120 protein-coding genes (2 of these 120 cut by a window edge) are annotated in these 109,430 nt (G+C 64.5%); 66 read left to right on the top strand and 54 right to left on the bottom strand.

What is annotated here, in order from left to right:
* Positions 1-688: the 5' portion of an NADP-dependent isocitrate dehydrogenase gene (locus IVA79_RS09685; protein ID WP_247552261.1), read on the bottom strand. 527 nt of this gene lie to the left of the window's left edge; only the first 688 of its 1,215 coding nucleotides appear in the window; it begins with the start codon at positions 686-688; the stop codon falls past the left edge of the window.
* A gap of 339 nt (positions 689-1,027) precedes the next feature.
* On the opposite strand from IVA79_RS09685, the gene IVA79_RS09680 reads away from it, so the two are divergent.
* Positions 1,028-2,224 carry a TrmJ/YjtD family RNA methyltransferase gene (locus IVA79_RS09680; RefSeq protein WP_247552258.1) on the top strand — a complete coding sequence of 399 codons (1,197 nt, stop codon included), beginning with the start codon at positions 1,028-1,030 and terminating at the stop codon, positions 2,222-2,224.
* A gap of 100 nt (positions 2,225-2,324) precedes the next feature.
* On the opposite strand, the gene IVA79_RS09675 is transcribed toward IVA79_RS09680, so the two are convergent.
* Positions 2,325-2,969, bottom strand: a complete 645-nt coding sequence (locus IVA79_RS09675; RefSeq protein ID WP_247552256.1) for a TetR/AcrR family transcriptional regulator — start codon at positions 2,967-2,969, stop codon at positions 2,325-2,327.
* A 246-nt stretch (positions 2,970-3,215) separates the two neighbouring features.
* On the opposite strand from IVA79_RS09675, the gene IVA79_RS09670 reads away from it, so the two are divergent.
* From IVA79_RS09670 to IVA79_RS09660, 3 genes are read left to right on the top strand one after another with little or no spacing between them, the layout of a single operon-like run.
* Positions 3,216-3,758 (top strand): OsmC family protein, encoded by a 543-nt coding sequence (locus tag IVA79_RS09670; protein WP_247552254.1) that lies wholly within the window; start codon positions 3,216-3,218, stop codon positions 3,756-3,758.
* Positions 3,759-3,791: 33 nt separating this feature from the next.
* Entirely contained in the window at positions 3,792-4,904 is a 1,113-nt protein-coding gene (locus tag IVA79_RS09665; protein ID WP_247552252.1) for an acyl-CoA dehydrogenase family protein, read from the top strand.
* Between the two features lie 52 nt (positions 4,905-4,956).
* Positions 4,957-5,835, top strand: a complete 879-nt coding sequence (locus IVA79_RS09660) for a sulfurtransferase (RefSeq protein ID WP_247552251.1) — start codon at positions 4,957-4,959, stop codon at positions 5,833-5,835.
* Positions 5,836-5,846: 11 nt separating this feature from the next.
* Here the strand turns inward: IVA79_RS09660 and IVA79_RS09655 are convergent, their stop codons facing one another.
* Positions 5,847-7,772, bottom strand: a complete 1,926-nt coding sequence (locus IVA79_RS09655) for a sigma 54-interacting transcriptional regulator (RefSeq protein ID WP_247552250.1) — start codon at positions 7,770-7,772, stop codon at positions 5,847-5,849.
* Between the two features lie 160 nt (positions 7,773-7,932).
* Between IVA79_RS09655 and IVA79_RS09650 the strand changes: the two genes are divergently transcribed.
* The 4 genes from IVA79_RS09650 to cynS are packed head-to-tail and all read left to right on the top strand — an operon-like array spanning position 7,933 to position 11,592.
* On the top strand, positions 7,933-9,315 hold the full coding sequence (locus tag IVA79_RS09650; protein ID WP_247552249.1) for a CmpA/NrtA family ABC transporter substrate-binding protein: 1,383 nt from the start codon (positions 7,933-7,935) through the stop codon (positions 9,313-9,315).
* A 9-nt stretch (positions 9,316-9,324) separates the two neighbouring features.
* The gene (gene ntrB / locus IVA79_RS09645) at positions 9,325-10,164 is read left to right on the top strand and encodes a nitrate ABC transporter permease (protein WP_247552248.1); all 840 of its coding nucleotides are present in this window, start codon (positions 9,325-9,327) and stop codon (positions 10,162-10,164) included.
* A 3-nt stretch (positions 10,165-10,167) separates the two neighbouring features.
* Positions 10,168-11,091 carry an ABC transporter ATP-binding protein gene (locus IVA79_RS09640; protein WP_247552247.1) on the top strand — a complete coding sequence of 308 codons (924 nt, stop codon included), beginning with the start codon at positions 10,168-10,170 and terminating at the stop codon, positions 11,089-11,091.
* A gap of 12 nt (positions 11,092-11,103) precedes the next feature.
* Positions 11,104-11,592: a cyanase gene (cynS, locus tag IVA79_RS09635; protein ID WP_247552246.1), complete on the top strand. Its 489-nt coding sequence runs from the start codon at positions 11,104-11,106 to the stop codon at positions 11,590-11,592.
* On the opposite strand, the gene IVA79_RS09630 is transcribed toward cynS, so the two are convergent.
* Positions 11,579-12,406 carry an isocitrate lyase/phosphoenolpyruvate mutase family protein gene (locus IVA79_RS09630; protein ID WP_247552245.1) on the bottom strand — a complete coding sequence of 276 codons (828 nt, stop codon included), beginning with the start codon at positions 12,404-12,406 and terminating at the stop codon, positions 11,579-11,581. The genes cynS and IVA79_RS09630 overlap by 14 nt on opposite strands.
* A 104-nt stretch (positions 12,407-12,510) precedes the next feature.
* Here IVA79_RS09630 and IVA79_RS09625 point away from each other — a divergent pair, with 104 nt between their 5' ends.
* Positions 12,511-13,485 (top strand): LysR family transcriptional regulator, encoded by a 975-nt coding sequence (locus IVA79_RS09625; RefSeq protein ID WP_247552244.1) that lies wholly within the window; start codon positions 12,511-12,513, stop codon positions 13,483-13,485.
* Positions 13,486-13,490: 5 nt separating this feature from the next.
* Here IVA79_RS09625 and IVA79_RS09620 read toward each other — a convergent pair whose 3' ends face one another.
* Positions 13,491-13,814, bottom strand: coding sequence for a DUF1476 domain-containing protein (locus tag IVA79_RS09620; RefSeq protein WP_247552243.1), 324 nt, complete (start codon positions 13,812-13,814; stop codon positions 13,491-13,493).
* Between the two features lie 319 nt (positions 13,815-14,133).
* Here IVA79_RS09620 and purC point away from each other — a divergent pair, with 319 nt between their 5' ends.
* Both purC and purS read left to right on the top strand, forming a co-directional pair.
* Positions 14,134-14,901 carry a phosphoribosylaminoimidazolesuccinocarboxamide synthase gene (gene purC, locus IVA79_RS09615; protein WP_173015815.1) on the top strand — a complete coding sequence of 256 codons (768 nt, stop codon included), beginning with the start codon at positions 14,134-14,136 and terminating at the stop codon, positions 14,899-14,901.
* 10 nt (positions 14,902-14,911) lie between these two features.
* Complete coding sequence (gene purS / locus IVA79_RS09610; protein WP_063195361.1) at positions 14,912-15,154, top strand: phosphoribosylformylglycinamidine synthase subunit PurS; 243 nt, start codon at positions 14,912-14,914, stop codon at positions 15,152-15,154.
* A 108-nt stretch (positions 15,155-15,262) separates the two neighbouring features.
* Here purS and IVA79_RS09605 read toward each other — a convergent pair whose 3' ends face one another.
* The gene (locus IVA79_RS09605) at positions 15,263-16,279 is read right to left on the bottom strand and encodes a magnesium and cobalt transport protein CorA (protein WP_247552242.1); all 1,017 of its coding nucleotides are present in this window, start codon (positions 16,277-16,279) and stop codon (positions 15,263-15,265) included.
* Positions 16,280-16,461: 182 nt separating this feature from the next.
* On the opposite strand from IVA79_RS09605, the gene purQ reads away from it, so the two are divergent.
* From purQ to IVA79_RS09590, 3 genes are all read left to right on the top strand, one after another.
* Positions 16,462-17,163, top strand: coding sequence for a phosphoribosylformylglycinamidine synthase subunit PurQ (gene purQ, locus IVA79_RS09600; RefSeq protein ID WP_247552241.1), 702 nt, complete (start codon positions 16,462-16,464; stop codon positions 17,161-17,163).
* A complete protein-coding gene (locus tag IVA79_RS09595) occupies positions 17,160-18,146 on the top strand; it encodes a tripartite tricarboxylate transporter substrate binding protein BugD (protein WP_247552240.1) in 987 nt (328 codons plus the stop codon). Before purQ ends, IVA79_RS09595 begins: the two co-directional genes overlap by 4 nt.
* Positions 18,147-18,329: 183 nt before the next feature.
* Positions 18,330-19,067, top strand: a complete 738-nt coding sequence (locus tag IVA79_RS09590) for a tetratricopeptide repeat protein (protein WP_247552239.1) — start codon at positions 18,330-18,332, stop codon at positions 19,065-19,067.
* Between the two features lie 63 nt (positions 19,068-19,130).
* Here the strand turns inward: IVA79_RS09590 and IVA79_RS09585 are convergent, their stop codons facing one another.
* Together IVA79_RS09585 and IVA79_RS09580 are read right to left on the bottom strand one after the other, a co-directional pair.
* Complete coding sequence (locus tag IVA79_RS09585; protein ID WP_247552238.1) at positions 19,131-19,610, bottom strand: PaaI family thioesterase; 480 nt, start codon at positions 19,608-19,610, stop codon at positions 19,131-19,133.
* Positions 19,603-19,812: a hypothetical protein gene (locus IVA79_RS09580; protein ID WP_247552237.1), complete on the bottom strand. Its 210-nt coding sequence runs from the start codon at positions 19,810-19,812 to the stop codon at positions 19,603-19,605. Before IVA79_RS09580 ends, IVA79_RS09585 begins: the two co-directional genes overlap by 8 nt.
* On the opposite strand from IVA79_RS09580, the gene purL reads away from it, so the two are divergent.
* A complete protein-coding gene (gene purL / locus IVA79_RS09575) occupies positions 19,796-22,006 on the top strand; it encodes a phosphoribosylformylglycinamidine synthase subunit PurL (RefSeq protein WP_247552236.1) in 2,211 nt (736 codons plus the stop codon). The two genes, IVA79_RS09580 and purL, sit on opposite strands and share 17 nt — an antisense overlap.
* An 86-nt stretch (positions 22,007-22,092) precedes the next feature.
* Here the strand turns inward: purL and IVA79_RS09570 are convergent, their stop codons facing one another.
* On the bottom strand, positions 22,093-23,283 hold the full coding sequence (locus IVA79_RS09570; protein WP_247552235.1) for an acyltransferase: 1,191 nt from the start codon (positions 23,281-23,283) through the stop codon (positions 22,093-22,095).
* Between the two features lie 179 nt (positions 23,284-23,462).
* Here IVA79_RS09570 and IVA79_RS09565 point away from each other — a divergent pair, with 179 nt between their 5' ends.
* Entirely contained in the window at positions 23,463-23,636 is a 174-nt protein-coding gene (locus IVA79_RS09565; protein WP_027548646.1) for a DUF1328 domain-containing protein, read from the top strand.
* A gap of 59 nt (positions 23,637-23,695) precedes the next feature.
* Here IVA79_RS09565 and IVA79_RS09560 read toward each other — a convergent pair whose 3' ends face one another.
* Positions 23,696-24,055 (bottom strand): DUF427 domain-containing protein, encoded by a 360-nt coding sequence (locus tag IVA79_RS09560; RefSeq protein ID WP_247552234.1) that lies wholly within the window; start codon positions 24,053-24,055, stop codon positions 23,696-23,698.
* Between the two features lie 177 nt (positions 24,056-24,232).
* On the opposite strand from IVA79_RS09560, the gene IVA79_RS09555 reads away from it, so the two are divergent.
* The gene (locus IVA79_RS09555) at positions 24,233-24,481 is read left to right on the top strand and encodes a BolA family transcriptional regulator (RefSeq protein WP_247552233.1); all 249 of its coding nucleotides are present in this window, start codon (positions 24,233-24,235) and stop codon (positions 24,479-24,481) included.
* A 26-nt stretch (positions 24,482-24,507) separates the two neighbouring features.
* Positions 24,508-25,689 carry a low temperature requirement protein A gene (locus IVA79_RS09550; RefSeq protein WP_247552453.1) on the top strand — a complete coding sequence of 394 codons (1,182 nt, stop codon included), beginning with the start codon at positions 24,508-24,510 and terminating at the stop codon, positions 25,687-25,689.
* Positions 25,690-25,699: 10 nt separating this feature from the next.
* Here IVA79_RS09550 and egtD read toward each other — a convergent pair whose 3' ends face one another.
* Together egtD and egtB are read right to left on the bottom strand one after the other, a co-directional pair.
* A complete protein-coding gene (gene egtD / locus IVA79_RS09545; protein ID WP_247552232.1) occupies positions 25,700-26,671 on the bottom strand; it encodes an L-histidine N(alpha)-methyltransferase in 972 nt (323 codons plus the stop codon).
* Positions 26,672-26,721: 50 nt separating this feature from the next.
* Entirely contained in the window at positions 26,722-28,017 is a 1,296-nt protein-coding gene (egtB, locus tag IVA79_RS09540) for an ergothioneine biosynthesis protein EgtB (RefSeq protein ID WP_247552231.1), read from the bottom strand.
* Positions 28,018-28,255: 238 nt separating this feature from the next.
* Between egtB and grxD the strand changes: the two genes are divergently transcribed.
* From grxD to IVA79_RS09520, 4 genes are read left to right on the top strand one after another with little or no spacing between them, the layout of a single operon-like run.
* Complete coding sequence (grxD, locus tag IVA79_RS09535) at positions 28,256-28,582, top strand: Grx4 family monothiol glutaredoxin (protein WP_181769420.1); 327 nt, start codon at positions 28,256-28,258, stop codon at positions 28,580-28,582.
* 3 nt (positions 28,583-28,585) lie between these two features.
* Positions 28,586-29,137, top strand: coding sequence for an O-acetyl-ADP-ribose deacetylase (locus IVA79_RS09530; RefSeq protein ID WP_247552230.1), 552 nt, complete (start codon positions 28,586-28,588; stop codon positions 29,135-29,137).
* Positions 29,138-29,183: 46 nt separating this feature from the next.
* Positions 29,184-30,470 (top strand): serine hydrolase domain-containing protein, encoded by a 1,287-nt coding sequence (locus IVA79_RS09525; protein ID WP_247552228.1) that lies wholly within the window; start codon positions 29,184-29,186, stop codon positions 30,468-30,470.
* 1 nt (position 30,471) lies between these two features.
* Entirely contained in the window at positions 30,472-31,734 is a 1,263-nt protein-coding gene (locus IVA79_RS09520; RefSeq protein WP_247552227.1) for a serine hydrolase domain-containing protein, read from the top strand.
* On the opposite strand, the gene IVA79_RS09515 is transcribed toward IVA79_RS09520, so the two are convergent.
* The 10 genes from IVA79_RS09515 to IVA79_RS09470 all read right to left on the bottom strand — a co-directional run bounded on the left by IVA79_RS09515 (position 31,735) and on the right by IVA79_RS09470 (position 39,582).
* Positions 31,735-32,802, bottom strand: coding sequence for a threonine aldolase family protein (locus IVA79_RS09515; protein WP_247552224.1), 1,068 nt, complete (start codon positions 32,800-32,802; stop codon positions 31,735-31,737).
* 36 nt (positions 32,803-32,838) lie between these two features.
* Positions 32,839-33,123, bottom strand: a complete 285-nt coding sequence (locus IVA79_RS09510; RefSeq protein WP_247552222.1) for a type II toxin-antitoxin system RelE/ParE family toxin — start codon at positions 33,121-33,123, stop codon at positions 32,839-32,841.
* A complete protein-coding gene (locus IVA79_RS09505) occupies positions 33,120-33,347 on the bottom strand; it encodes a hypothetical protein (protein ID WP_247552220.1) in 228 nt (75 codons plus the stop codon). The genes IVA79_RS09510 and IVA79_RS09505 overlap by 4 nt, the downstream gene beginning before the upstream one ends.
* A 113-nt stretch (positions 33,348-33,460) precedes the next feature.
* Positions 33,461-34,078 carry a 30S ribosomal protein S4 gene (gene rpsD, locus IVA79_RS09500; RefSeq protein ID WP_014494148.1) on the bottom strand — a complete coding sequence of 206 codons (618 nt, stop codon included), beginning with the start codon at positions 34,076-34,078 and terminating at the stop codon, positions 33,461-33,463.
* Between the two features lie 200 nt (positions 34,079-34,278).
* The gene (locus tag IVA79_RS09495; protein ID WP_247552218.1) at positions 34,279-35,046 is read right to left on the bottom strand and encodes an acyltransferase; all 768 of its coding nucleotides are present in this window, start codon (positions 35,044-35,046) and stop codon (positions 34,279-34,281) included.
* Positions 35,047-35,151: 105 nt separating this feature from the next.
* Entirely contained in the window at positions 35,152-35,535 is a 384-nt protein-coding gene (locus IVA79_RS09490; RefSeq protein ID WP_247552216.1) for a cupin domain-containing protein, read from the bottom strand.
* Between the two features lie 63 nt (positions 35,536-35,598).
* Entirely contained in the window at positions 35,599-36,372 is a 774-nt protein-coding gene (locus tag IVA79_RS09485; RefSeq protein ID WP_247552214.1) for an aldolase/citrate lyase family protein, read from the bottom strand.
* 62 nt (positions 36,373-36,434) lie between these two features.
* On the bottom strand, positions 36,435-37,232 hold the full coding sequence (gene murI, locus IVA79_RS09480) for a glutamate racemase (protein WP_247552212.1): 798 nt from the start codon (positions 37,230-37,232) through the stop codon (positions 36,435-36,437).
* Positions 37,233-37,460: 228 nt separating this feature from the next.
* Positions 37,461-38,267, bottom strand: a complete 807-nt coding sequence (locus IVA79_RS09475; RefSeq protein ID WP_247552210.1) for a cyclic nucleotide-binding domain-containing protein — start codon at positions 38,265-38,267, stop codon at positions 37,461-37,463.
* 250 nt (positions 38,268-38,517) lie between these two features.
* Positions 38,518-39,582 carry a preprotein translocase subunit SecD gene (locus tag IVA79_RS09470; RefSeq protein ID WP_247552208.1) on the bottom strand — a complete coding sequence of 355 codons (1,065 nt, stop codon included), beginning with the start codon at positions 39,580-39,582 and terminating at the stop codon, positions 38,518-38,520.
* A gap of 241 nt (positions 39,583-39,823) precedes the next feature.
* Here IVA79_RS09470 and IVA79_RS09465 point away from each other — a divergent pair, with 241 nt between their 5' ends.
* The 4 genes from IVA79_RS09465 (at position 39,824) to IVA79_RS09450 (ending at position 45,008) form a co-directional block, all read left to right on the top strand.
* Positions 39,824-40,108: a hypothetical protein gene (locus IVA79_RS09465; RefSeq protein ID WP_247552206.1), complete on the top strand. Its 285-nt coding sequence runs from the start codon at positions 39,824-39,826 to the stop codon at positions 40,106-40,108.
* An 85-nt stretch (positions 40,109-40,193) separates the two neighbouring features.
* Positions 40,194-40,931, top strand: a complete 738-nt coding sequence (locus IVA79_RS09460; protein WP_247552204.1) for a hypothetical protein — start codon at positions 40,194-40,196, stop codon at positions 40,929-40,931.
* Positions 40,932-41,103: 172 nt separating this feature from the next.
* Positions 41,104-43,011, top strand: coding sequence for an acyl-CoA synthetase (locus IVA79_RS09455; RefSeq protein WP_247552202.1), 1,908 nt, complete (start codon positions 41,104-41,106; stop codon positions 43,009-43,011).
* Positions 43,012-43,205: 194 nt separating this feature from the next.
* Positions 43,206-45,008 carry a caspase family protein gene (locus IVA79_RS09450; protein ID WP_247552200.1) on the top strand — a complete coding sequence of 601 codons (1,803 nt, stop codon included), beginning with the start codon at positions 43,206-43,208 and terminating at the stop codon, positions 45,006-45,008.
* 36 nt (positions 45,009-45,044) lie between these two features.
* On the opposite strand, the gene IVA79_RS09445 is transcribed toward IVA79_RS09450, so the two are convergent.
* Both IVA79_RS09445 and purB read right to left on the bottom strand, forming a co-directional pair.
* Positions 45,045-46,217, bottom strand: coding sequence for a M20 aminoacylase family protein (locus tag IVA79_RS09445; protein ID WP_247552197.1), 1,173 nt, complete (start codon positions 46,215-46,217; stop codon positions 45,045-45,047).
* A gap of 113 nt (positions 46,218-46,330) precedes the next feature.
* Positions 46,331-47,638, bottom strand: coding sequence for an adenylosuccinate lyase (gene purB, locus IVA79_RS09440; RefSeq protein WP_247552195.1), 1,308 nt, complete (start codon positions 47,636-47,638; stop codon positions 46,331-46,333).
* Between the two features lie 559 nt (positions 47,639-48,197).
* Between purB and IVA79_RS09435 the strand changes: the two genes are divergently transcribed.
* Positions 48,198-48,785, top strand: a complete 588-nt coding sequence (locus IVA79_RS09435; protein ID WP_247552193.1) for a TetR family transcriptional regulator — start codon at positions 48,198-48,200, stop codon at positions 48,783-48,785.
* Positions 48,786-48,813: 28 nt separating this feature from the next.
* Here IVA79_RS09435 and IVA79_RS09430 read toward each other — a convergent pair whose 3' ends face one another.
* From IVA79_RS09430 to IVA79_RS09420, 3 genes are all read right to left on the bottom strand, one after another.
* Positions 48,814-49,113, bottom strand: coding sequence for a hypothetical protein (locus IVA79_RS09430; RefSeq protein WP_247552191.1), 300 nt, complete (start codon positions 49,111-49,113; stop codon positions 48,814-48,816).
* A 110-nt stretch (positions 49,114-49,223) separates the two neighbouring features.
* A complete protein-coding gene (locus IVA79_RS09425; protein WP_247552189.1) occupies positions 49,224-49,874 on the bottom strand; it encodes a response regulator transcription factor in 651 nt (216 codons plus the stop codon).
* Positions 49,875-49,881: 7 nt separating this feature from the next.
* Positions 49,882-51,252, bottom strand: coding sequence for a histidine kinase (locus IVA79_RS09420; RefSeq protein ID WP_247552187.1), 1,371 nt, complete (start codon positions 51,250-51,252; stop codon positions 49,882-49,884).
* A 199-nt stretch (positions 51,253-51,451) separates the two neighbouring features.
* Here IVA79_RS09420 and IVA79_RS09415 point away from each other — a divergent pair, with 199 nt between their 5' ends.
* The 5 genes from IVA79_RS09415 (at position 51,452) to IVA79_RS09395 (ending at position 55,808) form a co-directional block, all read left to right on the top strand.
* Positions 51,452-52,222 (top strand): MotA/TolQ/ExbB proton channel family protein, encoded by a 771-nt coding sequence (locus IVA79_RS09415; RefSeq protein ID WP_247552185.1) that lies wholly within the window; start codon positions 51,452-51,454, stop codon positions 52,220-52,222.
* On the top strand, positions 52,219-52,905 hold the full coding sequence (locus IVA79_RS09410) for a hypothetical protein (RefSeq protein ID WP_247552183.1): 687 nt from the start codon (positions 52,219-52,221) through the stop codon (positions 52,903-52,905). The genes IVA79_RS09415 and IVA79_RS09410 overlap by 4 nt, the downstream gene beginning before the upstream one ends.
* Positions 52,898-53,503, top strand: a complete 606-nt coding sequence (locus IVA79_RS09405; RefSeq protein WP_247552181.1) for a hypothetical protein — start codon at positions 52,898-52,900, stop codon at positions 53,501-53,503. The genes IVA79_RS09410 and IVA79_RS09405 overlap by 8 nt, the downstream gene beginning before the upstream one ends.
* A gap of 118 nt (positions 53,504-53,621) precedes the next feature.
* Complete coding sequence (locus tag IVA79_RS09400) at positions 53,622-54,362, top strand: metallophosphoesterase family protein (protein ID WP_247552179.1); 741 nt, start codon at positions 53,622-53,624, stop codon at positions 54,360-54,362.
* 6 nt (positions 54,363-54,368) lie between these two features.
* On the top strand, positions 54,369-55,808 hold the full coding sequence (locus IVA79_RS09395; RefSeq protein WP_247552176.1) for a bifunctional serine/threonine-protein kinase/universal stress protein: 1,440 nt from the start codon (positions 54,369-54,371) through the stop codon (positions 55,806-55,808).
* 25 nt (positions 55,809-55,833) lie between these two features.
* Here IVA79_RS09395 and IVA79_RS09390 read toward each other — a convergent pair whose 3' ends face one another.
* From IVA79_RS09390 to rpe, 4 genes are all read right to left on the bottom strand, one after another.
* Entirely contained in the window at positions 55,834-56,025 is a 192-nt protein-coding gene (locus tag IVA79_RS09390) for a hypothetical protein (protein WP_247552174.1), read from the bottom strand.
* Between the two features lie 24 nt (positions 56,026-56,049).
* Positions 56,050-56,229: a hypothetical protein gene (locus tag IVA79_RS09385; RefSeq protein WP_247552172.1), complete on the bottom strand. Its 180-nt coding sequence runs from the start codon at positions 56,227-56,229 to the stop codon at positions 56,050-56,052.
* Between the two features lie 5 nt (positions 56,230-56,234).
* The gene (locus IVA79_RS09380; RefSeq protein ID WP_247552170.1) at positions 56,235-56,378 is read right to left on the bottom strand and encodes a hypothetical protein; all 144 of its coding nucleotides are present in this window, start codon (positions 56,376-56,378) and stop codon (positions 56,235-56,237) included.
* A gap of 165 nt (positions 56,379-56,543) precedes the next feature.
* Complete coding sequence (gene rpe, locus IVA79_RS09375; protein WP_247552167.1) at positions 56,544-57,245, bottom strand: ribulose-phosphate 3-epimerase; 702 nt, start codon at positions 57,243-57,245, stop codon at positions 56,544-56,546.
* Positions 57,246-57,499: 254 nt separating this feature from the next.
* Between rpe and IVA79_RS09370 the strand changes: the two genes are divergently transcribed.
* A complete protein-coding gene (locus tag IVA79_RS09370) occupies positions 57,500-58,276 on the top strand; it encodes an EF-hand domain-containing protein (protein ID WP_247552165.1) in 777 nt (258 codons plus the stop codon).
* Between the two features lie 12 nt (positions 58,277-58,288).
* Here the strand turns inward: IVA79_RS09370 and IVA79_RS09365 are convergent, their stop codons facing one another.
* From IVA79_RS09365 to IVA79_RS09355, 3 genes are read right to left on the bottom strand one after another with little or no spacing between them, the layout of a single operon-like run.
* Positions 58,289-58,501, bottom strand: a complete 213-nt coding sequence (locus IVA79_RS09365) for a KTSC domain-containing protein (RefSeq protein WP_247552163.1) — start codon at positions 58,499-58,501, stop codon at positions 58,289-58,291.
* Positions 58,502-58,552: 51 nt separating this feature from the next.
* A complete protein-coding gene (locus tag IVA79_RS09360) occupies positions 58,553-59,548 on the bottom strand; it encodes a P1 family peptidase (RefSeq protein WP_247552161.1) in 996 nt (331 codons plus the stop codon).
* 58 nt (positions 59,549-59,606) lie between these two features.
* Positions 59,607-62,390: a PAS domain S-box protein gene (locus IVA79_RS09355; protein ID WP_247552159.1), complete on the bottom strand. Its 2,784-nt coding sequence runs from the start codon at positions 62,388-62,390 to the stop codon at positions 59,607-59,609.
* A 266-nt stretch (positions 62,391-62,656) separates the two neighbouring features.
* Between IVA79_RS09355 and IVA79_RS09350 the strand changes: the two genes are divergently transcribed.
* Positions 62,657-63,043 carry a response regulator gene (locus IVA79_RS09350; RefSeq protein WP_247552157.1) on the top strand — a complete coding sequence of 129 codons (387 nt, stop codon included), beginning with the start codon at positions 62,657-62,659 and terminating at the stop codon, positions 63,041-63,043.
* A gap of 81 nt (positions 63,044-63,124) precedes the next feature.
* On the opposite strand, the gene IVA79_RS09345 is transcribed toward IVA79_RS09350, so the two are convergent.
* From IVA79_RS09345 to IVA79_RS09325, 5 genes are all read right to left on the bottom strand, one after another.
* Positions 63,125-64,243, bottom strand: coding sequence for a branched-chain amino acid ABC transporter substrate-binding protein (locus IVA79_RS09345; protein ID WP_247552155.1), 1,119 nt, complete (start codon positions 64,241-64,243; stop codon positions 63,125-63,127).
* A gap of 159 nt (positions 64,244-64,402) precedes the next feature.
* Positions 64,403-65,146: an ABC transporter ATP-binding protein gene (locus tag IVA79_RS09340; protein ID WP_247552153.1), complete on the bottom strand. Its 744-nt coding sequence runs from the start codon at positions 65,144-65,146 to the stop codon at positions 64,403-64,405.
* Positions 65,143-65,976: an ATP-binding cassette domain-containing protein gene (locus IVA79_RS09335; RefSeq protein ID WP_247552151.1), complete on the bottom strand. Its 834-nt coding sequence runs from the start codon at positions 65,974-65,976 to the stop codon at positions 65,143-65,145. Before IVA79_RS09335 ends, IVA79_RS09340 begins: the two co-directional genes overlap by 4 nt.
* Positions 65,973-67,268 carry a high-affinity branched-chain amino acid ABC transporter permease LivM gene (livM, locus tag IVA79_RS09330; protein ID WP_247552149.1) on the bottom strand — a complete coding sequence of 432 codons (1,296 nt, stop codon included), beginning with the start codon at positions 67,266-67,268 and terminating at the stop codon, positions 65,973-65,975. The genes IVA79_RS09335 and livM overlap by 4 nt, the downstream gene beginning before the upstream one ends.
* A 27-nt stretch (positions 67,269-67,295) precedes the next feature.
* Positions 67,296-68,213, bottom strand: coding sequence for a branched-chain amino acid ABC transporter permease LivH (locus tag IVA79_RS09325; RefSeq protein ID WP_247552146.1), 918 nt, complete (start codon positions 68,211-68,213; stop codon positions 67,296-67,298).
* A 276-nt stretch (positions 68,214-68,489) separates the two neighbouring features.
* Here IVA79_RS09325 and IVA79_RS09320 point away from each other — a divergent pair, with 276 nt between their 5' ends.
* Together IVA79_RS09320 and IVA79_RS09315 are read left to right on the top strand one after the other, a co-directional pair.
* Positions 68,490-68,672, top strand: a complete 183-nt coding sequence (locus IVA79_RS09320; protein WP_018316535.1) for a hypothetical protein — start codon at positions 68,490-68,492, stop codon at positions 68,670-68,672.
* Between the two features lie 185 nt (positions 68,673-68,857).
* Positions 68,858-69,397, top strand: coding sequence for a hypothetical protein (locus IVA79_RS09315; RefSeq protein ID WP_247552142.1), 540 nt, complete (start codon positions 68,858-68,860; stop codon positions 69,395-69,397).
* Here the strand turns inward: IVA79_RS09315 and IVA79_RS09310 are convergent.
* From IVA79_RS09310 to IVA79_RS09300, 3 genes are all read right to left on the bottom strand, one after another.
* Positions 69,359-69,751 carry a carboxymuconolactone decarboxylase family protein gene (locus tag IVA79_RS09310; RefSeq protein ID WP_028142897.1) on the bottom strand — a complete coding sequence of 131 codons (393 nt, stop codon included), beginning with the start codon at positions 69,749-69,751 and terminating at the stop codon, positions 69,359-69,361. The genes IVA79_RS09315 and IVA79_RS09310 overlap by 39 nt on opposite strands.
* A gap of 108 nt (positions 69,752-69,859) precedes the next feature.
* Complete coding sequence (pcaD, locus tag IVA79_RS09305; RefSeq protein WP_247552139.1) at positions 69,860-70,642, bottom strand: 3-oxoadipate enol-lactonase; 783 nt, start codon at positions 70,640-70,642, stop codon at positions 69,860-69,862.
* Between the two features lie 27 nt (positions 70,643-70,669).
* Entirely contained in the window at positions 70,670-72,025 is a 1,356-nt protein-coding gene (locus IVA79_RS09300) for a 3-carboxy-cis,cis-muconate cycloisomerase (protein WP_247552136.1), read from the bottom strand.
* A gap of 171 nt (positions 72,026-72,196) precedes the next feature.
* Here IVA79_RS09300 and IVA79_RS09295 point away from each other — a divergent pair, with 171 nt between their 5' ends.
* From IVA79_RS09295 to IVA79_RS09250, 10 genes are all read left to right on the top strand, one after another.
* On the top strand, positions 72,197-72,643 hold the full coding sequence (locus IVA79_RS09295) for a carbon monoxide dehydrogenase subunit G (protein WP_247552132.1): 447 nt from the start codon (positions 72,197-72,199) through the stop codon (positions 72,641-72,643).
* Between the two features lie 134 nt (positions 72,644-72,777).
* Positions 72,778-73,263 (top strand): (2Fe-2S)-binding protein, encoded by a 486-nt coding sequence (locus IVA79_RS09290; protein ID WP_247552129.1) that lies wholly within the window; start codon positions 72,778-72,780, stop codon positions 73,261-73,263.
* A 27-nt stretch (positions 73,264-73,290) separates the two neighbouring features.
* Positions 73,291-74,097, top strand: coding sequence for a xanthine dehydrogenase family protein subunit M (locus IVA79_RS09285; protein WP_247552127.1), 807 nt, complete (start codon positions 73,291-73,293; stop codon positions 74,095-74,097).
* Between the two features lie 61 nt (positions 74,098-74,158).
* Positions 74,159-75,082 (top strand): MoxR family ATPase, encoded by a 924-nt coding sequence (locus IVA79_RS09280; protein ID WP_247552125.1) that lies wholly within the window; start codon positions 74,159-74,161, stop codon positions 75,080-75,082.
* A gap of 63 nt (positions 75,083-75,145) precedes the next feature.
* Positions 75,146-76,348 carry a VWA domain-containing protein gene (locus IVA79_RS09275; RefSeq protein ID WP_247552123.1) on the top strand — a complete coding sequence of 401 codons (1,203 nt, stop codon included), beginning with the start codon at positions 75,146-75,148 and terminating at the stop codon, positions 76,346-76,348.
* A gap of 10 nt (positions 76,349-76,358) precedes the next feature.
* Complete coding sequence (locus IVA79_RS09270) at positions 76,359-76,682, top strand: XdhC family protein (RefSeq protein ID WP_148751517.1); 324 nt, start codon at positions 76,359-76,361, stop codon at positions 76,680-76,682.
* A 2-nt stretch (positions 76,683-76,684) separates the two neighbouring features.
* Complete coding sequence (locus tag IVA79_RS09265; protein ID WP_247552121.1) at positions 76,685-77,386, top strand: XdhC family protein; 702 nt, start codon at positions 76,685-76,687, stop codon at positions 77,384-77,386.
* A complete protein-coding gene (locus tag IVA79_RS09260) occupies positions 77,383-78,987 on the top strand; it encodes a molybdopterin-binding/glycosyltransferase family 2 protein (RefSeq protein ID WP_247552118.1) in 1,605 nt (534 codons plus the stop codon). Before IVA79_RS09265 ends, IVA79_RS09260 begins: the two co-directional genes overlap by 4 nt.
* Positions 78,988-79,191: 204 nt before the next feature.
* The gene (locus IVA79_RS09255) at positions 79,192-79,581 is read left to right on the top strand and encodes a DUF4189 domain-containing protein (protein WP_247552115.1); all 390 of its coding nucleotides are present in this window, start codon (positions 79,192-79,194) and stop codon (positions 79,579-79,581) included.
* Between the two features lie 66 nt (positions 79,582-79,647).
* The gene (locus tag IVA79_RS09250) at positions 79,648-80,058 is read left to right on the top strand and encodes a DUF2000 family protein (RefSeq protein WP_247552114.1); all 411 of its coding nucleotides are present in this window, start codon (positions 79,648-79,650) and stop codon (positions 80,056-80,058) included.
* 187 nt (positions 80,059-80,245) lie between these two features.
* Here IVA79_RS09250 and IVA79_RS09245 read toward each other — a convergent pair whose 3' ends face one another.
* The 3 genes from IVA79_RS09245 to IVA79_RS09235 are packed head-to-tail and all read right to left on the bottom strand — an operon-like array spanning position 80,246 to position 81,466.
* Complete coding sequence (locus IVA79_RS09245; RefSeq protein WP_247552111.1) at positions 80,246-80,659, bottom strand: GFA family protein; 414 nt, start codon at positions 80,657-80,659, stop codon at positions 80,246-80,248.
* 13 nt (positions 80,660-80,672) lie between these two features.
* Positions 80,673-81,134, bottom strand: coding sequence for an SRPBCC domain-containing protein (locus IVA79_RS09240; protein ID WP_247552109.1), 462 nt, complete (start codon positions 81,132-81,134; stop codon positions 80,673-80,675).
* Positions 81,131-81,466, bottom strand: a complete 336-nt coding sequence (locus tag IVA79_RS09235) for a metalloregulator ArsR/SmtB family transcription factor (RefSeq protein ID WP_247552106.1) — start codon at positions 81,464-81,466, stop codon at positions 81,131-81,133. The genes IVA79_RS09240 and IVA79_RS09235 overlap by 4 nt, the downstream gene beginning before the upstream one ends.
* Positions 81,467-81,575: 109 nt before the next feature.
* On the opposite strand from IVA79_RS09235, the gene IVA79_RS09230 reads away from it, so the two are divergent.
* The 6 genes from IVA79_RS09230 to IVA79_RS09205 all read left to right on the top strand — a co-directional run bounded on the left by IVA79_RS09230 (position 81,576) and on the right by IVA79_RS09205 (position 87,540).
* Positions 81,576-82,262, top strand: a complete 687-nt coding sequence (locus tag IVA79_RS09230) for a TetR/AcrR family transcriptional regulator (RefSeq protein ID WP_247552104.1) — start codon at positions 81,576-81,578, stop codon at positions 82,260-82,262.
* A complete protein-coding gene (locus IVA79_RS09225) occupies positions 82,259-83,047 on the top strand; it encodes an efflux RND transporter periplasmic adaptor subunit (RefSeq protein ID WP_247552102.1) in 789 nt (262 codons plus the stop codon). The genes IVA79_RS09230 and IVA79_RS09225 overlap by 4 nt, the downstream gene beginning before the upstream one ends.
* Positions 83,044-83,976, top strand: coding sequence for an ABC transporter ATP-binding protein (locus IVA79_RS09220; RefSeq protein ID WP_247552100.1), 933 nt, complete (start codon positions 83,044-83,046; stop codon positions 83,974-83,976). Before IVA79_RS09225 ends, IVA79_RS09220 begins: the two co-directional genes overlap by 4 nt.
* Positions 83,973-85,136, top strand: coding sequence for an ABC transporter permease (locus IVA79_RS09215; RefSeq protein WP_247552097.1), 1,164 nt, complete (start codon positions 83,973-83,975; stop codon positions 85,134-85,136). Before IVA79_RS09220 ends, IVA79_RS09215 begins: the two co-directional genes overlap by 4 nt.
* Positions 85,137-85,165: 29 nt before the next feature.
* Complete coding sequence (locus IVA79_RS09210; RefSeq protein ID WP_247552095.1) at positions 85,166-86,473, top strand: adenylate/guanylate cyclase domain-containing protein; 1,308 nt, start codon at positions 85,166-85,168, stop codon at positions 86,471-86,473.
* A gap of 152 nt (positions 86,474-86,625) precedes the next feature.
* On the top strand, positions 86,626-87,540 hold the full coding sequence (locus tag IVA79_RS09205) for a PhzF family phenazine biosynthesis protein (protein ID WP_247552093.1): 915 nt from the start codon (positions 86,626-86,628) through the stop codon (positions 87,538-87,540).
* 58 nt (positions 87,541-87,598) lie between these two features.
* Here the strand turns inward: IVA79_RS09205 and IVA79_RS09200 are convergent, their stop codons facing one another.
* Complete coding sequence (locus IVA79_RS09200) at positions 87,599-88,060, bottom strand: DUF488 domain-containing protein (protein WP_247552091.1); 462 nt, start codon at positions 88,058-88,060, stop codon at positions 87,599-87,601.
* Positions 88,061-88,068: 8 nt separating this feature from the next.
* Positions 88,069-88,905 (bottom strand): DUF72 domain-containing protein, encoded by an 837-nt coding sequence (locus IVA79_RS09195; protein ID WP_247552089.1) that lies wholly within the window; start codon positions 88,903-88,905, stop codon positions 88,069-88,071.
* Between the two features lie 103 nt (positions 88,906-89,008).
* Between IVA79_RS09195 and IVA79_RS09190 the strand changes: the two genes are divergently transcribed.
* The 4 genes from IVA79_RS09190 to IVA79_RS09175 all read left to right on the top strand — a co-directional run bounded on the left by IVA79_RS09190 (position 89,009) and on the right by IVA79_RS09175 (position 92,600).
* Positions 89,009-89,389 carry a hypothetical protein gene (locus IVA79_RS09190; RefSeq protein WP_247552086.1) on the top strand — a complete coding sequence of 127 codons (381 nt, stop codon included), beginning with the start codon at positions 89,009-89,011 and terminating at the stop codon, positions 89,387-89,389.
* A 122-nt stretch (positions 89,390-89,511) separates the two neighbouring features.
* A complete protein-coding gene (locus IVA79_RS09185) occupies positions 89,512-89,715 on the top strand; it encodes a hypothetical protein (protein WP_247552083.1) in 204 nt (67 codons plus the stop codon).
* Positions 89,716-89,957: 242 nt separating this feature from the next.
* On the top strand, positions 89,958-91,091 hold the full coding sequence (locus tag IVA79_RS09180; protein ID WP_247552081.1) for a glycosyltransferase family 2 protein: 1,134 nt from the start codon (positions 89,958-89,960) through the stop codon (positions 91,089-91,091).
* 6 nt (positions 91,092-91,097) lie between these two features.
* Positions 91,098-92,600, top strand: coding sequence for a glycosyltransferase family 39 protein (locus IVA79_RS09175; RefSeq protein ID WP_247552079.1), 1,503 nt, complete (start codon positions 91,098-91,100; stop codon positions 92,598-92,600).
* A 4-nt stretch (positions 92,601-92,604) separates the two neighbouring features.
* Here the strand turns inward: IVA79_RS09175 and IVA79_RS09170 are convergent, their stop codons facing one another.
* Positions 92,605-94,491 carry an adenylate/guanylate cyclase domain-containing protein gene (locus tag IVA79_RS09170; RefSeq protein WP_247552078.1) on the bottom strand — a complete coding sequence of 629 codons (1,887 nt, stop codon included), beginning with the start codon at positions 94,489-94,491 and terminating at the stop codon, positions 92,605-92,607.
* A gap of 58 nt (positions 94,492-94,549) precedes the next feature.
* Complete coding sequence (locus IVA79_RS09165) at positions 94,550-95,071, bottom strand: FecR domain-containing protein (protein ID WP_247552075.1); 522 nt, start codon at positions 95,069-95,071, stop codon at positions 94,550-94,552.
* Positions 95,072-95,735: 664 nt separating this feature from the next.
* Between IVA79_RS09165 and IVA79_RS09160 the strand changes: the two genes are divergently transcribed.
* Positions 95,736-96,818, top strand: coding sequence for a DUF2778 domain-containing protein (locus IVA79_RS09160; RefSeq protein ID WP_247552073.1), 1,083 nt, complete (start codon positions 95,736-95,738; stop codon positions 96,816-96,818).
* A 74-nt stretch (positions 96,819-96,892) separates the two neighbouring features.
* On the opposite strand, the gene IVA79_RS09155 is transcribed toward IVA79_RS09160, so the two are convergent.
* A complete protein-coding gene (locus tag IVA79_RS09155) occupies positions 96,893-97,714 on the bottom strand; it encodes an SDR family NAD(P)-dependent oxidoreductase (RefSeq protein WP_247552070.1) in 822 nt (273 codons plus the stop codon).
* 22 nt (positions 97,715-97,736) lie between these two features.
* Positions 97,737-98,570 carry a MurR/RpiR family transcriptional regulator gene (locus IVA79_RS09150; protein ID WP_247552068.1) on the bottom strand — a complete coding sequence of 278 codons (834 nt, stop codon included), beginning with the start codon at positions 98,568-98,570 and terminating at the stop codon, positions 97,737-97,739.
* Between the two features lie 184 nt (positions 98,571-98,754).
* Between IVA79_RS09150 and IVA79_RS09145 the strand changes: the two genes are divergently transcribed.
* The 7 genes from IVA79_RS09145 (at position 98,755) to IVA79_RS09115 (ending at position 105,605) form a co-directional block, all read left to right on the top strand.
* The gene (locus IVA79_RS09145; RefSeq protein ID WP_247552066.1) at positions 98,755-99,999 is read left to right on the top strand and encodes an ABC transporter substrate-binding protein; all 1,245 of its coding nucleotides are present in this window, start codon (positions 98,755-98,757) and stop codon (positions 99,997-99,999) included.
* Positions 100,000-100,102: 103 nt separating this feature from the next.
* Positions 100,103-101,023 carry a branched-chain amino acid ABC transporter permease gene (locus IVA79_RS09140; protein ID WP_247552064.1) on the top strand — a complete coding sequence of 307 codons (921 nt, stop codon included), beginning with the start codon at positions 100,103-100,105 and terminating at the stop codon, positions 101,021-101,023.
* Positions 101,024-101,026: 3 nt separating this feature from the next.
* Positions 101,027-102,070 (top strand): branched-chain amino acid ABC transporter permease, encoded by a 1,044-nt coding sequence (locus IVA79_RS09135; protein ID WP_247552062.1) that lies wholly within the window; start codon positions 101,027-101,029, stop codon positions 102,068-102,070.
* Entirely contained in the window at positions 102,067-102,810 is a 744-nt protein-coding gene (locus IVA79_RS09130) for an ABC transporter ATP-binding protein (RefSeq protein ID WP_247552060.1), read from the top strand. Before IVA79_RS09135 ends, IVA79_RS09130 begins: the two co-directional genes overlap by 4 nt.
* Positions 102,807-103,508, top strand: a complete 702-nt coding sequence (locus IVA79_RS09125; RefSeq protein ID WP_247552058.1) for an ABC transporter ATP-binding protein — start codon at positions 102,807-102,809, stop codon at positions 103,506-103,508. The genes IVA79_RS09130 and IVA79_RS09125 overlap by 4 nt, the downstream gene beginning before the upstream one ends.
* Positions 103,509-104,156, top strand: coding sequence for an ATP-binding cassette domain-containing protein (locus IVA79_RS09120; RefSeq protein WP_247552056.1), 648 nt, complete (start codon positions 103,509-103,511; stop codon positions 104,154-104,156).
* Positions 104,157-104,168: 12 nt separating this feature from the next.
* Positions 104,169-105,605: an NAD-dependent succinate-semialdehyde dehydrogenase gene (locus tag IVA79_RS09115; RefSeq protein ID WP_247552054.1), complete on the top strand. Its 1,437-nt coding sequence runs from the start codon at positions 104,169-104,171 to the stop codon at positions 105,603-105,605.
* 6 nt (positions 105,606-105,611) lie between these two features.
* Here the strand turns inward: IVA79_RS09115 and IVA79_RS09110 are convergent, their stop codons facing one another.
* The 3 genes from IVA79_RS09110 to IVA79_RS09100 form a co-directional block, all read right to left on the bottom strand.
* The gene (locus tag IVA79_RS09110) at positions 105,612-106,949 is read right to left on the bottom strand and encodes a caspase family protein (RefSeq protein ID WP_247552052.1); all 1,338 of its coding nucleotides are present in this window, start codon (positions 106,947-106,949) and stop codon (positions 105,612-105,614) included.
* 107 nt (positions 106,950-107,056) lie between these two features.
* The gene (locus IVA79_RS09105; protein WP_247552050.1) at positions 107,057-107,686 is read right to left on the bottom strand and encodes a glutathione binding-like protein; all 630 of its coding nucleotides are present in this window, start codon (positions 107,684-107,686) and stop codon (positions 107,057-107,059) included.
* 11 nt (positions 107,687-107,697) lie between these two features.
* A complete protein-coding gene (locus tag IVA79_RS09100) occupies positions 107,698-108,291 on the bottom strand; it encodes a cysteine hydrolase family protein (protein ID WP_247552048.1) in 594 nt (197 codons plus the stop codon).
* 124 nt (positions 108,292-108,415) lie between these two features.
* Here IVA79_RS09100 and IVA79_RS09095 point away from each other — a divergent pair, with 124 nt between their 5' ends.
* Together IVA79_RS09095 and lepB are read left to right on the top strand one after the other, a co-directional pair.
* Positions 108,416-109,255 carry a LysR family transcriptional regulator gene (locus IVA79_RS09095; RefSeq protein ID WP_247552046.1) on the top strand — a complete coding sequence of 280 codons (840 nt, stop codon included), beginning with the start codon at positions 108,416-108,418 and terminating at the stop codon, positions 109,253-109,255.
* Positions 109,256-109,384: 129 nt separating this feature from the next.
* Positions 109,385-109,430, top strand: the beginning of a protein-coding gene (gene lepB, locus IVA79_RS09090; protein ID WP_247552044.1) for a signal peptidase I. The gene runs 701 nt beyond the window's last position; the window shows 46 of its 747 coding nt (coding positions 1-46); its start codon is at positions 109,385-109,387; the stop codon falls past the right edge of the window.

Raw genomic sequence — 109,430 nt, 5'->3', positions numbered from 1 at the left:
CGTAGATGTCCTGGAAGATGTCCTTGAAGCGGCCGTCATAGACCTTCAGAATCGTGTTCTTGGTCGAGAGATAGACCGGGTAGTTGCGCAGCAGGCCGTAATTCAGCGAGGCGCGGGCGAAGTCGATGATGGAGTCGTCGAGATTGTACATCTCCATGGCGACGCCGGCGCCGGGGGCCTTGAACACTTCCTTCTCGATCACGGTGCCGTCCTCGCCGACGAACTTCATCGTGAGGGTGCCCTTGCCGGGGAACTTGAAATCGGTGGCGCGGTACTGGTCACCATAGGCGTGGCGGCCGATGATGATCGGCTTGGTCCAGCCGGGAACCAGACGCGGCACGTTCTTGCAGATGATCGGCTCGCGGAAGATCACGCCGCCGAGGATGTTGCGGATGGTGCCGTTCGGCGACTTCCACATCTGCTTGAGATTGAATTCCTTCACCCGGGCTTCGTCAGGGGTGATGGTGGCGCACTTGACGCCGACGCCGACCTTCTTGATGGCTTCGGCGGCGTCGATGGTGACCTGATCGTTGGTGTGGTCGCGGTATTCCATTCCCAGGTCGAAATAGAGCAGCTCGACATCAAGGTACGGGTTGATCAGCTTGTCCTTGATGTACTGCCAGATGATCCGGGTCATCTCGTCGCCATCGAGCTCGACGACGGGATTGGATACCTTGATTTTTGCCATGATCGGGGAAGCCTCTTGCGAACGGCGCTTTTGGCGCGCCACGGGAATATCCGCCGCCTCTTAGCACCCGGACGCGGCGGGCGAAAGCCAAGGGATTATGCACTTTTAGCTCATCCAGCTTGCCCGGATGGGGGGCGGGCGGCGGCCCTCGCCCGGCCGCGGGGGCGCGTTCCCGGTGAGATTCAAAAGTCGAATCCAACCCGTTATTTCCCTTGAGAATTCTGTCAGGACAGGCAAACGACAGGCGAGCGGGACGAGGCCGTCGGCAAGTGGCGGCTTGAATCAATTCCTTAGGCGGCCTTGCCAAGGCCTTGAGACGAAGAGTGAAAGCGAAATCAGATGTCGGGGACTGACAAGAGCAAGACGGGCCTGTCCCTCGACGGTCCCATCGTCATCCTGGTCGAGCCGCAGCTGGGCGAAAACATCGGCATGGCCGCGCGCGCCATGGGAAATTTTGCGCTTTCAGCCTTGCGCATCGTCAACCCCCGGGACGGCTGGCCCAACATCGCCGCCCAGCGCGCCGCGGCCGGCGCCGACCACATTCTGGAAAAGGTCGAACTGTTCGATACCGTCGAGCAGGCGGTCGCCGACCTCGACCTGCTGTTCGCCACCACGGCGCGCCCCCACGACCAGGCCAAGCCCGTGGTCGGGCCGGAGGCCGCGGCGAGCGAGATCGCCGGGCACGTCGCGACCGGCGGCAAGGCTGGCATCCTGTTCGGCCGCGAGCGCTGGGGGCTGACCAACGAGGAGGTCGGGCTCTCCAACCGCATCATCACCTTCCCGGTCAATCCGGGCTTCGCCTCCCTCAACCTCGCCCAGGCGGTGCTGCTGGTCGGCTATGAATGGTTCAAGCGGGCGACATCCGGCGAGTTGCCGCACGCCATGCCTGAGCGATCCGAGCGCGCCTCGCAGCACCAGATGCAGGCCTTCTTCGACAATCTCATCCGCGAGCTCGACAAGGTGGAATTCCTGCGTCCGGCCGAGAAGCGCGACACCATGCTGGTGAACCTGCGCAACATCTTCAGCCGGATGGAGCCGACCAAGCAGGACATGCATACCCTGCATGGAGTCGTCATGGCGATCGCCGAGGGGCGCAAGGGTCCGGCCAAGGGCGGCGTGCTCGACGGCGAGCAGGCCACGCGCCTGCGCGCCCTGCTGGCCGAGCACGGGCAGGGCGGCGTGCCCGACAGCGGCTCGACGGTGCGCGGCCTCGCCCGCCTGCTCCGTCGCAACCCGACCGATGCCGAGCGCCTGCTCTGGCAGGCCCTGACCCGCGACCGCCGCTTTGCAGGTCAGTTCAAACGCCAGACCCCGGTGGGGCGCCATATTCCCGATTTCGTCTCTTTCCCGCACCGGATCGCGATCGAGCTGGTCAACCCGGGCGAGGGCGAGGCGATCGCGGCAGACCGGGCGTCAAGGCGGGCATGGCTGGAGGCGCGGGACTATCGCGTGCTGGAGATCCGCGCGGCGGATGTGGAGCGGGACCTGGAGGCGGAGCTGGTGCGGCTTGCCGGGATGGTGGAGCAGGGCGCGTAGGCTTCGTAGGGTGGATTAGCCGAAGGCGTAATCCACCAATTCTCGCGCGGCGACCGAAGCGGTGGATTACGCTTCGCTAAATCCACCCTAGGAAAGAAGCTCACACCGCTTCGAGCTCACGCCTCTTTTTCGCCTTGACCTGACCGAGCAGCGGGCCGGCGGTGAGCGCTGCGGTATCCGCGACACCCGGATCACGCGAGATCATGGCCGCGACGATGGCACCGTCGATGATGAGGCCGAGTTGATGTGCGAGCACCGCGGGTTCGCTCGAGCCGAGCTCGCCGGCGAGCTTCTCGATGTGGCCGAGCACGATCTTCTTGTGCTTCAGCGCGATGTTGCGGAATTGCTTGGCGTCCTTGTCGTGCTCGCCCACGGCGTTGATGAAGGGGCAGCCGTAGAAGCGCTCTTCGGCGAACCAGCTCTTCAGCGCCGGGAAGATGCGCGTCAGCTTCGCCTGCGCATCGCCGCCGCCTGCTTCCATGGCGCCGATGAACCATTCGCGCCACTGCTTGCCTTCGCTTTCCAGCACCGCGTTGACGAGATTGGTCTTGGAGCCGAACAGCTTGTAGAGCGTCGTCTTCGCGGTGCCGGCTTCCTCGATGATCGCATCGATGCCGGTGGCGTTGATGCCGTTCTTGCAGAACAGATGCGTCGCGGCGCTGAGCAGGCGCCCGCGCGCGGATTCGTCGTCGCCAGCGCCTGAGTGGGGCGAGTTCGAATTCTTCTTCGATGACGTCTTTGCCATAGGCTGCAACTTAATCGCAGCTGCGTCACATCAGCAAGCCGCATCTGTTTCGCGCCGAAAAGATTCGCATCGGCGAACTCATCTGCATCGCCTTTGAGCAGAGCGCGACTGATCAATCTGCAGGCAGGCATTGCTAACCGGCTCCAATGCCTCGGATTTCGTTTTCCGCCCTCTCTGGCACGCTCCATGCAAGGAAACAGACCGTTCGGTATCCTGCCGATTTCCGCTTCTGCCAGGGAGAAGAAGATGACTGCCGTCATTCAAAAGACAGTGCTGACGGGGTGCCTTGCGCCCATCGACAAGAATGGCCTCGAGCAACTGATCGCGAGCGGCAAGGCCAATCCGAAGGTCGTCAAGACCTTGAAATGCAAGACGGTCGCGGAAGGAAAATTCCGCCACGCCAACTACATCCGCAATCTGCCGCCCTACATCGTCGACGAACCGCCGGGGCTGCTCGGCGACGACACCGCCCCCAATCCATCGGAAGCCTCGCTCGCCGCGCTCGGCTCCTGCCTTGCCGTCGGCCTGCACGCAAACGCCGTGCACCGCGGCTGGATCGTCAACAAGCTCGAGCTCGAGCTCGAAGGCGACCTCAACATCACCGCAGTCTGGGGCACCGGCGACACCTCGGACAAGCCGGTCGGCTTCACCGACGTGCGCGTCAAGGTCGACATGGAGTGCGAGGGCATCGCGCAGGACGAGATCAACGCGCTGGTCGCCCATGTGAAGAAATGGTCGCCGGTCGCCAACACCTTCACCCGCCCCGTCAATCTCGAGGTCGGCATCTAGGCTGAGCAACAGGACAAGGTGCGGGAGACGATCATGGGTTCACTGGCTTTATCGCGGGTCGAAGTTCTGGATCAGCCCGCACCGTCCATTGCAGGCGAAGTCGCACGGATCGCGCGCGAGCAACTCGCGCCGCTCGCCGCCGGCGTCGACGACGGTTCGGTCTACCCGGCCGAGGTGCTGCGCAAGTTCGGCGAGGTAGGCGCCTGGGGCAGTCACGTGCCGCACGAAGGTCCCGCCGATCTGCGCTGCGCGATCCAGGCGATGGCTGCCATCGGCGAAGTCTGCGGTGCGACGGCCTTCATGGCCTGGTGCCAGAACACGCTGGTCTGGTACGCCGCCAATTCGACCAACCTGAAGCTGGCAAAACGCTTCGGCGATGCCTTCTCGACCGGCCGCGTGCTCGGCGGCACCGGGCTCTCCAATCCGATGAAGAGCTTCTTCGGCATCGAGAAGCTGAAGCTGAAGGGGCGCAAGGTCGAGGGTGGCTATATCGTACGTGGCGCGCTGCCCTGGGTCTCCAATCTCGGTCCCGATCATTATTTCGGCACCATTTTCGAGCGTGAGGACGAGCCGGGTACCGTGATGTTCCTCGCCGACTGCTCGGACCCTGCGATCACGCTGACGCCGTGCAAGCCGTTCCTCGCCATGGACGGCACCGGCACCTATGGCGTGCAGTTCCGCGACGTCTTCGTGCCGGACGAGCTGATCCTTGCAGATCCCGCCGGGCCCTTCGTGAAGAAGATCCGCGCCGGCTTCATCCTGCTGCAGGCCGGCATGGCGCTTGGCGTCATCCGCGACTGCATCAACATCATGGACGAGGTCGATGCTCCCCTCGGCCACATCAACCGCTACTTGCCGCAGCAGCCGGTGCATTTCCGCGATCTCGCCGCCGAGCTCGAGGCCGAGACCATGGCGCTGGCGCGCGATCCCTATAACGAGGAGGAGACCTACTGGCGCAAGGTGATCGCGCTGCGCTTGCGCGCCGGCGAAGCCAGCGTCGCGGCGGCGCATGCGGCGATGCTGCATTGTGGCGCGCGCGGCTACCTGAAGAGCCACCGCGCGCAGCGGCGCCTGCGCGAGGCCTATTTCGTCGCGATCGTCACGCCTGCCACCAAGCAGCTGCGCAAGATGCTCGCTGATTTCTGAGCTTTACGAGTCGACCCCAGAAGACCACTTAACCTCAACGGAGAGGCTGCCAATGACGGACGTTCTGATTTCTGCCAGCGAACTTGCCGATCTCTTGAAGCTAGAGCCGTGTGTCGTGATCGACACCCGCAATCCCGATGCCTACGCCGCCGGGCACTTGCCCAATGCCGTGAACGTGCATGAAATTTTCACGTTCCTGGCGACCTCGACGCCCGAGGGCATGAGCGAGCTGAAGACCAAATTCGCCGACGCCTTCGGTGCCGCCGGCCTCTCCGGCAAGGAGACGGCCGTGATCTACGAGCAGTCGATGAATTCCGGCTTCGGCCAGTCCTGCCGCGGCTACTATCTGCTCACCATGCTCGGCTATCCCAAGGTGAAGGTGCTGCATGGCGGCTTCGACGCGTGGGCCGCCGCGGGTCTTCCAGTGACGAAGGATGTGCCGGCACCGGCCAAGGCCTCATTCGCGATCGTGCCCGAAGCCGGCGAGATCCTGATCGACGCGAAGACCATGCTCGCCGCGGTCGGCAAGCCCGGCATCGCCATTCTCGACGTGCGCGATGTCGACGAATGGATCGGCGACAGCTCTTCGCCTTATGGGAAAGATTTCTGCCCGCGCAAGGGCCGCATTCCCGGTGCAGTGTGGCTGGAATGGTACCGCATGATGAAGCCGACCGCTGAAGGCCCGCGCTTCAAGTCCAAGGACGAGATCTTGGCCGAATGCGCCACCGTCGGCATCTCGCAGGCGACGCCGGTCTATCTCTATTGCTTCAAGGGCGCTCGGGCCTCGAACACGTTCCTCGCGTTGAAGAATGCCGGCGTGACGGACGTGCGGATGTATTTCGGCTCCTGGAACGAATGGTCGCGTGATCCCTCGCTGCCGATCGAGCAGGGCTTGCCGATTGCATCTGATGTGACGACCAAGGCGGCCTGAGCGCGCCGCGATCACATAGCCCGCGGACGAGGCGCGATCCCAAGCGCCTTGATCCGCGAGGCCAGCGTGGTCGGCTTGATATCCAGCATCTCCGCCGCGCCGCCGGCGCCGAACACTTTGCCGGCGCAGGCCTCTAACGCGGCGAGGATGTTGGCGCGCTCGTGATCGCGCATTTCCGATGATGTCATGACGATCGGGCGCGCGTCGGCCTTCTGGCGCGCCGTGCCAGGCGCGGCTTGCGCGCCGGTCGTGTCGGGCAAGTCGATGCGCAGGCGGCCGTTCTGCGACAGGATCGCGGCGCGCTCGATCACGTTCTGCAATTCGCGGACGTTGCCTGGCCAGTCGTAGCGGGTGAGCCGCCGCGCATCGCCTTCCGACAGGCGCAAATTCGACTTCAGCGCCTTGCTCTCCCGCGTCAGGAAATGCTGGGCGAGCAGGGCAATGTCCTCGCGCCGTTCGCGCAACGGGACGGTCTCGATCGGAAACACGTTGAGGCGGAAATAGAGGTCCTCGCGAAAACGGCCGCGCTGCACCTCCTGCTTGAGGTCGCGATTGGTCGCGGCGATGACGCGGACATCGACGGCGCGGGTGCGCTCCTGGCCGACGCGCTCGAAATTGCCCTCCTGCAACACGCGCAGCAGCTTGCCCTGCAGCTCGAGCGGGATCTCTCCGACCTCGTCGAGGAACAGCGTGCCGCCGTCGGCAAGCTCGAAGCGGCCGATGCGATCGCGCGTCGCGCCGGTGAAGGCGCCGCGGACATGGCCGAAGAACTCGCTCTCGAACAGTTCACGCGGGATCGCGGCGCAGTTGACGCGGATCAGCGGCCGGTCGCTGCGGGTGGAATCCTCGTGGATGGCGCGCGCGATCAGCTCCTTGCCGGTGCCGGATTCACCGGTGATCATCACCGCGGCGGTGGTCGGCGCCACCAGCTTGACCTGGCGCAGCGTCTTCTGGATCGCCTCGCTTCCACCGATGATGCCGCGGGGATTGGTCTCGATGCGGATTTCCTCCTGGAGGTAGGCGTTTTCGAGCTCGAGCCGCTCGCGCAGGCGGTCGACCTCGGCAAGCGCCGCATGCAGCTTCTCGTCCGCCTCGCGCCGCTGGCTGACGTCGCGAAACACGACGACGGCGCCGACCACGACGCCGCGATCGCGGATCGGGGTGGAGGTGTACTCGACCCAGGCCGGCGAGCCGTCCTTGCGCCAAAACACCTCGCCGTCGACCTGATGCACGGCGCCGTCACGGAACGCCGCGTAGATCGGGCAATCATGGTTGTGATAGTGCCGGCCGTCGTGATGGGTGTGGTGCACGATCGGGTGGATTTCCTTGCCGACCAGCTCCTCGGCGGTCCAGCCCAGCATCCGCTCGGCCGCGGGGTTCACGAAGGTGGTCTTGCCTTCGGCGTTGACGCCATAAATGCCTTCGCCGGCGGCGCGCAGGATCAACTGGTTCTCGCGTTCGATGTCCTGGAACACCCGCTCGACCCGCTGCCAGGTCGCAATCCCGCCGCGCATGTGGTCCTCGGCTGCGGCATCGACATTGCGCCTTCGGCGCGCCTCGATATCGGTGAGGGTGAGCAGCACCAGCGTGCGGTCGCCATGGTCGAGGAGGCACCCTGAATATTCGAGGCGAAGCTCCTGGCCCGTGGCGTGACGCGGGTTCAGCGTCGTGGTCCAGTAGGCACCCTTGTGCAGCACGGCCTGGGTGAACACGGTGAGTGCGGGAAGCTGGCCGTTGTGAAGGGCGCTGGCCTTGGTCTGCCGCAACAGGGCGCGGTCGTAGCCGAGCAGGGAGCAAGCAGCTGGATTGGCATCGATGATCTCGTCGCCGTAGGGATCGACCAGAAGCGTGGCCTCGACGGATGCTTCGAACGCTGCCGCACGCAGGTCGTGGTTTTGAGCCGCCTCGTCGGGGCCAGGCACTGGCGTCGTTGCCATTACGAAATCTCGTTATTCGACTACGAATTTTCGTTTATCACGAGTTTTCGTAATGGCCAAGTTCGATCGAAATCGCTGCGACATCAAGGTGGTGGCTCAAGCGAAGGCGGTGGCATGCTCCTTGCGTAATTGCTCCTCGCAATGACGCGCAGGAGGTCCGATGTCCACGTTCGACAATCCGTTTGATCCCGATCGCAACCTCCGAGCCGGCTGTGCCTGTGGCCAGCACCGGTCCGCTGCCGAGCATGATCAGGCCGCGCTGTCGCTCCACTGCGAACCGGTCGAGAGCGAGGAAAAACGTTACGAGGGCGTCGTCGCTTCTGCGGTGATGCGCGCGATGTTTCCGCAGGACGCAGCGCGACGCGCATTCCTGAAGTCGGTTGGGGCTTCCACCGCGCTGGCCGCGCTGTCGCAGTTCTTCCCACTGAAGACGGCGACCGAAGTCTTTGGCCAAGCCGGCGCGCCCGAGAAAAAGGACCTCAAGGTCGGCTTCATCCCGATTACCTGCGCCACACCGATCATCATGGCGGCTCCCCTCGGCTTCTATGCCAAGCACGGTCTCAACGTCGAGGTGGTCAAGACCGCCGGCTGGGCGGTGATCCGCGACAAGACCATCAACAAGGAATACGACGCCGCGCACATGCTGGCGCCGATGCCGATCGCGATCTCGCTCGGGCTCGGCGCCAACGCCATTCCGTTTGCGGTGCCTGCGATCGAGAACATCAACGGGCAGGGCATCGTGCTGGCGGCCAAGCACAAGGACAAGCGCGATCCCAAGGACTGGAAGGGAATGAAGTTCGCCATCCCCTTCGACTATTCCATGCACAATTACCTGCTGCGCTATTATCTCGCCGAACACGGGCTGGACCCCGATACCGACGTGCAGCTGCGCTCGGTGCCGCCGCCGGAGATGGTCGCGAATCTGCGCGCCGACAACATCGACGGCTTCCTCGCACCCGACAACATCTGCCAGCGCGCGATCTATGACGGCGTCGGCTTCATGCACCTATTGTCGAAAGAGATCTGGGACGGCCATCCCTGCTGCAGCTTCGCCGCCAGCCGCGAGTTCATCACGAATGCGCCGAACAGCTTTGCGGCGCTGACGCGGGCCATCGTCGATGCCACCGCGTACGCGTCGAAGGCGGAGAACCGCAAGCAGATCGCGGAAGCGATCGCGCCGGCCAATTACATCAACGCGCCGGTCACGGTGCTGGAGCAGGTCCTGACAGGCACTTATGCCGATGGCCTCGGCGGGGTGAAGACGGATGCCAAGCGCGTCGATTTCGATCCGTTCCCGTGGCAGTCCTTCGCGGTGTGGATGCTGACGCAGATGAAGCGCTGGGGCCAGATCAAGGGCGACGTCGACTACAAGACGGTCGCCGAGCAGGTGTATCTGGCCACCGATACCAAGAAGCTGATGACCGAAATGGGCCTGTCGCCGCCGGCGAGCGCCTACAAATCGTTTGCGGTGATGGGCAAGACGTTCGATCCTGCGAAGCCGGAGGACTACGTCGCGAGCTTCAAGATCCGGAAGGCGTCGTGAGGTGAGGCGATGACATCCTCCCTCCGTCTCCGCGCCGGCCTCGTCTCCATCGCGCTGCTCGCCGCGTTCCTCGGCGTCTGGCATCTTGCGACGCGCTCGACCGGCGCCACCACGACGATGAGCCCGGAATACGCCAAGCTGATGGGCCTGACCGCGACGCAAGGCAAATCCGCCATGCCCGGCCCGCTCGATGTCGGCGCCAAGCTCTGGGAGCATCTGAAGCGGCCGTTCTACGACAACGGGCCGAACGACAAGGGGCTCGGCATCCAGCTCGCTTACTCCATCGCGCGCGTCGGCACCGGCTATCTGCTCGCCGTGCTGGTCGCGATCCCACTCGGCTTCCTGATCGGCATGTCGCCGCTGCTCAGCAAGGCGCTGGATCCCTTCATCCAGGTGCTGAAGCCGATCTCGCCGCTCGCCTGGATGCCGCTCGCGCTCTACACCATCAAGGATTCCTCGATCTCGGCGATCTTCGTCATCTTCATCTGCTCGATCTGGCCGATGCTGCTCAACACCGTGTTCGGCGTTGCCAGCGTACGCAAGGAATGGATCAACGTCGCACGCACGCTCGAGGTCAGCACCGTCAGGCGCGCTTTCACCGTGATCCTCCCCGCCGCGGCACCGACGATCCTGACCGGCATGCGCATTTCGATCGGCATCGCCTGGCTCGTCATCGTCGCCGCCGAGATGCTCGTCGGCGGCACCGGCATCGGCTATTTCGTCTGGAACGAGTGGAATAATTTGTCGATCACCAACGTCATCATCGCGATCCTCTTGATCGGGATCGTCGGCATGCTGCTCGACCAGATCCTGGCGCGCTTCACGCGCATGGTCACGTTTCCGGAGTAGGGCATGACCGACAAGTTCATCTCCATCGAAGGCATCGCCAAGCGCTATCCCGGCGCGAGCGGCGCCACGACCAACATCTTCGAGAACCTCTGGCTGTCGATGGCGCGCGGCGAATTCGCTTGCGTGATCGGGCATTCCGGCTGCGGCAAGACCACGGTGCTCAACATCCTCGCCGGTCTCGATGCGCCGAGCGAGGGCGCCGTCATCGTCGATGGGCGGGCCATATCCGGCACCAGCCTCGACCGTGCCGTGATCTTCCAGAGCCATGCGCTGTTGCCCTGGCGCACCGTGCTCGGCAACGTCGCCTATGCCGTCAGCTCGAAATGGCGGAGCTGGGATCGCGCCAAGGTGCGGGCGCATGCGCAGACTTTCATTGACCTTGTGGGCCTCACCGGCTCCGAGCACAAACGGCCCTCGGAACTGTCGGGCGGCATGAAGCAGCGCGTCGGCATCGCACGTGCGCTGTCGATCACGCCGAAGATGATGCTGATGGACGAGCCGTTCTCGGCGCTGGATGCATTGACGCGCGGCACGCTGCAGGACGAGGTCCGGCGCATTTGCCTGGAGACCGGGCAGACCGCGTTCATGATCACGCACGACGTCGACGAGGCGATCTATCTCGCCGACAAGATTTTTCTGATGACCAACGGTCCCGGCGCGGTGCTGGCGGAGGTCGTGGAGAACCCGCTGCCGCGGGATCGCGGCCGCACCGATCTGCATCGCCATCCGCTCTACTACGCGCTGCGCAACCACATCATCGATTTCCTGGTGACGCGCAGCAAGACTTTTGCCGCCGAGACACAAGGTCACGATCCGCGCAATGTGCCGCTGGTGCAGATCGGCAAGCCCGGGCTGACGATCGCAGCGAGTGGCGAAGAGCAAAGACAGACATGGATATCCGGGACCAGTCCCGGACTGACGGCCTGAAGGGAGCCTAAGATGAAACGCGAAGACCTCACCGAAAAGCTGCTCGACATCAAGCGCGAGAAGGGATGGAGCTGGAAGCACATCTGCGACAAGATCGGTGGCTATTCCGAGGTGCTGATCGTCGGTGCGATCATGGGCCAGATGAAGCTGACGAAGCCGCAGGCTGCCAATGCCGGCGAGCTGTTCGGCCTGTCGAAGGCCGAAGTTGCGATGCTCAACGAGGTGCCCATGCGCGGCACCGGCGCGCCGATGCCGCCGACCGATCCCCTGATCTACCGCTTCTACGAGATGGTGATGGTGAACGGTCCGGCCTGGAAGGCGCTGATCGAGGAGGAATTCGGCGACGGCATCATGTCCGCGATCGACTTCGACATGGGAATCGAGCGCGTCGCCAACCCGAAGGGCGACCGCGTCAAGATCACCATGAGCGGCAAATTCCTGCCGTACAAATATTACGGCGCCAGCGGCAACGTGCCGGAATACGGCTTTAGGGAGGGCTGACCGCCGCGAAGGCCTCACGCAGCTCGCCGACCGGAGCCATGTCGCGAACATAGGTGAAGGATTCCTTGTCCTTCATCTCGCGCGCGCAGTTCAGGAATGCGGCGAGCGCGTAGCGTGACATGGCGCCGCCGACGCTGATGCGCTTGACGCCGGCGGTAGACAATCGCCCGACTGTCAGCGTCGGGTCGGCAAAGCCCATCACGTGGTTGAACGGCTTGCTGAGCGAGGAGACGACCGTCCGGATCGTGGCGAGATCGTACAGGCCGGGCGCATACAGGACATCGGCGCCCGCGGCCTCGAAGGCCTGCAGGCGGCGAATTGTGTCGTCGATGTCCTTGCGGCCGTGCAGGAAGTTCTCGGCCCGCGCCGTCAGCGTGAATGGAATTGGCAGCGCGCGCGTCACTTCCACGGCGGCCTGGACGCGCTCGACGGCATGTGAAAAATCGTAGATGGGGCGATCGCGGTCGCCGCTGAAATCCTCGATCGAGCCGCCGACGGCGCCAGCCTCGGCGGCACGCAGTATAGCTTCGGCGGCACGTTTCGGCTCATCTGCGCCGCAATTTTCGAGATCGACGCTGACCGGAAGGTCGGTGGCCTCGACGATCGCGCGCGCGTTGGCGAGGATCACATCGAGACTGACGCCGCTGCTGCCGAGCATGTTGGCGACCCCGAGGCTCGTGGTTGCCAAGGCCTCGAAGCCCATCGCCGCGAGCAGCTTGGCCGTACCGGCATCCCATGGATTGGGAATGATGAAGGCGCCAGGCCGCTCGTGCAGCGCGCGAAACGCCGTCGCCTTGTCCAGTTGGTTCGTCATGGCTCGTCTCCGTGTTGTCCGTCGATGCAGCCCTAGGAGCATTTTCGCCATCCGCCAAATTTGTTATTCTTGCAGATAACATCAGTTTTTTGCATGAGGACGCGATGGACAGTGACGCCCTCGATACCTTCCTGGCAGTTCATCGCAGGGGCGGGATCTCGAATGCCGCGAAATTCCTGCACCGTTCGCAGCCGGCGATTTCGCGCCGTATCGCGCTCTTGGAGCAGGAGCTCGGCGTGCGCCTGTTCGAGCGGATTGCAGGCCGCACCCGACTCAGCGATGCCGGGCGCGTGCTGATCCCCTATGCCGAGCGCGCGGTGGCCGCGGCGCAGGACGCCGAACAGGCGATACGCGCGTTGACCAAGCAGAATGCGGGGCCGATTTCGCTGGCCGTGACCGGAACGCTCGCCGATGGCCGCCTGTCGACCGTCATGAAGCAGTTTGCCAGGGAGAATCCGGCCGTTGCGCTGACCTTGCGGACGGCGACCAGCGCGGAGGTCAGCGATCTCATCCGGCGCGGCGAGGCCACGATCGGCCTGCGCTACAACGCTGACCGCGCCGGCGATCTCGCCTGCGAGCTGGTGCTGACCGAAGCGTTGCAGGTCGTTTGTGCGCCCGAGCATCCGCTGGCCGGCAAGCGCGTGAAGCGGCTTGCCGAGCTTCGCGGTGAACGCTGGATCGCATTTCCGGAAACGCGCGGCCGCCGCGAGATTGCCGCGGCCTACGTGTTCGCGCTGTTTCTTACGCAAGGGCTGGGCGAAATTGAATGGACGGCAGTCGACAGCCTCACTGCGCAGAAGCGCCTCGTGGAGGCCGGCTTCGGTCTCGCGCTGCTGGCGAGAAGCCATGTGGCTGAGGAGTTGCGCGCGGCCTCGATCGCGACGATCGCCGTCGGCGATCTTGCCGCGGATCAGGACACCGTCCTCGTGACGCGTCGCGGCGGCTTTCTGAGCGCTGCCGCCGGGCGCCTGCTCGACGCCATCCGCCGCAATTATGCCGGGCGGGAGGTCTCGGCCCCACGGGACGTCAGAAAAAGATCGCCGGCGCGCAAGGTTGTTACGCGTCGGCGGCTCGTTTGAATGGATTATTTCCCCGCCTTCACCTCGGCGGCTGCCACCGCGAGCAGCTCGCTCATCTTGGCGCGGATCGCCTGTTCGGTGACGGCGACGTTCTTGGCGGCAAAATCGGCCGTGAGCTTACGCAGGACGTCGGCATCGCCGGCCTCCTCGAAATCGGCCGCGACCACCTCCTTGGCATAGGCGGTGGCGGCATCGCCCGAGATGCCGAGCTTTTCGGCCGCCCACAGCCCGAGCAGCCGGTTGCGGCGGGCCTCCGCCTTGAATTTCTGCTCCTCGTCGAGGGCGTACTTCTTCTCGAAACCTTCCTGGCGCTTGTCGAACTCGCTCATACCTTGTTCCAAATCCCTCTGAATGGAGCGGGGGCCTTCCGTTGCGACCGCCCGGCCGCATGCCTACATAGATAGCACATATCGGCAAAACAACGGGCCGTTAAGCCGCAGGCGAGACGGTATAAGTTGGTGCTGGAGAGCCGGATCGATTGTGCTCGGTCAGCCAATCGGATAGGTTGCCTGAAGGTTTGGTTCCCGTTCTGTTTCCAAGGGTTCGAGACGGGTTCCCAGCCGTTCACGGCAGCTCCGCTGTGGGTCGTAATCCTCGTAACCGGAGCACACCAAATTCATGGATTTCAACAAAACACGGTACATCCCAATGAGCCGTCGGCGTCGCATTTATGAAGGCAAGGCAAAGGTTCTCTATGAAGGCCCGGAGCCCGGTACCCTGATCCAGCACTTCAAGGATGACGCCACCGCGTTCAATGCGAAGAAGCATCAGGTGATCGAGGGCAAGGGTGTCCTCAACAACCGGATCTCGGAGTACCTGTTTCAGCACCTCAACGACATCGGGGTGCCGACCCACTTCATTCGCCGCCTCAACATGCGCGAGCAGTTGATTCGCGAGGTCGAGATCGTGCCGCTCGAAGTGGTGGTGCGGAACGTCGCCGCCGGCTCGCTGTCGCAGCGCCTCGGTATCGAGGAGGGCACCCAGCTGCCCCGTTCGATCATCGAGTTCTACTACAAGAACGACCAGCTCAACGACCCCATGGTGTCGGAAGAGCACATCACCGCCTTCGGCTGGGCGACGCCGCAGGAGATCGACGACATCATGGCCCTCGCCATCCGTGTCAACGACTTCCTCACCGGCCTCTTCCTCGGCATCGGCATCCGCCTCGTCGACTTCAAGATGGAGTGCGGACGCCTGTTCGAGAACGAGATGATGCGCATCATCGTCGCCGACGAGATCTCGCCGGATAGCTGCCGTCTGTGGGACATCAAGTCGAACGAGAAGCTCGACAAGGACCGCTTCCGCAGGGATCTGGGCGGCCTGCTCGAGGCCTATACTGAAGTTGCAAAGCGCCTCGGCATCCTCATGGAGAACGAGCGTCCGCAGGGCTCCGGTCCGGTGCTGGTGAAGAGCTGAGGGATTTGACGTGAAGGCACGTGTTACCGTTACCTTGAAGACGGGCATCCTCGATCCGCAAGGCAAGGCCATCGAAGGCGCGCTGAAGTCGCTCGGCGTCGACGGCGTCGCCAGCGTTCGCCAGGGCAAGGTGTTCGACATCGAGCTCGCCGGCGCCGACAAGGCCAAGGCGGAGGCCGCGCTGAAGGATGCCGCAGACAAGCTGCTGGCGAACACCGTGATCGAGAACTATCGGGTCGAGCTGCTGAGCTAGGCTGCCTGCCTTGGTAGCCCGGATCGAGTGAAGCGAAATTCCGGGGCTATCCGCGGTAGCGCTGTCCCAGATTGTTCTTTGCTCCATCTGGGGTACGAGGCAATTCCTTTACAGCCACCCGACGCTGCGAAAACGCCAGTACAGCGCGGTGCAGGCCGTCAGCATTACGCCGAGCAGCATGAAATAGCCGTACTCCCATTCCAGCTCCGGCATGTGCTTGAAGTTCATGCCGTAGATGCCGGCGAGCGCGGTCGGAATCGCGATGATCGCAAGCCAGGAAGCGAGCTTCTTGGACACCGCCGTCTCCTGCGCCTGGCCGACCAGCAGGCTCGCCTCGAAGGCGAAGGCCAGCACCTCGCGCATGGAATCGATGCGCTCCTGGATGTTGCGGACGTGGTCGGTGACGTCGCGGAACAGCGGCTGCATGGCCTGTCGCACCATCGACAGCTCGTCATGCTCCAGCCGGCGGCAGACCTCCACCAGCGGCCCGATCGCATTGCGTAGCCGCAACAGGTCTCGGCGCAGCATGTAGAGCCGCTCGATCTGGGCCTTGCTGATCGGCTTGGACAGCACGTCGTCCTCGATGCCCTCGACCTCGTCGTGGATGCTCTCGAGCACGGGCGAGTAATTGTCGACGATGAAATCGAGGATCGCATAGAGGATGTAGTCTTCGCCGCGGGCGAGTGCCCGCGGGCAGCTCTCGCAGCGTTCGCGCACCGCGGTGTAGGAGGTCGAGGCGCCGTGGCGGACGGTGACGAGATAGCCGTCGCCGACGAAGATGTGGGTCTCGCCGAAAACGATGCGGCCCTCGACCAGCTGCGCGGTGCGCGCGACGATGAACAGGGCCTCGCCATATTGCTCGATCTTGGGCCGCTGATGGGCGTGGTTGGCGTCCTCGATCGCGAGCTCGTGCAGGTCGAACTGCTTCTGCACCGCGCCGAGCAGCGCCATGTCGGGCTCGTGCAGGCCGATCCAGACCACGTGGCCGGGCTTGGCCCGCCAGCTCGAGGCCTCGCTGATGGCGATATTGGCGATGCGCCGGCCGTCGACATAGGCGCCGGCCGCGACGACGCCTTCGGTGGACACCGGCTCAGAGGGAGATGTGGGCATCGACGGGACGTTCATGGCTTCAATCCCGGGCAAATCGAGCGGCCAAACGGCATGCGGCCACAGCTTGTGTGCATGGGCCTGTGTACAAGGTCCTCTGCCGAGGCTAGCACTGGTAAAATCCCCGTCAAATGGTTATGTCTCTTCACGAAATGGCCTGTTGGCCAGCCCCGATTCCCGTCACTGTCGGAACCTCTGCCATGAAAGCCGCCATCCTCGTCTTTCCCGGAATCAACCGCGAGCGCGACATGGCGCGTGCGCTGAGGCTGATCTCCGGCAGCGAGCCGGCGATGGTGTGGCACGCCGAGACGTCGCTGCCTGCGGGCACGGATCTCGTGGTGGTGCCCGGCGGTTTCTCTTACGGCGATTATCTCCGCTGCGGTGCCATCGCGGCCCGCGCGCCGGTGATGGACGCGGTGCGCGACTATGCGGCCAAGGGCGGCCTCGTGCTCGGCGTCTGCAACGGTTTTCAGATCCTCTGCGAGTCCGGCCTCCTGCCGGGCGTCCTGATGCGCAACGCGCGGCTGAAATTCATCTGCCACGACGTGCATCTGCGCGTCGAGCGTTCCGACACGCCGTTCACCCGCGGCTACAATGCCGGGCAGGTGATCCGCGTGCCGGTCGCGCATGGTGAGGGCAATTACGAGGCGGATGAAGAGACCATCAAGCGGCTCGAAGGCGAGGGGCGGGTGCTCTATCGCTACTGCACCGCCGACGGCGTGGTGGATGATAACAGCAACATCAACGGCGCGGCACAGTCGATCGCCGGCATCGTCAACGACAAGGGCAACGTGCTCGGCATGATGCCGCATCCGGAAAACCACGTCGAAGACATCATGGGCTGCACCGACGGCCGCGGCCTGTTCGCCGGTCTTGTCCAGCATCTGGAAAAGGCCGCGTGATCCCGTTCGTGGTGAAGCGGGCGCTCGCCGCGATCGCGGCGCTGACGCTTGCGTCATTTTCGCTCGCGACTAGCGCCTTCGCGCAGGATTACCCCAAGCGTCCGATCACCATGATCGTGCCGTTCGCGGCAGGAGGCACCTCGGACGTGATCGCGCGCGCAGTCGCCGAGCAGATGGGCATTGCGCTCGGCCAGACCATCGTGATCGAGAACGTTGCGGGTGCCGGCGGTTCGACCGCGCTGGCGCGCGCCTCCCGCGCCGAGCCCGACGGCTACACCATCGCGATCGGCAATGCCGGCACCAATGCCGCGACCTACACGATCTATCCAAAACTGCCGTTCACGCCGGAGTCCTTCGTGCCGATCGCCATGGTGGCGAAGACATTCGGTATCATCGCGCTGCGCAAGGATTTTCCGGCAAAGGACCTGAAGGAGTTCATCGCCTACGCCAAGGCCAATCCCGGCAAGATCAATCTCGGCCATGCCGGCGTCGGCTCCTCGAACTATCTGATCTGCAAGAGCTTCGTCACGTCAGCGGGGATCGACGCGACGCTGGTCGGCTATCGCGGCGCGGCGCCCGCGCTGACGGATGCCGTCGGCAGCCAGATCGACGGCGTCTGCGATTCGGCAGCTTCGGTCTCGCAGCCGATCAACGAGAAACTGGTCAAGGGGCTCGTGGTCGGCTCGACCGTGCGCCTCGCCACGCTGCCCGACCTGCCGACGTCGGCGGAAGCCGGCCTGCCTGAATTCGAGGCGCAGGGCTGGAACGGCCTGTTCGCGCCCAAGGGCACGCCGCCGGCCGTCATCGCCAGGCTCAACGCCGCCGCGCGCACCGCCGTCGAGACCGATGCGGTGAAGAAGCGCTTTGCCGACCTTTCGACCGTCGCGCCCGATGCAGGCGAGCATGCGCCGGAACTGCTGCAGCAGCTCGTGACGCGCGATGTCGAAAAATATCGGAAAATGCTGGCGGACGACGCCAAGTAATCGCAGCTTTTGGCTGCGGCCTCATGAACCTCGATCGAATTTAAGACGACTGAATCATCGTCGCCATCAAAGGCGCACGTCCTGGGTCGTCGATTCCTCCGGAGGCGGGCAACTCAAAGTTGTTTCATCGTTTCAGTTGCGATATCAGGAAGCGTGCGCTGTCGTTGTGCTCCTGGATGTCACATGCCCGTCGCTTTGGTCGTTCTGTTGCTCGATATCACGCTGATCTATCACGCCTCGCGAACCGGGCGGTTGCAGCCCTGGGCCTTCATCATCCTGATGGTGCCGTTGATCGGTGGGCTCGCCTACATCGCGGTGGAGCTCGTTCCGGAATGGTTCTCCAGCCCCGGCGCGCGACAGGCGCGCCAGCGCGTTGCCAACCGGCTCGATCCGGAGAAGCGCTATCGCGAACTATCCGACCAGCTGGCTGGCACTGACACCATCGCCAATCGCGCGGCGCTGGCGGAAGAGTGCGCGAATATCGGCCGGTTCGCCGAAGCGGAAGCGCACTATGATCACATTCTGAAACTGCCGATGGGCCACGATCCCGCCTATGCGCTTCGCAAGGCGCAAGCCGAGTTTGCCGCCAGACGCCCCACTGACGCGCTCGCGACGCTGGACGATCTTCAGAAGCAATGGCCGGATTTCGATTCCGCCGACGCGCATCTGCTCTATGCCCGCGCGCTCGCGGAGGTCGGGCGTCTCGACGAGGCGCTGGAGGAGTATCACGCGCTTGCCGGCTACTTCCCCGGCGCCGAAGCGCGGGTGCGCTACGGCCTGCTGCTGCAAACGGCCGGCCGCGGCGCCGAAGCACGCATGGTGTTCAACGAGCTCCTGATCCAGATGCGGCGCGCGCCGAAATATTTGCGCAAGGCGCAGGCCGAGTGGCTGTCGATCGCGGAGAAGCAGATTTCGGCGTGAGCGGCGATAGCGAAGCCCTCACCCGTATCGCATCTTCGATGCGCGAACAGGGAAGGCGTCGAGCTATGCGTTTGACTGGGGCTGCGGCTTCCGCTTCATCCGCTTGATCGTGCCGGAAAAGGTGAGCAGCAGCCGCTCGCCGGACATCATCTGGCCGCGCAGGAAGATCAGCGAACCGCCGGCCCGGCTCACCTCTCCGGTGCATTCGACGAGCTCGCCCTCCCGTGCCGCGTCGAGGAATTCGCAGGAAAAATTGGTCGTCACGGCCCGGCTGTCCAGGACATGGGTGGCGATTGCAAACAGGGAATAGTCGGCAAAGGCCATGTAGCAGCCGCCATGGACGTTGCCGGAGCCGTTGAGGTGCTTCTTCTCGACCCGGAAGGCGCTGCGGACGCTGCCATCCGCCTCGATCCGGTGCCAGAAGGGGCCGACATGGGACTCAAAACTGTCGCGAATCCAGGTCCGCCAGCCCTCGAATTCGCCCTCGGTGGCGACGTGGAGGTTGGGGCGGCGGGGCGGGGGTGCTTTGGTCAATTCATGCAAGGAAATGGGCCTTCAATTGCGGGTCTTCAGCCCTTAAATCCGATCCGTCCGCGCCGTGCAATTCCTGTTCCTGCAGGCGGCTTGCCGCAAAATGTGGGACAGCGGGAAAATGCGCCATAAAGGGCTTTTCGCGAGCCCCGGATGTTCCTAAGAACGGCGAAACCGCCGCCGAAAGCCTGGAATCCATGAAGAACGAACCCAAGATCACCCCCGAACTGGTTGCCGCCCACGGGCTCAAGCCCGACGAGTACGAGCGCATCCTGAAGCTGATCGGGCGCGAGCCGAGCTTCACCGAGCTCGGCATCTTCTCGGCGATGTGGAACGAGCACTGCTCGTACAAATCCTCGCGCATCCATCTGCGCGGCCTGCCGACCAAGGCGCCCTGGGTGATCCAGGGCCCCGGCGAGAATGCCGGCGTGATCGACATCGGCGACGGCCAGGCCGTGGTCTTCAAGATGGAGAGCCACAACCACCCGAGCTACATCGAGCCCTACCAGGGCGCGACCACCGGCGTCGGCGGCATTTTGCGCGACGTCTTCACCATGGGCGCGCGGCCGATCGCGTGTCTCAATGCGCTGAGCTTCGGTGCGCCCGAGCATGCCAAGACGCGGCACCTCGTCTCCGGCGTCGTCGCCGGCGTCGGCGGCTACGGCAATTCCTTCGGCGTGCCGACGGTCGGCGGCCAGGTGCGCTTCCACACCCGCTACGACGGCAATATCCTCGTCAACGCGATGGCGGTGGGCCTCGCCGATGCCGACAAGATATTCTATGCAGCGGCCTCCGGCGTGAACATGCCGATCGTCTATCTGGGCTCCAAGACCGGCCGCGACGGCATCCATGGCGCGTCGATGGCGTCGGCCGAGTTCGACGACAAGTCCGAGGAGAAGCGCCCGACCGTGCAGGTCGGCGATCCCTTCGCCGAAAAACTGCTGCTGGAAGCCTGCCTCGAGATCATGGAGAAGGGCTGCGTCATCGCGATTCAGGACATGGGCGCGGCGGGCCTGACCTGCTCGGCGGTCGAGATGGGCGCCAAGGGCGACCTCGGTGTCGATCTCGATCTCGACGCGGTGCCGACCCGCGAGACCGGCATGAGCGCCTACGAGATGATGCTCTCGGAAAGCCAGGAGCGCATGCTCATGGTGCTCAAGCCCGAGAAGGAAAAGGAAGCCGAGGCCATCTTCAAGAAGTGGGGTCTCGATTTCGCCGTTGTCGGCTACACCACGCCGAGCAAGCGCTTCGTGGTCAAGCATGGCGGCGACGTCATGGCCGATCTGCCGATCAAGGAGCTCGGCGACGAGGCGCCGGTCTATGACCGTCCGCATGTGCCGTCCGCCGCGTTGCCGGTCGTGCATGCCCGCGACGTGCCGGCGCCGATGGGCCTCGGACCTGCGCTGGAGAAGCTGATCGGCACGCCCGACATGTGCAGCAAGCGCTGGGTCTGGGAGCAGTACGATCACGTCATCCTCGGCAACACCATGCAGCGCCCCGGCGGCGATGCCGCCGTCGTGCGCGTTGACGACGGGCCGAAGGGACTGGCGCTCACCGTCGACGTCACCCCGCGTTATTGCGAGGCCGATCCGTTCGAGGGCGGCAAGCAGGCGGTGGCGGAAGCCTGGCGCAACATCACCGCGGTCGGCGGCAAGCCACTCGCGATCACCGACAACCTCAATTTCGGCAATCCTGAGCGGCCGGAGATCATGGGGCAGTTCGTCGGCTGCCTGAAGGGCATCTCGGAAGCCTGCCGCACGCTGGACTTCCCGGTCGTCTCCGGCAACGTCTCGCTTTACAACGAGACCAATGGCCGCGCGATCCTGCCGACGCCCTCGATCGGTGGCGTCGGCCTGCTCGACGATTTCACCAAATCCGCCTCGCTGGCCTTCAAGGCCGAGGGCGAAGCGATCCTCCTGATCGGCGAGACCCATGGCTGGCTCGGCCAGTCGGTGTACCTGCGCGACATCTGCGGTCGTGAGGAGGGCGCGCCGCCGCCGGTCGATCTCGCCGCGGAGAAGCGCAACGGCGATTGCGTGCGCGGCATGATCCATGGCGGCACCGCGACCGCCGTGCACGATCTCTCCGATGGCGGCCTCCTGATCGCACTCGCCGAGATGGCGATGGCGAGCGGCATCGGTGCAAAACTACTGGCGGCGCCGACTGCGCTCGTGCCGCAGGCCTATTGGTTCGGCGAGGATCAGGCGCGCTATCTCGTCACCGTGCCGGAGACGGAAGCCGGCCGCGTGCTCGCCAAGATGCGCGGCTGCGAGGTGCCCTGCGTGCGCATCGGTACCACCGGTGGCGATGCCATCGCGATCGCCGGCGATGCGCCGGTTACGATCGACAGTTTGCGCAAATCGTTCGAGCGCTGGCTGCCGGAATATATGAGCGGGAAGGCGGCTTGATGGTCATTCCGGGGCGCGCGAACTATGGTGCGCAATTGCGCACCGGAGTTCGATGCTACGCATCGCCCCGAAATGACTCGGCTCAATTACAACACCTTCGACGCGCCCGGGATCTGCCGTAACGCTCGCGTCAGCGCCCAGCTCGCTGCGACAGTCAGTACAAACCCGATCGTGGCCTTGACGATCGCCGGCAGGTCATAGTCGAACAGCCAGTATTGCAGCCACAGTGCGATCGGATAGTGCACCAGGAACATGCCGAACGCGTCGCCCTGCATTGGATCGAGCAGCCTGGCTGAGCCTGATTGCTTGAATCTCTGGAAAATGGCCAGGATCAGAAACATGATGGCCACGCTGAAGACAGTGAAGCAGATGGCATAGAGTGCTTCATACCAGTCCGGTAACGGGGACGGGTTGCCCAGTATTTCGCGCTTGATGAAGATCAGCGCCCACAAGAGGCAATACGGAACGATCGCCAGTACCATCCAGTCCCAGCTGACCTTTGCCATGCGGCCGTCGACAGCGAGCAGCCCGCGATCCATTTGCGCAACGCCGATGCCGGCACCGAAAAAGAAGTAGGTTGCGTAGAGCATCACGCGCCCGTGCTGGACCGAGAACGGCCCGAACTCGAACCAATTGCTCGCTCCGAAGTGAACCCGCCCGGGAATGTAGAACGCGGCGGTGACCGCCAGCATGACCGCGAAGAATGCGGCGGGCCGACGGCGACCATGTAGCGAGAGGCGATTGATCGGATCGAGCAGATTGGGTGACAGCCTGTGCAGCAGGCAGGCAACCAGGTCGAAGGCGAACAAGACCCAGAGGAACCAAATCGGCCCGCTCGGCCAGGGGCCCTTCGTGACCATATTCCACCAGAATTCCGCAAAACCGATCTCGGGATGCTCTCGCAGGGAGATCGCGTAGTAGGCGAGAGGAATGACCGTAAGGGCACAGATTGCGAAGGGTAAGCCAAGCCGCAGCAGGCGATCTGCCAAATAGCTCCGCGCTCCCTTCCGGGCGATGCCAGACCAGGCGAACAGGCCCGACAGGAAGAAGAACATCGCCATGAAGAAGCTGTCGGTGGCAAGCACGATCATGTCGAAACCGGCAAAGGACGCCGGATCGGTGTGACCGAAATGCGTGTAGGGAATCACCGCATGATGCAGCAGCACCACCAGCGTCAGGAAGGTGCGGGCGCGATCGAGCGACAAATTGCGCGCCTTGCTCTGCGGCGCGGCGTGCGCTTCCGCGCCGATCGTCGCTGAATGTGACATCGTGATCATGGCCGCCCCGCGCTCCCGTCCCCGATTGGGACTGTGCCGCCGGGGACCGGATTCAGCAAGCCTCGTTGAGTAGGTCTCAGGCCAGACAGCATTAGGAACCAGTTCCGCTCAGCGAAGTTAGCGTCTGCGAAAAAAAGCGTGGAGGGCCGCGGGCAAGCGGCACCAATTCGGAGTTGGCGATGACGATCCTGAAATGGGCGCTGATCTTCCTGCTGATCTCGATCGTGGCCGGCGTGCTCGGCTTCACCGGCATTTCGGCCGCCTCCGCCGACATCGCCCGCTTCCTGTTCTACGTCTTCGTCGTCATCTTCCTGGTGCTGCTGATATTGGGGCTCACGATCTTCAGGGCGTGATCGAAGCTGTCATTCCTGGCCTGGTCCTCTGGACCATCCCGGAATGACAGCTTTTCCCACTATCCCACTTCCTCGATCTTCACCTTGTCCGGGTAGAAGGCGAGATGGCCGGAAATCTCCGTCATCGCGGGGAAGGGTGTCTCATAGGTCCAGATCGCGTTGTCCAGCGTCTTGCCGTCGGCCTTGACGCTGTAATAGCTCGCGTCGCCCTTGTACGGGCAATGGGTGACGCGGTCGCTGCGCTCGAGCAGGGCCATGTTGGTGTCCTCCCGCGGCACATATTGCACCGCCGGATATCTGGCCTCCTTCAAGGTCAGCGCTTTGCCGGTCTCGGCGATCACGATGTCGCCCGCCGTGACGCGGACGCGCCTCGGGTTCTGGGTGATGGTGATGGGGTGGTCGGGCCCTGGAAGCTTCATGATTTCACGCCTTTTCGATCAATCTGCCGCGCGCGGCACTTTGTCGTGCCTTTATCCTGATGGGATCAGGGATATAGTGCCGGAAGGCGTGACGTAGAAGGCCGTTCACGCTAAGTTTGAGCCTGCCGGCGAGGGGACCTCCGGCAGCGATTCGAGACCACAAGGAGCCAGACCCGAATGCCCATGGACGCCCACGATATCGAGGCGATGATCAAGGCAGCGATCCCCGATGCCGAGGTGACCATCCGTGACCTCGCCGGCGACGGCGATCACTATGCCGCGACCGTGATCTCGGAATCTTTCCGCGGCAAGTCCCGCGTCCAGCAGCACCAGATTGTCTATCAGTCCCTGCGCGGCCAGATGGGCGGCGTGCTGCATGCGCTGGCGCTGCAAACCGGGGTGCCGGGCGGACCCGGGGCGACCTGATCTAATCGCGCCACGGGGGAAGGATGATGGCTGCGGACAATCCTCGCGGCGCGATGTTTCGTGTCATCGTGCCGAACCAGCACAGCCGCGTCACCAATGTCGAGCTGTTCTTCGACCTCGTCTTCGTCTTTGCCGTCACGCAGGTGTCGCACACGCTGCTGCACCATTTCACGCCGCTGGGCGCGGTGCACGTCACCGTGCTGTTCCTCGCAGTGTGGTGGGTGTGGGTCTACACCGCCTGGGTCACCAACTGGCTCAATCCCGAGCTGACGCCAGTCCGCGTCATGCTCTTCCTGATGATGCTGGGCGGCCTCGTGCTGTCGACGACGATCCCGACCGCGTTCGAGGGGCGGGGCCTGTGGTTTGCGATCGCCTACGCGGCGATGCAACTCGGGCGAACCGCCTTCTGGCTGTTCGCAACGCCACCGCACCGGACGGCGGTGCGGCACAATGCGATTCGGATCCTGACCTGGCTCGCGATCTCCGCGGTGCTGTGGATCGCCGGCGGCCTGTCCGAGGGCGAGACGCGGCTATGGCTGTGGATTGCCGCCGTCACCTGGGAATACATCTCGCCAGCGGCGCGCTTCTGGGTTCCCAAGCTTGGCTTCTCGTCGGTCGAGGCATGGGCCGTCGAGGGCGGCCACATGGCCGAACGCTGCTCTCTCTTCGTTATCATCGCGCTCGGCGAAGCCGTCGTCGTTAACGGCGCGACCTTTGCCGAGCTGGAATGGACCTCGGCCAACATCCTGGCCTTCGTCTCCGCGCTGGTCGGCAGCATCGCGATGTGGTGGATCTATTTCCACAAGGGGGCGGAGGCCGGTGCGGAGCTGATCTCGAAGTCCGCCGAATCCGGCCGCCTGGCGCGGCTCGCCTATACTTATCTGCACATGCCGATCATCGCCGGCATCATCCTGACCGCGGTGTCGGACGAACTGGTGCTGAAGCACCCGAGCGGCCATTCCGATCTCCGGACAATCGTGAGCACGATCGGCGGACCGCTGGTGTTCCTGATCGGCACCATCCTGTTCAAGCACGCGATCCGCGGCTTCCTCCAGCTCTCGCACGGCGTGGGCATCATCCTGCTTGCGGTGCTGTGGTGGTTTGCCGCCGATCTCTCGCCGCTCTGGCTGTCGGTCGCGACGACCGCGATCATGATCGTGGTGGCGGTGTGGGAGTCGGTGTCCCTGGGGGCGGACACCGAGGAGTAGGCGCGGAGGCCTACTCCGCCACCTCCAGCGCGTGCACCGAGAACATCTTCGCCGCATCCGTCCAGCTCTCCCGCACCCGCCAGCCCGCGCCCTGCGCCAGCGTGGCGAAGCGTTCGAGGCTGTACTTGTAGCTGTTCTCGGTGTGGATGCTCTCGCCTGGACGGAACGAGAAGCTGGTGCCGAGCAGACGCACGGTCTGGCTCTTCCTGCTGATCAGGTGCATCTCGATGCGGTGCCGCTCGCGGTTGTAGATCGCGCGATGGGTGAAGGCCGACAGGTCGAAATTGCCGCCGAGCTCGCGGTTGATGCGCACGAGAACATTGAGGTTGAAGCGCGCGGTGACGCCGGCGGCATCGTTGTAGGCGTCATGCAGCACGCGCTCTTCCTTTTCGAGGTCGGCGCCGATGATCATCTGCGCGCCCCGGCCCAGGATGGCGCGCGCACTCTTCAGGAAGGCCTGCGCTTCATGCGGCTCGAAATTGCCGATGGTCGAGCCCGGGAAGAAGCCGACCTTGGGCATGGATGCGACCTGCCGTGGCAGCTCGAACGGCGTCGTGAAGTCGGCCGCGACCGGATAGATGCCGAGCGTCGGGAAGTCACGCTTCAGACCGCTTGCTTGCGCCTTCAGGAAGTCGCCGGAGATGTCCACGGGCACATAGGCCGCGAACTTGCACTGGCCCAGCAGCAGGCGGACCTTCGTGGTTGCGCCCGCGCCGAACTCGACCAGAGCTGCGTGCTCCGGAATGATCGTCGCGATCTCGCTGCCGCGCTCCTTCAGGATCGATAGTTCGGTGCGCGTCGGATAATATTCCGGCAGGCGCGTGATCGCCTCGAACAGCTCCGATCCGGTCGCATCGTAGAAATATTTCGGCGACAGCTTTTTCGGCTGCTGCGAGAGGTCCTCGATGGCCTCGCGGGCGAAGGCGGTGGTCTGCTCGTCGGGAAGATGGGCTTCGGCCAAAGCGCTGGCGTGCACATTCATGATACTCTCCTGAACGCGCTGTCCGGCGCGCATTTATCGTCGGATGAGAACTAGTCGTAATCGGCCAGCCGCAGCCCCGTGAATTGCCAGCGGTGGTGCGGATAGAAGAAGTTCCGATAGGTGATACGGCTGTGGTCGTCAGGGGTTGCAAGCGAGGAGCCGCGCAGCACCAGCTGGTTGACCATGAACTTGCCGTTGTACTCGCCGAGCGCGCCTTCGATGGCGCGGTAGCCGGGGTAGGGCGCGTACGCGCTGCGGGTCCACTGCCAGACGATGCCGAAGGCGTCGTTGAGCTGGCCTGAGCGCGCAGCGACCTCCCACTCCATCTCGGTCGGCAGATGCTTTCCGGCCCAGCGCGCGAAGGCATCGGCTTCGTAATAGCTGACGTGGCAGACCGGCGCGTCGGGATCGACCGGCTTGAGGCCGGCGAGCGTCATGACCTGCCATGCGCCATCGACCTCGCGCCAATGGCCCGGGGCCTGCCAGTCTTCCTTGCTGGCCGCGGCAAAGCCGTCCATCAGCCACAGCGTTGCTTTCGCATAGCCGCCGTCGCGCATGAAGGCGAGCCATTCGGCGTTGGTAACGAGATTGCGCGCCACCTTGACCGGGCCGACAAGGGCGCGATGCGCCGGTTTCTCGTTGTCGAAATGGAAGCCGTCGTCGACATGGCCGACGGTGTGGATGCCTTCGTTCAGCATCAGCCAGTCATCACCGGTGCGGGTCGCGGCGGGAAAGCGCCAGTCGGGGTCGTAGGCCGGATAGACCGGGTTCTGTGCAAAGGCGTGCAGGATGTCGGTGAACATCAATTCCTGATGCTGCTGCTCATGGTTCAGTCCGACCTCGACCAGCGGCGCGATCGCGCGAAGCGTGTCCGCGCCGGCCTCGCGGAAGAATTTGACGACGGCCGCATCGACATATTTGCGATAGGTGCCGACCTGATCGGCGCTGGGACGGGTGATATCGCCGCGATGATTGCGGGCATGACGCGGGCCGGCGCTGACGTAATAGGAATTGAACAGGAACGCGAAGTCAGGGTGGAAGGGCCGATAGCCCGCAGCGTGCTCGCCGAGCAGAAATTGCTCCCAGAACCAGGTGGTATGCGCCCGATGCCATTTTGTCGGGCTCGCATCGGGCATGGACTGGATCTGCTGGTCCTCTGGCGAGAGCGGCGCGGCCCGGCGTTCGGTCTCATTGCGGACGGCGATAAACGCGTCTTCCAGCCTCTGGGCGAGGCCGCCCTGACTGGACGGTGACGAAAGCGGGGCGGTGGCCGTAGCGGAAGCTGGTTTCGTCACGGTTTTCTCCAGACAGGACAAGAGAACGTTGTTCGCCTTACCCGGTTCCACAACCAGGGTTCGTCCTAGATAGGGGCTCCGTTACGGTATGAAAGTCCTCTCCGGCGATGATATTGATGTCATCAGACTATGGACCGGGGGGCTCGAGACCGGTCGGCAGGCCGGCGTCTCCGCCATTTTACTTTGGATGCACAACGGTTTGGGCTACATATATGGGCAGGTATCGGGTTAGATCGGCTGAGCCGGCCCGAAGCGATCGGTGAGGGCTCGGCCCCAGAAGGACACGGATATGAGCATCGAGGAATTCATCGCCAACGAAGTGAAGTCGAACGACGTGGTTCTGTTCATGAAGGGCACGCCGCAATTTCCGCAGTGCGGTTTCTCCGGCCAGGTCGTCCAGATCCTCGACCATATCGGCGTCGGCTATAAGGGCCTCAACGTCCTCGAATCCGCAGAACTGCGCAATGGCATCAAGACCTTCTCCAACTGGCCGACCATCCCGCAGCTCTATGTGAAGGGCGAGTTCGTCGGTGGCTGTGACATCGTCCGCGAGATGTTCCAGGCTGGCGAATTGCAGCAGCTCTTCTCCGAGAAGGGCGTCGTCGTCGCGGCCTGATAGGTGGCCGAGCTGACGCACCGGATCGGCGGTGCCGATCTCGAGGTCGTCGTTGCCGACATCACCACACTGAGCGTTGACGCCATCGTCAACGCGGCCAACACGTCGCTCCTTGGCGGGGGCGGCGTGGATGGGGCGATCCACCGGGCGGCCGGCCCCGAGTTGCTCGCCGAGTGCCAGACGCTCGGGGGATGCCCGACCGGCGATGCCAGGATCACCAAGGGCTATCGTCTACCCGCGCGCCATGTGATCCACGCGGTGGGTCCCGTCTGGCACGGCGGCGGCCGCGGCGAGGCAGAGGCGCTGCGCTCGTGTTATCGCCGTTCACTCGAGCTCTCCCAGGCCAATCGGCTGAACTCGCTGGCATTCCCTGCGATCTCGACCGGGGTATATCGCTTTCCCGCCGACCAAGCCGCGAAGATTGCGGTCCATGGGACCATAGAATCGCTGCCGGCCGCGCCGCTGGTCACCCGCGTCATATTCTGTTGTTTCTCGGAGACAAGCGCCGCCCTCCACACGGACGCCTTGGCGCGGTACGGCAGCCCTTGTGCCTGATGACGCGGTCGGTACACTCCGCCGGACCATGTTCCGGGGAGGGGATATGATTTTACAATCTGGACTGCGTGCGCTGCTCTGCGGCGCGCTGGTGTCGTTTGGCGCAATGGCGCTGGCGCAGGCAGAGGGCATCTACGAGATTCCAGCCGGCGCGCATTTCAATCAGGACAAGCTCGCCAAGGTTAGCGATTTCTTCAAGAACGAGGTCGCGACCGGCAAGATCGCCGGTGCAACTATCCTGATCCAGCAGCATGGCAAGCCGGTCTATCACGAAGCCTTCGGCGTGCAGGACGTGGTCAGCAAGGCGCCGATCACCGACAAGACCATCTTCCGCCTGTTCTCGATGACCAAGGCGATCACCTCAGTCGTCGCGGTGCAATTGATCGAGGACGGCAAGATCAAGCTGGATGATCCCGTCTCGAAATACATTCCGTCCTTCGCCAATGTGAAAGTCGGCGTCGAGAAGAAGGCCGAGGACGGCACCAAATCGCTCGAACTGGTGCCGCCCAACCGGCCGATGACGGTGCACGATTTGATGACGCACACCTCGGGCATCACCTATGGTTTCTATGGCGACAGCCTGGTGCGCAAAGCCTATCGCGAGGCCAATATCTATGCCGGCGATTTCGACCTTGCCGAGTTCGCCGAGCGCCTCGCAAAGCTGCCGCTGCACAACCAGCCGGGCGCGCTCTGGCAATATGGCCATTCCACCGACGTTCTCGCGCGTGTGATGGAGGTTGCGGCCGGCAAGCCGCTGATCGACATCATGCGGGAAAAGCTGCTCGATCCGCTCGGCATGGTCGACACCGGCTTCTTCGTCACCGCGCCCGAGAAGCAAAAGCTTCTGGCGCAGCCGGTGCCGAATGACAGCGATTTCCGCGTCGGCCGGATCAACGATCCGACCGTCGTGAAGAAGATCCAGTTCGCCAGCGGCGGCATGGTCACGACCATGGCGGATTACCAGCGCTTCGCGCAGATGCTGCTCAATGGCGGCAGCCTCGACAGCAAGACCATCCTCAAGCCCGAGACGTTCAAGCTGATGGTGACCGATCAGATCGGCCCGGGCTCGGGCGTCGAGCGCGATTATTTCTACTTCCCCGGCGACGGTTTTGGCTTCGGCCTCGGGCTCGCGGTTCGCACCGATCCCGGCAACGCCAAGCCGCCGCCGCCAGGCGATCTCGGTGAATTGAAGTGGGACGGCGCCTCCGGCTGCTATTTCGTGATCGACCCGAAGCAGGACATGTTCTTCGTGCTGCTGGAGCAAACCCCGACCGAGCGCCAGCGCGTGCAGCGGACATTGAAGCAGTTGGTCTATGAAGCCATGGAGAAATGATATGAGCGGGCGCCGCGCGCTGATCGCGGCGCTCGTTCTTCTGGTCGGCGTGGTCGGTACGCGTGCAAGCTCCGAGCGCGCCGCGCACAAATTCTCGGCCGAAGGCCTTGCAAAGGTCTCCGACTACATCAGGAACGAGGTCGCAACCGGGAAGATTCCCGGGGCCATCCTGCTACTCCAGCAGCACGGCAAGCCGGTCTACTACGAGAATTTCGGCGTCCGCGACGTCGCGACCGGGATCCCGATGAGCGCGGACACGATCTTCCGCCTCTATTCGATGTCGAAGCCGATCACGTCAGTCATGGCGATGATGCTGGTCGAGGAGGGCAAGCTTTCGCTCGATGATCCCGTCTCGAAATACATTCCGGCCTTTGCGGGGATGAAGGTTGGTGTCGAGAGGAAAGCCGAGGACGGCAAGGTTGCGCTGGCGCTGGAGCCGCTCGCGCGCCCGGTGACGATCGAAGATTTGATGCGGCATACCGCCGGGATCCCCTACGGCTATTATGGTGGGGATCTGGTGAACAAGCTCTATGCCGACGCCGGACTGTTCGACAACGGGAATTCGACCAATGCCGAACTCGTCGCGAAGATCACCTCACTGCCGCTCGCCGAACAGCCCGGCACCATCTGGGATTACGGCCACTCCACCGACGTGCTCGGGCGCATCATCGAGGTGATCTCGGGGGAATCGCTGTTCGTGTTCGCGAGGAAGCGGCTGCTCGACCCACTCGGGATGAAGGACGCGGCGTTTTACGTCGCCGATCCCGCCAAATGGCCGCGTATCGCCGAGCCGATGCCGCAGGATCGGGTGATGAGCCCGATGGCGCAGGTTCGCGATATCAGGAAACCACTGCAATGGGAGTCGGGCGGCAGCGGTCTTGTCGGCACGGTCGGCGACTATGCGCGCTTCTCGCAAATGCTGCTCAACGGCGGCACGCTTGAAGGTCGACGCTACCTGAAGCCGGAAACTATCGCCTCCATGGCGTCGGATCATATCGGTCCCGAAACCCACGTCGAGCGCGACAAGAATTACTATCCGGGTGAGACCAGCGGCTTCGGCCTCGGCTTTGCCGTGCGTACCTCGGTGCCGCCGGGCACCATGTGGCCGCTTGGCGAATATCGCTGGGACGGCGTTGGCGGCACCTTCTTCTTCATCGATCCTGAAGACGACTTGTTCGGAATCTTCATGGTGCAGACCCCGTCGCAGCGCGGCCGGATCCAGCTCGCGCTGAAGACGCTGATCTATCAGGCGATGGGGCGGTAGCTACGCCCCGCGCACGATCTCGCGCACGTATCCGATCGTCTCCTCGATCTGGCCCGCATCGACGTCGAGATGGGTGCAGGCGCGGATGCGGCCGTCCATCATCGCGAGCGTCACGCCGCGCTGGCGCAGCGCCTCGACCATCTTGGCGCCGGGAATGCCGGCGCCGTCCGGCTTGAAGAACACCAGATTGGTCTCGGGCTCCTGCACCTCGATGCCTGCGATCTGCGACAGCCCGCGGGCGAGTGCGCGCGCATTGGCATGGTCGTCCGCAAGGCGCTCGACGTGATGATCGAGCGCATAGATGCAGGCGGCCGCGCAAACACCGGCCTGTCGCATCGAGCCGCCGAGCCGCTGCTTCCACTGCCACACCGCGTCGATGAAGGCGCGCGAGCCCGCCAGCACACCGCCGATCGGTGCGCCCAGGCCCTTGGAGAAGTCGATCCAGGCCGAATCCCAGCCGGCGGTCATGTCGCGCGGCGAGATGCCGCTCGCCACCGTGGCGTTGAGGAGGCGCGCGCCGTCCATGTGGGTGACGAGGCCGTGTTGTTTGGCGATCGCGACGATCTCGTCGAGATCAGCCTTCTTCCAGATCGTGCCGCCGCCGATATTGGCGGTCTGCTCGACGCTGACGACAGTCTGCGGCGGCTGGTAGCGCGTGCGCGGATGCAGAGCCTTGCGGAGCGTCTCCGGCGTGAACTGGCCGTCGGGGCCCTTGAGCTGGGTGACCTGGAAGCCGCCGATTGCGGCATGCGCGCCGCCTTCGCGGGCGATGATGTGGGCGGTCTCATGCGCCAGGATCTCGTCGCCCGGGCGGCAATGCACTAGCGTCGCGGTGACGTTGCACATCGTGCCTGAGGGCATATAGACCGCGGCCTCCTTGCCGAGCAGATCCGCAACGCGCTCGCACAGCGCGTTCACTGTGGGATCGTCGCCGACCTGCTCGTCGCCGACCTCCGCCCGCGCCATCGCCTCGCGCATCGCGGCCGTGGGCTTGGTCTGCGTGTCCGAGAGCAGGTTGATGCGTACTGATGGCGCCTTGGGGTCGATCGGGGGCGGGGTGTAGAGCATCAACTTGCTCCCTGAGGGAATGGCATGTGCTCGCGGTCAGCGAGTTCTGGGTGGACGCCGGGCGGCGTGGCGAAACCGCATAATAACGATTTCTGTCTCGGTCACACGATAGTCGATCAGATAGGGATAAGGGTTGACCGGTAAGCGACGGACGTATGCACGATTGGTCTGCCGCCCTGCATACGGGTGATCCCCAAGCAGCGCGATGAGCGCGACGATGCGGTCGCGCACGTGATTGGCTCCTTGGAGAGAACGCGCATCGATGTAGGTCAGAACTTCGTCGATTTGGACCAGTGCCCGCTTGGTGTAGCGGACTTTCACAGCCCGTGCTTTGCCCACATCGCGCGGACTTCGGCGGTGCTGGCTAACTCGCCGCGGGCGATTTCAGCCTCGGCCTCGGCGAGATCTGCCTCTTCCGCTGCCGTTAGCTGGATAGGAGGTTGATCGACCCCGGCGAGTTCGAGCAGAGTTCGCGCCAGCTCGTCCTGCTCTGAATCGGGCAGGCCGGAAACCTTGATGAAAGCCTCTTCCAGAAGACGCGTCATGATCAACTCCGCTAGGTGCGAGCATAGCACGGAGGGGCTGAAACATGGAGTGGCTGCCTGAAACAAAAAGGCCCCGGAAACCGGGGCCTTTGAATGTCGTTCTGCCGTGCCTATCAGCGCGAATAGAATTCGACGACCAGATGGGGCTCCATCTGCACCGGGAACGGCACGTCGGAGAGGCCGGGGATGCGGACGTATTTCGCCGTCATCTTGCCGTGGTCGACTTCGAGATAGTCGGGCGTGTCGCGCTCGGGGAGCTGGCTGGCTTCGAGCACGTGGGCGAGCTGCTTGGAGGCTTCCTTGACCTCGATCACGTCGCCGACCTTGAGCTGGTAGCTCGAAATGTTGACCTTGCGGCCGTTCACCTTGATGTGGCCGTGGTTGATGAACTGGCGCGCGGCGAAGATCGTCGAGACGAACTTGGCGCGGTACACCACCGCGTCGAGACGACGCTCCAAGAGGCCGATCAGGTTCTCGCCGGTGTCACCCTTGAGGCGGCTCGCCTCGACATAGATGCCGTGGAACTGGCGCTCGCTGATGTTGGCGTAGTAGCCCTTCAGCTTCTGCTTGGCGCGCAGCTGCACGCCGAAGTCGGAGAGCTTGCCCTTGCGGCGCTGGCCGTGCTGGCCCGGGCCGTATTCGCGGCGGTTCACGGGGCTCTTCGGGCGGCCCCAGATGTTCTGGCCCATACGGCGATCGATCTTGTACTTCGCCTCACTGCGCTTAGTCATCGCGTCCTCTTCGGTTGCCTGGTTTGAGGAAACGCGCCCTCCTGTGTGACGGGATAGATCCCGGCACCGACAGGTCCGATCCCCAAAGCTTAAGGGAGTGGACCACGGGTCGCGAAACGCTTCGCGGGCCGAAATCGGCCCGCGAGCAGGCGGCTTTTAGGGGAGTTTGGGGTTCGCTGTCAATGCGAATGGCCCCGGAATCACGTTCCGACCACCCGTATCGGCTTCGACCCGGCCGCCCGCAATTCAGCAGCGATTTCAGTGTTCAGGACCTGTTCCAGCCGGGTCAGGACCCGGGCGATCGGGGCGGCATCCGTCACCCGATGGTCCCAGCGGATCACGACATGAATGGTCTGGTCCGCCTCGACCGTCCCATAGCTGACGATGAAGGGGCCTGGCGTGATGGGGTGGAGCTCGCCGCCGCCATAGGCGGCCACCGAGCTTACCGCGAAGCTGCCGAACCAATTGCCGCGCTGTCGGCCGAAATTCAGGCCGATCGCCCAAGACAAGCGCCGCAGCGGCAGTGGCAGACGGGTCGCCCGCATGATCTTGCGGAACATGGGGACATCCTCGACCGGTGCCGTCTTGGCGCGCCGGATTTCGGCATCGACGGCCGTCAGCGCCATGGCGTCGGGGGCCGCGATTCGCTGCGGGATCACGCATTCCTCGCCATCGTCGACCCGCGCGATCGCCACCAGCGCCACGCTCTTGGGCAGCTCATAAAGGGTCGGCCAAGGCCATTTGGCATAGACGGTGCGCAGGATCGGCTCGTCCCTCGCCACCAGGGCAAAGGCTTTGACGAACATCGCGGCCCAGCCGGCAGGCGCGGTTGCGCCTGTGCGGGCCTCCAGCACAGGGCGGATGTTGAGCGAACGGGATAGCGAAACGAATGGCACGCCCATCGAGGCGTGCATGAGGTCGCAAATCAAACGGCGCCGCAGCGAGATGGTCTTGGGCGTCCCGCGCATTGGTCTTTCGGTTCCGGATCAAAGATTAAAATATGTGCAGCGAGCGGCGCTCGCCCGATCGCTCTAGCATGAACCAACCCGCTTGGGGCCGGTCGGTTCGCCGCATCAGGGCGCCGGCGAGGCCAGCGGCTTAGTCTTGTCGACGACGTAAATCCCAAGCACTTTCATGGCCTTGTCGCCATGAGCCTTGGCGTCGTGCACGACGCCTGCGGGAATCTGGTAGGAATCACCGGCTTTCAGGGTTTTGTCCGGCTGCCCGTCGATCAGAAGAGTGAGCTCGCCTTCCAGGACGTAGCCCGTCTCAATTCCGGGATGGGTATGGCGTCCGGCCGCGCCGCCCGCCGGGACTTCCGCGATGGCGGTGATGGTGTTGTAGCCATCCGGGAACTCGACCTTCTGAAGCGGGGTGCGCTTGATGCCGGGCTGTTGGGCGAAGGCCGCAAAGGCAAGGCCTGCAAAGGACAGAGCGAGCAAAGTCTTTTTGAGCATGGTTTTTCCTCCCGGAACGACCCTAGCAGTGCGCCAATTCCCGGCAAGATGGCAATCGGCTTGTCAGCGCCTGATCCCCTCGAACGCCGCCATGATGCCGCGCTGGAATAGCGACCAGTCGAAGCCGAGCGCGATCGCGCGGTAGCCGCGGTCGACGAGGGCGTTGGCCTGGTCGGCGGTGCGCGCCACGCCGCCGATCGGCACGCCCCTTCTGAGGATGCCGGCCTCGGCGCGGGCAACCAGCTCCAGCAATTCCGGATCGTCCATCCGGCCGCGCTTGTTGATGGACGTCGCGAGGTCGCCGGGGCCGATCACCGCGACGTCGATGCCGGGTGTCGCCATGATCTCGTCGATGCGGTTGACGGCGTCGACATGCTCGATGGTGATCATGCAGATCATCTCGTCGTCGGCGTTCGCCATGTAGTCCGGCATCGACTGGCCCCAGCGGAACGGCGCATGGAACGGACCCCAGAGCCGATCGCCGCGCGGCGGGTAGCGCACGCTGCGCACCGCCTTCTCTGCATCCGCGCGGTTGGTGATCATCGGAAAGTTGATGCCGAAGGCTCCGATGTCCATCGGGGCTTTCGCAAGCCAGGGCTCGTTCGCCGCGATCCGCACCAGGGGCGTGCACGGCGTGCCCGTCGTCGCCGCGATCATCGCATGCGCTTCGGTGAGCCCGATCGGTCCATGCTCGAGGTCGACGATGATCCAGTCGAGCGAGCGCGCCATGATCTGCACGGTCTGCACGCTCGGGATGGTCGCGATGGCGCCGAAGGCGGGACGGCCTTCGCGCCAAAGCTGGCGGAGACGGTTGAGCGGCGTGGTCGGGACCGACATGGAAAAGGCCTGCGACTAGGTGACGACGGCAAAACCTAGCAGCGCGCCGTCGCCCCGCAAAGTCAGGCCAGGGCGCGACCGCCGAAGAACGGCATCAGCATGGTCGAGAGGCCATGCATGCGGTTCGAGGTGAAGATCATCTCGGCGCGGTCTTGCGCGATGCCGCCGATCCGCGGGCCAAGCAGATCCGAGACGCGGCGCGCGATCGCGGGCGCGGGGTCGATCCAGTCGACCGGCCAGGGTGCCAGCCGCTTCAGCCGATCGAGCAGCAGCGGATAATGGGTGCAGGCGAGCACGACGGTGTCGGTGCGCGTGCCGGCGTCCTCGGCATCGCCGACGAAGCAGGGGGTGAGTTCGGCGCGGATCGCCTCGTCGCTGATCGGAGCTCCGCCGAGCTCGGCTTCAGCCAGCGAGGCGAGCTCGGGCGAGCCGACCAGCGTCACTTCGCAGCCCTGCGCAAAGTCGCGGATCAGGGCTTTGGTATATTCCCGCTTCACCGTGCCCTTGGTGCCGAGCACCGAGACGCGGCGGGTCCTCGACTGCGCGCAGGCCGGCTTGATCGCTGGCACGGTGCCGACAAAGGGCACGGAATAAGCGGCGCGCAGGTGCGACAGGACCAGGGTGGATGCCGTGTTGCAGGCGATGACGACGAGGTCAGGGTCATGCGTGCCGATCAATTCACCCATCAGCGGCACGACGCGGGCGATGATCTCGTCCTCGCTGTGGTGGCCGTAGGGGAAAAAGGCGTCGTCGGCGACGTAGACGTAATGCGCATCCGGGCGCGCTGCCACGACCTCACGGAGCACCGTGAGCCCGCCAAGGCCGGAATCGAACACCAGGATGGTCGGAGAATTGGTCACAAAATTACCCTAGCCCGCCATGGTTACCATTCGGTTTTTAGGGCGATTTTGCGGCGGAGCCCCGCAAAGACCCGGAGAGCCGACGTCTGTCCCGGACGCGCAGCAACGCCTCTTTGCGTTGCTGCGCAGAGCCGGGACCCACGGCGCAGTCGCTCTAGGGGGCACGAGAGCTGGGCACGTTCTCTCCACACGCGTCGTCATATGCGGCGTTACGTGGACCGCCTACGGTCACGCGATCCTGTTCGTCGTCGCCGCTCGCTCGCTGGCGAGCTGCTTTTGCAGGCGGTCGATGTTCTGCAGCAGGCGCTGGCTGGTCAGCACCAGGAAGTAGTAGCCGAACTGGGGATCCTGGAAGTAGATCTCGAGCAGCCGGTCATAGGTGATGGTCAGCACCTGGCCGTCCTCGATGCATTCGATCGTTCCGGTGCGGCGGTTGTCCGGCGTCAGGAAGCCAAGCTCGCCCATCAGTGCGCCCGGCCCGATCTCGACATTGATCTCCTTGACCAGGAACTTGCCCGTTACGGTGAGGAGCATCTCGTTGGCCTGGTCGCCCAGCTTGAACAGCGTGTCGCCGCGGCGATATCTGCGCTCGGTCATGAACGGCTTGAGCCATTCGATCGACATGTCGCCTTCGGCCGCATGGCGCGCCTTCTTGACCAGCTTGAGCATCTGCCGCAGCCGCAGCGCGTTGATCGGAAGCAGCAGCAGATAGAGCAGGAACGTCGCGACGTTGGCGGTGAGCGCGCCGAAGACGGCAAAGAACGCGCAGCCGACCATGTTGGCGACGCGCAGGGGCACCATCGTCCGCATCAGGAGGGTGGCGACGAAGAAGCCGGCGCCGACGGCGGCGAACAGATTGGCGAACGTGATGTTGTGGATGAAGATCTCCAGCAGCCGATTGAAGATCGCATCATAGGTGACGTTGTTGGGATCGAGGCCCATCTGGACCAGGATCTTCGCGATCCTGAGATTATCCGTTGCCGCATCGAGAATGCGGTCGAGGATCGAGGAAATGTCTGCGCTGCCGGACGGCATTGTACTAACCCCGCGTAAGGCCTTCAGTCCTGGTCGGTATGCTCGACACGTATAGCCAAAATCGCATGACGGCCGGCTGAAATGAAGCCTTCGGCCGCCATGTCGCAAGAGGCAAATTTTAGCCCGATCGGGCGCTTCGGCAATTGCCCGTTGGTTGCGCGTCTGGCTGCGATGCGGCCGTGATTCGGGGCGGCCTACGGCGTCGCGAGGGGCTGGGCGCCGAGGCGGGGGGCGTTGGACGACCTTCGCTTTATGGCTTGGCGGCGGGTTGGACGACCTGCTGCTCGACAAGGCCAAGACGACCGGGCAGCGACCCGGCGCGCAGCAGCATGGCAACGCTGTTGGCCTCATCCAGGGTGAAGTTGCCGGAAATCTGGACGGAGCCGCCGGTGATGGGCTCGCGGATCACGGGGGAGGAGATCACCTTGTCGTCGAGCGCGATGGCGAAGGGCATTCCAACGTTCTCTGCGGTGATGTGGGCGAAGCGCCGCGTACCGCGGCCGTTGAATCGGAACGAGGCGATCGGCTCCTTCGTGTCGCTCGTAAATCCCGGTCCCGCGTAGCTGATGTCGTCGCCGTCGAGCGCGCTAGCCTTGACGAGATAGGGGAGCTTGTCCTTGAAGCCGAACATGATTTCCGCGCCCGAAGGAGGCGTGCCGGATTGCGCCTGCTCCGCCGACATCGTGACATCGATCAGGCGGAAGCTGACCTTGACCTTCTTGGCGAAGATCGCGGTGATACGCTCTGGCAGGAAGATGCGGATGCGGTCCGTTCCCTCAGGCTGGACGCTGGCCAGTGTGACGCCGGCGTCCTTGAGGCGCTGCTCGATCATGGCGATGGAATCTTCGACGAGATCGCGTAGCCGTGCAGCGGATGCGGCATCGGTCGGCGCGAGCCTGATCAGCCCGTCTCCGGCGTCGGTCACGGTGAGCGCATGCGTAGGCAATCCCTCTGCCGCCGAGGCGAGCTTGCGCGTGAGCAGGCCTCGGCCCTTGGCGTCCGCGATCTTCAATTCGACGCCGCCGTCACGGATGGCAAGGCCGGAGAAGGCGATCCGGCCCTCACGCAGTGTCTTGTAGACGTCGTCGCGCAGATCCGTGGTGAGCGCCTCCCGCAAGGCGTCGCTGTCCACCTTGTAGATGATGCGCGATCCGCCCAGCTTCTCCATCTTGTCGGTGATGAAAACCGCGACCTTCGCGCGCACCTTGTCGAACTGGCTGTCCGCGGCGCGCGCGGCGGAGGGCAGGGCCACCGTGGTTGCGATGGCGAACGCAGCGATCAGCCGGTTGATGCGGTTCCGCAGAGGCGTGATCATGGACTTTCTCGCGTTTCGCGGCCAGGGCAATTCTTGGTCCCGCGATCGGTCGCGGAGGTTCATTGCTCGGATTTTTCTCATAAAATGAAGTGTTTTCAGATGCTTGCGATCGTAACCGGGATACGGTGTTGCGTAACCGGGATACGCGTGATAGGATCCTGTACGAAGGAGCAAGGCCGACGTGGTGTCAGCGAATAAACGCGTCAGGAAATACCGAAGCGAAGGCGGTGCGGCAGATCTGGTGCGCGTCGAAGTGCTGATTCCGCCGGCGGCTCGCAACGAAGTTCTGGCGGTGGCCTCGCGCATACGGGCGGAATATCGCCGGACCAAAGAGCTCCAGTCACTCCTCGACGATGCACTCCGTCTCTACGGACCGCGCATACTGGATAACGTCGATCTCGATCGGCTTCCCGATCTCCGGTCACGTGCCGCGGTCGCCGCCCGCGCCATGATCGATCGCGGCGATGCAAAGGCATTTGCGATGGGCAGGAAGATGCTCGATCGGGTCAGCGCGTGCGAGGACTAAGATGGCTCTAAGCAAGCTACAGAGCGACATTCTGCGGCTTCTGGCCAAGAACCGCTCGAAGAGCAGCTATCTTGCAGGCGGCTTGATGCTCAATAAGGATTGGCAAAGGCGATCCGACGACATCGACATTTTCCATGACACCGATGAGGAGGTGACCGAGACCGCAAAGGCCGATCTGGCCGCCCTCGATGCAGCCGGCTTCAAGGCGCATCGGGACTTCATCGTCTATGGCTGCGTCGATGCGACCGTTTCGCGCGATGGCGAGTCGACGATCATCCAATGGTTCGCCGAGACGAAGCTCCGTTTCTTTCCGCTCATTCGAGATGAGGAATGGGGTGCCCGTCTTCATCAGGCCGATCTTGCCGTCAACAAGGTGCTAGCTGCCGCAGGTCGTTCGAAGGCGCGCGACATCGCCGATCTCGTGGCCATCGGCCGCGACTATTGTCCGCTCGGGCCGCTCGTGCTTGCTGCGGCGGGCAAGCCGCCCAATTTCTCTCCGCACCGGACTATCGAAGAAATCCGTCGGCATGCGTTGTCGATTCCGGCCGAGGAATTTACTGCCGTTAGGGGCCTGCCATCGGCATGGTCGGCGGCTTTCATTCGCGAGGAGGTGCTTCGGCTGATCGAAGCTGCGGACCGCTACGTGATGGCCGCGCCGCCAGAACTGATCGGGATACTTGCTGTCAGCAAGACGAACGTCCCGATCGAGGTTGCAGTTTCGGACCCTCTGAAGGCAGTCCTGCGCAAGGCTACTGCCGAGCCGGAAGTGATGCCGGCTCCGGCCGATTTCAACGCGGTGGGCTGGACGCCCGACCGCCCGTAACGTCTTGAGGGGTAACGACGGATCGCAGCGTGTGGCTGATTGCATCGGCCATGGACGAACGCCAAATCATCCATCATTCTGCCGGCTCGGCCGACCATCGGCCGAAGCCTCGCCGCAGCAAAATGTCAAAAGACAGGGGCGGGGACATGCATCTGAGGGAGGATGGAATTCCATGGCGGGTATCCACGCGCTCGATCGGTTTATCGGCAACGACTATCCGGAACTGGCGACGGACGCGGAAGTCCGGGCCTTCGAGCAGGTCCCTTATCCCGACCGCATCGCGGCCGAGAGCACCTATGACGCGATCAGGCTCGGGGCGGCGCGCAATCCCGACGGCGCGGCGATCCAGTTTCTGCAAAACGCCGATCCCGCCGACACGCCGCTGGTGGTGACCTACCGGGACTTCGTCGCGCGCGTCACGCAGGCCGCCAACATGTTTCACGCGCTGGGCGCGGAGAAGGGCGACGTCATCAGCTTCATGCTGCCGCTGGTCCCCGATGCGTTCGTGACGCTGTTCGGCGCCGAGGCCGCGGGCATCGCCAATCCCGTCAATCCACTGCTCGAGCCGTATCAGATCGCCGAGATACTGGAGGCCGCGCAGACGAAAATCCTGGTGGCGCTCGGGCCGATGCCCGGCACCGACATCTGGCAGAAGGTCGAGCAGATCCGCCCGCAGCTCAAGCACCTCAAGGCGATCGTGCAGGTGTTCGGCGGCGGCGATCCCGCCAAGGGCATCTTTGCCTTCAACGACCTGATCAAGCAGCAGCCGTCCGACCGGCTCGTCAGCGGACGCAAGATCCTTGGCGGCGAGATCGCCGCCTATTTCCACACCGGCGGCACCACGGGCACGCCAAAGCTGGTGCGGCACACGCATACGAACCAAGTCTATCAGGCCTGGGCGCTCCACCTGCTGCTGAAGGGGAAGCCGGGCGCCAATCTGCTGTTTGGCATGCCGCTGTTTCACGTCGGGGGCTCGCTGACGCAGGTGCTCACGACGCTGTCGAGCGGGGCATCGCTGGTCGTGCTGTCGCCGAGCGGCTGGCGCAACCCGAACGCGGTGAAGAACATCTGGCAGCTCGTCGAGCGCTTCAAGCCGGAGGCGCTGTCCAGCGTGCCGACGGTGCTGGCCGCGACGCTCGCGGTGCCGCCGGGCAACGCTGATATCTCCAGCCTGAAATATGCAGCCGGCGGCGGCTCGGCGATCCCCGTCGCGGTTGGCTCGGCGATCCAGGACAGGTTGAAGCTGCCGGTGGTCGAGGTCTACGGCATGACCGAGACCTCGAGCGTGCACACGCTTGCCTATCCGTCACGGCCGATCCGCCTCGGCTCGGTCGGCCTGCCCATGCCCTATTCGCGCGTGCGTATCGTGCAGCTCGATGCCGACGGCTGCCTGATCCGCGACTGCAAGCCGGACGAGATCGGTGTCGTCATCATGGCCGGGCCCGGCGTGTTCGACGGCTATCTCAACGACGAACACAACAACGGCGCCTTCGTCGACGAGGCCTGGGTCAATTCCGGCGATCTCGGCCGCGTCGATGCCGACGGCTATCTCTGGATCACCGGTCGCGCCAAGGATCTCGTGATCCGCGGCGGCCACAACATCGATCCGGCGCCGATCGAAGAGATCATGTTCCGCCATCCCGCCGTCGGCTTCGCCGCCGTGGTCGGCCAGCCCGACGCCTATGCCGGCGAACTGCCGGTGGGCTACGTGCAGCTGAAGCCGGGCGCCAAGGTCGAGCCGGGCGAATTGGAGACGTGGGTACGCGAGCGCACGCCGGAGCGTGCCGCCGTTCCGGTGCAGGTCATCCCGATCGATCCGATGCCGGTGACCGGCGTCGGCAAGGTGTTCAAGCCGCAGCTGCGCTGGGATGCGGCCGAGCGCGTGTTCACCAAGGTGCTGGCGCCGCTGGTCGATCGCGGCATCGATTGCAAGGTGAAGGTCGGCGCCCATGGCAGCCACGGCTCGATCGCGACTGTCACGCTTGCCGGTCTACCGGCCGACCAGCGCGAGCGGGTTGCCAGCGAGGTGCACGCGCTGCTTGCACCGTTCGTGATGCGCCATGAGGTCGTGCAAATGTAGCGCCGTTTGGGCATAGTTCGACAGCAGGGCGACCCTTCGCCGCATTATCCTTACCCCCGTTTGAAGAGTCCTGTGTGACCGGCATCACATAGGAAGAATTAGCATTCGGCGACGCTACCGAATAGTCTCAGGGAATTGCATCCGGGGGGACGCAAGTGATTCCGTTTCGGCTATTTGCATTGTTGATAGTGGCGATGGGACTTACCTGCGGATCGGCACACGCCGATCGGCGGGTCGCGCTCATCATTGGGAATTCGGCCTACAAGAGCGCGCCCAAGCTCAACAATCCCGTGAACGATGCCACCCTGATCGGCGGCATGTTCAAGAAGGCAGGCTTCGATTCCGTCGATGTCAGGCTGGATCTCAGTGCGAGCGAGATGCGACGCATGTTGCGCGAGTTCGCCGGTAGGTCCCGCGATGCGGACATGGCGGTGATCTATTATGCCGGCCACGGCATCGAGCTCGACGGCAACAATTATCTGATTCCGACCGACGCGACGCTGGAGACGGATGGCGACGTTCTCGACGAGACCATCCCTGTCGAGCGCGCAATGTTCGCAGTCGAGCCCGCCAAGCAGCTGCGTCTGATCATCCTCGATGCCTGCCGCGATAACCCGTTTGCCAAGTCGATGAAGCGCACGCTGGCCTCGCGCGCGATCGGACGCGGCTTGGCCAAGGTGGAGCCAACCAGCCCGAATACGATGATTGCCTTCGCCGCGAAGGCCGGCTCGACCGCATCCGACGGCGATTCCCGCAACAGTCCGTTCGCCACCGCGCTGGTCGAGCACCTGCCGAAGCCGGGCCTCGATCTGCGCAAGGCGTTCGGCTTCGTCCGCGACGACGTGCTCAAGACCACCGGCTACAAGCAGGAGCCTTACGTCTACGGCTCGCTCGGCGGCGACGACGTGCCGCTCGTGGTGAAGCCGGCCGCGACCGGTCCGCAGGCAAACCCGCAGGATGCCATTCGCAGGGACTACGAGCTCGCGCTCCAGCTTGCGACGCGCGATGCCTGGGAAGCCTTTTTGGCGGCGTACCCGGACGGCTTTTATGCCAACCTCGCCAAGGGACAGTTGAACAAGATAGGCGCCGAAGAGACGCGCGTCGCTGCCGAGCAAAAGGCCAAGACGGCCGAGCAGGAAAAGGCACGGCTCATTGCCGAGCGTGCCCAGAAAGCCGAGCAGGAGAAGGCTGCTGCTGCGGCCAAGGCCGCCGAAGAGGCGCGAATCGCTGCGGAGAAGCAAAAGCAGATCGAACAGGCCAAAGCGGAAGCGGCCGAGCATCAGCGCAAGGCCGCCGAGGCGGCGGCCGCGAAAGCGCTGGCCGAGAAACAGGCGGCAGAGAAGGCCAAGGCCGAGCTGGCCGCCAAGCAGGCCGCCGAGAAAGCGGAGCAGGGGGCCAAGCCTGCCGCCGATCGGCAGATGCCCGAAGTCGAGAACCGGAAAGTGGCCGCGCTGTCGCCTGGGCCCGCATCGACATTATCGGCAGCCGAGCTTTCCAAATCGGTACAGAGCGAATTGCGCCGCGTCGGCTGCCTGACCTCATCTGCGGAGAGCGAGTGGAGCTCGGCCGCGCAACGGTCGCTGACGCTTTTCAACAAATATGCCGGCACCCAGTTCGACGTGAAGCTCGCCAGCGTCGACGCGCTCGACGCGCTCAAGGCGAAGCCGGGACGGGTCTGTCCGCTGGTGTGCAATTTCGGCTTCAAGGCCGATGGCGATCAATGCGTGAAGATCACTTGCCGCCCCGGCTATCGTCTCGGCGACGACAACGAATGCGAGAAGGTCCAGGAGAAGAAGCCGGTCGCGACGCGCGAGGAACCGAAGAGGCGCGATCAGGACCGGAAAGAAGCGGAATCTGCGGCACCAAAGTCGCAAGCCTCCGGTCAGATGATCTGCGGTCAGGCCGGCTGCAGACCGGTCGCAAAGGGGTGCCGCCTTGGTTTGGTGCCCAGTGCAGGCAGCGGGGTCGTGAAGATTACTGGCGAGATCTGCAACTGACCAGACCGCGCCTCGTCTCCCATAACAAGACCGGTCCTAACCCGCCGGCATCCGCGTCTCGACCAGGCGCGCCCAGAACGAGGCGCCGTGGCCGAGGATGTTGTCGTTGAAGACGTAGGCCGGGTGGTGGCACTCGTTGCCGTCGCCCATGCCGACCAGCACCATCGCGCCGGGACGGGCTTCCAGCATGAAGGAGAAATCCTCGGCACCCATCATCGGGATGAACTTGTCGTTGACGCGCTCAGCGCCGACGATGTCGCGGGCGACGTCGGCGGCAAGGCCGGCCTCGCGCGCATGGTTCATCGTCACCGGATACATCCGCGTGTACTTGGTCTCGGCCGAGCCGCCATAGGCACGCGCAATGCTGTCGGCGACTTCGCCGATGCGGCGCTCGACGAGGTCGCGCACCTCAGGATCGAGCGTGCGCACGGTGCCGCCGAGCTCGGCGATTTCAGGGATGATGTTGAAGGCGGTGCCGGAGTGGAATTGCGTGATCGAGATCACCGCTGATTTCAGCGGATCGACGTTGCGCGCCACGATCGATTGCAGCGCGTTGACGATCTGCGAGCCGATCAGCACGCTGTCGACGGATTTGTGCGGGCCCGCGCCGGCGTGGCCGCCCTTGCCGTGGACCGTGATCTGGATGTTGTCGGAGGAGGCGAGCATCGCGCCGGGCGTGGTTGCGAAATGGCCTTCGGGCAGGTTCGGCATGTTGTGCATGCCGTAGACCTCCTGGATGTTCCAGCGCGCCATCAGCCCGTCCTCGACCATGGCCTTACCGCCGCCGCCGCCTTCCTCGGCGGGCTGGAAGATCATGATCGCCGTGCCGTCGAAATTGCGCGTCTCGGCGAGGTATTTGGCGGCGCCCAGCAACATCGCGGTGTGGCCGTCATGGCCGCAGGCGTGCATCTTGCCGGGGACCTTCGATGCATAAGGCACGCCCGAGGTTTCCATGATCGGCAGCGCGTCCATGTCGGCGCGCAGGCCGATGGTCTTGCCGGAGGCGGACTTGCGGCCGCGGATCACGCCGACGACTCCGGTCCGGCCGATGCCCGTCACCACCTCGTCGCAGCCGAATTCGCGCAAGCGATCGGCGACGATGCCGGCGGTGCGGTGGACCTCGTAGAGCAATTCGGGATTCTCGTGGAAGTCATGGCGCCAGGCGGCCATTTCGTCGGAGAGGGCGGCAACGCGGTTGACGATGGGCATGAGGTGGGATCCGTTTTGTTTTTGCGGTAGCCCGGATGAGCGAAGCGACATCCGGGATCTCTGTGAGAGGGTCCCCGGGTATCGCTGCGCTCACCCGGGCTACGCATCGGTGCTCAGCTCTCCCCGAACACGCGCTTGAAGATCGTATCGACGTGCTTGAGGTGATAGCCGAGGTCGAACTGCTCCTCGATCTCGGCGTCGGTGAGATATTTCTTCACCTCAGCGTCCTTCTTCAGGAGCTGCAAGAAGTCGCCTTCGCCGCGCCAGACCGGCATGGCGTTGCGCTGCACGAGCTTGTAGGAATCCTCGCGGCTCGCGCCCTTCTGCGTCAGCGCCAGGAGCACGCGCTGCGAATGCACGAGACCGCCGAGGCGGTCGAGGTTCTTCTGCATGTTGGCGGGGTAGACCAAGAGCTTGTCGATCAGGCCGGCGAGGCGCACCAGCGCGAAGTCGAGCGTCACGGTTGCGTCCGGGCCCATCATGCGCTCGGCCGAGGAGTGCGAGATGTCGCGCTCGTGCCAGAGCACGACGTTCTCCAGCGCTGGCGTCACATAGGCGCGGACCATGCGCGACAGGCCGGTGAGGTTTTCCGACAGCACCGGGTTGCGCTTGTGCGGCATCGCGGACGAGCCCTTCTGCCCCTCCGAGAAGAACTCTTCGGCCTCCAGCACCTCGGTGCGCTGCATGTGGCGGATCTCCACGGCGATGCGCTCGACCGAGGAGGCGATCACGCCCAGCGTCGAGAAATACATGGCGTGGCGGTCGCGCGGGATCACCTGGGTCGAGATCGGCTCGGGGACGAGGCCCATAGCCTTGGCCACGTGCTCTTCGACGCGTGGATCGATCTGCGCGAAGGTGCCGACGGCGCCGGAGATGGCGCAGGTCGCGACTTCCTTGCGCGCCGCGATCAGGCGCTCCTTGGCGCGGGTGAATTCGGCATAGGCGTAAGCGAGCTTGAGGCCGAAGGTCACGGGCTCGGCGTGAATGCCGTGGCTGCGGCCGATGGTCGGCGTCATCTTGTGCTCGAAGGCGCGCTTCTTCAGTGCGGCCAGCACCTTGTCGAGATCGGCAAGCAGCAGGTCGGCGGCGCGGGTGAGCTGGACGTTGAGGCAGGTGTCGAGCACGTCGGAGGAGGTCATGCCCTGGTGGACGAAACGCGCCTCGGGGCCGACGATCTCGGCGAGATGGGTAAGGAAGGCGATGACGTCGTGCTTGGTCTCACGCTCGATCTCGTCGATGCGGGCGACGTCGAAGGTGGCGTTCTTGGCCTTGGCCCAGACCGTCCTGGCGGCCTCCTTGGGGATGGTCCCAAGCTCGGCGAGGGCGTCCGCTGCATGCGCCTCGATCTCGAACCAGATCTTGAACCGGGTCTGCGGCTCCCAGATCGAGGCCATTTCCGGGCGGGTATAGCGGGGGATCATCTGACGGCTCCAGGAAGGTGGGCGGGCGGTCCTCGAGGGGTGGCGCCGGCCAAAATGCTTTTTACGCCGTGATTTAACAGAGCGGCGAGGGCGAAACAAACGTTCCGGCCCCGCTGAGCGGGGTACGGGACGGCTAATCCACCGGTGGGGCCGGGACGGGCCGCCCCCCGGAGATCAAAAATTAGATGTCAATCACGGATCATTGACTGACGGATATTGAAATCTGTTAGCGAGACGTGTATATCCGTTCTCGGACGCTCCGATTGGGCGTCCCGCGACTAGCCCCGGGGAGCCCGACATCCGAAGCAAGCTCGGATCGGAGGGCGAATTGAAGAACGGGACCGCGGACGAATGGAGACTTAGACAATGACGACCGAAATCCTCAATTTGACCGGCGTGATTGGGCATTGGCTCAATTTGCTGGTGGCGCGCCAGATCGCGGCGCAGGCTGCAAAACTGCCTCATTAAGGCATAGGCTTTCCGAAACGACCGGCAAGGGCGCTTCGGAAGCAGCCCTACTGCCGGGGTAACTGAGCCTCAACGGGAACATGGTGCTGGCATGAATGAAGCTGTTGTCTTGACGCCGGAGCGGATCCTCGAAGTCACCGAGGACGTGCTCAGGCGCTTCGGACTTGCCAAGGCCACCGTGGTCGACGTTGCCCGTGCGCTCGATGTGAGCCACGGCAGCGTCTACCGCCATTTTCCCAGCAAGGCTTCGCTGCGCGAGGCCGTGGCCAAACGCTGGCTCGATCGCATCGACGCGCCGTTGCGCGCGATCGTCGAGGAGCAGGGCCCGGCGCCGGCCAGGCTCGAGCGCTGGCTGCGCACGCTGTTCGCTGCCAAGCGTTCGCGCGTGCTCGACGACCCCGAGATGTTCGAGACCTATCTGACGCTGGCGCGCGAGGCCTGCGCGGCCGTCAAGTGTCACAAGGACACCATGATCGACCAGATCGCGGCGATCCTGAGCGACGGCGTGAAGCAGGGCGTGTTCGCCGTGGACGACGTCAAGACCACTGCGCGTGCCATCTTCGATGCCACCGTCCGCTTCCACCATCCGGCTCATGCCGACGAGTGGAGGGATGCCGATCTCTCCGCGCGCGTGGACGCGACGCTGGCGCTGCTGCTGCGCGGGCTGAAGGCGGGATAGTCCGCCGCACCTTCTCACCGCCTACCAGTCAGCCTCGCGCCTTCTGAAGATGAACGCCATTGTGAGCCGGCGGCGAGGACGTCGAGCGGCTCCGCGCATGGAAGCTCGGCTCGGGCACGACCGGGGGACTTTCCGGATAGGCATTGACCGCGATTTCGACGACATCCTTTGACCGCTTGCGCAGGCGGTAGAAGGTCAGCTCCTGTTCGAGCATGGGGCAGCGGAAGTGGACGACGGCGGTGTCCGGCAGACGGCAGAGTTCGTCGATGAGCTCGCCTACTGTGATGATCGGGGGATGGTCGACGGCGTTGTGATGACCCTTACTCATGACCTTTGACTCCTTCACTGCCGTGTTAACCGGAGCCGGATGGTCTCAGTTCCAATTTCGCTCAGTATTGAGAAGCTTCAACGGAACAGGACAGTGCGGCAGCTCTGCTGCTAGATCCTCGTCAGCCCGCACGTCGCCGCAAGGCGCACCAGCTGCGCATCCGTCCGCGCGCCGGTCTTGGTCTTGATAAGGTAGTGATAGTTCTGCACCGTCTTCACGCTGAGATTGAGATGCGCTGCGATCTGCTCGGTGGTGGCGCCGCCGGCAAATTGGCGCAAAATCTCGATCTCGCGTTCGCCCAATTGATCCAGCACTGAGCCGGTCGACAGGCTGTCCTCGGCGAGGATATGCGCGATGTCGTCGCTCATGGCGCGTTCGCCGCGGGCGACGCTGCGGATTGCACCTACGACTGCCGATGGCTCGCTGCTCTTGGTGACGAAGCCGCTGGCGCCGGCACCGAAGGCGGCTTTCACTAGTACCGCTTCGTTATGCATGGTGAAAACGAGGATCCGCGCCCGCGGGCTTCGTGCGCGGATGTTACGGATCGCTTCCAGCCCGCTCGCGCCCGGCATCGAGATGTCGAGCACGACGACATCGGGGTCATGCGCCTTGAAGGCGCCGTAGGCGTCCGCGGCGTTGTCGGCTTCCGCCACGACGTGGAGGTCGCCCTGGCTCTCCAGCACGCGCCGATAGCCTTGTCGGACGATCGGATGGTCGTCGACCAGCAGCACGGAGATGCCTGTTGCTGCCACCTCGCTCATTCCAACCTCACGCGGCGAGCGGGATGGTGGCGGCGACACTGAGGCCGCCGCGGGCGGGCAGGATCGACAGCGATCCGCCGGCCGCATTGATGCGCTCACGGATGCCGGTCAGGCCGAAACCGGCCGATTGCGCGACGCGCTCCGCGTCGCCGCCGCCGTCGTCCTCGACGCGTATCAGAAGGGCGTCGTCCTCGCCCGCGCGCCGTTCGACGCGCAACGAGATCTCGCGCGCCGCACCGTGACGCAGTGCGTTGGTCAGGCATTCCTGCGCGACCCGATAGGCGGTGGTGGCGGCCGGCCCGCTGATATCGGCGAGGTCGCCCCTGAGGTCGAGCTGGATCGTCGGCCGCGCCGCGCTGTGCGAGCGCCAGCTGTCCACCAAATTCACGAGGCTCACCTCCAGCCCGAGCTCCTCGGGCAGGGGGTTACGCAGACGCTTCAGCGCATCGCGAAGGGAGGCCATCAGATGATGGGTGGCCTGCGAGATCATCCGCGCATCCTGCGCGATGCCCTGGTCCCTGCCTGGCTTCGCGCTCGCCGTCTCGATGGTGTTGGCGAAGGCGAGAATGGCGGAGAGATTCTGCCCGAACTCGTCGTGCAGCTCGCGGGCGAGGGCGCGGCGTTCGTCGTCGCGGATCTCGATCAGGCGCCGCGTCAGCGCCGCGCGCTGCTCGGTGGCTTCCTCCAGCCGGCCGCCGAGCGCATCGACGGCGCTACCGATCATCGCCAGCTCCATGGAGCGGAAGCGCGGCAGGTTGGTGCGGTACTGTCCGCGCGCCATGCGCTGCAAGGCGGTCACGATCGCGCGCGCCGGTGCCAGGGCATGCGCGATCGCCAGCGAAGCCAGCAGCGCAATCGCCGCCGCCATCAATAGCGCGACGTCGATCACGTTGAGGATATACTCCCAGGCGAGCGAGATGGCGGCCGCGGCATCCGGCGTCGCGACCACGGTGCCTGCAGAAGCGGCGCGGGGGCTGACGGGCCGTACCACCTCGGCGTGGCTGCCGAGGAAGGTCGGCACGATTGCGGCGAACCAGCGCGGCGGCGCCTTGCCCAGTCCCTCACTCTGGCCGCAGAGCGGCTTCTCGAATGCCGTGGCGGGCTGGAACTCGACGCAGACGCCGGGTGAGATCAGCTTCATCGTCTCCAGCGTGCGCCAATCCGGAACCGGCAGGAGATGCTCGCGCGCTCTGCTGCTGCGCAACAAGAGCTCGCGCCAATACAGCGCCTGAAGCGCCTGCGCCACCCGCTGCGCCGAGGCCGCCGTTGCCCGGTCGACGCTGCGATAGGCGTCGAATGTGGCCCATATGGTCGCCGCGCCAAGACACAGTGCCACGATGAGCAGCAGACGGGCGACGAGCTGAAGCACGAGGCGCATGCGATCACCCCCAACGTTTGGTAAGCTCAGCCTAACAACGCCACCGCGCCTTGCCAATCGCAGGGTATGGCAGGATTGCAGCTCGGGCAAATTTCCCAAGCCGGATTGGGCATGGGTCTTTGGACCTGATACGGCGGCTTTGATCTAATCGGGTGGGAATCTTCATAAGCCAATCGTCGTGGGCGAGGAGCGGTGCAGCATGAGTTCGATGACGATTGGACCGATCGCGCCTGTAACGGCCGACCCATCCGAGCGCAGTGCGCTGCTGTTCTGGATGATCTTCACCGGGCTTTCGATCTTCGCCGTCGTGCTGCTATGGCGGTTCGGCCTGATCCACCTGATGCTGACCTCGGATCGAACGTACATTTCGAGCGTCATCGCGGTGCTCTACATCGTCACCTGCGGCCACTGCTTCCTGCGCACGCGGGCGATTGCCCGTGAAGGGGCCGCGGCGCGGCGCTGCCGGGCGATGCTATCGGCTGCCGGCGGCAGCAAGGCCCTGGAGGCAGGGGCGAGCGCGCTGCCGCGCGGCCTCGTACGCGATCACATCGAGAGCCTGGTGACCAAGGCTGCCGCGCAGGACTACCGTCCGGTGGACCAGACGCTGCTGCTGCGCACGCTGGCCGACCGGCTGCGCGGCTCCAACGGATTCGGTGCCTTCGTCTCGGACACGCTGATGAAGCTCGGCCTGCTCGGCACCATCATCGGCTTCATCATCATGCTGGCGCCGATCGCGGGGCTGGACGCGGCCGACAAGGTCGCGATGCGCTCCTCGATGGGCTTGATGAGCGACGGCATGGCGGTCGCGATGTACACGACGCTCGCCGGCCTCGTCGGCTCGATCCTGGTCCGCATCCAGTACTACATGCTGGACGCTGCGACCCAGCGGGTGTTCTCGGATGCGGTGGTACTGACCGAGACCTATGTGACGCCAGTGCTGGAGCGCAAGAGTTCTGGTGCGCGGTCATGATGGATGATTTCGGTCTCTATCCGCGCGAGGAGCCGTTCGATCCGCTGGGCGTGATGCTGTTCAAGGCGCTCCAGGTGATCGCGTTCCTGTTCTTTCTGGCGCTGCTTGCGGTCTCCCCGGACGCCAAGGACGGCAAGATCGACTCCAAGGCGGAGTTCATGATCACGCTGGACTGGCCCGACAATCACCCCGACGATCTCGACCTGTTCGTGCAGGACCCCGCCGGCAACATTGCCTGGTATCGTCACCGCGAGGCCGGCTTCCTCACGCTCGACCGCGACGACCGGGGCGGGGCCAACGACTTCATCATCGTCGCCGGCAAGAAGATCGCCTCGCCCATCCGCGAGGAGATCGTCACTGTGCGCGGCATCGTGGCCGGCGAGTACACCGTCAACGTCTCGCACTTCGTGGCGACGACAGGCGAACCCGTCACGGCCAATGTGAAGGTGCAGAAGCTCAATCCAACGGCGCAGGTGGTGTTCGACAACAAATTCACGCTCGACCACACCGGCGACGAGAAGACGGCGGTGCGGTTCCGGCTCGATGCCGAGGGCAAGGTCGTCAATGTCGACCAGCGGCCGAAATCGCTGCTGGAGACGTTCCGCAGCAGCTGGCGCAACGGCGCCGATCTCGACCCGAGGACCGGTGTGAGCAGCAACGCCAAGAGGGTGCGCCGTGACTGATCTGCAGACGGTCATCCTGACGCTGTCGGTCGCCTACGCCGTCATCGGCGCGCTGCTGCTGGTCGTGCTGGTTTATGCGCGGCTGCACTGGTCGCTGAAGGCGGTCGCCGTCGTCGTGACCAGCGCCTTCTACATCGTCAGCTTCACCGAGATGCGCGGCCTGCTCGGCTGGGCCAGCACCGACCGGCTGCCGACGACCTTCAAGCTGCTGAAGTCCCGTATCGTCGAGCCGCATTCGCTTCAGGGCGATCCCGGCTCGATCTATCTGTGGGTCGAGCAGCTCGATGAGGACAATCGCCCGAGCGGCATCCCGCGGGCCTTCCGCGTGCCCTACAATGACAGGCTCGCCGACAAGACCCATGCCGCGGAGAACGAGATCGCCCTTGGACATCCGCAAGGCGGCCGCGCCGCCGATTTCGGCGGCGGCGATGGCAGCCTCATCGACATGGTCCGCGAATATGTGACGCCGAAGACCATTCTGGAGACGACCGGCGGCGATTCCTCGACCGGCGAATTCCTCGCCCCGCCCGCCGGTGCGCAAGGTGCGGTGTTCACGCCGATCCCGCCGCCCCGGATGCCCCCGAAGGACGAGCAATAGGCCCTTCACCATCCGTGACAGCGGCGCGCTGGTCAACGGCGCGGCGCTGGCGCATCTTCTTGACCTCCCTCAATTTGGCCTTATCGGCTTTCGATAAGAATCTGAGGGTGGAGGGTGCGTGCTCCTAGCTGTCTTCTCGGATATCCACGGCAACAGGCAGGCCTTCGAGGCCTGTCTGAAAGTCGCCCGCGCGAAGGGCGCGGAGCGGTTCGTCCTGCTCGGCGATTTCGTCGGTTATGGCGCGGATCCCGAATGGGTGGTGGATACCGTGATGGAGCTCGTTGCCCAGGGTGCCATCGCCGTGCGCGGCAACCACGACCAGGCGGTCAATTCCTCGGCAGAGACCATGAACGCCGAGGCTCAGGTCGCGATCGAATGGACCCGCGGCCGGCTTGACACCGCGCAGCGGCGGTTCCTGGCCGAATTGCCGATGCTGGTAGAGGACGAGGGCCGTCTGTTTGTGCACTCGGAAGCCTCCAGTCCCCAGCGCTGGCACTATGTCCGATCGACGGCGGAGGCCGCCAGGAGCCTGATCGCGACGCCCTCCCATGTCACCTTCTGCGGCCATATCCATCGTCCCGCGCTCTATTCGATGTCGGTGACGGCGAAGATGACGAGTTTCGTGCCGAAGACCGACGTCCCGGTGCAGCTGCTGCGCGGACGGCAATGGCTCGCCGTGCTCGGCTCGGTCGGTCAGCCCCGCGACGGCGATCCGTCGGCAGCCTTCGTATTGTTCGACACCGAATCGTGTCAGATCACCTATTGCCGCGCGCCTTATGACGTCGCGGCCGCAGCGAGCAGGATCCGCGACAACGGCCTGCCGCACTGGCTTGCCGACCGCCTGTCGCAGGGGCGCTAGAGGCCGATGCCGAAATCACTGGTCAAATCCGGCGCGGAGATCGACGGTTACACCATCGGTGAATGCGTTCATGCCGGCGGCATGGCGACGCTGTGGACGGTCACCCATCCCGGCATCGATGTGCCCTTGCTGATGAAGATCCCGCGGGTGTCGGAGGGCGAGGACCCCGCCGCGATCGTCTCGTTCGAGATGGAGATGATGATCCTGCCGCGGCTCGCGGGTCCGCACGTCCCGGCCTGTTTCGGCACCGGCGATTTCGCGCATCAAGCCTATGTCGTGATCGAGCGCATCGGCGGCACCACGCTCTACAAGCGGCTGCCCGACCTGCCGTTGCCGTATGAGGAGGCGCGGCAGCTCGTCGCCAGGATCGCGACCGCGCTTGCTGATCTCCACCGGCAGAACGTGATTCATCACGACATCAAGCCGAGCAGCATCATGTTCCGCGAGAGCGGCGAGGCGGTGCTGATCGACTACGGCCTGTCGCATCACAACCATCTGCCGGATCTGTTGCAGGAGGAGTTCCGCCTGCCTTACGGCACCGCGCCCTACATGGCACCCGAGCGGCTGTCAGGGGTGCGCGACGATCCGCGCAGCGATCTGTTTTCGCTCGGCGTGCTGCTGTACTTCTTCACCACCGGCGAGCGGCCGTTCGGCGAGGGCGAGACGCTGCGCGCGATGCGGCGCCGGCTGTGGCGCGATCCATATCCGCCGCGAAGCTTGCGCGCCGACTATCCGCCCTGGCTTCAGGAGGTGGTGTTGCGCTGTCTCGAGATCGAGCCGGTGTGGCGCTATCCGACCGCGTCGCAGCTCGCCTTCGAGCTCGCACATCCGGACCAGGTCAAGCTCACCACGCGCTCGGAGCGGGTCAAACGCGACCCCCTCGGCGTCGCCTGGCGCCGTCGCTTCAACCTGGGCGTCATGGCGCCGCGCGCGAAATCCGATGTCGCCGCCCAGATCGCGTCGAGCCCGATCCTCGCTGTCGCGCTCGACACGATGGAAGGTGCGCCGGAGCTGAACGAGGCGCTCCGCGTGACCACGGAGCGCATCCTCGCCACCTTGCCGTCGGCGCGGCTTGCCTGCGTCAACGTGCTCAAGCTGAACCGGATCGCGATCGACCGGACGCTGGACGAGCGGGGGTCCAACAAGCATATCGACCGTCTGGTGGCGCTCAGGCATTGGGCGACGCCGCTCAAACTGGACGAGAGCCGGCTGTCGGCTCATGTGCTGGAGGCGGTCGATCCCGCCGCCGCGATCCTGGAGTTTGCCGAGGTCAACCAGGTCGACCACGTCATCATCGGCGCGCGGCAGGGCTCGGTCAGGCGCACGCTGCTCGGCAGCGTGTCGGCCAAAGTGGCCTCGGAAGCGGCCTGCACCGTCACCGTGGTGCGGCCGCCGCGGATGGCCGGGGAAGTCCGCGAGTCCGATGCCGGCGACGTGCCGGAATAGGCCAGCTGCCGACTGGAGAGGTGGATCAGGCCGCGTGGGCGTTGTGGGCGACGCGCTTACGGCGGATCGGCCAGGAGAATTGCGGGCCGGGTTCGCCGTGATCCGCGCTGCCGCCGAAATACTGGATGATCTCGCGGCAGGGCTCGCAATTGAACAGGTTACGCGACGCTGACGCCTTGCTCATTTCCTTCAGGCAGTTCGGGCAGTGCGGTTTCATGGCGGTGATCCGGAAAGGAATGTCTCAGTGTCGGCGCTGCGAGGGAAACGAATGGTCGAGGTCCGTCGTGGTGGGCCCGACGTCGTCGTCCAGCGTGCCGACGGTGCGCTCGAGGCGACCGAAGAAATAATCGAGGCCGGGATGCGGGCGACGCGGGATCCGGCACCTGCGCTTCGGCTGGCGCTTCACCAGTGCGAATTGCATGGCGCTCAGCCCCGGCGACGATGAAGATGGATGATGCGGGCAGAAGCCTTGGCCTTCACCGGTCGCGCCACGTAGAGGCTGCGAGCCGCAATCGCCGCATTGAACGCTAACCACAACGCTACGCCAGTCCAAACCAGGGTCGTCGTCATGATGTGCTCCCGTCAAAAGCAAGCAGGAGTCACTTGCGGTGATTTGCACGAATCAGTGAAGTCCGGATGAGTACGGATCAAGACTGCAATTTTAGTCATTGCGCGTTGCAACACCCGTAAAAGCCGCGGGATTTCCTGTCGTCCGCGGACGCCGCTCGATGCAGCTCAAATCGCTTCGCCGCGGGCCCCTAGCGCAGCGTTGCGGATCGCGGCGATGTTGGTCTTGTAGGCTTCCTGCGTGCCGCCCCTGAACACGGATGTGCCGGCGACGAAGGCGTTGGCGCCGGCCGCAGCGAGTGCGCCGGCAACATCGGGACCGACGCCACCATCGACCTCGATGTCGATCGGGCGTCCTGCAATCATCGCGCGGATGTCGCGGATCTTGCCGATCGCGGCGGGAATGAAGGCTTGGCCGCCGAAGCCGGGATTGACCGACATCACCAGCACGAGGTCGACGAGGTCGAGGACATATTCGAGCGTGCTGATCGGCGTGCCGGGATTGAGCGAGACGCCGGCCTTCTTGCCGAGCGCGCGGATCGCCTGGAGTGAGCGGTGCAAATGGGGACCGGCCTCCGCATGCACGGTAATGTGGTCGCAGCCGGCCTTCGCAAAGGCCTCGAGAAAGGGGTCGCAGGGCGCGATCATCAGATGCGCATCGAATACCTTTTTTGTATGTGGGCGCATCGCCTTGATGACGTCGGGACCGTAGGAAATGTTGGGAACGAAGTGACCATCCATCACGTCGAGATGGATCCAATCCGCGCCAGCGGCGTCGACGCTGCGCACCTCCTCGCCGAGCCTAGAGAAATCCGAAGCCAGGATCGAAGGCGCGATTGCCAGGGGGCGGGGGGCGAAGGCTTGGGTCATGGCGCTTTTTTCCCGTGGCGGCGGTGAAAGGATGGGCCTCGCCTAACATGGGCCTCCGTGGCGGGCAATGCAGAGGAGGCGTGCTTCCTGTGGGCGGAAATTTCTGCCGCGACCGGCACGAATTGCCGGTGTTCCCGGGCCGGCCAAGGCGTGGCGGCGGCGGATTTCATTGAACTTTTTGCGCTGGCACGACGCTTGCTGACATCACCTGCAGAACATTGGCCGCGGCATGCCGCATTGGTTGGAGTTGTGCAATGTTGTTAGCCCTTGGCGCCGTCTCGAGTGCCCTCGACGCGATCCAGTCGCTGACGAACTCGAAGGCGTCCTCGTCAACGCAGAAAGCGGGAGCTTCACAGGGCGCAACCAACCCGTTCGCGATCGACAGCGCGGGCAGCATGACGACCTCGTTGGTCAGCTCAGGCGGTCCTCCACAGATCGTGCCGGCGACCATGAGCGCGCTGCTTGCCGCGCAGAGCCAGTCGGCCGACGGCGCGAGCAATTCGGCGACCGCGGCCTCGCCGAAATCGTCGTTCTCGGCATCGAAGGGCCGGGAGGCTGCGCTCAAGGATCTGTTCTCGCAGATCGATGCGGACGGTGACGGCAGCATCACCAAGTCCGAGTTCGATGATGCGCTGGGCGCCGGCGGTACCAACCTCGCGCAGGCCGATAACGTGTTCTCGAAGCTCGATGCGAACTCCGACGGCAGCGTCAGTCTTGACGAGATGTCGAAGGCGCTGAAGAGCGGCCATGGACACCATCACGCGCAGGGTGCCGGCGGTTCGGGCGAAGGATCAGATACCTCGTCGAGATCCAAGGGTGGTTCGACCTCGACCACGACGACAGCTGCCGACGGTTCGACCACGACGACCGTCACCTATGCCGACGGCTTCAAGATGTCGACAACGGTGCCGGGCGCCTCCAGCCCGCGGAGTTCGGCCTATGATCTGTTCGCGCAATTGATGCAGCGGCAAGGCGGGCAGGGGCAAGCCGCCTCGGTAACGGCTGGCTCATCGATGTCGATGAGCGTGTGAGCGGCTCCGAGACTAGCCGGCATAGTCGTGCGTGATGTCACGATAGACATACCGGTCACGGATTTCGTGGTTGAAGAACGTCCCCTTTGAGCGCGTGTCCCTGAACGCGGCGGCGACCTCGGGCGGAACATCCTCGTAGACGTAAAGGCGTCCGCTGACGAAGGTCACCTTCAGCTCGCGCGTGTCGGGCGCATAGCGGAAGAAGCGGATCACGGAAGATGGCATGGCGATAAACCTCGGCCTTGCCGCGGTAACGCCGTATCCGCCGTTTCGTTTCTAACCGAATCTGTCCTTCCACGCTGGCAGCGCTCCGGGAAATGGCAGCGCGGCCGCGTTGTACACGCCGCTTGCAATCGCGCGCGCGACCACGTTGGCGGCGACCATGCCGAGCTCGGTGAGCTCAACCAGCGGCTCGATCGGCTTCTCGCAGGTGGCCGCGGCGAACAGCACGTCGCCGTCGAGCGGCGCGTGCACCGGATAGATCGCGCGGGCAAATCCGGTCTGAGCGATCATCGCGAGCCGTTTGGCCTGGGCCTTGCTCAGAATCGCGTCGGTGACGACAAGGCCGATCGTCGTGTTCTCGCGCTCACTCGCGGCCGGACCGCCCTTGATGCGCATCGCCAGCATATCGGGCGTGAAGCTTGGCGGCAGGCCGCGATTGCCGAACTCGCCGTTTTCCTCGAATGGTGCGGCCCAGAACCAGGGGCCGTCGCCGACGGTGACGCTGCCGACCGCATTCACCACCATGATCGCGCCGACCTTGATGCCGTTCGCAGTCACGGCCGACGCCGACCCGATTCCACCCTTGAAGGTGGCGGTGGTGGCGCCCAGGCCCGCTCCGACGCTGCCGAGCGCGAAGTCGGCTCCGGCGGAAGCCGCGGCGGCGTAGCCTAGGTCGCGATAGGGCGAAAAGCGTCCCCAGGCCTTGTCGCCGCCGTTGAGCAGGTCGAACACGATGGCGCCGGGGACGACGGGGATCACGGCCTCCCTTACCCTGAAACCGCGGCCCTGTTCGGCGAGCCAGGCCTGTACGCCGCCACCGGCATCGAGACCGAAGGCGGAGCCGCCGGAGAGTGCGATCGCGTCGATCCGCTCGACCGTATTGGCGACGTCCAGTAGCGAGACCTCGCGCGTGCCCGGGCCGCCGCCGCGCACATCAATGGCCGCAACCGCCGGAGAATCGAAGATGATCGCGGTCGTGCCGGTGGCGACTTTGGCATCCTCGGCATGACCGACGCGGACGCCGGCGATATCGGTGAGGAGGTTGTTCAAACTGGCCTCGCGAGCTCGAAGGAGTTCGCCTCTGCGATAGCGCAGAGAGGTCGCGGGCTCAACTGGCCAGCGCCGTTCTGAGCATCTTGGCGAGCTCTGACTTGCGGTAGGGCTTCGCCAGCAGCAACACGCCGGAATCGAGCCGGCCATGATGGACGATGGCATTTTCGGTGTAGCCCGAGGTGAACAATATCTTCAGGTCGGAGCGGCGCCGGGCCGCTTCGTCGGCAAGCTGGCGACCGTTCATGTTGCCCGGCATGATGATGTCGGTGAAGAGCAGGTCGATGGTCTTGTCGCTGTCGATGATGGTCAGGGCCTCCGCGCCGTTGGCCGCCTCGAGTGCGGTGTAGCCGAGGCTCTTGACCTGCGTTACCACGTATTGCCGTACCAGCGCGTCATCCTCGACGATCAGGATCTTCTCGTTGCCGCCGGTGATGGGTGCGTTCTGCAGAGCCTCGAACTCGGTTTCCTGCACCCCGGTCGAGCGCGGCAGATAGATCTTCACGCTCGTGCCGTGGCCTACCTCGCTGTAGATCTTGATGTGCCCGCCCGACTGCTTGACGAAGCCGAACACCATGCTCAAGCCGAGGCCCGTGCCCTTGCCGACTTCCTTGGTGGTGAAGAATGGGTCGAAGACCCGGTCGATCAGGTCCGGCGGAATTCCGGTGCCGGTGTCGCTGACGGCGATCATCACGTAGTTGCCGGCGACGACGTCGGGATTCATGCTGGCATAGCCGTCGTCGAGGAAGATGTTGCGGGTCTCCAGAACCAGGGTGCCGCCGCCGGGCATGGCATCGCGCGCGTTCAACGCGAGATTGAGGATCGCGGTGGATAGCTGGCCAGGGTCGACCAGCGTCGGCCAGGCATCCTCGGTAAGCTGTGGCATGATCGTGATCTGCTCGCCGAGGGTCGGGTGCAGCAGCTTGGCGGCTTCGAGCGCCAGCGCGTTGACGTCGATCTCGCGCGGCTGCAGCGGCTGCTTGCGGGCGAAGGCGAGCAGATGCTTGGTCAGCTGTGCGCCGCGTTCGGCGGCGTCGTCGATCAGCTTGGTGATGGCGGCAAGCTCGGGCCGGTCGGCGACAGCGTCGCTGAGAATGCCGATCGTGCCGGTGATGACGGTCAGCACGTTGTTGAAGTCGTGCGCGACGCCGCCGGTCAACTGGCCGATGGAATCCATCTTCTGGACCTGCCGGAACTGGGCTTCGGCGGCCTGCTTCTCGGTGAGATCTCGGCCGATGAAGAAATGGCGCTTCACCGGTTCGGACCAGGTGCCCATCCAATTCAGCGTGACCTCGTGACCGTCGTAGTGATAGTAGCGCGCCTCGAAGCTGCGCTTGATCGCACCGCGCCGCGCCGCGCGCATCTCCTCCCGCGTCTTGTCGAGGTCGTCGGGGTGGATGAACTCGGTCGCGCTGTGCCCGATCATGTCTTCCGGACTGAAGCCGAGGATGTCCTTTACGCTCGGGCTGACCTGGATGAAATTGCCGTAACCGTCCGTGACCAGGATCAGGTCCTGCGAGGTCTCGAAGATGCGCTGGCGCTCCTCGATCTCGCGGCGGAGCTTCTCCCGCGCTTGCTTCTCTTCGGTGATGTCATGGGCGATCTTGGAGGCCCCGATGATCTCACCGTTGCCCGATCTCAATGGAGAAACATTCAGGACGACGTCGAGCGCGCGACCGTCCTTGCGAATCCGCACCGTCTCGTGCTGCGCGATCGACTCGTTGCCGGCGATCCGGTTGAGAATACTCCGGACCTCGCCCTTTCGGTCGGGCGGCACGATGATGTCGATCGACTTGCCGACGGCCTCCGCGGCGGAATAACCGAATAGCTGTTCGGCGGCCTTGTTCCACCCGGTGATGATGCCGTCGAGCGTCTTCGTGATGATGGCGTCGTTGGAGGATTCGACGACGGCACCGTACAGGGCGAGGCGCTTGCCGTAGAAGTCGCGATCCGACGCCGATTGCTCGCGCAGCCTGCCGAGGAGGCCCACCGTCCGGGCCTGAAGGCGGACGTTCTCGATCAGCAGCACCGCGAGCACGAAGCTCGAGGCGCAGAGGCCATAGAGACGGCCGGCGTAGAAACCGAGATCGAAGCGCGCGACGTTGACGATTGCAGACAGCGCGATGTCGAACAGCCATGCGCACATCACGACCATGAGCCAGATGTCGATCACCGAATGGGGGCGGCGGAACCACAGTAAAACGAGCGCGGCGAAGCTCAGCGACCACACGAAGGACACGACGCCGATCATGGTCGATGTGTAACGGCCGTCGCGGAGCAGGACCGGCAACAGATCGTGCTGGGCGGTGACAATCCAGGTGAAGGCACCCATGGCCGCGACGACGCCGAACACGATGGCGTAGATCGGGCTGCTTGTCGCGCCCCGGATCCTGGGGCCGCCGTCCTTTTCCTTCAGCCAGGCATAGCCCAGCACGAACAGCGGGAAGCCGCCGTGCCAGATCATGTAGAGCCAGACGGTGGTCTGTCTGCCGGCACCAAGCAGCCCGGTCGGTGCGAACAGGCCAGGGAAGGTGAGGGCATGGACCAGCGCTGCCGCGGCGGTGAACAGGTAGCCGGTCGACAACCACAGCAGCGCGCGGGTCCGCAGCACCGAAAACTGCGACAGCAGCAGCACTGCCGTGATGATGTCGCTCACGGCCAGGGCGGATTGATAGCTCGCGACGAAGGCGGGAACCGGCGAAAGCGGGATACCTGCGAACGGAACGGCCAGTGCGAACAGGATCGAGGAGACGCCGACGATCCACAATGCCGCGGTGCGGTCGGCCGACGTGGCCGGCAGAGTTGAAAGAAATGTGCTTCGGTCGATCAGAGGTGCGTTCATCTCTTGCAGACCCGTTTTGAGCAACTCCGCAGTTCCAAGATCCGGCAGACCTCCCGGCCTTCACGGTAGCCCGTTCCGGGCGCATGTCGTGAACTGTTGCAGCGACGACCAACCGAAGGTTACAGCTTACTTAATTCGGGTGGGAACGCGGAATAGGGATCGGGTAAGATGCGCTTTACTGGGCGGTGTCATAATGCCCTTCCGCCGCGGCGGGTTCCAGGCTTGAATCGTGCGATTTTGAGCTTCGTATCGGGAGTTGTTCCCCAATGCCCCGTGTTCTCGTCATCGACGACCAGAAGGGCGTCCGCGCAATGGTCGCGATTGTGCTTCGGGTCAATCATTTCGAGGTCGTGGAGGCCGAAAGCGGTGCAGCCGGGCTGAGAGCCTTCGCGGAAGGGCACTTTGACGCGGCGATCGTCGACATCTTCCTCGGCGACACAAACGGCGTCGACGTCATTTCGATCCTGCGCGAGCGCGCCCCGGCACTCCCCGTCATTGCGGTATCCGGAATGACGACGCTCGATTTCATGGAACAATCACCCCATCTCGCCGACGTGGTTTGCCTGCAAAAGCCGTTTCGGCCGAACGATCTCCTGCAAGCGTTGCGGAGAGCCCAGGCCGCGGCCGGTGGTGAGCTGCCCGCAGCCGTCTGAGCCTGCCGCAAGAAGAAACGCCCCGGCGTAAGCCGGGGCGCGGTGATGGTTGGATGGCGGTCCAAAGACCGGCAAGCGCGCTTAGGTGCCGCCGCCGACGATCTCGGCGTAGCCGCCCTTGGCGTCCCATTTGTAGACGACGTAGTCGATCTGCTTGATGTCGCCCTTGGCGTCATATTCGATCGGGCCGATCACGGTGTCCCACTTGCCGGCCTTCATCGCTTCCATGACCTTCTTGGCGTCGGTGGTGCCGGCCTTCTTGGCCGCCTGCGACCACACCTGCATCGCCGCATAGGTGTAGAGGGTGTAGCCTTCAGGGTCGATGTTCTTGGCCTTGAAAGCCTCGACGATCTTCTTTGCTGTCGGCTTGTTGCGCGGATCGGGACCGAAGGTGAACAGGGTGCCTTCGCCGGCCGGGCCGGTGATGGAGGCGTACTCCTTGTCGGCGAGCGCGTCGCCGGCCATCAGCACGGTCTTGAGACCTTGATCGCGCATCTGACGCAGGATCAGGCCGCTTTCCTGATGGTAACCGCCGACATAGACGAGGTCGATGTTGTCGCGCTTCAAGCGCGAGACGATCGCGTTGAAGTCCTTGTCGCCCTTGTTGTAGGACTCGTACATCTTCTCGGTCACGCCGGCCTTGTTGAGGGCCTTCTTGGTCTCGTCGGCCAGACCCTTGCCATAGGTGGTCTTGTCGTTGAGGATCGCGATGTTCTTGCCCTTGTAGTTCTTGGCGATGTACTGCGCCGCGATCAGGCCCTGCTGATCGTCGCGGCCGCAGACGCGCGCCACGTTCCAGAGCTTGCGCTCGGTGAACAGCGGGTTGGTCGAGGCCGGCGTGATCTCCAGCACGTTGCCGTCGGCATAGGCCTCCGAAGCCGGGATCGACGACGACGAGCAATAGTGCCCGGCCACGAACGGAATCTTCGCGCCGGCGATCTTTTCGGCGATCGAGCGCGCCTGTTTCGGGTCGCACGCGTCGTCCTCGATGGAAAGCGCGAGCTTCTTGCCGTTGACGCCGCCGGCGGCATTGATATCGGCCACGGCCATTTCGGCACCGTTCTTCATTTGGCGGCCGAAGGCGGACTCGCCGCCGGTCATCGGACCTGCGACTGCGACGGTGACATCCTGCGCGAATGCCGCGCTCGACAGCGCGATCGATACGCCGAATGCCAGACCGATGAGCTTCAGTGATTTCATGAGATACCTCGCGGGTGGTCGCCTGTGGAAGTTGCCGGGCATGCCCGGTTCAAACCGGCGCCATTCTTGAATGAATCCTGGAAGAAGTCACCGGCAAAATACGGCAGTGGCGTAGATATCGCCACATTCGGCCGTACGGGGGGTGGGCTTGCGGCTCGGTCAGCCGTGCCGGCCGCCTTCCAGGTAGGCGGCGCGAATCTCGGGGCGCTGCAACAATTCGGCGCCGGTGCCGGCCAGCGTGATCAGGCCATTGACCATGACATAGCCGCGATGGGCGAGCTTGAGGGCGTGGTTGGCATTCTGCTCGACGATCAGGACGGTCAGGCCGTCCTGCCGGTTCAGGGTGCGGATCGCATCGAAGATCTGCCGCGCGATCAGCGGCGCGAGGCCCAGCGAGGGCTCGTCGAGCAGGAGCAGGCGGGGACGGCTCATCAAGGCGCGGCCGATCGCCAGCATTTGCTGCTCGCCGCCGGACAGGGTTCCGCCGCGCTGGGCATAGCGTTCCTTCAGGCGCGGAAACAGCGTGAAGACGCGTTGGAGCGTCGCCTCGCGTTCGGCCTCGGTACATCCGGTGGCATCTGCCCCCATCTGGAGGTTTTCCGCCACGCTCATGCGCGGGAAGATGCGGCGGCCCTCGGGCGATTGCGCGATGCGCAAATGCGCGATCTCGTGGGTCGGGACGTCGGTGATGTCGCGGCCTTCATACAGGATCTGGCCGGCGCGGGCGCGCGGCTTGCCGAAGATCGTCATCATCAGCGTCGACTTGCCGGCGCCGTTGGCACCGATCAGCGCGACGATCTCGCCGGCATTGATCTCGACGTCGACGCCCTTCAGCGCCTCGATCTTACCGTAGGCGGCGCGCAAGCCCCGGATCGCGAGCAGAGGTGAGAGCGCCGGCGTCACGAGCCGCCCTCCATCACAGCTGCCGCCTCTTCCTCGTCGGCGCCGAGATAGGCCGCGATCACCTTGGGATCGTCGCGGACCTCGCGCGGCGTGCCTTCCGCGATCTTGACGCCATGGTCCATCACCACGATGTGGTCGGAGATCTCCATCACCACCGACATGTCGTGCTCGATCAGCAGGATCGAGGTACCGAGTTCGTCGCGGATCGAGAGCAGGAGCTCGCTCAAGGCCGCGCTCTCGCGCGCATTGAGGCCGGCGGCGGGCTCGTCCAGGCATAACAGGGCGGGCTCGGTGCACATGGCGCGAGCGATCTCGAGCCGGCGCTGGTCGCCATAGGCGAAATTGCCGGCGGCGTCGTCGGCGCGGTCCAGCAGGTTGACCCGCTTGAGCCAGTCGGTGGCAAGATCAATCGCGCGTTTTTCGGCGTCACGGTAGGTAGGAACGCCGAGGAGGCCGAGGAGGGTGAAGCCGGAGGCGCGCATCAGTGCGTTGTGCTGCGCCACCATCAGGTTTTCCAGCGCGGTCATGCCGGGAAACAGCCGGATGTTCTGGAAGGTGCGGGCCACCTTGGCTTGCTTGGCGATGCGGAAATCGTTCAGCCGCTCAAGCGCGATCGTCCTGCCGCCGTCATGGGTGAGGCGAATGGCGCCGCCGCTCGGTTTGTAGAAGCCGGTGATGCAGTTGAAGACGGTGGTTTTGCCGGCGCCGTTCGGCCCGATCAGCGCGGTGATCTTCTTCCGCTCGGCGGCGAAAGAAAGGTCCTGCACGGCGACGATGCCGCCGAAGCGCATGGCGAGCCGGTCGACGCTGAGAATCTTGTCGCCGCTCATCCGTGCCCTTCCTTGACGAGATCGGAGGAGATCGCTTTCGCCTTGGTCAGATACACGGTGGGCGCGCGATGACCGATCAGGCCGCGCGGCCGCCAGATCATGATCAGCACCATGGCCATGCCGAACACCAGCATGCGGTAGCCCTCCAGACCGCGGAACAGCTCGAAGCCGCCGATCATGGCGAGCGCGGCGAGTGCGACGCCGAGCTGCGAGCCCATGCCGCCGAGGACGACGATGGCAAGCACCAGCGCCGATTCCTGGAAGGTGAAGGATTCCGGGCTGATGAAGCCCTGGCGGGTGGCAAAGAACGCGCCGGCAAAGCCGCCGAACATCGCCCCCGTCGCGAACGCCGTGAGCTTGGTGGTCGTGGTGTTGATGCCGAGCGCACGGCAGGCAACCTCGTCCTCGCGCAAGGCTTCCCAAGCCCGTCCGATTGGGAGGCGGCGCAGGCGAATCGTCGCCCAGTTGGTGAGCAGCGCAAGCGCCAGGATCAGGTAGAACAGGAAGACGATGCGGTGCGTCGGCGAATATTCGATGCCGAGTCTGGCGGCGAGCCCGTCATCGCTGTTGTCGAGCGGGATGCCGAAGAAGGAGGGGCGGGGAATGCCGGGGACGCCGTTGGGGCCGCCGGTGAGTGCCTGCCAGTTGATGATGACGAGGCGGATGATCTCGCCGAAGGCGAGCGTCACGATGGCAAGATAGTCGCCGCGCAGGCGAAGCACGGGAAAGCCGAGCAGCACGCCCCAGAAGGCTGCCAGGATACCGGCGAGCGGCAGGCAGATCCAGAACGACCAGCCGAAATTGGTCGCGAGCAGTCCGTAGGAATAGGCGCCGACCGCATAAAAGGCGACGTAGCCGAGATCGAGCAGGCCGGCGAGCCCGACCACGACGTTCAGTCCCCACCCCAACATGACGTAGGTGAGCACGAGGATCGCAAGGTCGAGGATGTAACGCTGGTTATAGAAGATCACCGGCACCAGCAGCGTGAAGATCAGGAGCGCCGGTGCGAGGTAGCGGCCGATCAACGACATGCCGCTCTTCACAGCCGGGGGGACCAGTTTCTCGGCGCCGGTCGGGCCGATCCATTGCCGCAACAGCTCGATCACGATCGAACCGCCGAAGACCGCAGCGACGAGAGAGGCAAGATCGCCGAAGCGCGTCCAATAGGTGAGCTGGCCGGAGGCGCCCGCCTCGGTGCGGATGCCGACCATCAACGAGAACAGCACCAGCGCGACCAAGGCGTTGACCAAGGCCGTCTTCAGGATGGAGGGGATGCCGTATTTGGCCTTCATGGGTGATGGAGCTGCCACGCGCGACCGTCAGACTTTTTCGACTTCGGGACGACCGAGCAGGCCGGTCGGCATGAAGATCAGCACGACGATCAGGATCGAGAACGCCGCGACGTCCTTGTATTCGACCGAGAAATAAGCCGACCAGAACGTTTCGATCAGGCCGATCGCGAGGCCACCGAGCATGGCGCCGGGCAGCGAGCCGATGCCGCCGAGCACGGCGGCGGTGAACGCCTTGATGCCGGCGACGAAGCCCATGAAGAAATCGACCAGGCCATAATAGAGCAGGTACATCAGGCCTGCGACCGCAGCGAGCGCGGCGCCGATGACGAAGGTCATGGAGATGGTGCGGTCGACGTCGACGCCGAGTAGCGCCGCCATGGTCTGGTCCTGCTCGCAGGCGCGCATGTCGCGTCCGAGCCGGGTGCGCGACACCAGCCAGGTGAAGATCGCCAGCAGCACGATGGTGGTGACGACCACCATGATCTGGATGTTGGAGAGCTGGATCACGAAGCCGTCGGTGCTCTCATGCAGGGTGTAGCCACCGGTGATGAAGGGGGGGATCGGCTTGACGCGCGCGCCTTGCGCCACCTGCGAATAGTTGGTCAGCACGAAGGACATGCCGATAGCCGACAGCATCGGGGCGAGGCGAAAGGAATGGCGCAGCGGCCGGTAGGCAATGCGCTCGATGGTCCAGCCATAGAGCGCCGTGATCGCCATCGAGACCAGCAGCACGACCAGCAGGATCAGCGGGATCGCCGTCAGCCCGAGCGAAATCAGGATCAGGAAGGTGATCAGGGCGATGAAGCCGCCGATCATGAAGACATCGCCATGGGCGAAATTGATCATGCCGACGATGCCGTAGACCATCGTGTAGCCGATGGCGATCAGGCCGTAGATCGAGCCCAGGACGAGACCGTTGATGAGCTGCTGGGTGAAATAGTCCATGGGCTGCCGTACCAAACCTGACGCGGGCTCAAGAGGAGCTCTGAGGAGAGTGGGTTGGAGTGTGGTTTTCTTGGGCCCCGGCAGCCCCTAAGCATTCTTGCCGTTTTGTAACAGGAGGGAACTGGCGGCTGCAACAGGTCACGCTACGGCAGAAGGTCTTGTACAGAGGTCTTTAGCGCCGGGTTCCGCAACTGCGAGGAACCGGGTTCCGGGGGCAACCAAAGGGGATGCCGGCCGTTATCTCGCCTCTGAACGTTCAACAAGGGAGTTCCTCGAATGACGAAGCAGCAGAACCAGAATCCGGGTCAGCAGAGTCAGAACCCCGGCCAGCAGCGCCCCGGTCAACAGCCGGGCCAGCAGCAGGGCGGTGGTCAGAAACCCGGACAGCAGCAGCAGAACGATCCGATGCGCCAGGGCGATCGCCCCGGCCAGCAGCAGGGTGGTCAGCAGGACAAGTAGTCTGGGAGCCCAAAAGTAAGAGGGTGAACAGGGTCCCGCCGCGAGGCGGGGCCCTTCCTTTTGGGCTCACCCGGGCAGTTAAGGTAAACAAAGGGTTTAAATTGCCGCCACAGTCTGATGCGAGTTAGCTCCCCTAAAGCCGCGGCCTCCGTCGAAGGCCTTCGGCAAATCAAGTGGGATGCGGCATGTTCAGGAATTGGCGGATCGGTTCGGTCAACGGCGCGCTGCTGGCGGCCTATTTCATCCCGGCCTGGGCCCTTGTCGCCTTCAACATCATTGTCGCGCCGGTGCACGGCCTCTACGAGCGGCCGAGCGTCGCGGTTGCGCTGTACCTGAGCGACCATCTCAATATGGCGGGGATGGACACCGTACGCGCCGCCTGGCTGCTGGCGCTGGGCCGGCTGACGGTGGCGGCGTTCTTTGCCATCTATCTCGTGCTGCTGTGCATCCCCCGCATTCGTAAGGGCGGCGGCAGCGACGAAGCGCTCGGTATTGCGCTGGCGATCGGCAGCCTGATCTCGTTTGCCAGCATGGTGATGGCTTCGAAGGTCGGCGAGATGGCCGCGCTCCGGCTGCACGCCACCGAGCTGCTGCTCTTGCTCGGTGCTGCCATCGTGGTGGTGATCGAACGGCCCGATGCTGCGCCGAAGATCGTCGAGAATGTCGCGCCGCCAAATCTTCAGCCGCTAGGTCTTGAGCAGGCCGAGCTCCTGCACAATCGCTGAGGCTTCCTTCACGGCGTGGTTCGCGGCCGGCACGCCGCAATAGATGGCCTGCTGCAGCAGGATTTCCTTGATGTCGTCGGGCGTGAAGCCGCCCTCGGCGAGTGCCGCGCGCACGTGCAGACGGAATTCGTCCCATTGCCCGAGCGCGACCATGGTGCCGATCACCAGCACGCGCCGTGTGCGCTCGTCGAAATGCGGCCGCGTCCAGATCTCGCCCCATGCGTAGCGCGTGATCATGTCCTGGAAATCGGTGTTGAAGGCGTTGCGGTTCGCAATCGACTTGTCGACCCAGGCATTGCCCAGCACCTTGCGGCGAACGTTCATGCCGGCATCGCGGCGCTTCTGGTCGTCCATTCTATCCTCCTCTCCGTCATTGCGAGGAGCGTAGCGACGAAGCAATCCAGTCTGTCACCGCAGAGGGATTTCTGGATCGCTTCGCTACGCTCGCAATGACGGCTGTGATTAGCGCTGCGTCAAAAATCCCACCACCGCATCCGTGAACGCGTGTGACTGCTCGACGTTGGAAATGTGCGCGGCGTCGATGATGGTCATGCTGGCGCCGGGAATATTTGAGCGGATTAGCTCGGCCGCCGAGATCGGCGTCGCCATGTCGTGGCGGCCGGCGATCACCAGCGTCGGACTCTTGATCTTGGGAAGCAGTTCGCGCTGGTCGAGGGTCGACAGCGCCTCGCAGCAGGCGAGATAGCCATCGACCGGGGTGGCCAGCAGCATCGACTTCATCCTGGCGGTGATCTCAGGCTCGCGCTCGCGAAAATCCTGCGTCAGCCAGCCCGCGATCACGGCATCGGCGACCGCGGCGATGCCGCCCTTCTTCACCGCGTCGATGCGCTCCAGCCATCTAGTCGGCTCGGCATAGTAGCACGAGGTATTGGCAAGGATGAGCTTGCCGAAGCGCTCCGGCGCGTTGGCGCCCAGCCATTGCCCGACCATGCCGCCCATCGACAGGCCGCACCAATGCACCTTCTCGATGTTGAGGTCGTCGAGGATCGCGAGCACGTCGCGGCCGAAGCGCTCCATCGTGTAGGGGCCGGGCGGGACATTGGACTTGCCGTGGCCGCGGCGGTCGTAGCGGATGACGCGGAACAGCTGCGTCAGCGCCTTCATCTGCGGCTCCCACATCTGAAGCGTGCAGCCGAGTGAATTGGAGAGCATCAAGGTCGGTCCGCCGTCGCGGCCCTCGACGGAGACGTTGATCAGGCAACCGTCGGCATCGATCATGGGCATGCGGCGTCTCCGTCGTATTTGCGGTTCTTACTCGCGGTCGAGGCTGTCGAGCAGCCGGTCGATCAGGGCTTGGGAAGCCCCTTGATAGGCCATCGGCTCGAACAATGCCGCAATTTTTTCCGGAGAAAGGTGCGCAGTGACCTGCGAATCGGCCGACAGCACCTCGCGCAGATGTTTCTTCTCGGCGACTGCGCGCTTGCTGGCGGCCTCGATGAGATGATGCGCATCGCTCTTGCCGATCTCTTCGGCCAGCGCAAAGGTGATCGCCTCAGCCATGATCAGCCCCTGCGTCGCATCGAGATTGCTGCGCATGCGCGCGGCATCGACGTCCAGGCCCTCGGCGATGTCGACGATCGCGGCCAGCGCGCCCGAAGTGACCAGCATCAATTGCGGCAGCGTCGGCCATTCCGCGTGCCAGGGGCCGGCGCTGCGCTCGTGGTCCTGCACTTGAGCCGCGAATATCGTCGCGGCAAGCTGCGGCGCCATCGTGGCGGCGCCGAGCGCGCTTGCGGCGGCGACCGGGTTGCGCTTATGCGGCATGGTCGAGGAGCCGCCGCGGCCTTCGCCGGCAGGCTCGAACGCTTCGGCGACGTCGGTCTGCATCATCAGCGAGACGTCGCGCGCGATCTTGCCGCAGCTTCCGGCCAGAATAGCGAGACAGGACGCGGCCTCCGCGATCCGGTCGCGATGGGTGTGCCAGGGCGCTTCCGGCAACGGCAGGTTCAGCTCGTGCCCGAGCCGTTCGGCAACCGCGAGCCCCTTGTCGCCGAGGGCGGCGAGCGTCCCGGCCGCGCCGCCGAATTGCAGCGCGAGGCCCTCGCGGCGGAGCCGCCGCAGGCGGCAGCGCGCGCGGGCGAGGCTTGACGCATATTCGGCGGCCTTCAGGCCGAACGGCATCGGCAGTGCGTGCTGGAGCCAGGTCCGCGCCACCATCGCGGTGTTGCGATGGTTGCGCGCCAGGGCGGCAAAGCCCTTGATGGCGCGGCTGAGGTCGGCGTCCAGCGCATCGATGCCGGCGCGAAGCGTGAGCATGATCGCCGTGTCGATGACGTCCTGGCTGGTTGCGCCCCAATGCACGTAGCGCGCGGCCTCTGTGTCGGCCTTGCCGACATTGGCGGTCAGCGCCTTGACCAGGGGAATCGCGAGATTGCCCGATCGCGTCGCGGCCTCCGCCAGCGCGGACATGTCGAAGCAATCGGCCTTGCACGCGGCCTCGATCGGGCCCACGGCAGATGCCGGAATCACATCAATGGCGGCCTCGGCGCGTGCCAGGGCTGCCTCGAAATCAAGCATGTTTTGCAGGGTCGACCGGTCGTCGCAGACGGCGCGCATGGCGGCGCTCGACAGCATCGGTGCGAGCAGGGGGGAGAGGGATGTGCTCATATTGCACGCGACCTAATCATCATGGCCGGGCTGTGCCAATCCCCAACCGCCCGCACACGTCTTTTTGCAGTTGCGAATATGCATTGCACGTGACCGGGCACTGGCCTTTCCTTTGCCGCGTCCCTGCGTTACTTGATCAGCGCTAGAGCTACGCGATTTGGGAGGCACCTCATGGCCATGACGATGACCGGCGAAGTCCAGCTTGCGGCGCCGCGCGAGGCCGTGTGGGACAAGCTCAATGATCCCGAGGTGCTAAAGGCCTGCATCCCAGGCTGCGAGGAGCTGGAGAAGACCGACGACGGCGGCTTTCGCGCAACGGCGAAAATGAAGGTCGGCCCGGTGTCCGCGCGCTTCAAGGGCAAGGTCACACTGTCCGATCTCGACCCGCCGAACGGCTACAAGATCTCCGGTGAGGGCGAGGGCGGGGTCGCCGGCTTCGCCAAGGGTGGCGCGGCGGTCAAGCTTGCGGAGAAGGATGGCGGCACGCTGCTCTCCTACGACGTCGAGGCGCAGATCGGCGGCAAGTTGGCGCAGCTCGGCCAGCGCCTCATCAACGGCGCCGCCAAGAAACTTGCCGACGAGTTTTTCGCGAACTTCGCCAAGGCGGTACAGGGCTGAAGGTCATCGCCTTCGGCATGGCGGCTTGCGTCCCGGGCGATGTTGCCCCGGGGCATAATGGCCCATATGATGGGTTGGAATAATTATAAGAACCGCTTCGACGGGACCCGTCGGGGTGCTGATAGAGAGTGCTTATGGCAAAAATCTCCCTCATCGTGAACGGCAATCCAGTCACGGCCAATGTCGATCCCCGCACGCTTCTGGTGCAGTTCCTGCGCGAGAATCTGCACCTGACCGGCACCCATGTCGGCTGCGACACCTCGCAGTGCGGCGCCTGTGTCGTGCATCTCGACGGCAAGGCCGTGAAGTCCTGCACCACGCTTGCGGTGATGGCTGATGGCCACGAGATCAAGACGATCGAGGGGCTGGCCGCTGACGGCGCGCCGCTGCATCCGATGCAGGAAGCCTTCCGCGAGCACCATGGCCTGCAATGCGGCTTCTGCACGCCGGGCATGATTATGACCGCGATCGACATCGTGCACCGCAAGGGCCACGAGCTCGACGACCATACGATCCGGGAAGAACTAGAAGGCAATCTCTGCCGCTGCACCGGCTACCAGAACATCGTCGCCTCGATCTCCGCCGGCGCCAAGGCGATGGCGAAATCCGATCTCGCGTAACGCGCATCCCGCGATCAGGACATTCAGATGTACGAATTCAAATATCATCGCCCCGGGACCGTTCGGCAGGCTGCCAACCTCCTGGTGAAGAACGAAGACGCCAAGGTGATCGCCGGCGGCCACACGCTGATTCCCGTCATGAAGCAGCGCCTCGCCAGCCCCCCGCATCTGGTCGACCTCTCCCATATCGAGGGGCTCAACACGATCGAGATGAAGGGCCGCTCGCTGGTGATCGGCGCCACCGCCAGGCACGCCGAGGTCGCCACCTCTGGGATCGTCGGCGAGGCGATCCCGGCGCTCGCCAATCTTGCCGGCGGAATCGGCGACCCCGCCGTGCGCCACAAGGGCACGATCGGCGGCTCGCTCGCCAACAACGACCCGACCGCAGACTATCCCGCTGCCGTGCTTGCGCTGGGCGCGACCATCGTCACCAACAAGCGGCGCCTCAAGGCCGAAGAGTATTTCCAGGGCCTGTTCACGACGGCGCTGGAAGCCGACGAGATCATCACCAAGGTGATGTTCCCGCTGCCGAAGAAGGCCGCCTACATCAAATTCCGCAACCAGGCCTCGCGCTATGCGCTGGTTGGCGTGTTCGTGGCACGGCGTCCGTCGGACGTGCGGGTTGCCGTGACCGGTGCCGGCTCCGAAGGCGTGTTCCGTGTCAGCGCATTCGAGGAGGCGCTCAAGAAGCGCTTCTCCGCGAAGGCACTTGACGGCATCAACGTGCCGGCCGAAGGCCTCAACAGCGACATCCACGGCAGCGCCGAATACCGCGCGCATCTCATCGGCGTGCTGACGCGCCGCGCCGTCGATGCCGCCAACGCCAAGGAATAAGCGGGCCACCGAGTGCTCCGAATACTTGCCCGTATGAGGGCGTAACCGAGACTGGCCTTTCATGACTTCAGCGGCCAATACTTCCGGTGCCATGCCGGCATCGGTCGATGCGATGCTCGATCTCCTGACATCGCGCGGCTATCTCGCGGAGCGGTCGCTGGCGACGGTGACTTATCTGTCGCTGCGCATGGGCCGGCCACTGTTCCTGGAAGGCGAAGCCGGCGTCGGCAAGACCGAGATCGCAAAGGTGCTTTCGGCGGCGCTGGGGCGGAAGCTGATCCGCCTGCAATGCTACGAAGGGCTCGACGTCTCCTCGGCGGTCTACGAGTGGAATAGCGCCGCGCAGATGATCGCGATCCGGATGGCGGAAGCCGCCGGTGATACCGATCGCGACCAGCTCTCGAGCGATATCTTCGCCGACCGCTACATGATCAAGCGGCCGCTGCTGCAGGCGCTGGAGCCTGATGTTGCGGGACCACCGGTGCTGCTGATCGACGAGCTCGACCGAGCCGACGAGGCGTTCGAGGCTTACCTGCTCGAAATCCTCAGCGACTTCCAGGTGACGATCCCCGAGTTCGGCACCGTCAAGGCCCCACACCCGCCGATCGTCATCATCACCTCCAACCGCACCCGTGAGATCCACGACGCGCTGAAGCGGCGCTGTCTCTATCACTGGGTCGATTATCCCGCCGCCGAGCGCGAGCTCGCGATCGTCAAGTCGCGCGTGCCCGGCATCTCCGCAAAGCTGTCGCAGCAGGTCGTGCGCTTCGTCCAGGCACTGCGCAACCAGGATTTCTACAAGTCGCCGGGTGTCGCCGAGACCATCGACTGGGCGACCGCTTTGTCCGAGCTCGATGCTCGCTCGCTGACCCCGCAAGTGGTCGGTGACACGCTGGGCGCGCTGCTCAAGTACCAGGACGACATCACCCGGATGCAGGGCGATACCTTGCAGAAGGTGCTGAAGGACGCGACGAGCGAGAATTGATCTCGCGTCATTCCGGGCTCGCGCCAAGAGGCGCCCCGGAATGACGGGGAGCGAGGATAGACCATGGCCATCAACCACCTTGCCCCCGAACAAACCGAGCAGTTCGCCGACAACATCGTCGGCTTCGCCCGCGCGCTGCGTTCGGCGGGCATGCCGGTCGGGCCGGGTGCCGTCATCGATGCCATGAGCGCGCTGCAGGTGATCGACATCGGCAACCGTGCCGACGTCTTCACCACGCTGGAGGCGATCTTCGTCAAGCGCCACGAGCATGCGCTGATCTTCAAGCAGGCCTTCAACCTGTTCTTCCGCGCCTCCGAGGAGTGGAAGCACATGCTGGATTCGGTGCCGCTGCCGGACGAGGCCAGGAAGAAGCCGCAGGCCGGCGCCCGCCGCGTGCAGGAGGCGATGTCGCAGCCGCGCATGACGGAGACGCCGCAGCATCAGGAGCAGGATCTGCGCCTGTCGGTCTCCGACAAGGAAATCCTTCAGAAAAAGGATTTTGCGCAGATGAGCGCGGCGGAGATCTCGGAAGCCCTGCGCGCCATCGAGAAGATGCACCTGCCGCAGGCCGAGCTCCTGACGCGCAGGCACCGGCCCGATCCGCGCGGGCTTCGTCTCGATCTGCGCCAGACGCTGCGCGCATCGTTGCGCACCGGCGGCGATATCATCGACATCCATCGGCTCGGACGGATCGAGAAGCCGGCACCGATCGTGGCGTTGCTCGATATTTCGGGCTCGATGAGCGAGTACACCCGCCTGTTCCTGCATTTCCTCCATGCCATCGGCGATGCGCGCAAGCGCGTCTCCGTGTTCCTGTTCGGCACCCGTCTCACCAACGTCACCCGCGCGCTGCGCCAGCGCGATCCCGATGAGGCGCTGGCGAGCTGCTCGGCCTCCGTCGAGGACTGGGCCGGCGGCACGCGGATCTCGGCATCACTGCACAACTTCAACAAATTGTGGGCGCGGCGCGTGCTGAGCCAGGGCGCCATCGTGCTCCTGATCTCCGATGGGCTGGAGCGGGAGGCCGATTCCAAGCTGGCCTTCGAGATGGACCGGCTGCACCGTTCCTGCCGGCGGCTGATCTGGCTCAATCCGCTGCTGCGGTTCGGCGGCTTCGAGGCCAAGGCGCAAGGCATCAAAATGATGCTCCCGCACGTTGACGAATTCCGTCCGGTACATAATTTGAGTTCGATCCAGGAGCTGATCACCACGCTCTCCCGGCCGCTGCCGCCGCATCACCGCAGCCTGATCCGCTCCGCAGCTTGAGAGGCACGCCATGCTCGATCGCGACGAGGATATTCTGAAGGCGGCTGAGGACTGGCAGAAGGCCGGCCGTGGTGTCGCGCTTGCCACGGTCGTGGAAACCTGGGGCTCGGCGCCGCGCCCGGCCGGCTCGAGCCTCGTCATCAACGACGAGGGCACGTTCTTGGGCTCGGTCTCCGGCGGCTGTGTCGAGGGCGCCGTGGTCACCGAGGCCATGGATGTGATCGAGAGCGGCAAGCCCAGGATGCTGGAGTTCGGCGTCGCCGACGAGACCGCCTGGAATGTCGGGCTGTCCTGCGGCGGCACCATCCGCGTCTTCGTCGAGAAGGTCGGTTAGCCGTGAAGCTCGAGATTCTGCACGAACTCAACGCCGAGCGCGCCGCGCGCCGACCGGTGATTCTGGTGACGGACACCGAGAGCGGTGAGCAGCGCCTCGTGAAGGCGATGGATTTTGCCAAGGATCCCCTGCGCGCCGAGCTGGACAAACAGCTGCGCATGGGCAAGAGCGCCAGTGTCGAAGCCGGCGGCAAGAAGCTGTTCCTCAACGTCTACGCACCGACCGCAAAGCTCGTCATCGTCGGCGCGGTCCATATCAGCCAGGCCTTGGCGCCGCTGGCGCGCTCGCTCGGCTACGACGTCACCGTGGTCGATCCGCGCACGGCATTTGCGAGCCCCGAGCGCTTCCCCGATATACCGCTGGTGGCCGAATGGCCGGACACCGCGCTGCCGCCGCTCAATGTCGATGCCTACACGGCCTTCGTCGCAGTGACGCACGATCCTAAGATCGACGATCCCGCGTTGTTGCACGCCTTCGAGCGCAACTGCTTCTATATCGGCGCGCTCGGCTCGCGGAAGACGCACGCCAAGCGCGGCGACCGGCTGCGGGCGCAGGGTGCCAAGGAGAGCGACATCGCGCGCATCCACGCGCCCATCGGGCTTGCGATCGGTGCGGTCTCTCCGTCCGAGATCGCGGTGGCGATCATGGCTGAGATCACGGCTGTGCTCCGCCTGCCTCCCAAAGAAAAAGAAGAAGCGGCATGAAGTTCGGCCCGGCGAGACCTGAGGATGCGATCGGCGGGGTGACCGTCCACACCCTGCGCCAGGGACCGCTGGTGCTGAAGAAGGGCACGACGATCGGCCTCGCCGAGGTCGAGCAGCTCACGCGCGCCGGCATCAAGGACATCGTCGTGGTGCGCATGGAGGAGGGCGACGTCTCCGAGGACGTTGCGGCCGCCAGCATCGCGCTTGCCGTCGGTGGCGAAGGCATCCATGTCGAGCGCGCCTTCACCGGCCGCGCCAATCTGTTCGCCGCGCGTCCGGGCGTGCTGGTGATCGACCGCGCCGCGGTCGACCGCATCAACAATATCGACGAGGCCATCACCTTTGCGACGCTCTCCGCCTACAAGCCGGTGGTCGAGGGCGAGATGGTCGGCACCGTCAAGATCATCCCATTCGGCGTCGAAGGCAGCTTACGCGACGCCGCGGTGACGGCCGCCGGCAGGGACGTGCTCAAAATCGCACCCTACGTCATCAAGCGCGTCGGCGTCGTCTCGACGCTGCTGCCGGGGCTGTCGTCCAAGGTGATCGACAAGACGCTGCGCGTCACCGCCGAGCGGCTTGCGCCGGCCGGCGCCAGCATCATCGCCGAGCGGCGTGTTCCTCATGAGGAGCAGGCGCTGTCGGCGGCGATCAAGGAATTGCTCGCGTTAGGGGCCGAGCTCGTCATCGTGTTCGGGGCGTCTGCGATTGCCGATCGCCGCGACGTGATCCCGGCAGCCGTCACCGGCATCGGCGGCGAGATCGAGCATTTCGGCATGCCGGTTGATCCCGGCAATCTGCTGCTGATTGCCCGTGCCGGCAATGTGCCGGTGCTGGGAGCCCCGGGCTGCGCGCGCTCGCCGGTCGAGAACGGTTTTGACTGGGTGCTGATGCGGCTCCTCGCCGGCATCAAGGTGACGCGCGCCGAGCTGATGGGCCTGGGCGTCGGCGGCCTCCTGATGGAGATCGTCACGCGGCCCCAGCCGCGCGCAAAACCCGAGACCGAAGGCAATAGAGAGGTCGCCGCCATCGTGCTGGCAGCGGGACGCTCGACCCGGATGGGCGGGCCGAACAAGCTGCTGGCCGAGCTCGATGGCAAGAAGCTGGTGCGCCTCGCCGCCGAGCAGGCGCTGGCCTCGAAGGCGTCCGAGGTGATCGTCGTCACCGGCCATCAGGCCGAGCTGGTTGAGCAGGCCCTGCAAGGCCTGACGGTGAAGTTCGTCCGCAATCCCGATTTTGCCGGCGGCATCGCAAGCTCGGTCAAATCAGGCATCGCCGCCGTGCCGGAGGCCTGCGACGGTGCCCTGGTCTGTCTCGGCGACATGCCGCTGATCGATGCCGGGCTGATCGACCGCCTCATCGACGGCTTTGCGCCGGACCGCGGCAACCTCATCGTCGTCCCCGTCAGCGAAGGCCGCCGCGGCAATCCCGTGCTGTGGTCGCGCCGCTTCTTCAACGAGTTGATGACGCTCGACGGTGATATCGGCGCGCGTCACTTGATCGCCAAGCACACCGAGGCTGTGGCCGAGGTGCCCGTGGACGGTGACAGCGCCTTCCTCGACATCGACACGCCGCAGGCGCTGGAAGCGGCAAGGCGGGGATGAAGGCGCCGTAGCTGCGTAGGGTGGATTAGCCGAAGGCGTAATCCACCGCTGTGTTTCTCCGCGGAAACAAAAGAGGTGGATTACGCTTCGCTAATCCACCCTACGGCACCTCCCGTTGGGCTCAATTTCAACCACCCGTTCACCATCTGGAAACGACCGGCGCTTACAGTCGCCTCCACCTGCCTTGGGGGGAGGGGTTTTTCCATGGCTTCGAATATCGTCGCGCGCCGTTGCGCGATGTTTTGCTTTGTCTTGTCAGTTGCCGTCACGGGCGCTCGCTACATCACCGAAGCCCACGCCGCCGGTGCCATCGCGGTCGGCAAATGCGGCGCCTATGGCCAGGCTTTTGACTACGTCGCCGAGCATGAGGCGCGTGCCGCGGCACAAAAGCAATGCAAGGGCGATTGCACGACGGTGACGATGAAGCGCGCCTGCGCGGCCATGTCGGTCGATCTCGCCAATCCCTGCGGTGCCTATGGCTATGCCGTCAAGCCGAAGATCTCGGCTTCCCTCAATGCCGCCACGCGCGAATGCTACAAATACGGTGGCAAGGAATGCGTGATCCGCGCCTGGGCCTGCGACGCGAAAGGCTAATTCCTCTTGCTGTCAGTCCGCGGCGATGCGTAGCATCTCCTTCAGGAATGACATTCGAGGAATTGCATGCAGTTCGACACCAAGATCGCGGTGGTGATCCGCACCGATCTTCAGGCCTGGCAGAAGCTCAACGTCGCCTCCTTCCTCACCAGCGGCATCGCCGCGGCCTTTCCCGAATGCATCGGCGAAGCCTATGAGGACGCCTCAGGCACGACATATCATGCGCTGATCGGCCAGCCGATCCTGATCTATGGCGCCGACGGTCCGGCGTTGTCGCGCGCGCTGGACCGTGCGCTGGCGCGCAACGTCAAGCCGGCGGTCTATACCGAGGACATGTTCAGCACCACGCACGATGCCGCCAATCGCGCGGCGGTGAGGGCGGTGCCGCGCAACGATCTCAATCTCGTCGGCATCGCCATGCGCGCCGAGCGCAAATTGATCGACAAGGTCATCGACGGGCTGAAGTTTCACAGCTGAGGAGGAAGTGGGCGAGCCGCCGCCCGTGCGGCTTGCTCCACCTGTCCCGCTTGCGGGAGAAGTCGGCACGTAGCGCCGGGTGAGGGCTTTCTCCTCTTGGGGATGGTCCCGCTGCGGAGCCACCCTCGCCCAACCCTCTCCCGCAGGCGGGAGAGGGAGCGCATCTCGCGGGTGGCTGCCAGTCGCCTCACCCCGTCGGCATGCCTTCGAATTTCACCAGGCCGGGATCGAGACGATCCCAGTCATGACCGCGCGCGGCGAAAGTGACCGCCTGCGGCTTGTAGCGGGCGGGCTCGTCGAGGCTCGCAGCGCGGATGGTGAAGACGTCGGGCTGCGCTTTGAAGGTCATGTACACAGGTACGCCGCATTGTGTGCAAAAGCCGCGCGTCTTCACATTGCCGCTGTCGGCGACCATGTCCCAATGCTTCGCCTCGCCGGTGAGGGTGACGCCGGCACGCGCGAACGTCGCGTAGGAGCCATGCGCACTGCCGCTTTCGCGTTGGCAGTCCCGGCACTGGCAGTGATTGCTGAACAGGGGCTCGCCGACGATCGAATAGCGGATCGCGCCGCAGGCGCAGCCGCCGGTATAGGGCTTATCCATTTGCGATATCTCCTCACTGCTCGCCGCTGATCTCGTCGAGCTGTCTGACGACCTTCTTCCAGCCGCCGCTCATCACGCTGTAGGCCGACTCGTTCCTGGGCAGGACGAAGCCCGCATGGACCAGGCGGATTCGCGTGCCGGCTTCGACCGGGGTGAGGGACCAGGTCACGACCGTGTCGAGCGGCGCGCCGTAACCGGTGTTGCGCTCGTCGCCACCCTTCCAGGCGTAGACGAGGCGGCTGAAAGCCACGACCTCCAGAACCCGGCAATGAATCACGCCATCCCAGGAACCGCCCGGTGTGGTCTGGAACGTGAAGGCCTTGCCTTCGACGGCCTCGAAGCCGGTCGGCTTCATCAGCCAGCGCGCGATCAACTGGGCGCTGGTCAGCGCCTTCCAGATTGTCTCCGGCGCATGAGGAAGCACCTCGTCAAGGACGATGTCCTTTGTCTCGATGTTCAAAGCAGCGGCATTCACGGATCGATCTCCTTCAAGAGGTCACGCAGATTCTGGAAGCGCTCGCGCCAGAACACGCCGTAATGGTCCATCCAGGTGACCAGGGGCTCGAGACCTTGCGGCGCGGCGCGGTAGTAGACGTTGCGGCCCTCTGCACGTTCGGCGACGAGGCCGGCCTGCTTGAGGGATTTTAAGTGCTGCGAGATCGCGCCCTGGGTCACGCCGCTGCCGCGGGTGAGCTCGGCGACGCTGATCTCCTTGCTCTCGAAGACGCGCTCGAACACGGCGCGCCGGGTGGGGTCTGCGAGGGCGCGCATCACGGTGGTGATGGGATTTGGGGCGGCGTCGATCATGTCATTCGATTAGCCAATGCTAATGCATTAGTCAAGGCTAATTTATTCGGGTCTGTGTGAACGCTACGGTCGCCTTGACGATGACTGACTAGTCAGTCATATTATTTGCATGCCGAGAAGACCGACCAAACTCATCAAGCCGTCCGCAGAGAGCGAGGCGGATGCGTCCGCAGCCCGCGGAGAGGCGCCTGCCTCGAACCGCGCCACGCGGGCGGCGGAGCGGCGAGCGGCGATCGTGGAAGCAGCGATGGAGGAGTTCATCGCGCGCGGCTTTGCCGCGACGCGGCTCGACGACATTGCCAAACGCGCCGGCGTGGCCAAGGGGACGATTTATCTGCACTTCAAGGACAAGGAATCGATGTTCGAGGAGCTGGTGCGCATCGTGATCGTGCCGGTCGTGGCGCGGTTGACCGCGCTGCCGCCGCCGACGGGCTCGGTGCGCGATCTCGTCGAGACCTTTGCCAGCAATTTTTTAAGAGAGGTCATCGGCACCAGGCGCGGCGATCTGGTGCGCCTGATCGTGGCGGAGGGGCCGCGCTTTCCAGCCGTCGCCGACTTCTACTACCGCGAGGTCGTCTCGCGCGGCATCGCCGCCATGCGCGGGCTGATCGAGCTCGGCATCGCCCGCGGCGAGATCCGCCAGAAGGACCTCGCGCGCTATCCGCAGATCCTGGTTGCGCCGGCGATGATCGCGGTGATCTGGCAGAGCCTGTTTGCGCGGCATGCGCCGCTCGACGCGCAGGAGATGCTGCGCGTCCATCTCGATCTGATTTTTGGCGAACGGAGGACGACATGAGGTCGTCGCAAGCAATTCTTGGATTGGCATTGGTCGTCGCGCTCGCAATTGGCCTTGCCGGCTGCAACGAGAAGCGCGATCCCGGCTTCCAGGGCTGGGTCGAGGCCGACATGATCTTCGTCAGCCCCGACGAAGCCGGCCGGGTGACGAAGCTCAATGTCCGCGAAGGCGAGGAGGTCAAGGTCGGCGATCACCTCTATTCCGTCGACGACGATCTCCAGCTTGCCGATCTCAACCAGAACAAGGCGACGCTCGCCAACGCACAGCAGACCTATGACCGGGCAGCCTCGCTGAACAAGACCGGCTCGGGCACGCAGGCCAATCTCGATTCCGCCGTGTCATCCTTGCGCGTCGCGGAGGCGCGGGTGGCGACGTCGGAGACGCGGATGGCGCGGCGCAAGGGCTTTGCGCCTGTTGCCGGCACCATTCAGCAAATCTATTTCCGCGAGGGCGAGATGGTGGCGGCGCAGCGGCCGGTGCTGTCGATCATGCCGCCCGGCAACATGAAGCTGCGCTTTTTCGTGCCGGAGGCCGCGCTGCCGAAGCTCGCGATCGGCGATACGGTGCGCATCTCTTGCGACAATTGCGCGGCCGACCTCACCGCAAAGATCTATTTCATCGCGACCGCGGCGGAATACACCCCGCCCGTCATCTACAGCCTCGATGAGCGCAACAAGCTGGTTTATCTGATCCAGGCACGGCCATCTCGCCCTGATGCCTTGCGGGTCGGACAGCCGATCGACGTCTATCTCAATCCCAAAACCCCGGTGGCGGACAAGCGATGAACGGCGGCAACGGCATCGCGATCGACGTCAAGGGCCTGACCAAGTCGTTCGGGGGCCGCGAGGTCGTGCACGATCTGTCGATGCAGGTGAAGCGCGGCTCGATCTATGGCTTCCTCGGGCCGAACGGCTCGGGCAAGACCACGACGATCCGCATCCTCTGCGGGCTGCTCACGCCGGACAGCGGCGAGGGCACCTGCCTCGGCTACGACATCCGCCGCGATGCCGAGAAGATCAAGCGCCAGGTCGGCTACATGACCCAGCGCTTCAGCCTGTACCAGGATCTCTCGGTGCGCGAGAACCTCGAATTCGTGGCGCGGCTCTATGGCCTCACCGACGCGCGAGGTGCCGCGCGCGACATGATCAAGCGGCTCGGACTCTCCGGGCGCGAGGAGCAGCTTGCGGGCGAGCTCTCCGGCGGTTGGAAACAGCGGTTGGCGCTCGGCGCCTGCACGCTGCCCAATCCGCAATTGCTGCTGCTGGACGAGCCGACCGCCGGCGTCGATCCCAAGGCGCGGCGCGATTTCTGGAACGAAATCCACGCGCTCGCCGCCGAGGGCCTCACCGTGCTGGTCTCGACTCATTACATGGACGAAGCCGAACGCTGCCACGAGATCGCCTACATCGCCTACGGCCATCTGCTGACGCACGGTACGGTGGAGGAGGTGATCGCGAAATCCGCGCTGACGACCTACACCGTGACGGGCGAGGACCTCAACGGCCTCGCGGCCGAGCTGACCGGTAAGCCGGGGATCGACATGGTGGCGCCGTTCGGCACTTCGCTGCACGTTTCCGGCCGCGATGTCGCGGCACTCGAAGCCAGCATCGGGCCGTGGCGTGAGAAAAGTGGCCTGCATTGGCAGAAGTCGTCGCCATCGCTGGAGGACGTGTTCATCGAGCTGATGGGGCGCTCCAAGGACAATTTCCAATGAGTGCAGTGGATCATCCCGCACCACGCCGCGAAATCCGGGAACGCTTCGGCTTCCTGCGGCGCTCTTATGCGATGCTGGTCAAGGAGTTCATCCAGCTCAGGCGCGATCGCGTGTCCTTTGCGATGATCATCATGCTGCCGGTGATGCAGCTCATGCTGTTCGGCTATGCCATCAATACCACGCCGCATCGTCTGCCAAGCGCGGTGCTGCTCCAGGAGGACTCCGATCTCGCCCGCTCGATTTTGAAAGCTCTCGAGAACACCGCCTATTTCCGTTTCCTCTACGAGGTGCACGATGTCGATGATTTCGACAACCTCTTGAAGTCCGGCAAGGTGCTGTTCGGCGTCGAGATCCCGCGCGGCTTCGAGCGTGCGGTGCGGCGCGGCGACAGGCCCGCGCTGCTGGTGGCGGCCGATGCGACCGATCCGGTGGCGGCGAGCGCGGCGATCGGTTCCCTCGGCATGGTCGTGCAGACCGCGCTCAAGCACGATCTCTACATCGGCGATCCCCCGGAGATGCCGTTCGAGATCCGCGCCCATGCCCGCTACAATCCGGCAGCTAGCTCCAGCCTCAACATCGTGCCGGGCCTCGTTGGCACCATCCTCACCATGACCATGCTGATCTTCACCGCGCTGTCGGTGACGCGGGAGGTCGAGCGCGGCACCATGGAGAGCCTGCTGTCGATGCCGATCAGGCCGGTCGAGGTGATGTTCGGCAAGATCGTACCCTACGTCCTGGTCGGCTTCGTGCAGGCGTTCCTCATCATTAGCATCGGCGTCGGCCTGTTCGGCGTGCCCCTGATCGGAAATCTGTTCCTGTTGGCGCTGCTCTCGACGCTGTTCATCACCACCAATCTGGCGATCGGCTACACCATCTCGACCCTGGTGCAGAACCAGCTCCAGGCCATGCAGATGTCGATGATGTTCTTTTTGCCGAGCATTCTGCTGTCCGGCTTCATGTTCCCGTTCGCGGGCATGCCGGCCTGGGCGCAATATCTCGGCGAAGGCCTGCCGCTGACGCATTATCTGCGCATCGTCCGCGCCATCATGCTCAAGGGCGCAACCATGCAGAATTTGCGCTTCGACACGCTGGCGCTGGTAGCCCTGATGCTGCTCGCCATGACCATCGCCGTGACGCGCTTCCGCCGCACGCTGGATTGAGGCACAATGACCCCGGATTCGAGGGGCAAATGGTCAGGTTTGCGAGCAGGAAGACGCGGCAGCATGCCGTGCTATCGGAAGATTTCGAACGGGAGCTGACCAGAGAAGTGCTGCGCACCGAGCTGCTCAGGGTGCGGGCGCTGATCATGACGGGCTGCGTCATGATGATGTTCCTCACCGCGATCTATCTGATCGATCCCGCTGTCGTGAACCGGGTCTGGCGCGGAACGGAAGGGCTCGTCGAGGTCTACGGCCTTCTCGCTGGCTTCATCTTGTTCGAGGTCTGGGTCCACACCCAGATCAGGAAGAACCTCCGGCTCGACCGCGATCTGCCGGTGATCAGGCGCTATATCGGCACGCTGATCGAGACCTCGCTGCCCACGGTGATCCTGATCCTGCAAACCCGGACCATGGGCGCAAGTCAGGCACTCGGCTTCGCCGTGCCGCTGATGTACTTCATCTTCGTCATCCTCTCGACTTTGCGGCTCGACTTCTGGCTCTCTGCATTTACAGGTTTCGTGGCCGCAGCCGGGCTTCTGTCCGTCGCGCTGCTCTACAATGCGGCTGACGAGGCCGGCGAGCCCCTGATCTATTTCCATGCCGTGCGCAGCATCGTCATCCTGATCTGTGGCGTGCTGGCGGGCGCCGTCGGCGCTCAGCTGCGCCGCCAGTTTGCCGCGAGCATTGCGGCGGCGACAGCGCGCGACAGGGTGACGAACCTGTTCGGACAGCACGTCTCTCCACAGGTGGTGGAGCGGCTGATGGCAGCGGGAACCAGCGCGGGCGGTGACGTCCGCCGCGTCGCGGTGATGTTCGTCGATTTCCGCGGCTTCACCGCCGGTGCGCAATCACGTACCCCGCAGGAGGTGGTCGATCGACTCGACGGCGCCTTTGCGGTGCTGGTCGACGTCCTCGACAAGCACGGCGGCATCGTGAACAAGTTTCTCGGCGACGGCTTCCTCGCGCTGTTCGGCGCGCCGCTGGAGGCCTCCGACGCGGCGCAGCGCGCAGTCGCCGCGGGCCGCGAGATGCTGAGCGCGATGGACCGCATCAATGCGCAGACGAGCTGGCCGCTTCGCATCGGCATCGGTATCCATTTCGGCGAGGTCGTCGCCGGCAATATCGGCTCGCCCCGGCGCAAGGAGTACACGGTCATCGGTGACACCGTGAACTTCGCCTCGCGGCTGGAAGCGCTGAACAAGGAGTTCGGCTCGCAGCTCCTGATTTCGTCGACCGTGCGCGAGGCGCTGGGTGAAGCTGGCAGCGATGCCGTTGCGCTCGGTGAGGTCGAGGTGCGCGGTTATGAGCGGCCGGTGGCGGTGTTTCAGCTGGGTTAGCTTGCGCCCCACGTTGTTGCGCGCAGGTCTCTTGCATCATCCGCGATTGCTCCGATTGCTCCGAATTTTGGGGCATGACGGGCCGCATCACCGGCCTGTAAACTGCCGGCGATGCGGCCCGTTGCGGCCGCCACTTGCATGGGGAAATCACGATGCAGCGCCGCTACATCACCGTCGACGTGTTCACCGACCGCGCCTTCGGCGGCAACCAACTCGCCGTGGTGCTCGACGCCGGCGGTCTGTCGACCGCGCAGATGCAGGCAATCGCGACCGAGTTCAACTACTCCGAGACCACCTTCGTGCTGCCGCCGCGCGACAAGGCCAATGATGCGGAGGTGCGCATCTTCACGCCGGTGCAGGAGATTGCCTTTGCGGGCCATCCCAATGTCGGCACCGCCTTCGTGCTCGCCTCGATGGCGAAGGAGCCGAAACCGCGTCTGTTTTTCGAGGAGAAGGCCGGGCTCGTGCCGGTCGACATCGTGAGAGAGCAGGGCCGGGTGATCAGAACCGAGCTCACCGCGCCGCAGCCGCTGGAGCGGCTCTCGCGGTTGTCAGCTGCCGAAGCCGCGAGCTGCATCTCTCTCGTTGCAGACGACATCAAGACAGACAATCACGGGCCGCAGATCGTCACCGTCGGAAACGCGTTTCTGGTGATGGAGCTGCATTCGCGTGAGGCGCTGAAGCGCGCCCGGCCAGATGCGGCAGCCTATGGCAAGGTATTGCCGCGCGATGGCGCCCGCTCGGTGTGGTTCTACACGCGCGACGTGCCCGCGGCGGAGGCACCTTGCGACCGTCAGGCGCGGATGTTCATGCGTGGCGCCAGCGGTCTCGTCGAGGACCCGGCCACCGGCAGCGCGACGGTCGCCGCGGCCGCGCTGTTCGCCGATCTCGATCCCGCCCGTGACGGCGAGCTCAAGCTCACCGTCGGCCAGGGCTTTGACATGGGCCGGCCGAGCATCCTCTCGACGCGCGTGCGCAAGCAGGACGGCAAGATCGTCTCCGCCCATGTCGGCGGACAGTGCGTGCAGATGATGGAGGGGACGTTCCGGCTGGAGGGGGAGGGGTAAATCTTCGGTCATCATGCCCGGGCTTGACTGGACAAGCCCGGCCATGACGAGAGGCCGATCAGACCTGCCGTCCCGCCAAATTCTTCACCGCCACGCCATCGCGCTCCTCGATGATCTCCGCGATCATCTGGCGGTGGCAATGGGTGTGGTCGCGCTCGTAGCAGAGCAGGCAGACGGGGCCGGCCTTCTTCACCAGCGCCGAGAGCTCGTCCATCTCTTCTTTCGCCTGCGGCGTCTTCAGGTGCTTCGAATAGATCTTCTCCAGCACGTCGTACTGGCCGCTGCGCGCGGCGAGGCGGCCCTCCTTCGGCGTGCCGAGCGCGGCGAGGTGGACATAGGCGATGCCGCGCTCGTCGAGCCCGGCGGACAGCTGCTTCTTGGAAAAGCCCGGACGCCGCGACGACGTCACCGCGCGCACGTCGACCACGAGCTTGACGCCGGCATCTTCCAACTCGTCCAGCACGGCCTTGGGCGGCGTCTGCTCATAACCGATGGTGAAGAGCTTTTTCGCCTTTGCCATGGAACACCTCAGCTCACCCGCGCGATCAGTTCCATGGCGCCGTGAGGGGCGCGCACCTTGCCTTCGTGGATGACGTAGGCGAACACGTCGCGCGGCTCCTTCTTCGGCTTGGCTTTGTCAACTTTCGGCAGGTCATCCGGTTCACCGCCCGAGGCCCAGGCCTGAAAGCGCTCGGCCCAGGCGTCTAACTGCTTCGGCGGGTAGCAGGTCTTGATCTCATCGTTGCCCTTCTGAAGCCGGGCATAGACGAAATCGCCGGCGACGTCGGCGATGGCAGGGTATTTGCCGTGCTCGGCGAACACCACAGGCGTCTCGAACTCGCGGATCAGCGCCACGAAGTCCGGCGTGCAAAAGCTGTCGTGGCGCACCTCGACGACATGGCGCAGCGCGCGGCCTTCGAGCTTGCGGGGCAACAGTTCGAGGAACTTGCCGAAATCGGCGCCGTCGAACTTTTTCGTCGGCGCGAACTGCCAGAGCACCGGTCCGAGATGGTCGCCGAGCTCCAGCACGCCGGAATCATAAAACCGTTTGATGGAATCGCCGGCCTCGGCGAGCACGCGGCGGTTGGTGGCGAAGCGCGGTCCCTTCACCGAGAACACGAAGCCGTCGGGCACCTCGCTTGCCCATTTGCGAAAGCTCTCCGGCTTCTGGGAGCCGTAATAGGTGCCGTTGATCTCGATCGAGGTCAGCTTCGAGGCTGCGTAAGACAGCTCCTTCGCTTGTGTGAGTTTCTCCGGATAGAACACACCGCGCCAGGGCTCGAAGGTCCAGCCGCCGATGCCGATGAAGATGTTGCCGGATTTTTTGGACGCGGTTTTTGCTTTGGCCACGGGAGGAGCTCGCATCGACGGGGAAGGAAGGCTTCATCCTAGTCAAACGAGATGTGATTGGCCAGTTCTCGCGTCGAGTCTAAGCTCGGCAGCGCGATCTGCGAAAAAGGAGAACAAGATGCGGAGGCCAATGCTGGGAGTGGCGCTCGTCATGATGACATCTGCTGCCATGATATCTCCAGCCATGTCGGATGATGACGATACCAAAGGCGCGCAGAAGCTCGCCCAGCAGGGCCGCGACGATTACTGGCATTGCCTGGCGCGGGAATATTCGCGCGACAGTAATCAGGGAATGACGGAACAGGATTTTGGCCGCTCGGTCGCGGGCGCCTGTCCGTCGGAGCGGCAATATTACCGGGTGGTGCTGCTCGATTATCTCACCACGCAATATCCGAACATTGATGCCGGCGCCCATCTCGCGACCGCGAACAGGGCGGTGGAGTCTGCGCAGAAGGACATCGTGACGGCCTTCGTCAAGCACAGGCCGCCGGCGAAGTAGGGGCGAATAGCGAATAGGGCAGGAGGGCCGCTCCCATTCGCTACTCCCCATTCGCTTTCGCCCCTTCGGCCGCGCGCTCATCCATGGTATCAGTGGCGCATCTGGAGCAGGGGTGGACTTGCATGTCGTCTGAGTCGATGGGAGGCATTTTGGGCGCGATCGTCGCCGCCGTCGTGCTTGCGGTCGCCGTCGTGTTCGGGCCGATCGGCCAATATGGCAAGCCGCCCAAGCCGGCGAAAGTCGAGCCGGCCCCGACTGCGGCCCCCGCAGCCCCTGCCGCACCCGTGCCGCGCGGCCCGATCATCCGGGAAGTGCCCAACCAATAGGGGTAGAAAATCCTGGTTTTCGCCCCTTGCGGAGCGATCTTGTCGTTCCCATCTAGGTTCTAACGGCGACGTTGAGCGAAAACTCCGGCGCTGGGACGACCTTGGAATAGCTTGGGCTTGCGCCGGATGTACGCGCGGCCCGCCGTTCCGGGGTCGTTGGCATTTTAGGGCCCCTTTTTGGGTCATTTCCCGCAGACCTCCCGGCTTGGCAGCGCAGGACGCGGCGGATATACGCTGCCGTCATGAATGAACTGATCAGACCGGGCTCCGACAATCCGCCGCAGGCTCAAGAGGGGCCGGAACTGTCGGTCATCGTCCCGACCTTCAACGAGCGCGACAATGTCACGGTATTGTACCGGCGGCTGGAGGCGACGCTCGCCAATGTCGCGTGGGAGGTCGTGTTCGTCGACGACAATTCGCCCGACGGCACCTGGGACGTCGTGCGCACGCTGGCGCAGCAGGACAGCCGCGTGCGTTGTGTCCGCCGCATCGGCCGTCGCGGCCTGTCGGGCGCCTGTATCGAGGGCATCCTGGCCTCAAGTGCGCCGTTTGTCGCCGTGATCGATGCCGACCTCCAGCACGACGAGACTCAACTGCCGAAGATGCTCTTGCTGCTCGCAAGCGATCAGACCGACCTCGTGGTCGGCAGCCGCTATATCGAGGGTTACAAGAGCGAGGGCTTCAACAAGCAGCGCGCCGGCGCCAGCGCGCTCGCAACCGAGTTCGCACGGAAGATGCTGCGGGTCGAGATCGCCGATCCCATGAGCGGCTTCTTCATGATGCGCCGCGATCGCTTCGAGCAGCTCGCGCCAAAGCTGTCGGTGCATGGCTTCAAGATCCTGCTCGACGTCGTCGCGACCGCGCATGGCAGCTTGCGGGCGGTCGAGATTCCCTACACGTTCGGCGCCCGCCAGCATGGCGAAAGCAAGCTCGATTCCATGGTCGCGCTCGACTTCCTCGGTCTTGTGCTCGCGAAGCTGAGCAACGATATCGTCTCGCTGCGCTTCATCCTGTTCGCGATGGTCGGCGGCATCGGCCTCGTGGTGCACTTGACCACGCTGTTCATCGGGCTTCAGCTGTTCAAGGCGCCGTTCGCGGAGGCGCAGGCCGCCGGCGCCATCGTCGCCATGACCAGCAACTTCATCCTCAACAATTTCCTGACCTATCGCGACCAGCGGCTGAAGGGCTTTGCGTTGCTGCGCGGCCTGATCGCCTTCTACATCGTATGCAGCGTCGGCCTGCTCGCCAATGTCGGCGTCGCATTCTCGGTCTATGACCAGGAGCCGATCTGGTGGCTGGCCGGCATGGCCGGGGCGCTGATGGGCGTGGTGTGGAACTACGCGATGTCAGGCCTGTTCGTCTGGCGCAAGAAATAGCGCGATATGGCCGGAGCTGACGCGCGGATTGTCCGCAACACCGCGCTGCTGGTCCTCGCGCTGGTGGCTCTGCGGCTCGTCGCGGCGGCGTTCACGCCGATTACCTTCGACGAAGCCTATTACTGGATGTGGTCGAAGAATCTGGCGGGCGGTTACTACGACCACCCGCCGATGGTCGCCTATGTGATCCGCGCCGGCACCATGATCGCCGGCGATACCGAGCTCGGCGTCCGCCTGGTCTCGATCCTGCTGGCGCTGCCGATGAGCTATGCGATCTACCGCACCGCGGGGACCCTGTTCGGTGGGGTGCGCGTCGCGGCGACCAGCGCCATCCTGCTCAATGTCACGCTGCTCGCCTCGGTCGGCACGCTGATCGTAACGCCCGATGCGCCGCTGCTGGTCGCCTCCAGCTTCGTGCTGTTCTTCCTCGCCAAGGTGCTGGAGACCGGCCGTGGCGCCTGGTGGCTCGCGGTCGGCTCCGCGGTCGGCGCGGCGCTGCTGTCGAAATACACTGCGATGTTCTTCGGGCTGGCGATCCTGATCTGGCTCGCTGCCGTGCCGAAACTGCGGCACTGGTTTCTCTCGCCCTGGCCCTATCTCGGCGGCCTCGTCGCGCTCGCGCTGTTCGCGCCGGTGATCCTCTGGAATGCGGACCATCAGTGGGTCTCGTTCGCAAAGCAGCTCGGCCGCGCCGGGATCGAAGACTTTCGTCCGGTCTTCATCGCCGAGCTGATCCCGACCCAGATCGCGTTCGCAACCCCGCTCGTCTTCATCCTCGGCGCGATGGGCCTGCACGCACTGACCTGGCACCGGGCCGGCGCACTGGCCTCGCGCGTGCTGATCGAGACGATGTTCTGGACCATTGTCGCCTATTTCGTCTGGCATTCGCTGCATGCCCGCGTCGAGGCCAACTGGTTTGCGCCGGTCTATCCGCCCTTCATTGTTGCTGCTGCAGCCGCTGCCAACCTCGTGCAGTGGAAGCCGCGTGCGCGGCGCCTGGTGGATTTCTGCCTGCGCTGGTCCGCGCCCGTCGGCATCGTGATGTTTGCCGCACTGATCGTGCAGGCCAACACCGGCTGGCTCTCCGGTTATCGCCGCGATGCCACCGTGCGCAGCGTCGGCGTGGGCTGGCGCAAGCTTGCCGCAGAGATCGAAGCGGTGCGCGCGCGCCATGGCGCGACCTGTGTGCTCGCTCAGGATTACGGCACCACGGGCTGGCTCGCTTTCTATCTGCCGCGCGGCACCTGCGTGGTGCAGCAGAACCAGCGCATCCGCTGGGTCAACATGGGCGAACCGGATCCAAAGCTGCTTGCTGGCAAGCTGCTCTATGTCGACGAGCTGCGCCCGGAAGGTCATCTCGTCCTCAACGCCCTCTTTGCGAAGGTCACGCAGGTTGCGCAATTGCAGCGCAAGCGCGGGCCACTCGTGGTCGAGACTTACGGCATCGATCTGCTCGAGGGCGCCAAGGGCGATGTGCTGGACCGCTCGCTGCCGCCGGAAGCGCGGTAGCGACTCAGTCGATCACCTCGGCCTTCGCGGCGACCCGTCTGGGCCTGTCCTGGTCGCGCCAGAACCAGACCGTTACGACCCCGGAGCGGCCGCGGACCTGGGCGAGGAGGGGGCCTGACAGAACGCCGTCGGGAGCCCCGTGGAAGTCGGCCGCATCCAGCAGCGTATCGCTCAAGGCGAGCCGCGCGCCATTCTGAACGGCGACCTCCATCAGCCGGCTCGCCACGTTGACGGTGTCGCCGGTCGCCGTGATGTGCTGGTGAGTTTCGCCGAGGCGGGAGGCGACGATCTCGCCGAAATGAGCGCCGATCTTGAAGCCGAGCCGATCGCCGATCGCCGACGGCAGCGAGGCGATCCAGCGTTCGACGCCGCGATGCAGGTCGATCGAACATTTCAGCGCGCGTGCCGCGTCATCGGGCATCGCGCGCGGCAGTCCGAACAGGATCATGGCGCCGTCGCCGAGAAAGCCGGTGATCGTGCCGCCGCAATCGACCGCGGTCTTGTCGATCAGAGCGTGAAATGCCTTCAGGATCTCCTGGATCGAATCCGGATCGGTCCGTTCGCTTAAGGCCGTGAAACCGGAGAGATCGATGAAGACCACGGCCGCGTTTTGCCGGACAGGGTTTGAGAGAAAATCCGGATCGCGCGCCAACCACTCCTGCACCGCAGGCGCCTGAAACCGGGCGAGCGACCTGCTCTTGGCAGTGAGATATTGCGTGCGGCGGCCTCCGGCCCACAGCTGTACACCGGCGAAGATCGCAACTGGAGGCACTGCGGCGGCAAGCGTGGTTGCCGCGGTCAGCCAGACGCCATGCGTGAAGGCGAACGTATTGAGCCCGGCCCAGGCGATCATCACCGCAGCCGCCGCCATGATGCCGAGCGCGCTGCGCCGCCAGGCCAGCAGGCCGACCAGCAACATCGGCAGTAGGATCGCCGCAACCGCGTCGGCAATACGGACCCTGCGGTCGCGCACGATGCCGTCGCCGGCAACGAGATGCGTGATCGCCGTCGAAACCACCTCGACGCCGGGCATCAGGGAATCGAACGGTGTGGGATAGAAGTCGCCGCCGCCGGCGACCGCCGCGCCGATCACGACGATCCGGTTCTCGATCGCCGCGCGATCGAGCGTGCCGTCGAAGATGCTCTGCGCGCTGACGGTGCGGATGGTGCGTCGCGGACCGTAATAGGTGATCGGCAGTGAGAAATCGGTGTCGGTCGGCACCGCGCGATCGCCGAGCATGAGACGATCCGGCGCGATCGTCAGCGGCTTGTCGAGCGCGCGGGTGGCGACGCGCAAGGGGAACGACAGCTCGACCTTGTCGTGCGTGCGGAACAGCATCGGCACCGAGAGCGGTGAGCCCGATTGCCCCGTCGCGACATTGACGACGCCGACCTCGGCGTGGTCGGCGAACGCCGGCAACGGCAGCAGGAAGCGTTCGGCCTGCGGCAGCACGGCGAGGGGGCCCTGGCTGCTGGCCTCGACGGTCTCGCTGGCGCTGGGAAAGATCGCCGCTGCGGCGAGCACCATGGGGCCGGTGGCGAGCGTGTTGGCCAGCGTCGCGTCTCCGATCGCGGCGCTGCGGTCGACCAGCAGCAGATCGATCGCGACGACCTTCGGCTTGAACTGCACGATGGTGTCGACGACGCGGGCGAGATCGGCGCGCGGCAGCGGATAGCTGCCGCCGCGCTTCACCACGGTATCGTCGATCGCGACGATGGTGACGAGATCGGGCGGACGCTGCACGCCGCGGACCTGGGTTCGCCAGTCCGTCAGCGTTGCCTCGAGGCGGTCGAGAAAGCGCAGATGGCCGCCTGCGTGCGCGGCATAGATGCCAGCGCCCCACAGCGCGGTGAGGGCGAGTGCCGCCAGGATTTGAACGCGTCTAGTCACTACGTGCTGCAATCTTCTTTGCTCTAAATCCTATCGGCCAAGCCTTATTGACCAAGCTTTATTGACCAAGCCTTGCCATCAACGCGTCGACGCGGGGCTGACCCCATGTCTTGACGGTCAACGGGCCGGTCGCTTCCACGTCGACGCCTTCGCCGGGGCCTAGAACGACGCCGCGCCCACGAGCCCTGCGGCTGACGCCGACACGCCCGTCAGCGACGAAGACGGAGGACTTGGCCTCGGCGACATCGACGGCCCATCTGGTGCCGCGTACCGCGGCAATCGCCTGCGGGGTCAGCACCTTGAAGGGGTTGCCGCCGGGCTTCTTGGGCACCTCGATCAGCAGGGCTTTGCTGCTCAACTCCACGGAGTCTATATGTCCGTCGCGGTTGGCGTCCTTAAGTTCAAATCTGGCGCCGTTTTCTGCAACGATGGTGATGCCGTTGTCGCAGCGCCAAGTCTGCGTGCTTGCTGCTGAAACCGACGCGATGCAACCGGCATTGGCGGGCTGCGCGGCCGCATATCCCATCAACAAACACGACCACGCCAGAGCGAAACATCCAGCGCGCGCGAACCTTCTCATGCCAGCCTCCGTTTGCGTGCTCGGCACAGTTCAAGGCGATGTTGATACGGTACCGTATCACACGCAGAGGCTGCTGAAAAGTGCCGCTCAAGCAGCTATTTCTCTGCTGCGACATTTTCCAGTCCGGCGCGATCAACTTTCGGTCAGGGGCCGTGGCATGTGAGTGCCGTGCGGCGCGTGATGTGCAGGAGCGGCCCACCGCGGGCAGTCACGCGCTGCGAGGGCGCGCCTCGCACACCAGCCTCGCGCAATGCTTCCCCGTCATCGTGCGGGCATTGGTGACCACGAAAAGGACTTGGTTGGATGCGCTTAGAGAGGCGGCCGGAGACGTCCGCTGAATGCGCCGATCCGGCCGAGAATTATGGTTAACAAACGCGCCTAAGTCCGTAGTTCTGCGGGCTTTTTTCTCAGAATGAGACAGCGTTAACGAGCTGCCGCACATCTGCCTGAACTTAATCCGCATTTAACTAAAAGTCGCCTTAATGACGCTCCGACCCTCTGCGAGATGCTGTTCCCGGATCGTGACCAGCGGCACTTTGAAGGGGGACTGAGTGACACCGTCCTGGACGCAAGGCGAATGAGTACGAGTATCGCTGCGCATAGTAACGCGGCACGGAAGTCCAAGAATCCTGGCAAGAATTCTCTTCGGAAGCCTTCCCGGAAAATGACCCCGACCAATTGGCTTGGCGCCGCGGCGATCGGCTGCGTCGTGATGGGCGCCGGCTGGACCATTTACAGCAACGTCTTCGGCGCGAGCGTCTATCCCACCGTCGGCAGCATCGGCTACGACGAGCCCGTGATCAAGCGCGCGCCCAAGGTCGCGCTGCGCGAAGCCGGCGACGCCATCAAGGAAGCTTTTGCGCTCTTGCCCGACCGCTTGCAGGTCGCCGCGCCGATCTCACGTGAGATGTTCAACGAACGCTTTGCCGCGGCCGCGACGCAGGGCGTGGCATCGAACGCGGCCAGCGCCGCGCCGGCGACCCAGGTCGCGGTGGCCAAGGATGCGCCGAAACAGAGCGTAATCGCGAAGGTCGCGGAAGCGTTGAAGCCGTCGGCGCTTGCCAAACCCACCGACAAGACCGCGGACAAGGCCAAGCGCGCTCCGGAAGCCCAGATGCAGCTCGCCTCGGCCGATCCGGCCCAGATCGTGCCGGCGCCCGAGGCGAAGCCGAAGTCGATTGCCGATCGCGCCAAGGCGGCGGTGATGTCGATCACCGGTCCGCGCCAGTCGATGGTCGAAAAACTCTGGGGCAAGCGTGAGCCGTCCGGCGGGCTGCTCGCTTATGCCTCGGCCGATGCCAGCATCACCGCCTCCATTGCGCCGAAGGAGCAGAACCCGATGTTCGGCGGCGCGCCGCCCTATGAGCGCGACACCGCTGTCTACGACATCACTGCCAAGACGGTCTATCTGCCCGACGGCACCAAGCTCGAGGCGCACTCCGGCCTCGGCTCCAGTCTCGACGATCCACGCTCGCAGCGCACCCGCATGCGCGGCGTGACGCCGCCGCACATCTACACACTGAAGCCGCGCGAGACGCTGTTCCACGGCGTGCCCGCGCTGCGCCTGACCCCGATCGGCGGCGAGAGCGCGATCTACGGCCGCGACGGCCTGCTCGCGCACACTTACATGCTCGGACCGAACGGCGATTCCAACGGCTGCGTGTCGTTCAAGGACTATTACGCGTTCCTCGACGCCTATCGCAACAAGGGCATCCGCAAGCTCGCGGTGCTGGCGCGGGTGGAGTGATCCCGGTTCATTCGCGATGATGCAAAAGGGCCGCTTGCTGCGGCCCTTTTCTTTCCTCGTGTCGCGGACGTGTGTCAGCCTGGCCAGCACTGTCCGCCGCCGTCGATCCGCAGCACCTGGCCGGAGACGAACGCGCCCATGGGACCTGCGAAGAACTCGACGACGCGTGCGACCTCGTCGACGGTCGCGATGCGGTCGAGCGTACCGGTCTCGACCATCCTGTCAGGGTCCACCGCGCGCGTGCCGAGGAAGCGGCCGGTGCGGGTATCGCCGGGCGCAATGCAGTTGACGGCGATGTCGTAGGGGCGCAGCTGGTCGGCGAGGCACCGCGTGTAGTGCGTCACGCCGGCCTTCGAGACTGCATAGATCGCGCCGCCCGTGCGTCCTTTGAAGGCAGCGACCGAGCCGAGGGTGACGATCCGGCCGCGCCGGCGTTCCATCATTCCCTTTGCAGCCGCCTGGCAGGTCAGGATGGTCGAGAGTAGATTGCGCTCCAGCACCGCGCGCACATCGGCCTCCTTGATGTGGACTGCGTCGTTCGGATCGGGTTTGCCGCCCGCGGCCGCGATGTCGCCGCCGGCATTGTGCACGAGGATGTCGACCGGGCCGAGCGCGGCTTCCGTCTCGGCAATCACGCGCGCGATGTCCTCGCCCTTGGTGAGATCGCCGAGCACGCGCTGGCTGCGGACGCCGAATTGCTTTCCGATCTCGGCGGCCACGGCGGTCAGTGTCGTGCCCTCGCCATATTCAGCCGGCCCGTTCTCGCGCATGCCGTGGATGACGACGTCGGCGCCGAGCGCGGCGAGCTTCTCCGCGAAGGCGCGGCCGAGCCCGCGGCCAGCGCCCGTCACCAGCGCCACCTGGCCTGCCAATACTTTCCCGTCATGTGCTGCCATGATCTTCTCCTGTTTTGAACCGCTAATCGGCCGCGAGGTCGAGGCCGATCGCCATCGCCTGGACGAGACACATCGGTGCAACCAGCGTGCGCAGCGCCGGCTCGGGCATGTCCTGGATCTCGAACACCACATGCGCGCCTTCGACGATCGGGCTCAACAGGCTGTCGGTGATGGAGATGGTGGGGACGCCGCGCGCGACGAGTTCGGGAAACAGCCGCGCCGTATCCGGATAGTAATTCCGGAAGCTGATCGCGACCAGTGCGTCCTCCACGGTTGCGGCATGCGACTGCTCGTGAATGCTGCCGCCCGTGCCATCGAGCAGGACGACGCGCCGTCCGAGCTTGCGCAGCACGTAGGCGAGGTGGGTCGCAACCGGAAACGAACCGCCGAGGCCGAGCAGATAGATGTCGCGCGCTTTCGATAAGATCGCGGTTGCGGCGTCGAGCTCGCGCGCATGGACGGACTGGCTCAGCGTTACCAGCGACGATTGCGCTTCCGAGACGAAGCGCGACAGCACCGCGGCCGGCTGGCGGCCGAGCACGGATTTCTCCTCGCTCTTCATGCGGGCGAGCCGGGCCTTGTAACTCGGTGCAACGCCGGCAACGAGGCGTGTGCGGAACACCTGCTGCATCTCGGTGAAGCCACCAAATCCCAGCGCGTGGGCAAAGCGAACGATCGCGGACGGCGGTACGCCTGATCGCTGCGCCACTTCCGCCACCGTGCCGAGCGCGACGTCCGTCGGGTGATCGAGCACGAACTCCGCGATCTGCTGCAACCGGCCGGAAAGCGCCCGGTGCCGCTGCGCAATGGCGCCGCGCAGCTCGTCGTAGCTCATCGCGCCTTGTGACTTGTTCATCGTCTCGGGTCTCCGGATCGGCAGCCTGTTTAACGGCATTTCATCGTTTGGACCAAATATTCCACTTTACATAACAAATGGAATGAATATTCTAATCGCACAAAAAAGCAAAAGACTTCGGAAACGGGAGGAAACGATGAGAGGGCGTCAGATCTCACGGCGAAGCGTTTTGAAGGGCAGCTTGATGGCGAGCGTCATCGGCGGCACCGGCAGCTTCTTTGGTCCGTGGAAAGAGAATCACGCGTGGGCGCAAGGCGCGAAGCCGATCAAGCTCGGCCTGACCTGCGATGCCAGCGGTCAATACGGCAACAGTGGCCAGGATGACTTCCGCGGCATCAAGATGGCGATCGACGAGTTCAACGCCAAAGGCGGTGTGCTCGGCCGCCAAGTCACCTACATCACCGCGGATACCGAGACGACGCCGGCCACCGGCAGCCGCGTCGCCGAACGCTTCATCACCCGCGAGGACTGCACCATCCTGATCGGCGCGCTGCATTCCGGTGTCGCCAACGCCATCACGCAGGTTGCCGGCAAATACGGCGTGATCTACATGAACACCAATTCCTCTGCGCCGAGCGAGGCCGGAGAGAATTGCTCGCGCGTCAAGTTCGTCTGGGACGGCAACGGCACCAATTTCTCCAAGGCGTCGGTCAAGAACGCGGTCGATTCCATCGGCAAGAACTGGATGCTGCTGACCAACGATTACGTATGGGGTCACACCACGTCTGCCGCGACCAAGGCACAGGTCGAGGCGGCCGGCGGCAAGATCATCGACAATCTCCTGGTGCCGCAGAACACGCGCGACTTCACAGCGTATCTGTTGAAGATCCAGCAGGCAAAACCCGACGTGGTCGCTACCGCGATCGGCGGCGACGACATCAAGGCATTGCGCGAGCAGGTGGCGCAGCTCAAGCTCGACGGCAAGCCGGCCTGGATCAACAACCAGCAGGACTGGCCCGATGTCTGGGGCGCGCCCGACAGCCTGTTCGGTGTGTTCGGCACCACCTGGTATCACAAGCTGCAATTGCCCGGCGTCGCCGACTTCGTCAAGAAATGGCAGGCCGCCAACAAGGATGGCCCGATCCCGGTGCCGGGCAACGTCTCCTACAACGGCTACATGTCGACGCGCGAACTGCTCCGTGCGATCGAGCGGGCAGGGTCGACCAACAACGTCAAGATCATCAAGGAGCTCGAGAACCTCAAGGTCTCGGCGACCGACCGCATGCAGCATTTCGACGCCTACATGGATCCGATGACGCATCAGATGCAGCAGACGATCTATCTGGCGCGCCGCAACGCCAAGCCGGCCGACAATACCGACCTGTACGAGATCATCAGCTGGACCGAGCCGAAATCGGCCGCCGATGACGCCGCACCCGGCAAGTGCAAGCTCACGCCCTATGAGCAGGTGCCGACCGTCGACTCCTAGGGGCGGTACGCCACGTCGCAGAAGAACGGCGCGCAAATCGCGCGCCGCGTACCCGGGCCATGCCTGTTCCGGGTGAGGCATGCCAGTTGCGAGAGCCAATATCTTGTTCGATCTCCTTCCGCATCTTCTGAACGGGTTAACGTTAGGCCTGTTGTTCGCGCTGATCGCACTCGGATTCATGCTCATCGTTGGGCTGATGGAGCAGATCAACCTTGCGCACGGCTCCCTGTTCGCGCTCGGCGCCTATGTCGCCATGCAGCTGACCGGACCGCGGCCACCATTGCCGGCCGAGCTTGCCAAGGTGTGGCTCGCGCTCCCGCTCGGCTGGCGCTACGCCGCGACGCTGGTCATCGCACCCGTGATCGTGAGCCTGGCGGGCATGCTGATCGAGCTCTGCATGCGTCGCACCTACGGCAAGGACCCGCTTTACGGACTGCTCCTGACCTTCGGTGCTGCGATGGTGATCGAGGAGTTGATCCGCCTGGTGTGGGGCACGCGCGACTATGTGCTGCAGGTGCCGTCCGCCATCAATGGCGGCTTTCTGTTCGGCGATCTGATCTGGTCGACTTATCGCTTCTACGCCGCGGCTATCGCCGCCGGGGTCATCGGCCTGGTCTGGCTGCTGATTGAAAAGACCTCGTTCGGCGCGACCGTCAAGGCCGGCGCCCATGACAGCGAGATCGTCCGCGCGCTCGGCATCAACCTGTCGCGATTGCGCCTGCTGGTCTTCGTGTTCGGCACCATGCTGGCCGCGGTCGCCGGCATCATCGTCGCGCCGATCTGGGGCATCCGCCCGCATATGGGCGTCGATGCCGTCATCCCCGCATTCCTGGTGATCGTGCTCGGCGGCGTCGGCAGTTTCTGGGGCGCGGTCGTGGCCGGATTGCTGGTCGGGCTCTGTGTCGGGCTTGCCGGCGCCTACGCGTCCGAATGGTCGCTGTTGTCGATGTACATCCTGCTCGTTGCCGTCGTGACCTTCCGTGCGCGCGGTCTGTGGGGCAAGAAAAGCGTGCTCGAGGCCTGAGGAATGATTGTGGGATCAAAAGCTTCATCCGACGCCGCGCGCCTCGTCACGCCGACGATGCTGGTGCTCTGGCTCGTGCTGGCAACGGTACCGCTCTGGATCACGCGGATCGGGCTCTATCCTTATCTGGGAATCGAAATCCTGATCTGGTCGCTCTATGCGCTGGCGTTCAACCTGGTGCTGGGCACGGCCGGACTTCCGTCGTTCGGACATGGCGCCTATTTCGGCATCGGGGCGTATGCATTCGGGCTCTGCCAGCTCGATATCGCCGCCAATCTCTGGATATGTCTTGCTGTCGCAGCCGCGGTGGCCGGACTTGCCGGAGTGCTGGTGGCGTTGTTCATCTCGCACCGGCGCGGCATCTACTATGCCTTCATGACGATCGCCTTCGGCCAGATCTTCTGGACGCTGGCGATCAAGTCGCACCGGATCACTGGCGGCGAGGACGGACTTCTCAAGATCAAGCGGCTGCCGGCCGATTTCGGCCTGGTGTCGTTCGACCTCACCGACAACGTCGCCTTCTACTATTTCGTGCTCGCCGTCTTCGCGGTCGGGACGGCCGCATTGTGGCGGCTTGTGCACTCGCCCTATGGCCGGGTCGTCGCTGCGATCAAGCAGAGCGAGGTTCGCGCCGCCCATCTCGGCTATAATGTGTGGCTCTACAAGGCATCGGTCTTCGCGCTGTCGGCTGCCGTGTCCGGCTTTGCCGGCGGACTGTTCGCGATGGCGCAGCTCGCCGCCTTCCCTGACGTCATGAGCTTGCACCAATCCGGTTATGTCGTGATGATGACGCTGGTCGGCGGCGGGCTTGTCAGCTTCTGGGGCCCTGTGATTGGCGTGGTTCTCTTCCTCACCGCCCGCGACGTGATCGGTGCGTTGACCAATGCCTGGATGCTCTATTTCGGTCTGCTGTTCATCGCTATCGTGCTGTTCCGTCCCGAAGGAATTGCCGGCGCGCTCTCGGCCGCCGTGCACCGGCATTCGCTCGACGCGCTGCGGCGCCGCGGCACCTCGGCGATGCGGCTGCTGGCCGGAGGCGGGCGATGAGCATGATCGAGGCTGCAGGTGTGCACGTCCGATTCGGTGATCGCGTCGTGCTGGAAAGCGTCGACCTCGCGATTGCCGAGGGCGAGTTTCACGGCGTGATGGGCCCCAACGGGGCAGGCAAGACCACCTTCTTCAACGTCCTCACGGGCAGGGTGAAGCCGAGCCGCGGCAGAATCCTGCTCGGCGGCGAGGATGTCACGGGATTGAGCCCGCACCGCATTGCCGCCAAGGGCATCGCCCGCTCGTTCCAGATCATGACGTTGTTCGACGAGTTCTCCGCCCGCGACAACGTCATGATGGGCTTGCCCGAGTTTCGCGCCCGTGGCCACGATATCGCCCGTGCCGCAGCCGGCGATAGCCGGTTTGCAGCGCAGGCGTCCGAAGCGCTTGCCGCAGTGGGGCTTGCCGATAGGGGAGACATCCGCGCCAAGGACCTCTCCTATGGCGACCGTCGCGCGCTGGAGATTGCGGTGGCGCTGGCGCAGGCGCCGCGCGTGCTGTGCCTGGACGAGCCAACCTCCGGCCTCGGCTCCGACGGCGTGCAGCGCCTCGCCACACTGGTTGCGCGTTTGAAGGGCAAGCTCACCATCGTCGCGATCGAGCACGATATGGAGTTTCTGTTTTCGCTCGCTGACCGCATCTCGGTCATCCATTGGGGCCAGGTGGTCGCGCGCGGCACGCCGCACGAGCTGCAGCAGAACGAATGGGTACGCCGCTCCAATCTCGGGAAGTTCGCATGATCCTCGAAGTGGATGGGGTAGATACCTTCTACGGCGAAACCCAGGCGCTGTTCGGTGCCTCGCTTGCCATCGCGCACGCCAAGGTGTTTGCGCTGCTCGGACCCAACGGCGCCGGCAAGACCACCATGCTGCGCTCGATCCTCGGATTGACGCGGCCGCGCCGCGGCGCCGTCCGTTTCGACGGGCACGACGTGACGCACAATCCGACCCATGAGATCGCGCGCGCCGGCATCGGTTGGGTGCCGGACGATCGGCGGCTGTGTCCGACCTTGTCGGTGGCGCGCAATCTCGCGATCGCGCAGAAGCGTACGCGCTTTCGCAACTGGACCGTCAAGGAGGCTGCTGCGATCTTCTCGCCGCTCGAATATCTCATGGAGCGCGATTGCGAGAACCTGTCGGGCGGCGAGATGCAGATGGTGGCCATTGCGCGCGCGTTGGTCGGCTCGCCGGGGCTGGTGCTGTTCGACGAGCCGAGCCAGGGCCTGGCGCCAAAAATCGTCGGCGACGTGCTCGCCACCATCTTGCGCATGAAGGACGAGGGCATTGCCTCGCTTGTCGTGGAGCAGAATGCCGAGATCGCACTGTCGGTCGCAGACCACGCCGCGGTGATAGATCGCGGCCGAATCGTCTGGACCGGCGAAGCCGCTGTCTTGCGCGATGATCGTTCCCTTCGGCAGCGCTTGCTGGGAGTACAATAAGTGGCCGCACCGCTGCTCGTGCTCGATGATGTCCGCAAGGTCTATACGCGGGGCCGCATCATCCGCCACCCGACGTTTACGCTTCAGGCAAGCTTGTCGCTGGACGAGCCCGGCATCGTCGGTGTCGTCGGGCCGAACGGTGCCGGCAAGACGACCCTGTTCGAGATGATGACCGGCTCGAATGTGCCGACCTCGGGGCGCGTTCTGGTCGCGGGCACGGATGTCCATGGGGTCAAGTATCGCGAGCGCGACCGGCTCGCGATCCACTATCACCAGTCCTATCAGGTCAGGCGCTTCCGCAAGCGCATTCCGTCCGCCTTGCTGGCGCCGTCGCCGACTCGGACGCCGCTGGTTCATCTGTTCGACGAACCGCAATTCAACCTGCAGGACGGCTATATCGGCTTCATGCTCGATTTCTTCCGCAAGCTGCGAGACGAGGGCAGGCTGGTCATCCTCTGCATGCATCCGACGGCGAGCTGGCACCTCGACATCCTTGCCGAGATCGCCGGGCAATTCCTGTTCGTGGCCGGCGGCGGGGTGACGCGGATGGCGGACTTCCGTGAGCTCACCGCCGAGCCGCGCTTCCGCGCCTATCTCGGACCTGAGATGACGCGAGCCGCGGACGCTATCTGTCACAGATCGACATAAAAGGAGACTCCGTTGGCTTATTCGAACACGCAGCTTTTCATCGACGGCACATGGCGACCGGCCCATTCGGGCAAAGTCATCGAAGTCCGCAACCCCGCGACCGAGGAGGTGATCGGCACCGTTGCCCATGCCGGCAAGTCCGATCTCGACGAGGCGCTGGCGGCAGCGGCCGCGGGGTTCAAGATCTGGCGCAATATCGCGCCGTTCGAGCGATGCCGGATCATGCGGAAGGCGGCGGCGATCATGCGTGAGCGCAATGACGAGATTGCGCCGCTGCTGACGATGGAGCAGGGCAAGACGCTCGGTGAAGCCAGGATGGAGGCGATGGCCGCCGCCGACGTGATCGAATGGTTCGCCGAGGAAGCCAAGCGCGCCTATGGCCGGCTGATCCCCGCGCGCGGCCCCGGCATTTACCAGATCGCGATGAAGGAGCCGGTCGGCCCGGTCGCGGCGTTCACCCCGTGGAATTTTCCGATCAATCAGGTCGTGCGCAAGCTCTCCGCGGCGCTCGCCGCCGGCTGCTCGATCATCGTCAAGGCGCCGGAGGAGACGCCCGCCTCGCCCGCGCAGCTGATCCGCGCCTTTGCCGACGCCGGCGTGCCGGCGGGTGTCATCAACCTCGTCTATGGCGTGCCGTCGGAGATCTCCGAATATCTGATCCCGCATCCGGTGATCCGGAAGATCTCATTCACGGGGTCGACGCATGTCGGCAAGCAGCTCAATGCGCTCGCGGGCCTGCACATGAAGCGCGCCACCATGGAGCTCGGCGGCCATGCGCCGGCGATCGTCTTTGGAGATGCCGACGTCGCGTCGGCCGCGAAGATTCTGGCGGCGGCAAAATATCGCAACGCTGGCCAGGTCTGCATCTCGCCGACACGCATGCTGGTGCAGGACGACGTGTTCCGGCAATTCGTCGACCAGTTCGTCGACAGCGCCAAGACGTTCAAGGTCGGCAACGGCCTCGATCCCGAGTCGAAAATGGGCTCGCTCGCCAATCCGCGCCGCGTCACCGCCATCGAAGGCATGGTGCAGGATGCCGTCGGCAGGGGCGCGAAGCTCGAGACCGGGGGCAAGCGTGTCGGCAACAAGGGCCACTTCTTCGAGCCGACCGTTGTAAGCGACGTGCCGAAAAATGCGCGGGCCATGAACGAGGAGCCGTTTGGCCCGCTCGCCCTGATCTCTCGTTTCTCGTCATTCGACGACGTGGTCGAGGAGGCCAACCGACTGCCCTTCGGGCTGGCGTCCTACGCCTTCACCAGCTCGGCCAAGACCGCGGCCGCGATCGGCGCTTCTGTCGAGGCCGGCATGATGTCGATCAACAGCTTTGGTCTGGCGCTGCCTGAAGTGCCGTTCGGTGGCATCAAGGATTCCGGCTACGGCTCGGAAGGCGGCACCGAGGCCATGGAGGGCTACTTCAACACCAAATTTATCAGCCAGACTGGGGTATAATCGCGGCTAGCGCTTGACGAAGGTGAAGCTGCACGGACGCAGTTCGTTGCGTTTGCCGCTGCCGCGGCTACGCTCGAATTGCGCGTCGATCGTGTACGCATAGGGCGAGCCTGGAGCGATGTTGTTGACCGTGTAGGCACTCGGACCGGTGAGGCCCCGTGCACTGAGCGTGGTCTTCCCGTCGGCCGATACCTGTCCGTCGATTTCCAGCGTGCTGTTCGTGCGCGGGTCTCGATCCTCCGCATGAAACACGCCGCTGGCGATGGTGGCCGATAGGGTTCGGGTATAGCCCAACGCCTTGCCGGAGCTGGCGCAGTTCACGGTGACGTCCCATTTGCCGTCGAACGTCCTGCTCTCGCCGGTCGCAGGCGCAAGCGCCACCTTCTGCTTCAGGACCTCGATCCGTGCCTTGGCGAGACTGGCGAAGCTGCAGCTCGAAAATCGCATCAGGTGATCCTCGAAGGCGCTGACGGTGCCGATGCCGTCCGCCGCCTTCCAATGGGCCTCGGCGGCCGCGCAAGGGTCGGGCCGCGGCGCGGCTTGCGGGGCCGCAGGGGCGACCGTGACTGACACCGGCCCGTTCAGATAGAACTTGCCGATGATCGACAATGACAGCTCCGGCAGCTGCGTCTTGCCACTGGCGTGATAGACGTCGCTGCTGATGTCGCGAAAGATGTCGCCGATTTCCTGCGGCTCCTCGATGTGTTTGAGGAACGCCGTCGTGTAGGGGCTGTTGCGGCCAACGCCGTCGGCGGCGACCTGTCCTGATTGCGTCGAGAACGACACGATCGTGCCGCGCGGCGCCTCGACCTTCGACAGGCCGCGTCCGACCGAGGCGGCGCGCGTCGCGGAGCGCTTCAGCATGTCGGCCAGCGGATTGTCGCGGCAGGAATCGAGCACCAGGATGCGCAGGTTCTTGGCTTGCTGCAGGTCGTTCACGATGTCGTCGACCCGCACGAAGCGCTTGAGGTCGGCTTCATCGGTCAGCGTTGCATCGACGGGCATCAGGTAGTTGACGCCGTTGTACTGCATCGCATGGCCGCTGTAGTAGAACAGGGCGACGTCGGCCTTGCTCGCGGCGCGCGCGAAGCGGATGGTCAGGTCCTGCATCTCGGCCTGGCGCAGGTCGATGCCTTGGATCACCTCGAAGCCGCTGCGCTTGAGCGAGCTTGCTACGTCCTCGGCATCGTGTGACGGGTTGGGAAGCGGCGCCGTCGAGGTATAGGCCCCGTTGCCGATGACAAGCGCGACCCGCGTTTCTGCCGATACGGGACCCAGGCCAAGCCAGCAGGCGAGGAGAGCCAAAGAGAATCCCGGCAAGTGGAGACTTGAAAAAGCGCGCATGACAGCCGTCCGGGAAATATTGAAAAATATCTCCCAGATTAGCGCATGCCGCGCCGGCATCAATGCCCTCGCGACGGCCCCCTAAATTTGGCAGCCATGGCCCCCCGTCACGCCGCCAGGGTTTTGCGCAGCGCCATCTCCGTTGCAATCGCATCCCGCACTGCGGGGCGCGCCTGCATACGGCCAAGATAGGCCGACAAGGACGGCCATTGCGCGATGTCGATCCCTGCGGGTCGGAGCAGCAGCAAGGCCCAGGTGAGGTGCGCATCCGCGACGGTGAAGCCGTTACCGACGAGGAATTCGCGCTCCGCCAGATGCGCTGACGGCACCGACAGGGTCTGTGTGATCCTCGCGCGCGGCTTGGCGAGCGAGCCGTCGTCCTTGTACCAGAAGGTTGGATACAGGAACGCTTTGTGGATCTCCGCACTGACGAAGCTCAGCCATTCCTGCAGGCGATAGCGATCGGGGTCGCCGAACGCCGGCGCAAGGCCTGCCTTCGGCTTGACGTCTGCGATGTATTGCAGCACCGCCGCGCTCTCGGTCAGCCGTTCGCCGTTCTCCAGCACCAGCACCGGGACCGCGCCCTTCGGCGACACGTCGCGGAAATCGCCGCCGTCATCCACGATCCTCTTGGTCCAGATATGGGCGAGGTGATACTGCGCCTCGATACCGGCCTCCATCAGCGCGATGCGGCTCGAGAGCGAGCAGGCCATCGGAAAGAAATAGAGTTGCATCATGGTCCGCTCCGTCAAATCAGCGCATCGCTCCGCGCGATGATCGCGAAGCGGTCCGACAGCTCGGCCAGCGCGACCTCGTGAATCGTCCGGGCGTCCAGCGTGCCACCGCGGCCATCAGGCAGGTCGCGGGTGGCGCAGGCATCGGCTGCGATCGTCGTGCGCAGGCCAAGATCGAGCGCGGCGCGGGCGGTCGAGGAGACGCACATATGGGTCATGAAGCCGGCCAGCACGATATTCTTGCGTCCGGTGGCGGCAAGCCGGGCTTGGAGGTCGGTGCCGGCGAACGAGTTCGGCAGCGCTTTCTCGATCACGGGTTCGCTCGCGAGCGGTGTCAGGCGTTCGACGATCGCGCCGCGCGCGGCTTCGCGGTCGAACAAGCCGCCGCCGCGGCCCTTGTGCGCGACATGGATGATCACAGCACCGCTCTCCCGTGCCCGGGCCAGCAGGCGCGCCGCCGCAGCGATCGCGGGCTGCGCATCGGGCAGGGCCAGCGGGCCGGCGCAATATTCGTTCTGGATGTCGATCAGCACGAGGCAGGCTTCATTGAGCTTCGGCGGAGTGAGATCGGCGCCGGCGAGTTCAAGCAGGGTCTTGGGAGCGGTCATGGGGCCTTCCAGGAATATCGGATCACGCGACACTAGCGCAGCAGCGGCCTGCCATTGTGCAGGACTATTGCAGCTTACGGCTGCAGATTTGCAGGATGGCGCATCGCCTGCTAGGCTCGCCTGAATGAATTGGGACGATCTGCGCATCATTGCGGCGGTGAGGGACGAGGGGACCTATGCCGGCGCCAGCGCGCGGCTGCGCATCGACGAGACCACCGTCGGCCGCCGGCTCGCGCGCATTCAGCGCGATCTCGGCGTGCCGCTGTTCGATGCGGTGGACGGGCTGCGGCGGCCGACACGCCATTGCGAGGCCGTGCTCGAACATGTCGGGGCGATGGCCGCCCATGTCGCGGCGATCGACCGCATCAAGGAGAGCCAGGTGGGCCCGGTCGGCCGCCTGCGCATCGCCTCGACCAACGCGGTCGCCGAGGAATTGCTGGCGCCGCGGGCAAGCAGCTTCCTGCGCGATCATCCCGGCCTGACCCTGCAATTCCTGACCTCCAGCGGCAATGTCAAATTCTCGCGCTGGCAGGCCGATCTCGCTATTCGGCTGCGCAAGCCGGAGAAGGGCGACTTCACCATCTCCAAGCTCGGCGACGTCAGGCTGTATTTCTTCGAGCCCGCTGACCGCTCCGCCGGCGAGCCGGTCGCCTGCGTCTATCCCGACGAGCTCGACACCATCCCGGAAGCGCAGTTCCTGCGTGCCAAACGGTTGAAGAACGTGCGCTGCATCACCGACAATGTCCGCATCATCAGGACGATGATCCAATCGAATCAGGCCGTCGGCGTGCTGCCCGAGCACAGTTGCCAAGGCTTGCTCGCCGACCGCAGCCTGCGCGCCACGCTGCTGCCGAAACGGCGCGACGTCTGGCTGCTGGTGCAGAACCACCTCAAGCGCGATGCCGCGACGCGCGTGACGATCGACTGGGTGAGGCACTGCTTCAAGGATTTGCCGCACGGCTGACCGCCGGCGACGTTCATGGCCTTCGCGTTGAACGCGGTCTGCGCCATGTGCGACCAAAATTACGGAGCCGGGATTGCGCGCGCGCCAAGGTTGCGTAGTCTTGTGACGAGATCGGATCGGGGCAGGTACATGACCACTCTTTCGGAAACGATCCGCCCCTCGAGGGCGCAATCGC

The sequence above is a fragment of the Bradyrhizobium sp. 138 genome (assembly GCF_023074075.1).
In the GTDB taxonomy this organism is placed as follows: domain Bacteria; phylum Pseudomonadota; class Alphaproteobacteria; order Rhizobiales; family Xanthobacteraceae; genus Bradyrhizobium.
This window is presented reverse-complemented; position numbering and strand designations above follow the sequence as displayed.

Excerpts from the sequence above, each read along its gene's own strand:
- IVA79_RS09680 (WP_247552258.1), top strand. The coding sequence starts at position 1,028 with ATGTCGGGGACTGACAAGAGCAAGACGGGCCTGTCCCTCGACGGTCCC.
- IVA79_RS09675 (WP_247552256.1), bottom strand. The coding sequence starts at position 2,969 with ATGGCAAAGACGTCATCGAAGAAGAATTCGAACTCGCCCCACTCAGGC.
- IVA79_RS09670 (WP_247552254.1), top strand. The coding sequence starts at position 3,216 with ATGACTGCCGTCATTCAAAAGACAGTGCTGACGGGGTGCCTTGCGCCC.
- IVA79_RS09665 (WP_247552252.1), top strand. The coding sequence starts at position 3,792 with ATGGGTTCACTGGCTTTATCGCGGGTCGAAGTTCTGGATCAGCCCGCA.
- IVA79_RS09660 (WP_247552251.1), top strand. The coding sequence starts at position 4,957 with ATGACGGACGTTCTGATTTCTGCCAGCGAACTTGCCGATCTCTTGAAG.
- IVA79_RS09655 (WP_247552250.1), bottom strand. The coding sequence starts at position 7,772 with ATGGCAACGACGCCAGTGCCTGGCCCCGACGAGGCGGCTCAAAACCAC.
- IVA79_RS09650 (WP_247552249.1), top strand. The coding sequence starts at position 7,933 with ATGTCCACGTTCGACAATCCGTTTGATCCCGATCGCAACCTCCGAGCC.
- ntrB (WP_247552248.1), top strand. The coding sequence starts at position 9,325 with ATGACATCCTCCCTCCGTCTCCGCGCCGGCCTCGTCTCCATCGCGCTG.
- IVA79_RS09640 (WP_247552247.1), top strand. The coding sequence starts at position 10,168 with ATGACCGACAAGTTCATCTCCATCGAAGGCATCGCCAAGCGCTATCCC.
- cynS (WP_247552246.1), top strand. The coding sequence starts at position 11,104 with ATGAAACGCGAAGACCTCACCGAAAAGCTGCTCGACATCAAGCGCGAG.
- IVA79_RS09630 (WP_247552245.1), bottom strand. The coding sequence starts at position 12,406 with ATGACGAACCAACTGGACAAGGCGACGGCGTTTCGCGCGCTGCACGAG.
- IVA79_RS09625 (WP_247552244.1), top strand. The coding sequence starts at position 12,511 with ATGGACAGTGACGCCCTCGATACCTTCCTGGCAGTTCATCGCAGGGGC.
- IVA79_RS09620 (WP_247552243.1), bottom strand. The coding sequence starts at position 13,814 with ATGAGCGAGTTCGACAAGCGCCAGGAAGGTTTCGAGAAGAAGTACGCC.
- purC (WP_173015815.1), top strand. The coding sequence starts at position 14,134 with ATGAGCCGTCGGCGTCGCATTTATGAAGGCAAGGCAAAGGTTCTCTAT.
- IVA79_RS09605 (WP_247552242.1), bottom strand. The coding sequence starts at position 16,279 with ATGAACGTCCCGTCGATGCCCACATCTCCCTCTGAGCCGGTGTCCACC.
- purQ (WP_247552241.1), top strand. The coding sequence starts at position 16,462 with ATGAAAGCCGCCATCCTCGTCTTTCCCGGAATCAACCGCGAGCGCGAC.
- IVA79_RS09590 (WP_247552239.1), top strand. The coding sequence starts at position 18,330 with ATGCCCGTCGCTTTGGTCGTTCTGTTGCTCGATATCACGCTGATCTAT.
- purL (WP_247552236.1), top strand. The coding sequence starts at position 19,796 with ATGAAGAACGAACCCAAGATCACCCCCGAACTGGTTGCCGCCCACGGG.
- IVA79_RS09570 (WP_247552235.1), bottom strand. The coding sequence starts at position 23,283 with ATGATCACGATGTCACATTCAGCGACGATCGGCGCGGAAGCGCACGCC.
- IVA79_RS09565 (WP_027548646.1), top strand. The coding sequence starts at position 23,463 with ATGACGATCCTGAAATGGGCGCTGATCTTCCTGCTGATCTCGATCGTG.
- IVA79_RS09560 (WP_247552234.1), bottom strand. The coding sequence starts at position 24,055 with ATGAAGCTTCCAGGGCCCGACCACCCCATCACCATCACCCAGAACCCG.
- IVA79_RS09555 (WP_247552233.1), top strand. The coding sequence starts at position 24,233 with ATGCCCATGGACGCCCACGATATCGAGGCGATGATCAAGGCAGCGATC.
- IVA79_RS09550 (WP_247552453.1), top strand. The coding sequence starts at position 24,508 with ATGGCTGCGGACAATCCTCGCGGCGCGATGTTTCGTGTCATCGTGCCG.
- egtD (WP_247552232.1), bottom strand. The coding sequence starts at position 26,671 with ATGAATGTGCACGCCAGCGCTTTGGCCGAAGCCCATCTTCCCGACGAG.
- grxD (WP_181769420.1), top strand. The coding sequence starts at position 28,256 with ATGAGCATCGAGGAATTCATCGCCAACGAAGTGAAGTCGAACGACGTG.
- IVA79_RS09525 (WP_247552228.1), top strand. The coding sequence starts at position 29,184 with ATGATTTTACAATCTGGACTGCGTGCGCTGCTCTGCGGCGCGCTGGTG.
- IVA79_RS09520 (WP_247552227.1), top strand. The coding sequence starts at position 30,472 with ATGAGCGGGCGCCGCGCGCTGATCGCGGCGCTCGTTCTTCTGGTCGGC.
- IVA79_RS09515 (WP_247552224.1), bottom strand. The coding sequence starts at position 32,802 with ATGCTCTACACCCCGCCCCCGATCGACCCCAAGGCGCCATCAGTACGC.
- IVA79_RS09505 (WP_247552220.1), bottom strand. The coding sequence starts at position 33,347 with ATGACGCGTCTTCTGGAAGAGGCTTTCATCAAGGTTTCCGGCCTGCCC.
- rpsD (WP_014494148.1), bottom strand. The coding sequence starts at position 34,078 with ATGACTAAGCGCAGTGAGGCGAAGTACAAGATCGATCGCCGTATGGGC.
- IVA79_RS09495 (WP_247552218.1), bottom strand. The coding sequence starts at position 35,046 with ATGCGCGGGACGCCCAAGACCATCTCGCTGCGGCGCCGTTTGATTTGC.
- IVA79_RS09490 (WP_247552216.1), bottom strand. The coding sequence starts at position 35,535 with ATGCTCAAAAAGACTTTGCTCGCTCTGTCCTTTGCAGGCCTTGCCTTT.
- IVA79_RS09485 (WP_247552214.1), bottom strand. The coding sequence starts at position 36,372 with ATGTCGGTCCCGACCACGCCGCTCAACCGTCTCCGCCAGCTTTGGCGC.
- IVA79_RS09475 (WP_247552210.1), bottom strand. The coding sequence starts at position 38,267 with ATGCCGTCCGGCAGCGCAGACATTTCCTCGATCCTCGACCGCATTCTC.
- IVA79_RS09470 (WP_247552208.1), bottom strand. The coding sequence starts at position 39,582 with ATGATCACGCCTCTGCGGAACCGCATCAACCGGCTGATCGCTGCGTTC.
- IVA79_RS09460 (WP_247552204.1), top strand. The coding sequence starts at position 40,194 with ATGCTCAATAAGGATTGGCAAAGGCGATCCGACGACATCGACATTTTC.
- IVA79_RS09455 (WP_247552202.1), top strand. The coding sequence starts at position 41,104 with ATGGCGGGTATCCACGCGCTCGATCGGTTTATCGGCAACGACTATCCG.
- IVA79_RS09450 (WP_247552200.1), top strand. The coding sequence starts at position 43,206 with ATGGGACTTACCTGCGGATCGGCACACGCCGATCGGCGGGTCGCGCTC.
- IVA79_RS09445 (WP_247552197.1), bottom strand. The coding sequence starts at position 46,217 with ATGCCCATCGTCAACCGCGTTGCCGCCCTCTCCGACGAAATGGCCGCC.
- purB (WP_247552195.1), bottom strand. The coding sequence starts at position 47,638 with ATGATCCCCCGCTATACCCGCCCGGAAATGGCCTCGATCTGGGAGCCG.
- IVA79_RS09435 (WP_247552193.1), top strand. The coding sequence starts at position 48,198 with ATGAATGAAGCTGTTGTCTTGACGCCGGAGCGGATCCTCGAAGTCACC.
- IVA79_RS09430 (WP_247552191.1), bottom strand. The coding sequence starts at position 49,113 with ATGAGTAAGGGTCATCACAACGCCGTCGACCATCCCCCGATCATCACA.
- IVA79_RS09425 (WP_247552189.1), bottom strand. The coding sequence starts at position 49,874 with ATGAGCGAGGTGGCAGCAACAGGCATCTCCGTGCTGCTGGTCGACGAC.
- IVA79_RS09420 (WP_247552187.1), bottom strand. The coding sequence starts at position 51,252 with ATGCGCCTCGTGCTTCAGCTCGTCGCCCGTCTGCTGCTCATCGTGGCA.
- IVA79_RS09415 (WP_247552185.1), top strand. The coding sequence starts at position 51,452 with ATGAGTTCGATGACGATTGGACCGATCGCGCCTGTAACGGCCGACCCA.
- IVA79_RS09410 (WP_247552183.1), top strand. The coding sequence starts at position 52,219 with ATGATGGATGATTTCGGTCTCTATCCGCGCGAGGAGCCGTTCGATCCG.
- IVA79_RS09395 (WP_247552176.1), top strand. The coding sequence starts at position 54,369 with ATGCCGAAATCACTGGTCAAATCCGGCGCGGAGATCGACGGTTACACC.
- IVA79_RS09390 (WP_247552174.1), bottom strand. The coding sequence starts at position 56,025 with ATGAAACCGCACTGCCCGAACTGCCTGAAGGAAATGAGCAAGGCGTCA.
- IVA79_RS09385 (WP_247552172.1), bottom strand. The coding sequence starts at position 56,229 with ATGCAATTCGCACTGGTGAAGCGCCAGCCGAAGCGCAGGTGCCGGATC.
- IVA79_RS09380 (WP_247552170.1), bottom strand. The coding sequence starts at position 56,378 with ATGACGACGACCCTGGTTTGGACTGGCGTAGCGTTGTGGTTAGCGTTC.
- rpe (WP_247552167.1), bottom strand. The coding sequence starts at position 57,245 with ATGACCCAAGCCTTCGCCCCCCGCCCCCTGGCAATCGCGCCTTCGATC.
- IVA79_RS09370 (WP_247552165.1), top strand. The coding sequence starts at position 57,500 with ATGTTGTTAGCCCTTGGCGCCGTCTCGAGTGCCCTCGACGCGATCCAG.
- IVA79_RS09365 (WP_247552163.1), bottom strand. The coding sequence starts at position 58,501 with ATGCCATCTTCCGTGATCCGCTTCTTCCGCTATGCGCCCGACACGCGC.
- IVA79_RS09355 (WP_247552159.1), bottom strand. The coding sequence starts at position 62,390 with ATGAACGCACCTCTGATCGACCGAAGCACATTTCTTTCAACTCTGCCG.
- IVA79_RS09350 (WP_247552157.1), top strand. The coding sequence starts at position 62,657 with ATGCCCCGTGTTCTCGTCATCGACGACCAGAAGGGCGTCCGCGCAATG.
- IVA79_RS09345 (WP_247552155.1), bottom strand. The coding sequence starts at position 64,243 with ATGAAATCACTGAAGCTCATCGGTCTGGCATTCGGCGTATCGATCGCG.
- IVA79_RS09335 (WP_247552151.1), bottom strand. The coding sequence starts at position 65,976 with ATGAGCGGCGACAAGATTCTCAGCGTCGACCGGCTCGCCATGCGCTTC.
- livM (WP_247552149.1), bottom strand. The coding sequence starts at position 67,268 with ATGAAGGCCAAATACGGCATCCCCTCCATCCTGAAGACGGCCTTGGTC.
- IVA79_RS09325 (WP_247552146.1), bottom strand. The coding sequence starts at position 68,213 with ATGGACTATTTCACCCAGCAGCTCATCAACGGTCTCGTCCTGGGCTCG.
- IVA79_RS09320 (WP_018316535.1), top strand. The coding sequence starts at position 68,490 with ATGACGAAGCAGCAGAACCAGAATCCGGGTCAGCAGAGTCAGAACCCC.
- IVA79_RS09315 (WP_247552142.1), top strand. The coding sequence starts at position 68,858 with ATGTTCAGGAATTGGCGGATCGGTTCGGTCAACGGCGCGCTGCTGGCG.
- IVA79_RS09310 (WP_028142897.1), bottom strand. The coding sequence starts at position 69,751 with ATGGACGACCAGAAGCGCCGCGATGCCGGCATGAACGTTCGCCGCAAG.
- pcaD (WP_247552139.1), bottom strand. The coding sequence starts at position 70,642 with ATGCCCATGATCGATGCCGACGGTTGCCTGATCAACGTCTCCGTCGAG.
- IVA79_RS09300 (WP_247552136.1), bottom strand. The coding sequence starts at position 72,025 with ATGAGCACATCCCTCTCCCCCCTGCTCGCACCGATGCTGTCGAGCGCC.
- IVA79_RS09295 (WP_247552132.1), top strand. The coding sequence starts at position 72,197 with ATGGCCATGACGATGACCGGCGAAGTCCAGCTTGCGGCGCCGCGCGAG.
- IVA79_RS09290 (WP_247552129.1), top strand. The coding sequence starts at position 72,778 with ATGGCAAAAATCTCCCTCATCGTGAACGGCAATCCAGTCACGGCCAAT.
- IVA79_RS09285 (WP_247552127.1), top strand. The coding sequence starts at position 73,291 with ATGTACGAATTCAAATATCATCGCCCCGGGACCGTTCGGCAGGCTGCC.
- IVA79_RS09280 (WP_247552125.1), top strand. The coding sequence starts at position 74,159 with ATGACTTCAGCGGCCAATACTTCCGGTGCCATGCCGGCATCGGTCGAT.
- IVA79_RS09275 (WP_247552123.1), top strand. The coding sequence starts at position 75,146 with ATGGCCATCAACCACCTTGCCCCCGAACAAACCGAGCAGTTCGCCGAC.
- IVA79_RS09270 (WP_148751517.1), top strand. The coding sequence starts at position 76,359 with ATGCTCGATCGCGACGAGGATATTCTGAAGGCGGCTGAGGACTGGCAG.
- IVA79_RS09260 (WP_247552118.1), top strand. The coding sequence starts at position 77,383 with ATGAAGTTCGGCCCGGCGAGACCTGAGGATGCGATCGGCGGGGTGACC.
- IVA79_RS09255 (WP_247552115.1), top strand. The coding sequence starts at position 79,192 with ATGGCTTCGAATATCGTCGCGCGCCGTTGCGCGATGTTTTGCTTTGTC.
- IVA79_RS09250 (WP_247552114.1), top strand. The coding sequence starts at position 79,648 with ATGCAGTTCGACACCAAGATCGCGGTGGTGATCCGCACCGATCTTCAG.
- IVA79_RS09245 (WP_247552111.1), bottom strand. The coding sequence starts at position 80,659 with ATGGATAAGCCCTATACCGGCGGCTGCGCCTGCGGCGCGATCCGCTAT.
- IVA79_RS09235 (WP_247552106.1), bottom strand. The coding sequence starts at position 81,466 with ATGATCGACGCCGCCCCAAATCCCATCACCACCGTGATGCGCGCCCTC.
- IVA79_RS09230 (WP_247552104.1), top strand. The coding sequence starts at position 81,576 with ATGCCGAGAAGACCGACCAAACTCATCAAGCCGTCCGCAGAGAGCGAG.
- IVA79_RS09225 (WP_247552102.1), top strand. The coding sequence starts at position 82,259 with ATGAGGTCGTCGCAAGCAATTCTTGGATTGGCATTGGTCGTCGCGCTC.
- IVA79_RS09220 (WP_247552100.1), top strand. The coding sequence starts at position 83,044 with ATGAACGGCGGCAACGGCATCGCGATCGACGTCAAGGGCCTGACCAAG.
- IVA79_RS09215 (WP_247552097.1), top strand. The coding sequence starts at position 83,973 with ATGAGTGCAGTGGATCATCCCGCACCACGCCGCGAAATCCGGGAACGC.
- IVA79_RS09210 (WP_247552095.1), top strand. The coding sequence starts at position 85,166 with ATGGTCAGGTTTGCGAGCAGGAAGACGCGGCAGCATGCCGTGCTATCG.
- IVA79_RS09205 (WP_247552093.1), top strand. The coding sequence starts at position 86,626 with ATGCAGCGCCGCTACATCACCGTCGACGTGTTCACCGACCGCGCCTTC.
- IVA79_RS09200 (WP_247552091.1), bottom strand. The coding sequence starts at position 88,060 with ATGGCAAAGGCGAAAAAGCTCTTCACCATCGGTTATGAGCAGACGCCG.
- IVA79_RS09195 (WP_247552089.1), bottom strand. The coding sequence starts at position 88,905 with ATGCGAGCTCCTCCCGTGGCCAAAGCAAAAACCGCGTCCAAAAAATCC.
- IVA79_RS09190 (WP_247552086.1), top strand. The coding sequence starts at position 89,009 with ATGCGGAGGCCAATGCTGGGAGTGGCGCTCGTCATGATGACATCTGCT.
- IVA79_RS09185 (WP_247552083.1), top strand. The coding sequence starts at position 89,512 with ATGTCGTCTGAGTCGATGGGAGGCATTTTGGGCGCGATCGTCGCCGCC.
- IVA79_RS09180 (WP_247552081.1), top strand. The coding sequence starts at position 89,958 with ATGAATGAACTGATCAGACCGGGCTCCGACAATCCGCCGCAGGCTCAA.
- IVA79_RS09175 (WP_247552079.1), top strand. The coding sequence starts at position 91,098 with ATGGCCGGAGCTGACGCGCGGATTGTCCGCAACACCGCGCTGCTGGTC.
- IVA79_RS09165 (WP_247552075.1), bottom strand. The coding sequence starts at position 95,071 with ATGAGAAGGTTCGCGCGCGCTGGATGTTTCGCTCTGGCGTGGTCGTGT.
- IVA79_RS09160 (WP_247552073.1), top strand. The coding sequence starts at position 95,736 with ATGACCCCGACCAATTGGCTTGGCGCCGCGGCGATCGGCTGCGTCGTG.
- IVA79_RS09155 (WP_247552070.1), bottom strand. The coding sequence starts at position 97,714 with ATGGCAGCACATGACGGGAAAGTATTGGCAGGCCAGGTGGCGCTGGTG.
- IVA79_RS09150 (WP_247552068.1), bottom strand. The coding sequence starts at position 98,570 with ATGAACAAGTCACAAGGCGCGATGAGCTACGACGAGCTGCGCGGCGCC.
- IVA79_RS09145 (WP_247552066.1), top strand. The coding sequence starts at position 98,755 with ATGGCGAGCGTCATCGGCGGCACCGGCAGCTTCTTTGGTCCGTGGAAA.
- IVA79_RS09135 (WP_247552062.1), top strand. The coding sequence starts at position 101,027 with ATGATTGTGGGATCAAAAGCTTCATCCGACGCCGCGCGCCTCGTCACG.
- IVA79_RS09130 (WP_247552060.1), top strand. The coding sequence starts at position 102,067 with ATGAGCATGATCGAGGCTGCAGGTGTGCACGTCCGATTCGGTGATCGC.
- IVA79_RS09125 (WP_247552058.1), top strand. The coding sequence starts at position 102,807 with ATGATCCTCGAAGTGGATGGGGTAGATACCTTCTACGGCGAAACCCAG.
- IVA79_RS09110 (WP_247552052.1), bottom strand. The coding sequence starts at position 106,949 with ATGCGCGCTTTTTCAAGTCTCCACTTGCCGGGATTCTCTTTGGCTCTC.
- IVA79_RS09105 (WP_247552050.1), bottom strand. The coding sequence starts at position 107,686 with ATGATGCAACTCTATTTCTTTCCGATGGCCTGCTCGCTCTCGAGCCGC.
- IVA79_RS09100 (WP_247552048.1), bottom strand. The coding sequence starts at position 108,291 with ATGACCGCTCCCAAGACCCTGCTTGAACTCGCCGGCGCCGATCTCACT.
- IVA79_RS09095 (WP_247552046.1), top strand. The coding sequence starts at position 108,416 with ATGAATTGGGACGATCTGCGCATCATTGCGGCGGTGAGGGACGAGGGG.